Below are 110,373 nucleotides of genomic sequence, written 5' to 3'. Positions count from 1 at the left end.
TCTCGATGCGGTGCGGCTGGTCCTCGCCGTCGAGCCCGCGCTGGTACCAGACGTTCCACTCGTCGAAGGAGAGGTCGATCCTCTTCCGGTTCTTCAGGCGAGCGCCCGTAGCGTCCGCCGTCGCGACGACCGACTCGATGAAGAAGTCCATGTCGACGGCGCTCGCGAGGAAGCTCCGCACGTCGCCCTCGTGCTCCTGGTAGTAGGCGTGCAGCGAGACGTAGTCGACGACGTCGTAGGTGTGGCCGAGCACGGTCTGCTCCCACTGTCCGAACGTCGGCATGCCCGAGTTGGAGCTCCCGCACGCGACCAGCTCGATGCTCGGATCCACCAGCCGCATGGCCTTGCCCGCCTCCTGGGCGAGGCGGCCGTACTCGTCGGGCGTCTTGTGCCCGATCTGCCACGGCCCGTCCATCTCGTTGCCGAGGCACCAGAGCTTGATGTCGAAGGGCTCCTCGGCGCCGTTCGCGCGGCGCATGTCGGAGTACTTGGATCCGCCGGGGTGGTTCGCGTACTCGACCAGCGACCGGGCCGCGTCCACGCCGCGCGTGCCGAGGTTGATGGCCTCCATCACCTCGACGCCCGCGGCCTTCGACCAGCCCATGAACTCGTGCAGGCCGAACGCGTTGGTCTCGACGGTGTGCCACGCGCCGTCGAGGCGGCGCGGCCGGTCCTCGACCGGGCCGACCCCGTCCTCCCAGTCGTAGCCGGAGACGAAGTTGCCGCCGGGGTAGCGCACGACCGTGGCCCCCAGCTCCTTCGTGAGGTCGAGCACGTCCTGCCGGTAGCCCTCGGGCGTGGCGGTCGGGTGGCCGGGCTCGTAGATCCCGGTGTAGACGCAGCGCCCCATGTGCTCGACGAACGAGCCGAACAGGCGGCGGGGCACGTCGCCGATGGTGAAGTCGCGGTCGATGGTGATGCGGGCGCGGGTCATGGGCGTCCTCCTGGATGCGGGGCCCGGGCGCGTGCGTCCCGGGCGGGGTGGGTGGATCGGTCGGTGCGGGTCGCGGGCGCGGCGGGGATCACTGCCCGCCGAACCCGGTGGTCGAGATGCCCTTGATGATCTGGCGCTGGAAGAAGAGGAACACCAGGATCAGCGGCAGCGCGGCGAGCACGGCCGAGGCCATGTTCTGCGCGTACTGGATCCCGTAGGCGTTCTTCACCGTCTGCAGGCCGACCGGCAGGGTCATCAGCGTGGCGTCGTTCGTGGCGATGAAGGGCCACAGGAAGTTGTTCCAGGCGCCGATGAACACGAAGATCGCGACCGCCGAGAGGATGGGGCGCGACAGCGGCATCACGATCTGCAGGAACACGCGCACGCGTCCGGCGCCGTCGACGCGCGCGGCGTCCTCCAGCTCGATCGGGATCTGGTCGAAGAACGCCTTCAGGATGAACACCATGGCGGGCTGCACGATCTGCGGCAGGATCACGGCCCAGAGGGTGTCCACCAGGTTGAACGACAGCATCTGGTAGAAGAGCGGCACGATGAGGATCTGCGGCGGGATGATGATCGACGCCACGATCGCCCCCATCAGGAGCTTGCGGCCGCGGAAGTCGATGCGGCTGAGCGCGTAGCCGGCGAGCGCGGAGAACACGACCGCCACCACCGTGATCACCGTGCTGGTGACGAGGCTGTTCCAGGTCCACAGCGGGATCGTGCCGCCGTTCAGCACGGAGGCGTACGCGTCGAGCGTGAACCCGCCGGCCGGGAAGATCGTCACCGGGAACGCCGCGGCGTCTGTCTCCGACTTGAACGACGTGAGCACGGCCCAGAGGAACGGCAGCAGCCACGCGGCGGCGAGGACGATGAGGATCAGGAGCGCGGCGATGCGCGACGGAGCGAACCGGGGGGTCCCCGTGCGGCCCGGGCGGGCGGATCCGGTGGTCGCGGGCTTGCGGGCCAGCGTGCCGGAGGAGAAGGCGGGACGGGTGGCGGTGGTCATGACTTCCTCCGTGTCGCGGTGAACTGGATGACCGAGATCACGACGATCAGGGCGAAGAAGATGTAGGAGATGGCGGCCGAGTAGCCGAAGCGGAAGCCGGTGAACCCGGTCTCGAAGACGTACTGGACGATGGGCCGGGTCGATCCGCCGGGGCCGCCCGCGGTCATCTGGTAGATCTGGTCGAAGACCTTGAGCGACGCGAGCACCTGCAGGATCGCGAGGAGCGCGGTGGTCGGCGCGAGCTGCGGGATCGTGATGGAGAACAGCTGCCGCCACTTCCCGGCGCCATCGAGCGCGGCCGCCTCGTACTGCTGGTCGGGGATGTTCTGCAGCGCCGCCAGGTAGATGAGGAAGTTGAACCCGACGGTCCACCACACGGTGGTCACGACGACGCTCGTCATGGCGAGGTTCGAGTCCTGCAGCCATGCGGGTTGCGGCAGGCCGACCGCGCCGGCGATCGCGTTCACCACGCCGAGCTGCGGGTTGTACATCCAGAGCCAGAACAGCGACACGACGGTGGACGCGAGCAGGAACGGCAGGAAGAACGCGAGCCGCCAGAGCCACTGGCCCGGGAGGCCGAGGTTCACGAGGAGCGCGAGCACGAGGCCGACGACGAGGAGGGGGATGGTGCTGGCGATCGTGAACACCACGGTGTTGCCGAGCGAGCGCCACATCTGGGAGTCGCCGAAGGCCTCGAAGTAGTTCGCGAACCCGATGAGCTCGCTGTTGGCGCCGGTGAGGCTCTGCCCGGTGAGGCTCTGGTAGAAGCCGTAGAGGACGGGCCAGACCAGGAACACCAGAAAGGTGATGACGAACGGGGCGATGAAGAGCATGCCCTGCGTCTGCTCCTTGGCCCGGACCCTCGGGCTGCCCGCGGCCTGCCGCGGGGACGGGGACCCGGCCGCGGGGGCGACCGGGGTGGGTGGTGCTGCTGTCGTCACGAGTGGACTCCTTCGTCGTATCGCTGGGAAGAGGGTGCGGCGCCGCGCACGGGCGGCGACCGCGAGGTCGATCGGGCGCTGCGGGGGCGCGCGCTACAGGGGGTTGGGCTTCGCGAGCAGGGCGTCGATCTGCCGGATGAAGGCGTCGAGGCCGGTGCCCGCCTCCTGGCGCCCGAGGAACACGTTCTGCACGTTCTCGGCGAAGTACGTCTGGAAGTCCGAGCCGGATCCGGTGAAGTACGCGACGGGGTCGTATTCGATCTGCTCGGCCGCGTTCGCGTAGTGCGCCTGCGGCAGCAGCTCCGCGTACTCGGGGCTGTCGACGACCGGCTTGTAGGCCGGGATGTGCCCGGCGCCCGCCCACTGGAGCGAGTTCTTCAGGAGGTCGGCGACGAAGGCGTACGTCTTCTCGCGCTTGACCGGATCCGGCGAGCTCTGGTGCGGCAGCACGAACGCGTGCGAGTCGGCGAAGGTCGCCGGGGTGCCGAACAGGTTCGGGATGGGCATCGCGTCGAACGGCACCTCCGCCGTCTGGAACGTGGGGAGCTCCCACACGCCCGTGGCGATGGCGCCGCTCTTGCCGCCCGCGAACTCGGCGATGGCGGTGCCCGCGTCGCCGCTCGGGGTGGCGATCGTGCCGTCGAGCAGGCTCTGGATGTACTCGAGCGACGCGACCGCCTTGTCGCGGTCGTAGACGACCTGACCGCCCGTGGGCAGCTCCATGTCGCCGCCCATCTGCTTGTAGAACGTGTAGAACATCCGCCACATCTGGGCGCCGTCGCCGAGGTAGCCGTAGCTGAGGCCGTGCTCGCCCGTGACGCCCTGCATGGCGCGCATCGCCTCGAGGAACGCGTCGGGCGACGTGATCTCGGCGAGCTGCCCGTCGTCGCCCAGGAGGCCGGCCTCGCGGGCGATGTCCGTGTTGTACATGAGGATGAACGGGTGGCTGTCGAGGGCGATCGAGTACAGCTCCCCGTCGACGACGCCCTTGTCCCAGACGCGCGGCTCGAAGTCCGCCTGCGTGACGCCGAGCTCCGCGAGCTTGTCGGTGTCCCACGGGTCGAGCAGCCCGCCGGGCGCGAAGCCGGGCACGCGCGCCGCGTGCATGACCGCGACGTCCGGCGCGCGGCCGCCCACCGACGCCATGGCGAGCTTCGTGTAGTATGGCTGGCCCCACGCGAGGACGGTCGCGGTGACGTCGAACCCGTCGCCGGAGCCGTTCGCCTCCTTCACCATCTCCGTCATGCGGATGCCGTCGCCGCCGGACAGCAGGTGCCAGTACTTCAGGTCGACGATGCCGCCGGCCGACGCCACCTGGGGCGCGCAGCCTGCGAGACCTCCGACGAGGAACGCGCCGCCCAGGGCAGCCGCGCCGCCCATGAGGATCTGACGCCTCGACCATGCCGAGGGACGTCCCCCGGCCTTTCCCGTAACAGGATCCATTGACCACTCCTTCGTGATGCGACGATCATTACATCGTTGTAATGCGGAGCGCAATGTTTCGGCGCGACGATCTGCCGGACGTTCGCCGACGGAGCAGGGCGGGTCAGGCAGGCGGGCGGGTGCTGCCGCGGACGACGATGCGGTGCGGGATCACGAGCTGCACGGGCGGGCCGTCGCGCTCCTCGATCCGGCGCACCAGCTGGCCGACCGCCGCCTCCGCGTAGGCGCGAATGTCGAAGTGCACGGAGGTGAGCGTGGGGATCGAGAACCGCGACTGGTCGACGTCGTCGAATCCCGCGACCTGGATGTCCTGGGGGACCCGCACCCCGTGGTCGGCGAGCGCGCGCAGGGCCCCGAACGCCAGGCCGTCGGTGAAGCAGAAGAGCGCGTCGGGCACGGGGTTGCAGTCGGACAACCAGGCGTCGACGGCCTCGGCGCCCGACGCGCTGTTCCAGCCCGTGCGGTCGATCTCGATGGGCGCCTCGCCCGCCTCCTCCATCGCGCGCCGGTAGCCGATGCGGCGGAGGTCGCCGGCCGCGGATTCCTCGCGCGTGGCGGTGCCCAGCGCGGCGATGCGACGGGCCCCCGTCCCGAGGAGGAACCGGGTCATGTCGTACGCCGCCTGGACGCTGTCGACCAGGACGCGGTCGACGATCTCCTGCTCGACCTCGCCGATCACCACGACGGGCGGCAGCGACTCGGCGCGCGCGATGGCGCTCCGCGAGAGGAGCACGGGGTTGAGGATCAGGCCGTCGACCAGGTGCTCGCGCGCCCGCGACATGAGGTCGCGCTCGCGGTCCGGCCGGGAGCCCGTCTCCTCCATCTGGATGCTGTATCCGGCCTCGTGCGCCACCTCGACGAGGTGGTGGGCGAGCTCGGCGGAGTACGCCGTACCGAGGTCGGGCAGGGCGACGGCGATGACGCCCGTGCGCCCGTTGCGGAGGCCCCGCGCGGAAAGGTTCGGCACGTAGTCGAGGTCGGCGACCGCCTGCTCGACGCGCTCGCGGGTCGCCGGGCTCACGGCGACGCGGCCCGTGATCACGTTCGACACCGTCTTCGGGGAGACCCCGGCACGCGCGGCGACGTCCTTCACTGTCGCGCGCATGGTCCTCCCCCTAGCCGCCCGGCCGCGGCGAGTGCCGCAGGCGGTGCCCTGCGAATCTAGTGCACACGCGTTTCCCCACCCGCGGAGGCGACGCCCGGGAGCGCCCGGCATACTGCACGCATGATCTCCACCGCGCATGCCACGACCCTCCTGGAGCTCGGCCTCGAGTGGAGCCCCGAGCCCGGCGACCGGTTCCGGATCCGCGGCCAGGGCTTCGAGTCCGACGTCTTCACCATCAGCGAGCTCACGATCGAGGCGCACGAGCACGCGACCGGCACCGTGCTCGGCTTCAACGGCACGACCGAGTGGGCGCTCGACTCCGTGGCGCTCGAGGACAGCCTGTGGCTGCCGCGCGAGGACCAGCTGCGGGCGCTGCTCAGCGGGGCGTTCCGGTCGCTCCGGCGCGAGATCGGCGGCGCCGAGGACGGCGCGCACGTGGTGCTCGTGGTGATCGACGGCCGGGAGGTCGAGCACCGGGACCTCGAGGCCGAGGAGGCGTACGCGAAGGCGCTCATCGCCGTGATGGAGGCCCGGGCCGCGTAGCCGCCGCCCTCCCCCCGCCCGGCTCAGGCGCGAGCGCGCCGGCGGACGACGAGAGCCGCGATGCCCCGCCAGCCGAGGAGCAGGACCGCCAGGATGATCGCCGTCGTGATGACGAACGGGATCACGACGCCCTCGCCGCTGAGCGCGCGCAGCACCATGCCGACCACGACCGTGACCGCCCACACGACGAGACCCTCGGGCACGACGCGGGACGGGCTGCGCCAGGCGCGGGCGACGATCCAGCCGACGAGGCCCGCCGCGAGGAACGGCCACGCGGTGCCGAGCACGCCGGAGGGCGCGAGGTCCTCGCCGTGGCTCGCACGGCCGATGAGGACGAAGACGACGATGAGCGCGGCGTCGAGGACGGCGGCGCGGACGATCTCGGGACGGGCGGCGCGGCGGGCGGTTCGGGGAGTCACCCCGCGATCCTAGGCGTCGCCCGCTGGACGGTCGGCCCCCGGGCCCGCAGCCGACGCCCCGGCCGGCAGCAGCAGGAACCCGTCGGCGACGAGCGCGCGGATCCGGGGCAGCAGCTCGGCGCGGAGGGCGCCCGCGTCCACCGCGGTGAGCTGCGCGACGGCGTCGACGATGGCGCCCACCGCGAGCTCCCCGTCGCACGCGCCGACGAGCGCCGCGAGGCCCGTGTCGAGCGGCACCTCGCGACCGAAGCCCGCGCCCTGGCGGAGCGTCATGACCGTGGGATCCTCCGCGCCCGGCCAGTAGTGCCGCTCCTCCGTGACGTCGCCGGCCACCACGAGCGCGAGCCCGGCGAGCGCACGGTCGTCGATCCCCGCGAGCGCGTCGTGCGCGGCGAGGGATGCCCGGAGGTGGTCGCCGAGGCCCGTCGGGTTGTGGCCGAGGCCGCCGTGCAGGCGCTCGAGGCGGCGGAGCGTGGGCGCGCCCGCGGCCGGGCGGCGGAGGGTCAGGTAGCCGAAGCCGACGCCGTCCACCGCGCGCGCGGCGAAGTCGTCGAGCCACGCGTCGACGAGTGCCTCGGACTCGGGCGTGCCGGCGCGCGTGCCGCCGTCGCGGATCCACGTCTCGGCGTAGAGCGCGGCGTCCTGCACCTCGCGCTCGACGACCCAGGCGTCGAGGCCGGAGCCGGTGCGCGCGGCCGCCCGGTCGAGCCAGGCCGCGACCCGCTCGAGCCCGGGCTCGCCCGCTCGGTGCTCCCAGTTGCCGAGGAGCTGCGCGACGCCGCCGGGCGCGAGGTGGTCGGCCAGGTCGGCGACGACCCCCTCGACGAGCGCGTCGCCCACGAGGCCCGCGTCGCGGTACTCGTACGCCGGCACGCCCTCGGCGCGCGGGGTGATCACGAACGGCGGGTTGGAGACGATGTGGTCGAACCGCTCCCCCGCGACCGGCTCGAACAGGCTGCCGAGCCGCAGCTCGATGGTCGTGATCCCGTTGAGCGCCGCGTTGAGCGCCGCGAACGCGAGGGCACGCGCGGAGATGTCGGTCGCCACGACGCGGTCGGCGTGCCGGGAGGCGTGCAGCGCCTGGATCCCGCAGCCGGTCCCGAGGTCGAGCGCGGAGGCCACGGGCGCGGAGATCATGAGGCCGCTCAGGGTGGCGGAGGCGCCGCCGACGCCGAGCACGTGGTCCTCGTCGAGGGCGCCGCCGGTGGCGAGCTCCCCGAGGTCGGACGCGATCCACCACTCGCCGACGCCGTGCGCGTCGATGAAGCCGTAGGGGCGGAGGTCGACGGCCGGGCGCACGCGGTCCCCGTCGACCTCGATCAGGCCGAGGCGCGCGGCGCCGTCGAGGCCCAGCGCCGGGAGGGCGGCGGAGAGGTCGGACGCGTCGACCGGATCGCTTAGCACGAACAGGGCCGCGAGCGTGGCGGCTGCGGGGAGGCCGTCCGCGGTGCGCGCGGCGGCGACGGCGCGGCGGGCCGGGATCCGGTTCCCCCGGTGCAGCGCCTGGCCGGCCGCGTCGCCCCAGACGTCGAGCGCCGACGCGAGCGTGAACGGCGCCGCCTCGAGGTCGGCGCGGAGAGCGCGCACCTCCGGGGTCGCGATGGTCACGGACGGGATCGCGGGGCGGGGCACTGGTCGATCTTAACCGCGGAGCGCCGTCGCCGGAGCCTCAGCGATGCTGTGCCCGGACAAGCAAAAACCCCGCCGGAGCGGGGTTCTTGTGGACCTAAGGAGATTCGAACTCCTGACCTCCTCGATGCGAACGAGGCGCGCTACCAACTGCGCCATAGGCCCTGACAACTCCACGAGACTACCACGTCACGGGGAGCCCTCCGAACCGCGCGGGCCGGAGACCGGGTCCGACTAGCCGACCGCCCGGCGGCGACGCAGCACCTCGTCGAGGTCGCCCATGCCGGGCTCGGCGTCGTCGACGATGCCCATGCGGGAGAAGCGGCTGTCGGGCGCGGTGCGGGCGGCGGGAGCCACCGGCGCCACGGACGCGGCGGGTGCGTCAGCCTCCTCCTCGGCGGACAGGCGGGCGACCTCGGGCTCGAGGTGCGCGCGACGCAGGGTCTCCTCGGAGGCGGCGGCGGCGCGGCGCATCTCCTCGACGGGCGAGAGCGGGGTGCGGGGCGCGCTGCCGGCACCGGGACGCGGGCCGGGCGCCTGCGAGCGCGAGAGGTAGAGCGGCTTCGGCACGGGCACGGGGGTCCAGGACTCGCCCTCCTCGCGCTCCGCGACGGGCTCGGCGGGCTGCGCGGTCTGCTCGTGGAAGTCGGTGAAGCCCGTGCGCGGCATCGGGCGGGTCTCGGGCGCCTGGAGGCGACGCGCGGCGGCGATCTGCGACATGCGCTGCAGGATCGCGAGCGACGCGAACGTGGCGAGGGACGAGATCACGAGCAGGGTCCACGCGCCGGCGCCCGCGACCTGGGCGATCCCGGCGATCACGCCCACGAGGGCGAGCGCGAGGACCGCGGTGGCGGCGAGCCGGGTGCGGCGGAGGCGCGTGGCGGCGGAGGGCGACGTTGCGGACACGGGGGCCACTTTCGGTAGGGCGCGCTGGGCGGCGGCGTCTCGCGCACGCGCGGCGGCTTCGGCTTCTTCGGCGGCCCGGCGGAGGGCGCGCTGCTGCTCGACGACGCTGCGGGCACGGGTCTCGGCGCGCACCGCGTCGGGGACCTCGGCCGTCTCGGCCAGGATCCGCAGGGTCTGCTGGAGGCGCACGGCGTTGCGCTCGGTCGCCATGTACTGGCGCCGGTGCAGCCACGTGGGCAGGAGGTAGGCGAGCCAGAGCACCGCGGAGAGCGCGATGATGATGCCGCCGGATTGCATGTCCCGAGGCTAGGAGGTCGGGTGCCTGCGACGCGGGAAGCGCGCCGCGTGTCCACGGTCGGACCGGCGCATCCGCAGGTGAGCGGTCAGATCCGGCGCTGCACGGCGAGCGGCGCGGCGGCCGCCTCGACGTCCGCGTCGGGGACGCGCGCCCACTCGGGATCCACGCCGCCCTCCTTCCAGCGCGCGAGCACGCTGGTGGACAGCTCCTCCACCACGAGGCCGAAGCAGAAGTGGTCCCGCCAGTCGCCGTTGATGTGGATGTAGCGGCGGCGAAGACCCTCGTACCGGAAGCCGAGCTTCTGCACGACGCGGAGGCTGGGCGCGTTCTCCGGGCGGATGCAGATCTCCATCCGGTGCAGCCCGAGCGTCGTGAAGCAGTAGTCGGTGGCGAGCGCGACGGCCGTGGGCGTGACGTTCCGCCCCGCGAACTCCTGGCCGACCCAGTAGCCGATGGTCGCGCTCGACAGCGACCCGAACGCGATGGACGACACGTTGAGCTGGCCGGCGAACTCGTCGTCGTAGTCGATCACGAGCGGCACGCCGAGGCCGGCGCGGGCGTTGGCCTGCAGCGACCGGATGCTCGCGCGCGTGTCGAACGCCATCGGCGCGTAGGGGCTCGTCGCCTCCCACTTGCGGAGCCACGAGCGGTTGTCGAGCAGCGAGCGCTCGAGGGCCCGCGAGTCGCGGAGCCGGATGGGCCGGACGGAGATGCGCCCGTCCCGCATGGTGGGTACGGTCTGCGGCACGTCCATGAGCCTAGGCCCGACCGGACGAGGCGGTGCGACCCCGCCCCGCGCCGCGGACGGGGATCAGCGCTCGAGCGTCCTGACGAACTCGGGCAGCCACTCGCGCAGGCCCTCGCCGAGGTCCTCGTGGTCGACGCCGAGCTGGACGATGGCCTTCAGGTAGTCGAGCCGGTCGCCGGTGTCGTAGCGGCGGCCGCGGAAGACGACGCCGTAGACGCCGCCGGTCCACTCGGGCGCGGCGGCCATCTTCTCGAGCGCGTCGGTGAGCTGGATCTCGCCGCCCTTGCCGGGCTCGGTCTTGTGCAGCACGTCGAAGACCTCGGGGCGCAGCACGTAGCGGCCGATGATCGCGAGGTTGGAGGGCGCGGTGCCGGCGGCGGGCTTCTCGACCATGCCGGTGATGCGCACGACGTCGTCGTCGTCGGTCGCCTCGACCGTGGCGACGCCGTAGAGGTGCGTCTGCGAGGGATCCACCTCGAGCAGCGCGACGACGGAGCAGCCGCGCTGCAGCTGGACCTCGATCATGCGGGAGAGGAGCACGTCGCGCTTGTCGATGATGTCGTCGCCGAGGAGGACGGCGAACGGCTCGCGGCCCACGTGCATCTCGGCGCGGAGCACGGCGTGGCCGAGGCCCTTGGGGTCGCCCTGGCGGACGTAGTGCATGTCGGCGAGGTCGGTGGACTCGTTGACCTTGCGGAGCTTGGCGTCGTCGCCCTTGAGCTGGAGGGTGGCCTCGAGCTCGGCGTTGCGGTCGAAGTGGTTCTCGAGGGCGGTCTTGTTGCGGCCGGTGATCATGAGGACGTCGTGCAGTCCCGCGCCCACGGCCTCCTCCACCACGTACTGGATGGCCGGGCGGTCGACGACCGGCAGCATCTCCTTCGGCATCGCCTTCGTCGCGGGAAGGAATCGCGTTCCGAGTCCCGCGGCGGGGATGACGGCCTTCGTGATGTGGGTGACCATGCGATCGAGCGTAGCGGGCGAACATACCTAGACTCGAACCATGCCGAGCGAAGTCGGGAACGAGAAGAGGGCCCTGCGCGCCCAGCTGCGGGAGCGTCGTCGGCAGATGACCTCGACCGAGCGCGAGGAGTCCGCCCACGGGCTGACCAGCCGGCTGACGGAGCTCGTGGCCAACCACGACGCGAGCCGGGTGGCCTGCTACCTCTCCACGGTCGACGAGCCGACCACCCGCCCCTTCCTCCAGTGGCTGCACGCGAACGACAGGCAGGTGCTCCTCCCGGTGTCGCGCAACGACGGCCTGCTCGACTGGGTCGTCAGCGACGGCACCGAGACCGAGGGCCTGTTCGGGCTGCCGGAGCCGGTGGGCGAGCTGCTCGGGCCGATCGCGATCAACGACGTCGACCTCATCGTCGTGCCCGCCGCGGCGGTCGACCAGGGCGGGATGCGCATGGGCTGGGGCCGCGGCTACTTCGACAAGACCCTCGGATCGATGGAGGCCTGCCCCCCGGTCTACGCTGTGGTGTTCGACGCCGAGTTCGTCGACGAGCTCCCGCGGGAGAAGCACGACATGCCGGTCGACGGCATCGTGACCCCGACCCTCATCCACTCCTTCTAGGGACCCATGCCCACGTACTCCTACCGCTGCACGGTGTGCGGCAACGCCTTCGACATCGTCCAGGCGTTCACCGACGACTCCCTCACCGAGTGCCCCGTCTGCGGCGGCAAGCTCCGCAAGCTCTTCGCGGCGGTCGGCGTGAGCTTCACCGGAAGCGGCTTCTACCGCAACGACTCGCGCACCGAGGACGCGGCGAAGCGGTCGCGGTCGTCGTCCGGGTCGTCCTCGTCGGCGAAGTCGGGCGACCCGTCGTCCTCCTCGTCGTCCGACTCCGGGTCGTCGTCATCCGGATCGTCGGACTCCTCCGGGTCCTCCGGTTCCGGCACCGTCGGCCAGGGCTCCGGTACCGTGACCCCCAGCACCCCCTCCGGTCCCGCGTCCTCGGGCTCCGGCTCGTCCTCGCCGTCCACCTGATCGGGCGGCCCGTCCGACAGGAGCACCCGTGAAGGGCTTCAAGGAGTTCATCCTCCGCGGCAACGTCATCGACCTCGCGGTCGCGGTCGTCATCGGCGCGGCGTTCACCGCGATCGTGACGGCCATCGTCACCTCGGTCTTCAATCCGCTCATCGCGGCCTTGTTCAACGCGTCCACGCTGAACGACGCGTTCAAGGTCGACATCCCGACGGCGTCCGGCGAGACATCGACGCTGCTGTTCGGCGCCGTGCTCGCGGCGCTGATCAACTTCCTCATCGTCGCGGCCGTCGTGTACTTCGCGCTCGTGCTGCCGGTGAACCACCTCAAGAAGGCGGCGTTCGCGAAGCAGAAGGCCGAGGAGGAGGCGACGCCGAAGGACGTGCCGCCGACCGAGGCCGAGCTGCTCATCGAGATCCGCGACCTGCTCGCCGGGAAGGCGTCACCCGAGGGGGCGCACACGATCCCGTCGTCCAGCGGCCAGCACGTGGCCGAGCCGGGGAAGCCCGCCTAGGCCGCGACACGCGTCACCGCACGACCCGACCGCCTCCGGCGTCGACCCGTCAGCCCCAGTGGGGCGGGCGGTCGAGCCGGAGGCGGTCGTCGTTCGCGTCCGAGGCGGCGGGCGCGTCACCCCAGCCCTGCGGCGCGTCCTCGGCGGCGGGCACCGCGGGGACGCGCGCGGCCGCCTGCGGGGTGGGGTCGGATCCGGGGACGGGCGCCGTCGACGCTCGACGCGACCGGCGGGCCGGGCGGTGCTCCCCCGCGGGCGCGGCGTCGTGGGCGTCCGTCGCGTCGCTGCCGCCGTCCGCCGCGCCGCGTTCGGGCATCACTCGGCCCGGTGCGCGCCGGCCTGGACCTGCACGGGCGCGGTCACGGGGTGCGCGTCCGAGATCGCGCCGAGCGCGGTGGCGATGCGGCGGGCGACGGCGTCCGGATCCGCGAACAGCTCGAAGGAGTGCACGCGGAGGTAGTGCCAGCCGAGGCGCTTCAGCATCTCGGGGCGCAGGCGCAGCGACTCGCGGAGGCTCGTCTGGTTGACCACCGGATCCGTCTCGATCGCGATGGCCCGGCCGCCGTAGGACGCGACGAGGCCGAGCTTGTCACGGTGCCCGAGCGCGGGCGCGAGGCCGAGGCCCTCGAGGCGGCGGGCCAGGTCGACGAGCATGGCGTCGCCGTCGTCCGGGATCGGGTCCTCCTTGAAGCGGGCCTCCGCCTCCGAGAGGATCTGCGCGAGCGCGACGATGCCGTGCTTCATCCGGTCCTGGTCGATGTCCGAGGGCTGGAAGCAGGAGACGACCACCATCGAGCGGCGGGCGCGCGTCATCGCGACGGCGAGCAGGCGCTCCCCACCGGGCGCCGCGAGGGCGCCGAAGTTCGACAGCACGCGGCCGTGCGGGGTGCGGCCGTAGCCGACCGAGAAGATCACCCGGTCGCGGCTCTGCGCCACGCACTGCTCGAGCGTCGCGACCATGAACGGCTCGGCGCGGTCGCCGATGAAGAACTCGGTGACGTCGCTGCGCTTGGCCGCCGCGTGGAGCACGGCCTGCTGCACGCGCACGGCGTGCCGGGCGCTCGCGGTGATGACCATGAGGGACTCGCGCGGGCGGTGGCTCGCGTGGTCGAGGACCAGCTCCACCACGCGGATCACCTCGGCGTCGACGCTCTCGACCGCGCCGGTGTCCTCGTCGGGCATGCCGTGGCCGTCGGCGACGAAGTCGAGCGACAGGCTGCCGTGGCCGAGGAAGGTGCCCGCCCACGGGAGGGACTGGATGCGGCCGCCGTAGAAGCGCCGGTTGACGAGCTCGGCCAGGTCCTCGCCGCCCGCGCGGTAGCTGCGCGTGAGGGAGAGGGTGGGCAGCAGCTCGCCGAGGCGCGCGAGCGCGGAGTCCGCGTGGCGCTCCTCGAGCGTGGAGTCGTCGTCCGCGAGCTGCGGCGTCGAGCGCTCGGGCTGCGGCACGACCGCGATGGTGAACGGCGACGGCGTCTGCGTGACGGGATCCCCGAACACGACCGTCTGCTTGCCGCGCCGGATGCCGCCGAGCGCCTCCGCGAGCGTCATCGCGCCGGCATCCACGAGGAACACGGCGTCGAACGGCATCTCGTCGGTGATCGCGGGCACCTCGTACGGCGACGCCAGCCACACCGGCGCGATCGTGCGCGAGAGGTGGGGTGCGGAGTGGTGGAGGGCCGCGGCGTCGACGGGGGCGGATCCGCCGAGCAGCTGGCGCAGGTGGTGCGCCTCCTCGGGCCAGTCGACCACGCCGATCTTCCACGTCTCCGCGAGCTGCCAGGCGAGCAGGCCCGCGCTGGCGGTGGCGTGCGCCTCGTCCACGAGGCGGAAGTCGGACTCGAGCCGGTCGAGCACGCTCGTGTTCGCGTTGAGGAGCGCCTTGTCGCCCGCGAGCATCTGCTCGAGCACCGACTGCCACCACGCGAGCTCGAGCTCGGCGGCCACGGACTCCTGAGGCACGTGCCGGTCGGAGAGGTCGCGGAGCAGCGGATCCAGGTCGAGGCGGCGGAGCTCCGCCAGCAGGGAGGTGCGCTCCTGCAGGTTCTGGAGCACCTCGCTGTCCTCGGCGAGCTGGGCGACCTTCTCGCGCAGCTCGTCGACGGGGAGCTCGCCGAGCGGGGTGGGGCGGGTGAGCATGCTCAGCGGCTCGTCGAGCACCTTGAGGTCGGCCGCGACCTCCTGGTAGCGCACGTGCACGTCGGAGATGCCGCGCGGGACCTCGGGGGTGGAGCCGACCGCGACGTAGCGCTGCCACAGAATCCGCTGCTTCTGGATGGCCTTGAGGCTCTCGTGCATGTCGGAGATGTGGACGCCGGGGCGCACGTACTCGCGCGCGAGCTTGCGGAGGCGACGGCGTGTGATGCTCGTCATCTCGGGGGCGTCGCGACGGGATCCGGTGGCCGCGATGATCTCGCTGAGCGACCGGTCGAAGACCACGGGCTGGAACTTGTCGAGCGTCTCCCGCACGTCGAGGAGGAGGCGCAGGTACACGCCGAGCTCGTCGATCGACCTGTAGGCCCGCATGCGCGTCTGGCCGACGAGCTCATCGGCGCGCTCGAGGAGGCGCGGCAGGCCCTCGGCGGACAGCGACTTCGCGAGGTCGTGCGCGTGCGTCGCAGCGGCGCTCGTGGGGAAGTTCGCGCCGTACCAGGGAGAGTCGCCGGGTCCGTAGCGGAACTCGCCGAGGCTCGCGGCCTTGACGAGGGAGGCGGCGGCGCTCGCGCGGTCGTGCGCGATGGAGACGACGGCGTCGCGGGTGAGGCGCGCGGTGGTGGCCGGCGGATCCGGCAGGAGGGCGAGGCGGGACAGCTCGCCGAGCGCATCCAGCACGGAGACGCCGAGGTCCCTGTCGGGACGGCCGAGCGCGAAGCGGTAGTCGAGCAGCACGTGGCGCAGGCGCACGAGCGCGTCGTCGACCTCGGCGGTCTGCGCGGGAGCCGCCTTCTCGTTGCGGACGATGGACTGCACCACGTCGCGCTTCAGCGACTTCGGCGCGACGGCGAGGCCGGGCAGGCCGACGTCGGCGAGGCGCTGCCCGATGCCCTTGAGCGAGGACGCGCGCGGGCTCACGACCAGCACGCGCTTGTTCTGCGCGACGAGGCAGCCGATGGAGTTGACGATGGTCTGCGTGCCGCCGGTGCCCGGGAGCGTCGTCACCACGAGCGAGTTGCCCGCGTTGATCTGCGCGATCACGTACTCCTGCTCGGGATCCGCGTCGAGCAGCAGGGTGTCGGTGACGGGCGGGCGCTGGTCCTGCGGTATCGGATCAACGGGCGCGTACGCCTCGCCCACGCCCCACTTGGCCGTCGGGTTGCCGGCGATGGCGTCGATGACGAGGTGCTCGAGGTCCTCCGCGTCCTCGGCGAGCGCCCGGCCGACCTCGGCGAACGAGGAGACGACGAGGCGCGGCTGCACGGAGAACGCGGGCAGGTGCGATGTCAGGCCGCGGAGGCGGTCGATGACGGGCTGCGGCTTGAACGCGCCGTTTTGCACGGCGAGCGCGACGAAGGAGTCGGCGTCGAGCGTGATCTGGAACTGCTCCTCGAGCGCGCGCGCGAGCGCCGGGTTGAGGAACGGCTGGCCCTTGAGGCGCACCTCGTAGTCGCTGCCGTGGCGGCGGATCGCGAGCGGGCGCAGCAGCACCGGGGCACGGAACTGCTCGTCGGCGAAGCGCCACTCCGCGAGGCCGATGGCCAGGTGGATCGACTCGATGCCCCGGGCCGAGACCAGCTCGATGCCCTTCTGCGTGATGCGGTTCGCGGCCTTGCGGGCGCTGCGGAGGGCGAGGTCGTCGCGGATCAGGGACGACAGCAGCGTCGTCTTGCCCGTGATGAACTGCGCGAGGCCGCCCGGGTGCGTGGTGCTCAGCTCGATGCGCGAGCCCGGCGCGTCCACGAAGTGGAGGAGGGGCGAGGTGCCGCCGATGCCGGCCAGCTGCTCGCGCCACTCGCGCCAGCGGGGCTCGGCCACGTTGCCGCTCCCCAGGTGCACGTCGCCGACCCGGAGGTCGTGGGGGCTGGTGCTGTTGTGGGAAGCATTCACGTGGGGGTCCTCAAGAGGCTCGGCGGCGAACCCGGAGAGCAGGTCGTCGTCGTCGTCGGATCGTTCATTGGCACGCCACACCCGGCAACAGTACGACGCGTCGGGTGGGGAAACCGGCAGGCGGGGCGGCGCGGGGCCGGATCTGCGGGGGCGCGCCGATCCCGTCTCGGCCCGCGGCTCCGCGCGATCGGGCCTCGGCCGGCCGGGCTCCCCTCCGCTACCATGGGCCGGTCAGCCTCTGTAGCTCAATGGAAGAGCAGTTCCGTCCTAAGGAAAGGGTTGGGGGTTCGAGTCCCTCCAGGGGCACCCTCCGCTCCGCCGACCTCCGCCTACTGTCGCCGCTGTCGCCCGCGGCGCGCTCTCCCGGCAGCCCGGCGTTCGCCTAGGCGCCGACCGGCTCACCCGCGTGAACGCGGATGGCCTCCCTGATCGCGTCGGCGTGCGCGTAGATCTCGTCGAGCGATCCGATCGGGTGCCGCGTCTCGACCTTGTGCGCGTCGAAGAGCCCCAGGTACTTCTGCTTCTTGCCGTTGAAGTGGAGGCGGGCGATGGGCTTGCGGTTGTTGTCGTCGAGGAGGATCGCGAGGTAGGACTTCGCATCGCGGTGCACCACGCGCTGCGGCTTCACCTCGCTGCAGGCGATGGCCTTGACGATCTGATAGCCCTCGAGCTCCTCGAGCGTCGTCTCGATCTCGGTGTCACGGTCGAGGTCGGCCTCCACGATCTCCTCGCTGGTGATCGCGTCGGCGGACGGGGTGGTCGGCGCCGAGGGAAAGGCGGGCGCGCCGAGCGCAGTCTTCAGCCGGTCGTTGACCTGCTCGTTCAGGTACTGCTTCGACGCCTTGCCGACGAGCGTCGTGAACTGGTCGCGCACCTTCTCGGTGAACATGCCGTCGTAGACGCGGCGGGTGAGCAGCTTCACCCACTCCGGGGTCGGCTCACGGAACTCCGCCGCGATCGCGCGCTTCAGCGCGCCGACGTACTTGAGCTCCCCCGCCGCGCTGATGATCGAGTCGAGGTCGAACACGTCCTTGGTGAGCTTCATCAGCTCGGGCAGCAGGGTCTCGTCGATGTCCGCGAGATCCAGCACGAGGAACGGCTTCTCGTCCATGCGGTTCGGCGCGTCGAGGTCCGTGTAGAAGTGGTAGACCTCGCCGTTCGTGAGCACCGCGATGCGCGCGTTCGTCACGGCGAAGTAGCGGAAGAGCTGCGACGCGTGCTCGATCTTGAGCGGCTCCGTCGACTTCTTGCACTCGATGAGGATCTGCACCTCGCCGTCGCGCATGATCGCGTAGTCGATCTTCTCGCCCTTCTTGAGGCCGAGGTCCGCCGTGAACTCGGGGACCACCTCGAGCGGGTTGAAGACGTCGTATCCGAGGATCGTCGAGATGAACGGCATGATGAACGCGTTCTTCGTCGCCTCCTCCGTCTGGATGGCCTCGCGCTGGTTGCGGACCTTCAGGGCCAGGGCGGCCAGGCGTTCGGCGAATTCCATGTGGACTCCCTCGTCTCGGTGATCCCGACGATACGGATGCCCATGCGCGCTCATGGAGACGCGGGTGCCCCCATCTCGGGCCTGGGGCCGCCTGCTACCGTGACCGCATGGCCAGCCGAGACGTGCGCGAGGAGCTCGCGGCGTTCGTCGCGGAGCGCGATTGGGCGCAGTTCCACACGCCGGAGAACCTCGCGAAGAGCATCGTGATCGAGGCGGGCGAACTGCTCGAGTGCTACCAGTGGGATGCCGACGGCGACCCCGCCCAGGTGAAGGCCGAGCTGGCCGACGTCCTCACCTACTGCCTGCTCCTCGCCGACCGGTTGGACCTCGATCCCGATGAGATCGTGCGGGAGAAGCTGATCCTCACGCGGGCCAAGTACCCCGCCGACAAGGCCCGCGGACGCAGCACCCGGTATGACGCACTTTGACGTCCGTCGCGTCGCCCTATCCAGCGACGCGGTCACCCGGTGGGGAGCGGAGCATCCGCGCAACTCGAACTGGCCGGTGGTCTACGTACTCGACGGTCCACCCGCGGGGAAGCAGGCGAGGGCTCGCGCGCCAGACGACCTCTACGTGGGAGAGTCGCTGCGGGCTGCCGCACGCCTCGCCCAGCACCTCAAATCCGACGCACGCGGACATCTGGCGACCGCCCGGGTGATCGTCGGCGAGAACTTCAACAAGTCCGTGTGCCTGGACTTCGAGTCGAGGCTCATCAACCTCTTCTCCGGAGACGGCGTCTACACCATCCTGAATCGCAACATCGGGATCACGAACGCGGACTACTACGACCGCGTCACCTACACCGCGGAGTTCGAGCGGGTCTTCGAGGAGCTGCGAAGCGAGGGGCTCTTCCAGCGTTCCATCGCAGAGATCGAGAATGGCGACCTCTTCAAGCTGTCCCCGTTCAAGGCGCTCTCCCGCGACCAGGAGGTCGCCCTGGAGCAGGTGCTCGAGGGGCTGGTGTCCGACCGGCAGACGGGGGTCCAGAGCTCGACGGTGATCCAGGGCGAACCCGGCACCGGCAAGACCGTGCTGGGGATCTACCTGCTCAAGCTGATCGCCGACATCGGGCGGCTCCCGGTCGACGACGCGCTCGACAGCGACTCCGTGTTCGCTGACTTCTTCCTCGGCGAGAATCGCGAAGCGCTTCAGAGGATGCGCACGGGATTCGTCATCCCCCAGCAGTCCTTGCGGGAGAGCGTGAAGAAGGTGTTCACGCGGACGCCCGGCCTGCAGGGGGTGCAGGTGCTGACGCCCTTCCAGGTCGGCGAGAGCGCAGGCAGCTTCGACCTCCTCGTCGTCGACGAGGCGCATCGCCTGAACCGCCGGGCGAACCAGGCCTCCGGGCCGCTGAACCGCAAGTTCGAGGACATCACCGTCGCCCTCTTCGGGGAAGACGACAAGCGGAGGACGCAGCTGGACTGGATCCGCGCGAAGAGCACGCATCAGATCCTCATGATCGACCCCGCGCAGAGCGTACGACCCGCCGATCTCGACGCGGCCACCATCGACGGTGTCATCGCAGAGGCACGACGCCATCGCCGCTGGCAGCCGCTCATGTCGCAGATGCGCGTGAGGGCGGGGACGGACTACATCGGACACATCAGGCGCATCCTCGGTGCGACGCCGAGCTCGCATCAGGAGAGACCGCTGACCGCCGACGCTCTCGGCGATTACGAGTTCCGGATGTTCGACGATGCGGGCGACATGCACGCGGCCATCCGCGGCCGCGACCGGGAGCACGGGCTCGCGCGCATGGTGGCGGGGTACGCATGGGAGTGGGTGTCGAAGAAGGATCCCAGTGCGTTCGACATCCGGATCGGCGACTACCGCGCGAAGTGGAACAGCACGCAGCGCGACTGGATCGCGTCGACGAACGCGCTGGATGAGGTGGGCTCGATCCACACGGTGCAGGGGTACGACCTGAACTACGCGGGCGTGATCATCGGGCCGGATCTCCGGTACGACCTCGAGGGCGGCCGCCTGGTCATGGATCGGGACTCCTACTTCGACAAGAAGGGCCAGGAGAACAACCCGACGCTCGGCATCACCTTCTCCGACGACGACCTGCGGCTGCTCATCAGCAACATCTACGCCGTGCTCATGACGCGGGGCATCCGCGGGACCTTCGTCCACGTGGTCGATCCCGCGCTACGCGAGCACCTGCGGCCCCATATCCCCACGATGTAGGACGGATCGGTGGGGCTCACTCGCCCTCGGTGCCCGCCTCCCGGCGCTTCCGCTCGATCGCGTCGCGGTACTCCTGCATGCTCCGCTCCCCGGCACGGCGGCGGATCTCCTCCACGTCGGGGGCGAAGGTCTCGCGGGTCATCTCCTTCAGCTCGGCGTACTTCCCGTCGAACTCGTCCTGCGTCATGCCGGGCTCCCACGGGCGCAGCCAGGCGATCTCAACGGCCTCGACGGCCGCCCACGCCGCCCCCATCGCCGCGCCCACGGCGAGCGAGCCGCTCATGGGCCAGCCCAGTGCCACCACCCCGACCAGCGCGACCATCGGGGGCACGAGCGCGAAGTCCCACCCGCCCGGCGACGACAGCTTCCGACGCCGTGCGAAGGGATCCTCGACCAGGACCTCGATCAGCGCGCCGACGCCGACCGCCACGGCGACGAGCGCCACCAGGACACCGGCCCCCCGCGACGGGACGACGGGCAGGAGGGTCGCCAGCCATAGGAGCAGGAGCACCACCGGCGCCTTGACCAGCCCGAGGACGAGATGTCCCGACAGGGGCGCCCACAGGCCCGGCGGTTCCCAGGAGTCGGGGTTGCGTGGTCGGCCGTCTGTCATGCCGGTCACGATGCTCGCAGGCGCGGAGCCGATCCGCGCGCGCTCCCCCCAGCGCTCCGCCCCGCGCGCCCGACGGGGCACTCTGCACGCCGCGCCCACTCCGGGCGGATGCCTGCGCCTCGGCGACCCTTCGTGAGACCCGAGGAGCATCCATGGCTTCCACCGCACCCGACGACCACGCGCTCGCGCGGGTCCCGCAGGAGGCGCGCCACCCCTGGTTTCCGATCGCGACCCGGCGCGTCAGGCCGCCGGCACCGCCTCCGCCCCGTCGAGCGCACGGCTGGCCCGGTACTCCTCCGCCGCCGGGTGCAGGGCGAACTCGACGATCTCCACCGCGTGCGCCTTCAGGGCGTCGAGCACCTCGTCGGGCGTGACGTAGAAGAACTCGCGGCGGAGGTTGATCCGGTTCACCCGGTGCTCCGCGAAGGTCCGGTGCAGCATCGCCTCCACGCCCACGGCGTCGTCCGCGAAGAACAGCGCGTGCACGTCGAAGCGGAACGGCACGGACGCGTCGCCGAGCTCGACCACCCGGTCCATGGGCTCGAGCCGTCGGGTCATGCCGATCTTCACCATCCGCTCGCCGAAGGCGCCGACGTTGGAGATCACGTAGACGTAGCCGGCGCGCACGTTCGCCGCGCGGTAGTCCACCTCGACGAGCGCGCGGTCGACGTCCTCGATCCTGTCCCGCATGCGCGCCGCGCCCTCGACGTCGCCCTTGCTCTCGAGCGCCGCCAGGGTCGCGGCGTAGTGGGCGCGCTCCTTGTCGAGGCGGTCGTGCTCGGCCTGCAGCTCGGCGGACGCCTTCGCCTGCTCGCGGAGCTCCGCCCGGCGCTCCCGCTCCATCTCCTTCTCCGCCTGCAGCACGCGGAGGTGCGTGCTCGCGAGCTGCAGCTCCTCGAGCCGCAGCTCGTGGTACCCGTCCTCGATGCGGAGGTCGATCATCGTGCCGCTCCGGGCGATCTGCTCGGCCGCCCGGGTGAGCCGCGTCTGCGCGACGTGGAGGTTGCCCGCCTTCGTCGCCTTCAGCGCGTTCTCCGCCTCGGCGTTGTAGGCGCGCAGCAGCACCTTCGACATGTCGCTCACGAAGCGCCGCCCCTGGGCCTCGGATCCGTTGAACGTGAACCCGGACGTGGCGGTCACCGCCTGCTTGTCCCGGACCCGGTTCTTGATCGTGTACCTCAGCGCCTCGAGCCGCGACGCGAGCTCGGCCGAGGACTCCGCGGGGTGCTCGTAGTCGAACAGGCCGACGCTCTGGAGGTCGGCCTTCGTGGTCACCTCGACGAGCTCGGCGCGAGCGGCCGTCAGCTCGGCGTCGACGGCGCGGCGGGCCTCGATCCGCTCGTGCACGGCCTGGTCCACCGCCTGGAGCTCCGCCTCGGCCCGGCGCCGCGCCGCGTGGGCCTCCGCCTCCGCCTGCGAGCGCACCGCCGCCGCCTCCGCGTCCGCCTGGGAGCGCACCGCCGCCGCCTCCGCCAGCATCCGATCGCGCTCCTCGCGCGCCGCCGCGACCAGCGCGGCCGCCGCCTCGGCCCCGGTCCGTCGGGCCCCCTCGGCATCCGCCTCCGCCTGCGCCCGGTAGTCGTCCGCCTCGGCGAACTCGCGCATGCCGTGCCGCCGGATCAGCTCCTCGAGCTGGGCGATGTGCGCCTCCGCGTACGCGACGCGCTCCCGCGCCTCGCGCTTCGAGAGGCGGTCGACCGGCGTCGCCTCGGCCGGGATGGACCCCGGATCCGGCTCCGGTGACTGAGGCGCGACCTCGGGCCTCGGCTGCACGTGCTCGGTCCATGCGGCGCCGTCCCACCAGCGGACGTAACGGGGATCCTGGTCGTCGTACCAGCCGGCGGCAGCGCTCATCCCCTCAGGCTAGGCAGCCGCCGCAGCCCCGAGGAGCCCCCGTTCGAGGCGACGCCGGCGCCCCCTGTGGACGCTCGCCCGCCCCGCCGCGCGGCCGCGCCTACCGTCGGTCCCACTGCTCTCCCGCCGCACGCGCGGCCAGGCGCGCCCCGGACCGACGCAGGTGCGCCCCGACGGATCCACCCCGACACGCACGAGAGGCACGCGCCCATGACCGACACCACCCGCACGATCCCCTGGGACGGCACGCTCGACGAGCGCGCGGCCCGGGCCCTCGAGGCCCCCGGAGGCCTCGTCGTCGCCGCCACGAAGGTCGGCTACATCCTCATGACGACGGACGGCACCGGCCTCGAGCGCAAGTTCGACGCCAAGCAGCGCAACCGCGACAAGCCGGGCGTGGTGCTCTGCACGAGCATCGAGCAGCTGGAGGAGCTCGCGGTGCTGAATGACGAGATCCTCGCCTTCTACCAGGAGCACTGGGACGCCGACGTGCTGCTCGGCTGCATCCTCCCGTGGCGCGAGGACGCGAAGCACCTCATCCCCGACGAGGTCGCCGGGGAGCTCGCCATGGACCGACGCGGGACGAGCTGCTTCGTGATCCGCTTCGGCCGCCCCGCGGAGCAGCTCGCCGAGCGCCTGTGGGAGAGCCGCCGCCTGTCGTTCGCGAGCTCGGCGAACCCGTCCGGCAAGGGCAACCGCGGCCGCGTCGAGGGCATCGGCGAGCGCATCGAGCAGCAGGCCGACCTGATCGTCGCGGCCGACGACTACGTCGCCTCCATCCAGCCGGGCCTCGACGAGACGAGCCGCCACGAGCAGGGCGTGATGGTCTCCATGGTCGACGCGTCCGGCGCGCTCATCCCCGAGCAGCACGGCGAGCGCTCGGTCACCCCGAACCCGACGCTCATCCGCCGCGGCCTCGCGGTCGACGTCATCATGTCGGCGCTCGCCCGCTCGTTCCCGTCGTGGGACTACCGCCACGGCGAGTACTACTGATCCCGTCCGGATCGACGCAGGACAGGGCCCGCGGAGCACGTCTCCGCGGGCCCTTCCGAGTCCGTGCGGCCGAATTCGTGGTCCGCCCCGCGTAATTCCTTATGTGAGGAGATAGCAGGACATCGCTCCGCGATATGCGTGCCGCGCACCGCGGACGCGCTCGGGAATGGCGGACGACAGCACCCCCGGACGGGGCGGAATGCGCCCGGAGAGGACGCGGAGACGATTCGCGAGGCCGCCCTCCCGGGGATTCTCGGGGAATTCCGACGCCGATTCACGCGTGATGTCGGATTTCGCGGGCCGGACGGGTATCGTGGCTCTCGCCGCATCATCTGATGCACCATCTGCAATGAGAGGAAGAGACGTGGCTCGCAAGGTTGTCACCACACTCGTCGACGACATCGACGGCGTCGTCATCGAAGAGGGAAAGGGCGAGACCGTCCCGTTCGCGCTCGACGGCGTGAACTACGAGATCGATCTGAGCGACGCCAACGCCGCCAAGCTCCGCGAGGCGCTGGACACCTACGTCGACCGCGCACGCCGCGTCGGCCGCGCCTCCACCGGTCGCTCGTCGGGTACGCGCCGCTCCTCCTCCAGCGCGCCCAAGGAGGACCTGAGTGCCGCTCGCGAGTGGCTGCGTGAGCACGGCCACAAGGTCTCCGAGCGTGGCCGCATCTCCGCCGACCTGCTCGAGGAGTACCGCGCCAACAAGTAGGCGACACGATGCGCGCATCGCGCGCAGCACTTGCGAAGAGGGCCGATCCGCCGCAGGATCGGCCCTCTTCGTCGTCCGGCGGGTCCGCCGTAATGAATTCAGCAGCCCCGGAATATCGGCGTCGGGAGGGCGCGCCGCGCCGCGTGTCACGCGCACGTCACGCGCACGTCGCGACCCGGTCGCGAGGCCGAGAGCACGCTTGCCGCGAACAAGGAGCATCGTGCCGAAACACCTCGCATCACCCGGGACCGCAATTCCCGCTCGCCGTCCCCGCCGCCCCCTCCGCGGGCGCTTCCTCGCATCGGCGGGTGCCGCGCTCATCGCGCTGGTGGCCGTCGTCGGCATGACCGGGCAGACGCAGTCCGCATCCGCCGCCGTCTCCCTCGAGACCGCATCGCAGTGCAACTCCGTGCCCACCGGCGCGGGCGTGGAGGTGCGATGCGACGTCACCGTCGTCAACGACATCGACCTCGCCACGCAGGTCGGCTCCTCCACCGTCACCACCACCGTGTGCCAGGGCGCCGCGGGTGCGCCGCTCTGCACCACCGACGTGTCCCAGCGCGACGGGATCATCGTCAACGCCGTCGAGCAGTGCAACGGCGTCGCCGCGGGTGGCAGCAACGTCATCTGCACCGTGGACATCACGAACAACATCGTCGGCGAGAGCACGAACACGGCCGCCACCGTGAACCAGTGCGTCGGCTCCGGCGAGGGCGGCGGCACGACAGCGTGCAACCCGGTCTCGAGCACCACGAATGCAGACGTCACCCAGTGCAACGGCTCGGGCAACGGCGGTGGCAGCACCGTCACGTGCACCGTCACCACGTCCTCCACCACCTCCTCCGCGCTCCAGGTGCCGGTGAACCAGTGCAACGGCTCTGCGGCCGCCGGCAGCATCGTGCAGTGCACCACCGCGATCCGGAACTTCGTGTCGCCCGCCGTCGAGCCGACGGAGGAGCCCACCGTCGCCCCGACCGACGAGCCCACGGCCGCCCCCACGGAGGAGCCCACCGTCGTGCCCACCGACGAGCCCACGGTCGCCCCGACCGTGACGCCCACGGATGAGCCCACGGTCGCCCCGACCGTGACGCCCACGGATGAGCCCACGATCGCCCCGACCGTCGAGCCCACCGTGGCCCCGACCGTCGAGCCCACCACGCCGGCACCTACCCCTACGGCCACGACGCCGGTCCCGACGCCCACCGCGCCCACCCCGACGGCGACCGTCCCCGTCCCGACGCCGACCGCGCCGACCCCGACGCCCACCGCGCCGATCCCCACGCCGACGGCGCCGACGCCCACTCCGACGGCTCCGACGCCGACCCCCACGGCCCCGACGCCGACGGCCACCGTGCCGATCCCGACGCCGACCGTCCCGACCCCCACGGCCACCGCCCCCACCCCGACGGCCACGGTCCCCGCGCCCACTCCGTCGGTCGGCACGCCGACCCCGACCGCGGGCACGCCGACCCCGACCGCGGGCACGCCGACGCCGACCGCCGGGACTCCCACCCCGACGAGCACCACCGCCGCCCCGTTCGTCCCCGGGGGCACGACGCCCGGCGGTTCGCTGCCGGTGACGGGATACGACCCCACGCCCATGATCGGCTGGGGCCTGGCGGCCCTCGTCCTGGGTGCGCTCGGGCTGGGATCCACCGCACGACGCAGGTCCGCGCAGCGGTAGCCGCCCCGCGGATCCCGTGACGGATCGCCCGACGACACGTCGTCGGGCGATCCGTCGTGCGTAGCCCCAAAAGCACATCCATGATGGGTTTTCTCCTCCCAGCGGATACGGTGGCCGCGACGGAGGTGCCGGATGCAGGAGCGGATTCGCGGCGGATCGCTCCGCTCGACGCGCCGTCCGCCCGCCCGCGGAGCACCGAGATGATCCGCGTCGACGTCCTCGGCGGCTTCCGCGTCGCGGGCCTCGGCACCGACTCCGCCTCGGATTCGCCCGGGCCCGATCCCACCGGCGCCACCCTCTCCGACGGCACCCGGCGGCTCATCGCCGCCCTCGCGATCCGCGCTCGCCCCGCCGACCGCGGCACCCTCGCCAGCCAGCTGTGGCCCGACGCGCTCGACGGCCGCGCCGCGTCGAGCCTCCGCTCCGCCATCGCCCGGCTCGGCGACGGCGGCCGGGAGATCGTCGACTCGGCGCCGGGCGGCCTCGTGCTGCACGACGCCGTCGCCGTGGACCTGCGGACGGCCCGCGCCACGGCCGCCCGCCTGCTCGAGCACCGAGCGGACCAGCCGGACGACGCCGACGTCTCGCCGGCCGCGGTCGCCCTCTTCAGCGCCAACCTCCTGCCCGACTGGTTCGACGCCTGGCTGGAGCCCGCGGCCGAGGAGTGGCGGCATCTGCGCGTCAACGCGCTCGAGGCCCAGTCCCAGGCGCTCCTCGGCCGCTCGCGGCTGCACGAGGCGGCGTCGGCGGCACGGCGGGCGATCGACGTGGATCCCCTCCGCGAGACCGCGCAGCGCTGCCTCATCGCCGTGCACGTCGCGGCCGGCAACCAGTCCGACGCCCTGCGCGCCTACGAGATCTACCGCGCCCGCCTCGACCGCGAGGTGGGCCTCGAGCCGACGGCGATGCTGACCGGCCTCGTGTCCGGGCTCCGACCCCGCGCCGCCGCCCGGCGCGGGAGCTGACCGCCGCCGCGGACGCCCGTCGGTCAGCCGGCCCGGCGCCGGATCAGGCGCTCGCGGTCACGCGTCCGCGCCGACGCCGGCCAGCCGCTCCCACAGGAACGCGTGGATGAGCGACTGCAGCCGCGCCGTCGCGGGGTTGTCCGCGGATCCCCCGTGGCCGCCCGCCGTGTTCTCGAAGTACCAGGCGTCCTCGACCCCGGTCTCATGCAGCAGCGCGACCATCTTCCGCGCCTGCACCGGCCCGACCCGGTCGTCGCTCGTCGCCGCGTAGACGAGCGTGGGCGGGTACGCGATCCCGGCGCGGACGTTGTGGTACGGCGAGAAGGTGCGGATGAAGTCCCAGTCCGACGGCACGTCCGGGTCCCCGTACTCGGCGATCCACGACGCACCCGCGGACAGCCGCGTGTACCGCCGCATGTCGAGCAGCGGGACCCCGCAGATCACGGCGCCGAACAGCTCCGGGTAGGTCGTGAGCATGTTGCCGACGAGCAGGCCGCCGTTGCTCCGACCCTCGCAGCCGAGGCGCGCGGGCACGGTGACGCCGCGCGTCACGAGGTCGCGCGCGACGGCCGCGAAGTCCTCGTAGGCGCGGTGGCGGTCCTGGCGCAGCGCCGCGCGGTGCCACGCGGGCCCGTACTCGCCGCCGCCGCGGATGTTGGCCAGCACGAAGACGCCACCCCGCGCGAGCCAGCCGCGGCCGATGACGCCGCTGTACGACGGCAGGCGGCTGTTCTCGAAGCCGCCGTAGCCGGAGAGCAGCGTGGGGGCGGATCCGTCGAGCGGCAGACCCTTCGCCCCCACCTGGAAGTACGGCACGCGCGTCCCGTCATCCGACACGGCGAAGTGCTGCTGGACCTCGAGACCGTCGGCGTCGAACGAGGCCGGCTGCTCCTTGACGGGCCGCGGGGCGCCCTCGCCCACGACGCCGTGCAGCAGCGTCGGCGGCGTCAGGAACCCGGTGACCGCGAGCCAGTACTCGTCGGTCTCGCGGTCGGTCGCGACGACCGAGACGGACGCGAGCGGCGTCCCGACCCGCACGTCCTCCTCGCGCCAGCCTCCCGAGCCGTCGGCGGTGGGCGGCGTCAGGACGCGGATCCGGCTGGCCACGTCCTCCAGGAGCGTCACGACGAGGTGATGCGCGGTCCAGGCCCAGTCCTCGAGGCTCCGCGACGAGGTCGGCGCGAACAGCACGGCCAGCTCACGGGATCCGGCGAGGAAGTCGTCGAGGCGCGCCGCCAGCAGCGAGCCGCCCGCGTGCACGACGCCGCCGATCTCCGTATCGGTGCGCGGCCGCAGCACGAGCCACTCGCGGTGCAGGTCGACGTCCACGTCCTCGGGGACGTCGATCGGCACGGTCCCCGCGTCCGTCAGCAGGAGCGTGCGCGAAGTGAAGAAGTCGGGCACCTCGCGCACGACGTCGCGCTCGAAGCCGGGCGTGGGGTCGTGCGTCACGTGGACGAGCATGTCGGTGGCGTCCACCGCGTGCACCTCCGGGGCCTCGGCGAGCGCCTGCCCGCGGCTCCAGCGGCGCGCCGTCCGGGCGTAGGAGCTCTCCGTGAGGCTGCCGGGCCCGAAGTCGCTGCCGACGAAGACGGTGTCCCGGTCGATCCACGACACCATCGTCTTCGCGACCGGCACCTCGAAGCCGCCCTCGACGAAGAGCCCGGTGGCGAGGTCCAGCTCCCGGACGGCGACCGCGTCCCCGCCGTCGGGCGACAGCGACACGAGCGCCCGGTCGCGCGTCGGGAACAGAAGCTGCGCCCGCGAGAACTGCCACGGGATCCCCTCGGCCTCGGCCAGCGCGTCCAGGTCGAGCAGCACCTCCCACTCGGGCGCGGGTGCCTCGTACTCGTCGAGCGTGGTGCGCCGCCAGAGGCCCTGCACGTGCTCGGCATCGCGCCAGAGGTTGTAGAGGTGCTCGCCGTGCCGGGCCACGTACGGGATCCGCTCGTCCGACTCCAGCACCTCGAGCAGCTCGCCCGTCAGGCCGGCGCGGGACTCCTCGGGCGATCGGCCGAGCGTCCGCTCGTTCTCCGCGCGCACCCACGCGAGGGCCCGGTCGCCGTGGATCTCCTCCAGCCAGAGGAACGGGTCGTCGGGGGTCGGGGATTCGCGAGCGTCGGCGGTCATCCCCTCAGCCTACGGAGGCGCGAGGGCGGCGTGATCAGGCCGCAGGAGCCAGGAACTCGTCCCACCCGGGCGCCGGCCGCTCCATGCCGCTGACGACCCAGCCGCTCCCCTGCGGCGGGCGGGGAGGCGTGCGGAGCGTCCAGCCCATCTCCTCGGGCGTGCGATCGCTCTTGCGGTTGTTGCACGACAGGCAGCAGGCCACCAGGTTCTCCCACGTGTCCTTGCCGCCTCGGGAGCGCGGCAGCACGTGGTCGATGGTCGTGGCGTTGCGGGCGCAGTACGCGCACCGTCCGCCGTCGCGCCGCAGCACCCCGCGGCGCGACACGGGCACGCGACGCGCGTGCGGGATCCGCACGTACCGCGTGAGCAGGATCACGGAGGGGCGCCCCCATGCACCGCCGTTGCCGAGGATCGGGTGCTCCTCGTCCTGGGCGAGCATGGTGGCCTTGCCGCTCAGCACGAGCACCAGGGCCCGCTTGAACGACACGACGGCGAGCGGCTCGAAGCCCGCGTTGAGTACCAGTGTGCGCACGACATCCCTCTCAGACCGGCCTGGACGGCTTCCAGGAATCCGAATGAGGCGCCCCGCCCCCGGGAACACGCGAAGGCACCGCCGAGTGCTCGGCGATGCCTTCTAGGAGAGCGGGTGACCGCTCGGGTGGACCAGGTGGATGCCCACCCGGGGATGGTGCCGATGTCCGTGGCGCACGTGCGCATCCATGGTGCGGATGTCAGGTGCGGTGGTCATCGGGGCTCCCGGGCGGGTCGAGGGACGTCTCACCGGACAGGGTAACCCGCCGACCCTCGTTTGTCTCGGGGAACGCAGGAGGCCGGCGGCGCATCCCACAGGATGCGTGCCGCCGGCCTCCCGGGGTGTCGTCGCGTGCCGGTCGTCAGCCGAGGAGGCGGACGAAGTGCACGTTGGTGCTCCAGATCGGGCGCTCCTTGACGTGGTCGCCGGGCTTCGGCGCGTCGATGAAGATGCCGTTTCCGGTGTAGATGCCGTCGTGGCTGAAGTCGTTCCACACCACGATGTCGCCGGGGCGGGCGTCCTCGCGGGAGACGACGGTGCCGGCGTTGTGCTGCGCGCGCACGGAGTGCGGCAGGTTCAGGCCGAACTGGGCGAAGACGTACTTGACGAGTCCCGAGCAGTCGAAGCCGGCCGGCGATCCGCCGCCGAAGACGTAGGGCACGCCGAGGTACTGGCGGGCCACGGCCGCGACGCCGCTGGCCGAGGTGCCCTGGTAGATCGGGTTCTGCGCGAGCTGTGTGGCGGACGCGCCCGTGTAGCTGACGGCCGTCGACGCGAGCTGCGTGCGACGCTGCTCGGCGAGGGCGGCGCGCTCGGCCTCGGCCCGCTGGGCGTTGAGGTCGGCGACGGAGGTGGCGGTGAAGCCCTCCTCCTCGACCGGCGCGGACGACGCGTTGTCGGCCGTGACGACCTGCGCGTTGGCGGCCGAGTAGTCCTGCAGCGAGGCGCCCTCCGCCGTGGAGGTGTGCTCGAGGGAGGATCCCGCCGCGTAGGCCGGGATGGCCATGACGCCGACGAGGCCGGTGACGAAGGTCATGACGACCGCGTTGGCGGCCTTCGTGCGGCGCGAGCGGCCGACGGGGGCCGGGCTCAGGCGCGGCGCGGGGGTCGCCAGGGTGCGGGTCGCGGAGTCGCGACGCGGACGGACGGCCTTGGCCTCCTCCGCGGCGCGGAGCTCGCGGCGAGTGGGCAGGCGATCCATCCCGGGTGCGGGCGGTCGAGTCGGGTCGGACGGGTTCCCGACGGAACCGCTGATGTCACCATGGGCCAAGTTGTCAACCTCCTGCGTCTCGACGCCGGACATGCTGGCGCCCCGTCCCTCCAAGGTCGTCGAGGGGTACTCGTGCAGGGGACGGGTGTCGAGACGCCCTGCACCGGGCCCGGAACCTCTGTGGTGGTCGGTCGGGCCTGTTCGAGAGTAAGGGACCGGCACCCGTTTGTCATCCTGAGGGACCATATTTCTAACGAATCCATAACGGAGGACGTCATCCTCGCGACGGATGCGGGACAGAACCCCCGGTGAGGGCGGCGCGCCCCTCCCGTGTGCCCAGTCCGGGGGTGGTCCTGGGGATCCGCCGACCGCCGGGGCCGGGGCGGGTCGGGATCAGCGCTCGATGAAGATGTGGCCGGCGACCTCGAGCGGGAGCTCGAGACCCGGGCCCGCGCCCTCCACGCGCACCAGGACGTACGCGCCCTCACGGGAGAAGGACCCGGTCGCGCCCGGCAGCACGCCGGCCTGCTTGAGCTGGGAGAGGAGCTCCGGGTCGAACTGCACGGGCTCGCCCAGCCGGCGGATCACGCCGCGCGCGGGGGCGTCCTCCGTCGTGCCGAGCGAGGCCTCGACGATGCTGACGACGCCGGCCATGAAGGCGACGGCGGGCGAGTCGCCCAGCTCGTCGAGCCCGGGGATCGGGTTGCCGTACGGCGACTCCGTGGGGTGGCCGAGGAGGTCGAGGATCTTGCGCTCCACCTGCTCGCTCATGACGTGCTCCCAGCGGCAGGCCTCGTCGTGGACGAACTCCCACTCGAGGCCGATGACGTCGCTGAGGAGGCGCTCGGCGAGACGGTGCTTGCGCATAACGTGCACGGCCTTGCTGCGCCCCTCGGGCGTGAGCTCCAGGTGGCGGTCGCCGCTGACGATCACGAGGCCGTCGCGCTCCATGCGCGCCACCGTCTGCGAGACGGTGGGACCCGAGTGCCCGAGGCGCTCCGAGATGCGCGCACGCAGGGGCACGATGGCCTCCTCCTCGAGGTCGAGGATGGTGCGGAGGTACATCTCCGTCGTGTCCACGAGATCAGTCATCGGGCCTCCCTTGCGCCAGGGACCAGCCTACTTCCCCGGGTGCCGGATGACCGGCGCGGGGGCGCGGGGCGGCCCGGGTCGGCCGAGGACGTTCCCCTACCATTGCCGCATGCCGACGACGAAGATCCCCACCGAACTGCTGCCCCTCGACGGACGATTCGGCTGCGGGCCGTCAAAGGTCCGGCAGGCGCAGCTCGACCACCTCGCGCTCGCGGGCGCGCAGATCCTCGGCACGTCCCACCGCCAGGCGCCCGTGAAGGACATGGTCGGGCGCGTCCGCGACGGGCTCTCCCGGCTCTTCCGTCTGCCCGACGGCTACGAGGTCGTGCTGGGCAACGGCGGATCCACCGCGTTCTGGGACGCGGCGGCCTTCTCCCTCATCGAGCGCCGCAGCCAGAACCTCGTGTTCGGCGAGTTCGGCGGCAAGTTCGCGAAGGCCGCCGCGGCGCCCTTCCTCGAGGCGCCCGACGTGATCCGCGCCGAGCCGGGCAGCCGCGCCTCCGCGAACCCGCTCGAGGGCGTCGACGTGTACGCGTGGCCGCACAACGAGACCTCGACGGGCGTCATGGCGCCGGTCACGCGCGTGCACGGCGACGAGGGCGCGCTCACGGTGGTCGACGCGACGAGCGCGGCCGGCGGCATCGACTTCGACGCGGCCCAGGCCGACGTCTACTACTTCGCCCCGCAGAAGAACCTCGCGAGCGACGGCGGCATCTGGCTCGCGCTGTTCTCCCCCGCCGCCCTCGAGCGCGTCGAGCGCATCGCGGCGTCCGGCAGGTGGATCCCCGAGTTCCTGAGCCTCAAGAACGCCGTCGACAACTCGCGGCTGAACCAGACGCTGAACACCCCCGCGCTCGCGACGCTCCTCATGCTCGAGGACCAGATCGACTGGATCGAGCGCGCGGGCGGGCTCGCCTGGGCCGACGCCCGCACGCGCGAGTCGTCCTCCGTGCTCTACGAGTGGGCGGAGCGCGTGGAGTACGCGCGCCCGTTCGTCGCGGATCCGGCGCACCGCTCGCAGGTCGTCGTGACGATGGACCTCGACGACTCCATCGACGCGGCCTCCGTGGCGAGAACGCTGCGCGCCAACGGCGTGGTCGACACGGAGCCCTACCGGAAGCTCGGGCGCAACCAGCTGCGCGTCGCCACCTTCACGGCCATCGAGCCGGACGACGTGCGGGCGCTCGTGCGCTGCATCGAGTTCGTGGTGGAGCAGGGCGCGGGCTGATCCGGCCCCCATCCGAGACGACGACGGCGGCGGTCCCCTCGGGGGCCGCCGCCGTCGTCACGCGAGGGGCGGGTCAGCGATCGGCGCCGTCGAAGCTCGTGTCGTCGTCGTCGTCGTCGTCGTCTTCGTCGTCATCGTCGTCCGCCGTGTCCGCCTCGAAGTCCACGCCGTCGAGGACGTCGTCGGCGTCCTCGGCATCACCTGCGTCCTCCTCCGAGTCCTCGTCCTCGTCGTCGTCGTCGTCCTCGTCGTCGTCCTCGTCGGACTCCGCCGCGAGCCGCTCGGCCTCCTGGTCGGCCTCGATGCCGGCCAGGCGGTCGGACCACGGCAGCCACTCGGGCGAGAGCAGCGCGCCCTCGCCGGGCATCAGCTCGGCCTCCAGCACGGTGGGCGCGGCGTCGTCGACCCGGGCGAGCGTCACGTTCCAGAACCAGCCCGGGTAGCCGGGCATGGTGGTCGCGAAGAGGAGCGACAGCACGCGGTCGCCCTCGACGATCGACCCGGCCGGCTCGCCGACGGTCGAGGCCGGCGTGATCTCGAGCAGCGCGGCGCGCGCGAGGTCGACCGCCGCGAGGAGCTCGGCGTCGGGGACGGCCGGCTCGCTCGCCGGCGGGGTCTCCGCCGCGCCCTCGGCGGCCACCGCGGTCGCGTCCGGCCCCGTCGCGTCGACGGGCGCCACGTCCGCATCCGGCGTCGCGTCAGCGGTCACGGTCTCGTCGTCCCGGCGCTCAGGCATCGAGCTCCTCCGCGACGCGGCGCAGGAGCGCCGCGATCTTCCGGCCGTGGGCCTCGTCGGGATAGCGGCCGCGCTTGAGGCCGGTGCCGATCCCGTCGAGCACCTTCACGAGGTCCTCGACGATGACGGCCATGTCGTCGGCGGGCTTGCGGGACATGCGGGCGAGCGAGGGCGGGGCGTCGAGGATCCGCACGGAGAGGGCCTGCGCGCCGCGCTTGCCGTCCGCGATGCCGAACTCGAGGCGGGTGCCGGCCTTCACGCCGGCGACGCCCGAGGGCAGGGCCGACACGTGCAGGAAGACCTCCTGGCCGTCGTCCGAGCTGATGAACCCGAACCCCTTGTCCTCGTCGTAGAACTTCACCTTGCCGGTGGGCATGCGATCCTCTTCCCTCGCCCCGGAGGGGCTCGATGTGCTGGTGGGCGGTCCAGTCTATTCGCCGGGGCCCGCGCGACCCGGTGCCGACGACGCGCGACCGGCGGCCCTGCCCGCATGCCACACGCCCGGGCGCGTGCCACGGCGTAGTCTGAGCGGATGGCATCCGAGACCGCACCGAGCGAGGGACGGGCCGAGCGCATCCTCGCGTACATGCTGGCCGGCATCCTCCTGATCGCCGTGCTGAGCATCCTCGCGATCCTGATGGCGCCGCTCATCGCCGTCGACGCCTCGCAGTACAGCACCCCCGTGTGGCAGGTCATCCTGCTGCTCCCGGCCGTGGGGATCCCCATCGCCGCGCTCCTCTTCATCGCGATCCTCATCATCAGCGTCCGTCGCCGTCGTCGCATGGACGGCACGTCCCGCTAGCGGGACGACCATGACCGACGCCCTCGCGCTCGCGGCCCGCCTCCGCGCGCTCGACGACGCATCGCTCGCCGCCCTGGTCCGCGACCGGGGCATCGACGCCGTGCGCGTCGCCGACCTCTTCGACCTCGCGGACGCGCTGCTGGCCCCCGACGCCGTGGCCCGGGCCCTCGAGCAGCTCGACCGCACCGCGCTGGCGGTGCTCGCGGTCGCCGCCGAGGCGGGGGCGACCTCCCGGCGCATCCCCCTGGACGACCTGCGCGCCGCGCTCTCCCTCCGCTCCGGCGAGGAGCCGCTCGACCCCGGGGAGCTGGCGGACGCCGCCGGCCGGGCGGCTGACACGCTCCTCGCCGTGGTCGACGAGGCGGGGCTCTCGACGCATCCGGAGGTCGCCGCAGCCCTCGCGGCGTGGCCCGACGCCGGACTCCCCGACACGGACGAGCTGGCGCGCCTCGCCCCTCCCGCCCCGCTCGCCGCCGTCCCCCGCGTCGATCCCGCCGAGGTCGACCGACGAGCGGGCGAGAGCGCCTTCCGATCGGTCGTCGCCGTGTCCTCGCTCGTCGACGAGCTGATCCGGGAACCGGCGCGCGAGCTGAGCCGCGGCGGCATGTCCCTGCCCGACGCCCGTCGCCTGGCGGGGGCGCTCGGCGCGGACGTGGACGACGTCCCGATCGTCCTCTCCCTCGCGGAGCGCGCCGGGCTCGTGACCCGGTCCGGCCGCACCTGGTCGGCCGCGACGGCCTCCGCCGCCTGGTCCGGGCTGCCGACCGCCGAGCGCTGGGAGAGCCTCGCCGCGGCCTGGCTGGATGCGCTGGCTCCCGCGACCCGGGGCATCCTCGCCGAGCGCGCCGACGCGTCGTGGGGCGCGGGGCTCGTCGACAGCGTCCTCTGGCGCTTCCCGGGCGGGTCCGCGTGGATCGGCGACCGCATCACCGCCTTCACGCGCGACGCCGGCCTCCTCGGCATCACGACGGGCGACGTCCCGAGCTCCGCGGGGCGCGCGCTCCTCACCGCGGGATCCGGCGCCGCGGCCTCCGCGCTCGCGCCGCACCTCCCCGCCGAGGTCGACCGGGTCTACCTGCAGCACGACCTCACGGTCGTCTCCCCGGGACCCCTCGACCCCGCGGTCGAGTCGCGCCTCCTCGCCGTCGCCGACGCGGAGGGCAGGGGCCTCGCCGCGAGCTACCGGATCTCCGCGGGATCCGTCACGCGCGCCCTCGCGTCGGGCGACACGACCGACGGCATCCGCTCCTTCCTCGCGGACATCTCGCTGACCGGCATCCCGCAGCCCCTCGACTACCTCATCGACGAGACCGCCGCGCGGTTCGGCCGCCTCCGCGTCCGCCCGGCGTCACCCGACGACGCGGTGCCCGACGCCCGGACCGCCGTCGTCTCCGACGACGCGGCGCTCCTCGCCACCCTCCTCGTCGACCGCGACCTCGCGCCGCTGCGGCTCGTCCGCGCGGGCGACGCGGTGCTCACGTCGGCGGCATCCCCCGAGGCCGTCGAGCGCGTGCTCGCGGGCGCCCGGCTCGGCCCGGTCCGCGAGGACGCCGAGGGCCGCCGCATCGCGCCCGCCCCGCGCACCGCCCCGGCGCAGGCGCCGCACGCGGATCCGGACCCCGACGCGGCCGACGCCCTCGTGGCCCGCGTCCGCGCGGCCGACGGCCCCGACGACGGCGCCGCGTGGACGACCCGGCAGCTGGAGGTCGCGATCCGCGCCAAGGCCGCGCTGCACGTCCGCGTCCGCATGCCGGACGGCCGCGAGGTGGATCACGTGCTCGAGCCGTCCAGCGTGGCCGGCGGCCGCCTGCGCGCCCGCGACCGCGTCGCCGACGTCGAGCGCACCCTGCCCCTGTCGAGCATCGTCGCCGTCTCCCCCGCGCCGGCGACCGCGTGACCGCGCCTAGGCTGGCGGGCATGCCCGACGGCCCCCTCATCGTCCAGAGCGACCGCACCGTCCTCCTCGAGGTGGCCCACGCGGACGCGGAGGACGCGCGCCACGACCTCGCCGTCTTCGCCGAGCTGGAGCGCGCGCCCGAGCACATCCACACCTACCGGATCACCCGGCTCGGCCTCTGGAACGCGCGCGCCGCGGGCCACACGGCCGAGGACATGCTCGCCACCCTCGAGCGCTACTCCCGGTTCCCGGTGCCGCAGTCGGTGGCCGTGGACGTGACGGACACCGTCGGCCGCTACGGCCGCCTCGTCATCGGACGCGACGCCGACGGCGAGCTGCAGATCTCGAGCACGGAGTCCGCCGTGCTCTCGGAGGTGGCGAGCTCGCGTCGCATCGCGCCGCTGCTCGTCGAGCGCGTGGACGCGACGACCTACCGGGTCCAGGCCTGGGCGCGCGGCCAGCTCAAGCAGGAGCTCGTGAAGATCGGCTGGCCCGCCGAGGACCTGGCCGGCTACACGCCCGGCACGCCCCACGACATGGCGCTCGTGGAGGACGGCTGGGCGCTGCGCGACTACCAGTCCGACGCGGTCGACCACTTCCTCGACGGCGGATCCGGCGTGGTCGTCCTCCCGTGCGGCGCCGGCAAGACGCTCGTGGGCGCCGCCGCCATGGCGCGGGCCAAGACGACGACGCTGATCCTCGTGACGAACACCGTGTCCGCCCGGCAGTGGCGCACCGAGCTGCTGAAGCGCACCACGCTGACCGATGACGAGATCGGCGAGTACTCGGGCCAGTCCCGCGAGGTCAAGCCCGTGACCATCGCGACCTACCAGATCCTCACCGCCAAGAGGAAGGGCGAGTACGCCCATCTGGCGCTCCTCGACGCGCTCGACTGGGGCCTCGTCGTCTACGACGAGGTGCACCTGCTGCCCGCGCCCGTATTCAAGCTGACCGCGGACCTCCAGGCCCGCCGTCGCCTCGGCCTCACCGCCACCCTCGTGCGCGAGGACGGCCGAGAGGGCGACGTCTTCAGCCTCATCGGGCCCAAGCGGTTCGACGCGCCGTGGAAGGAGATCGAGGCGCAGGGCTTCATCTCCCCCGCCGAGTGCTTCGAGGTCCGCATCGACCTGCCCGACGACGACCGCCTCGTCTACGCCGCGGCCGCGGACGACGAGCGCTACCGCCTCGCCGCGACGGCTCCCGCCAAGCTCGACGTGACGCGCGCCCTGGTCGAGCGGCACCGCGGCGAGAGCATCCTCGTCATCGGGCAGTACCTCGAGCAGATCGACGAGTTGTCCGAGGCGCTCGGCGCTCCGAAGCTCACGGGCGCGACGCCCATCGCCGAGCGCGAACGGCTCTACCAGGCGTTCCGTGACGGCACCGAGAAGGTGCTCGTCGTGAGCAAGGTCGCGAACTTCTCCGTCGACCTGCCCGACGCCACCGTGGCGATCCAGGTGTCCGGCTCCTTCGGATCGCGGCAGGAGGAGGCCCAGCGCCTCGGCCGCCTACTCCGTCCCGAGGCCTCGGGCCTGTCGGCGAGCTTCTACACCCTCGTCTCCCGCGACACCGTCGACCAGGACTTCGCGCAGAACCGCCAGCGCTTCCTCGCGGAGCAGGGCTACGGCTACACGATCCTCGACGCGGCCGGCATCGCGGGCATCACGACGGGCTAGGCGCGTCCCTCCGGTCGGCGAGCCCGGATCCCGGAGTCGCGCCGCATCCAGGCGGCTCCCAGCGAGCGCGCAGATACTTCATCCCATGAGCGATGGCCCGAAGATCCTTATCGTCGATGACGAGCCCAACATCCGCGACCTGCTGACCACGAGCCTCCGGTTCGCCGGGTTCGCGGTGCGCGCCGTCGGCAACGGCGCCCAGGCCATCTCGGCCGTCCTCGAGGAGGAGCCGGACCTCATCATCCTCGACGTGATGCTGCCCGACATGAACGGCTTCGGCGTCACCAAGCGCCTCCGCGCCGCCGGCTACACCGCGCCGATCCTCTTCCTCACGGCGAAGGACGACACCGAGGACAAGATCACCGGCCTCACCGTCGGCGGCGACGACTACGTCACCAAGCCGTTCAGCCTCGACGAGATCGTCGCGCGCATCAAGGCCATCCTCCGCCGGACGATGCACGCCGACGAGGACGCGATCATCCGCGCGGGCGAGCTCACCATGGACCAGGACACGCACGAGGTCCTCGTCGGCGAGGAGCCCATCGAGCTGAGCCCCACCGAGTTCAAGCTGCTGCGCTACCTCATGCTCAACCCGAACCGCGTGCTGTCGAAGGCGCAGATCCTCGACCACGTGTGGGAGTACGACTTCAACGGCGACGCGGGCATCGTCGAGTCGTACATCTCCTACCTCCGCCGCAAGCTCGACCAGCACTCCTCGGAGCCCGTCATCCAGACCAAGCGCGGGTTCGGCTACATGCTCAAGGCCGCCAAGTCCTGATCCGCCGGGCCCGTTGGGACGGGCCCGCACCACCGGACGGCCGGACGCCCCTCGGGCGCCCGGCCGTCCGCACATGCTGGGTCGCATATCCTCGACCTCAGGTCAGCGAGACGGGAACACGAGGTGCGGCCAGTGCACGACTACGTGTCGGAGAAGTGGAACAACGTCTCCCTGCGCACCAAGATCACGAGCGTCACGGTGCTCCTGCTCCTGCTGGGACTCCTCGTCTCCGGCGCGGGCACCATGTACCTGCTGCGCCAGCAGATGGTCGGCCAGCTCGACGCGCAGCTGAAGGTCGCCGTGACGCAGCTCCCGAAGGTGCTGAACACGGATCCGAGCATGCCGGACACGTTCACGCGCAGCGACGTCGCCACGGCCGATCCGGCGTGGTTCGTGCTCCTGCTCGACGCGGACGGGGACGTCCTCGCCGACAACTGGACCGGTGACTCGGCCGAGCACCCCCGTGTGTTCGGGCTCGACCTCGCCCACGCATCCCAGATCAACAACGAGGTCGTCGCCTTCTCGGACAACTCCGGCCGCAAGGCGTGGCATGGCATCGTCCGCGTGTCGCAGAACGCCTCGCCGGACGCGACGGAGTACTCGACCCTCGTCGTCGCGCTCCCGCTCGACCAGGTCGACGACCTCGTCGCGACCTACATCGTCATCTTCGCGAGCTTCGGCCTCGCCGTGGTCGTGCTCGGCGCCGCGGTCACCCGCATGCTCGTGACGAGCACCTTCGGCCCGCTCCGCGAGGTCGAGCGCACGGCCGCCGCCATCGCCGGCGGCGACTTCGGCCAGCGCCTCGGCGGCGCCACCCCGAACACCGAGGTCGGGCGGCTCAACCGCTCCCTCAACATGATGCTGAGCCGGATCGACCGCGCGTTCGCCGACCGCGCGAAGACCATCGACCAGATGCGGCGGTTCGTCGGCGACGCCAGCCACGAGCTCCGCACGCCGCTGGTGTCGGTGCGCGGCTACGCCGAGCTCTACCGGATGGGCGCGCTGCAGACGCCCGAGGACGTCTCGCAGGCCATGGAGCGCATCGAGAAGGAGGCCATCCGGATGGGCGGTCTCGTGGAGGACCTCCTCGAGCTCGCGCGGCTCGACGAGACCAAGCCCTTGCAACTCGCGCCCGTCGACCTCTACCCCATCGCCCGCGACGCCGCCCTCGACGCGATGGCCTCCTCCCAGACCCGCACCGTGACGGCGCTCCCGCCCGTGCTCGTCAATCCGCTCGGCCCGGTCCTCGACGCCGACGGGCTCGAGGCGACCCAGGAGATGCCGACGGACCCGCCGCGGACCACCGGACCGGCGACGGGGAACGACGTGACAGGCCCCATCGCGTTCGCCGGCGCCACGCTGTCCCGGTTCCGAGCCCGCCGCCTGCGCCGCCCCGGCGACACGGCCGCGGACGCGCTCGCCCCTGCCCGCCCCGGCGAGGACGCGCCCGTCTCCGCCGAGGGCTTCGCCATGGTCCAGGCGGAGGAGAACAAGATCCGCCAGGTAGTGACGAACCTCATCGGCAACGCGGTGCGCTTCACGCCCGCGGGCAGCCCCATCGAGCTCGCCACCGTCGTGGACGAGAGCGCGCGGGAGGCGCGCATCGAGGTGCGCGACCATGGGGACGGCGTGCCCCCGCAGATCCGCGAGAAGATCTTCCAGCGCTTCTGGCGCGCCGACACGTCGCGCACCCGGGAGACCGGCGGCAGCGGGCTCGGCCTCGCCATCGTGTCCGCCATCGTCGCCGCGCACCGCGGCCGGGTCGATGTCGTCGAGACCGAGGGCGGCGGCGCCACCTTCCGCGTGATCCTGCCCCTCCTCCCCAGCTCCGAGGGTCCCTCGACGTCCACGCCCAGCGCTCCGGCCACCCCCGCGCCCTGATCGCCTGGGTAGCCTCCGCTCGTCCGACGACGAGAAGGAGGAGACGCATGACGAGGTACCAGGTGGACAGCGAGGCCGTCCTGTCGGCCACCGCGGCCGTCCAGGGCAGCATCGGCCGCATCCAGGCGGAGGTGGCGGGCCTGCACGGCCAGCTCGCCGACCTGCAGGGGTCGTGGTCCGGCAGCGCCGCGACCGCGTTCCAGGGAGTGGTCGCGGAGTGGAAGGGCACGCAGCAGCGCGTCGAGGAGGCGCTGGCGAGCATCAACCAGGCGCTGAGCTCGGCCGCACGTCAGTACGCGGAGGTGGAGGAGGGCAACGCCCGCATGTTCGCGCACTAGCTCGCCCACGGCGGCCGTCGGCCGGAGTGAGCGGGCCCCCGCACGACGAAGCGGGCGGCCCCGTGAGGGACCGCCCGCTTCGTCGTGCTGATCGTGCTGGTGGGCGGGGCGTCTCCGCCCCGCCCGATCGGACTAGAAGTCCATGCCACCCGTGGGGTCGCCGGCCGGGGCCGGGTTCTTCTCGGGCTTGTCGGCGACGACGGCCTCGGTCGTGAGGAACAGACCGGCGATGGACGCGGCGTTCAGCAGAGCCGAGCGCGTGACCTTCACCGGGTCGTTGATCCCCGCGGCGAGCATGTCGACGTACTCGCCCGTGGCGGCGTTGAGGCCGTGACCCGAGGGGAGGTTGCGGACGCGCTCGGCGACGACGCCGGGCTCGAGGCCCGCGTTGATCGCGATCTGCTTGAGCGGCGCGTCGACCGCGACGCGGACGATGTTCGCGCCCGTCGCCTCGTCGCCCTCGAGCTGGAGCTTGTCGAACGCGAGCTTGCCGGCCTGGATGAGGGCGACGCCACCACCGGCGACGATGCCCTCCTCGACGGCGGCCTTCGCGTTGCGGACGGCGTCCTCGATGCGGTGCTTGCGCTCCTTGAGCTCCACCTCGGTCGCGGCGCCGGCCTTGATGACGGCGACGCCGCCCGCGAGCTTGGCGAGGCGCTCCTGGAGCTTCTCGCGGTCGTAGTCGCTGTCCGTGTTCGCGATCTCGTTGCGGATCTGCTGCACGCGGGCCGCGATCTCGGTGGCGTCGCCGCCGCCGTCCACGATCGTGGTCTCGTCCTTGGTGATGACGACCTTGCGGGCCGTGCCGAGCAGGTCGAGGGTGACGTTCTCGAGCTTGAGGCCGACCTCCTCGGCGATGACCTGGCCACCGGAGAGGATGGCGATGTCCTGCAGCTGCGCCTTGCGACGGTCGCCGAAGCCGGGGGCCTTGACGGCGACCGACTTGAAGATGCCGCGGATCTTGTTCACGACGAGCGTGGCCAGGGCCTCGCCGTCGACGTCCTCCGCGATGATGAGGAGCTGCTTGCCCGACTGGATGACCTTGTCGACGATCGGCAGCAGGTCCTTGATGTTCGAGATCTTCGAGTTGACGATCAGGATGTACGCGTCCTCGAACACGGCCTCCTGGCGCTCGGGGTCCGTGACGAAGTACTGCGACAGGTAGCCCTTGTCGAAGCGCATGCCCTCGGTGAGCTCGAGCTCGGTGCCGAAGGTGTTGGACTCCTCGACGGTGACCACGCCCTCCTTGCCGACCTTGTCGATCGCCTCGGCGATGATGGCGCCGATGGTGGCGTCGCCGGCGGAGATGGACGCGGTGGCGGCGATCTCCTCCTTGGTCTCGATCTCCTTCGCGGCGGACTTGAGCTCCTCCGTGACGGCCGCGACGGCCTTCTCGATGCCGCGCTTGAGGCTGATGGGGTCGGCGCCCGCGGCGACGTTGCGGAGGCCCTCGCGGACCAGCGCCTGCGCGAGGACGGTCGCGGTGGTGGTGCCGTCACCGGCGACGTCGTCGGTCTTCTTGGCGACCTCCTTGACGAGCTCCGCGCCGATCTTCTCGAACGGGTCGTCGAGCTCGATCTCCTTGGCGATGGACACGCCGTCGTTCGTGATGGTGGGGGCGCCCCACTTCTTCTCGAGGACGACGTTGCGGCCACGCGGGCCGAGGGTCACGCGGACCGCGTCGGCCAGGATGTTCAGGCCGCGCTCGAGGCCGCGGCGGGCTTCTTCGTCAAAAGCGATGATCTTAGCCATGTGTATCTCTCGTCCCTCCCGGACGTCAGGAAAAAGGCAGTCGTCTAGCACTCCCCGTGAGGGAGTGCCAGGGACGATTCTGGCACTCGCCCTACGGGAGTGCAAGCGAGCCGCCCACAGGCGGGGACCCGACGGGAGCGCGGCGACGCCGCCGCCCGGGCGGGCGGCGGCGTCGGGGAGGTGGACGGCTCGCTAGGCCAGCGTCACGTTCTCCGCCTGCAGGCCCTTGGACCCCTGGCCGATCTCGAAGGCGACACGCTGGCCCTCCTCCAGGACCTTGTATCCGGACATCTCGATCGCCGAGTAGTGGACGAAGACATCCTGCTGGGCAGGACCGCCCTCGACGGCGTCCACGGTGATGAACCCGAACCCCTTCTCCCCGTTGAACCACTTCACGGTGCCGTTGGCCATGTGCTTCTCCATGTGCGAATGCGCGGTGTCGGGAGCGCGGTGCCGCCACCCCCGGGTCGACCGCGGAGCCCTGCATCGGCCCCGCGCCACGCCCCGGGACGTACGGCGCGCAGCACCTGGTACGCGACGGGCGTGCGACCAGGCAGCACCATAGACAGGGCAGCCGTCGCCTCGTCGCATCGATCCACGGGACGATCCGGTGGGCGGCCCCGGAGGCGGATCAGCCCTCGGCGGCGTAGTCCGAGCCGAGCACGGCCGTCAGCTTCGCAGCCTGGGCCGCCGAGGTGCCGGCCTGCGGCCGGAACTGGTCGGACTGCGCCACGTCGCCCACGCCCAGCGCCGCGACGAGGCCGCGGGCGGCGCCCTCGTCCGCGGCGTCGTAGTAGTAGACGGTGGTCGTGGTGATGTCGGTCGAGCTGGCGTTCAGGCGCGACGCGATGGCCCACCCCTCGTCCTGGAGCGTCGTCGCGGCCCGAGCGGAGAGACCCGAGGTCCTCGTGCCGTTCAGGACGGTGACGACCATGCCGGGGACGGCGGTGGGAGCGACGGTCGGCGCCTCGGACGGGGCCGCCTCCTCGGAGGACCCGCCGCTCGGGATGATGTCAGTGAACGAGACGCGGTCGTCGATGACGAAGAGGCCGACGACGCCGAGGCCGACGAGGAGGCCGGTCGCGAGGGCCGCCCAGGCGAAGGCGCGGAAGCGGTGGTGCCGCGGGCGGGGCGCACGGTGCGCGCCAACGCGGCTCAGGTCGCCGGGGACGTCGTCGAAGCGGTCGGGAGCGTGGGAGGGCATGCGGGTCTCGTGTCTCCTCGGTGGGGCGCGGGGTCAGCGTGCGGTCGGTCGGTGCGGGAGACCGGTGGGAAGGGCGCGGGCCGCACGGGCGGCGGCGCGCGTCTCGCGGAGGCGCAGGAGGCGCCCGACGAGCAGCGGGTCGTAGGCGAGGGCCTGACGGGTCTCGAGCAGGGATCCGAGCAGCTGGTAGTAGCGCGTGGCGGAGAGGCCGAAGGTCTGGCGGATGGCCTCCTCCTTCGCCCCGGCATGGCGCGTCCAGTCCCGCTCGAAGTCGAGCACCGCGCGGCCCAGCTCGTCGAGCTCGTCGACGGGTCGCGGCTCGGCGGCGGGAGCGGTCGCGGAGGGGGCATCGCGCTGGTCCACGGCATGCTCCTTCCCCGACATCCCCCACATACTAGGTGCGCCTCGCTGAGCGCCCCGCCCATGTGCCCGGGATGTCCGCGCGCCGCGGCGTACGGCAGGACGCCCGCTCGCATCCGGCGTCATCCCGGGCCGGATCGTCCCTCATATGAAGGAATCGACGGGGCGTCGAGGCGGTTGATGCTGGAGGCGCGCTGGGACGCCGCCCCTAGGATCGACCAGCGAGAAAGGACCCGCACCATGGCCTACGAGATCGAGAAGACCGACGACGAGTGGCGTCAGGAGCTCTCCCCTGAGGAGTACGCGGTGCTGCGCCAGCAGGCCACCGAGCGCCCCTGGACCGGGGAGCTGCTCGACGAGGAGCGCACGGGCGTCTACGGCTGCAAGGCCTGCGGCGCCGAGCTCTTCACGAGCGACACGAAGTTCGACTCCCACTGCGGATGGCCGAGCTTCTACGCGCCGAAGGAGAGCGACGCCGTCAAGCTGTACACCGACACGAGCCTCGGCATGAAGCGCGTCGAGGTCGTCTGCGCACGCTGCGGATCGCACCTCGGCCACGTGTTCGACGACGCGCCGCAGACCCCCACGGGCGACCGGTTCTGCATGAACTCGGTGTCCATGTCGTTCCGCACCGCGGAGTGACCGACGTGCCGCGGCATCGGGCGGGCGGCACCGCCGACCCGTCCGGGCCCGGCGCACCTGCGCCTGGCGGAGCCGTCCTGGAGGCGCTCCGGGGCCGACGGTCGCGCTCGTCCGTCGGCGACGCGGCCCCGACGCACGAGGAGCTCGTCCCGCTCGTCGCGGCGGCCTCCCGGCTCGCGGACCACGGGGGCCTGCGCCCGTGGCGGGTCGTCGAGATCCGCGGAGGCGCCCGCGACCGCCTCGGTGCCGCGATGGACGAGGCAGCGGGTGATCCCGGCTCGGGCAAGCACCGCAAGAAGACCCACCGCGCGAGCCTGCTCGTCGCCGTGGTCGCGTGCCGCACGCCGAGCCGCAAGGTCCCCGACTGGGAGCAGGAGGCGGTCGCCGCCGGCGTCGCCCATGCGCTCACGCTGCTCCTCGAGGAGCAGGGCTGGGGCGTGTTCTGGCGCACCGGCTCCCTGACCCGCAGCGACGCGGTGCGACGCATGCACGGCCTGGGCGACGGAGAGGACCTCCTCGGCTGGCTCTACGTCGGAGACGTCGCCGCCGATGACAAGGGGCCACGCTCGCCGGTCGACGGGGAGCGGATGATCACCGTCCTCGACTGAGGACGGACCCGGATGATCGCGGAGGTCGAGCGCACGGCCTGGGCGACGGAGAGCCGGCCACGGGACTCGAACCCGTAACCGCCGCATTACAAGTGCGGTGCGCTACCAATTGCGCCAGGCCGGCCGACCGCCCTCGCGGGCCGTCGATCCATCATAGGAGCCGCGCTACGGCGCCGTCGTCGGGGTCTCGGACGGCGCGGGCGTCGGGGTGGGCGTGGATGTCGCGTCCTGGCCGGCGGCCTGGAGCACGAACGCGGCGAACGCCTTCGCGTCGTCCGGCTGGCCGGTGTACTGGCGGTCGCCCACCACGATGATCGGCGCGCCCACCACCTTCTCGACGTTCGAGTCGGGGATGTCGCCGTCGAGGACGCGATCGGTCGCGGCGTTCACCCACGACTGGAACCGCTGCTCGGAGACGCACTCCGCGACGTCGGACGAGCCGGCACCCGCCTGCCCCGCGAGCTCGACGATGCGATCGTCGCTGAGGCCCGTGCTCTGCTCGGCCGGCTGCTCCGCGAAGAGCGCGGAGTTGAACGCCCAGAAGTCGTCCGGGGAGGAGTCGGCCACGCACGCGGCGGCGTTGGCCGCCCGCATCGAGTAGGCCTGCGACTTGCTGGTGAGGATGGCGACGGGGTGGATCTCGACGGTGGCGGCGCCCGACTGGAGCCAGCCCTCCATCTGCGCCCCGTTGGTGTCCTGGAACTCCTTGCACGCGGTGCAGAGGTAGTCGACGTAGACGCGGATGTGCGCGACACCGGCGGCCTGGGACCCGGTGGGGACCGGGGCCTGCTCGGGGTCGAGGGCCTCCGTGGGCGTCGCGGCGAGGTCCCTGCCGATGAGGATGCCGTCGCTCGCCATGTTCTGGGGGCCGGGTCCCGCGGGGCGTGCGCCCTGGACGACGACGAGCCCGACCACCACGACCACCGCGACGAGGGCGGCGACGATGCCGCCGCGGATGAGGTAGCGCCCCACCACGTCGCGGCGACGCTGCTTCATGCGGTTGAGGCGCGCCTTCTCGCGGGCTGCCTCGCGGCGCCGACGGTGACCGCCGTGCGGTTCGTGCGCGGGCGGCGTGCTGCTCATGGGTCCTCGCTCAGGAGATGGGGGAGTCGGGCGCGGGCGGGCTCCCGGACGACCTCAGGACTCTAGGCGGCCAGTCTGGGAAAGCGGTGACGCGGCCGGCGCGGGTGCTGCGCCGCAGGAGACGATACAGGCCCTCGACCCTCTGTCCCCAGGCGGGGAATAGCCGCCGATCCGCATCATGCCGCGCTTCCCGAGCGCAGGCCCCCGTGCAATACTCGTCGGGTGGTCATCGTCGCCCACAGCGATGAGCCATGAGCATCACATCCATCACCACGGATCGTCGGGCACGTACCTGCCCGTGAAGGAGAACACCGAAATGGCATCTGTAACTTTCGACAAGGCCACGCGCCTGTACCCGGGCTCGACGCGCCCCGCGGTCGACCAGATCGACCTGGAGGTCGCCGACGGCGAGTTCCTCGTCCTCGTCGGCCCGTCCGGCTGCGGCAAGTCGACCACCCTCCGCATGCTCGCGGGCCTCGAGGAGGTCAACGACGGCAACATCTTCATCGGCGACCGCAACGTCACGGACGTTCCGCCGAAGGACCGCGACATCGCCATGGTGTTCCAGAACTACGCGCTGTACCCGCACATGACGGTCGCCGAGAACATGGGCTTCGCGCTCAAGATCGCGGGCGTCGGCAAGGACGAGCGGGCCACCCGCGTCCTCGAGGCCGCGAAGCTCCTCGACCTCGAGCCCTACCTCAGCCGCAAGCCCAAGGCCCTCTCGGGCGGCCAGCGCCAGCGCGTCGCCATGGGCCGCGCCATCGTGCGCCAGCCCCAGGTCTTCCTCATGGACGAGCCGCTGTCGAACCTCGACGCCAAGCTCCGCGTCCAGACCCGCACGCAGATCGCGTCGCTCCAGCGCCGCCTCGGCGTCACCACGGTCTACGTCACCCACGACCAGACCGAGGCCCTCACCATGGGCGACCGCATCGCGGTCCTCAAGGACGGCGTGCTCCAGCAGGTCGGCACCCCGCGCGACCTGTACGAGAAGCCGCAGAACGTGTTCGTGGCCGGCTTCATCGGATCGCCCGCGATGAACCTCTTCTCCGCGAACGTGGTCGACGGCGGCGTGCAGTTCGGCACCGCGGTGGTCCCCGTCGAGCGCGACGTGCTCACGAACGCCACCGGCGGCTCGGTCACCATCGGCGTGCGTCCCGAGGACGTCGTCGTCAGCACCTCGCAGGGCCAGGGCCTCTCGGTCACGGTCGACCTCGTCGAGGAGCTCGGCGCCGACGGCTACCTCTACGGCCACACGGACATCGAGGGCAAGCGCACCGACCTCGTCGCGCGCGTCGACGGCCGCCTGCACCCCAACGCCGGCGACACCGTGTTCATCACGCCGCAGGCGGGTCACCTCCACGCCTTCGACGCCGAGAGCGGCCTCCGCCTCAACGCGCCGGTCTCCGCGAACTGATCGACCCGTCCCACCACCGCTGCCGCGGTCCCCACGCTCCCCTCCCGGGGCGCGTCGGGGGCCGCGGCAGCGGCGTTTCCGCGGTCGGGTAGGGTCGCAGCATGGCCGGATCCCTGAACATCACCGCGGCGACGGTCGACCCCGCGCTCCTCGACCTGCCCTGGCAGCTGCCGCTCGACGAATGGCCGTCGTCGGCCATCGCGACGCTCCCCAAGGGCATCTCCCGGCACCTCGTGCGCTTCGCGAACCTCTCCGGCTACGTCATCGCCATCAAGGAGACGACCGACGAGATGGCGCGCGGCGAGTACGACATGCTGCGGACGCTGCAGCGGCTCGAGATCCCGTGCGTGGAGCCCGTCGCCGTGATCATGAACCGCACGGACGAGGACGGCGACCCGCTCAAGTCGGTGCTCGTCACCCGGCACCTCAAGTTCTCGCTCCCCTACCGCGCGCTCTTCTCGCAGCAGCTGCGGCCGGACACGGCGACGCGCCTCGTCGACGCCCTCGCCGTCCTCCTCGTCCGGCTGCACATGATCGGCTTCTTCTGGGGCGACGTGTCGCTGTCGAACACCCTCTTCCGCCGGGACGCGGGCGCGTTCGCCGCCTACCTCGTCGACGCGGAGACCGGCAAGCTCTTCAACGGCGGCCTCTCCAACGGGCAGCGCGAGAACGACCTCGAGATCGCGCGCGTCAACATCGCCGGCGAGCTCATGGACCTGGAGGCCGGCGGCCGGATCGAGGAGGGGCTGGATCCCCTCGAGACCAGCACGCGCATCGTGGCCCAGTACCGCACGCTCTGGAAGGAGCTGACCGGACGCGAGGAGTTCCCGACCTCGGAGCGCTGGCGGATCAACGAGCGCGTCGACCGCCTCAACGACCTCGGCTTCGACATCGAGGAGCTCGCGATCCGCACGACCGCCGAGGGCTCTCAGGTCAGGATCCAGCCGAAGGTCGTGGATGCCGGCCACCACCAGCGCCGCCTGCTCCGCCTCACGGGCGTCGATGCGCAGGAGAACCAGGCCCGCCGACTCCTCAACGACCTCGACTCGTACACCGCGGCGGCCGACAAGCAGGACCTCGACGAGGAGATGGTCGCGCACGAGTGGCTCGCGCGCGTCTTCGAGCCCGTCGTGCGCGCGATCCCCCGCGATCTCCGCGGCAAGCTGGAGCCCGCCGAGGTGTTCCACCAGCTGCTCGAGCACCGCTGGTACATGTCGCAGAAGCTGAGCCGGGACATCCCGCTGGCCGAGGCCGTGACCGCCTACGTGCAGGACATCCTCCGCCACCGCCGCGACGAGGCGACGGTCATCGACCCGCCGACCGAGTCGATCGGCGTCATCGAGGACGAGTCGGACGTGCCGATCACCGAGGCCGAGGCCGCCGAGGACTGGCGCACCAAGGTCTGACCGCCGCGGCTCCGGCCACGACGACGAGGAGCCGGGACCCTGGGGTCCCGGCTCCTCGTGCGTACGACGCGCTACTTCCGCTCGGCGGCCCGCAGCTTGCCGATCTCGTAGAGCGTGACGCTCGCCGCGATGCCCGCGTTGAGCGACTCCGTGGAGGCGCCGATCGGGATGGAGACGATGGTGTCGCACGTCTCGGTGACGAGGCGCGAGAGGCCCTTGCCCTCGGATCCGACGACGACCACGATCGGCCGGTCGGCGAGCGTGAACTCGTGCAGCGACATGTCGCCGCCGCCGTCGAGGCCGACCACGAAGACGCCGCGCTGCTTGAGCGCCTTGAGCGTCTGCGTGAGGTTGGACGCCATGGCGACGGGCGTGCGCGCGGCGGCTCCGGCGGACGTCTTCCACGCGCTGGCGGTGAGGCCGACCGAGCGGCGCTGCGGCACGATCACGCCGTGGCCGCCGAACGCGGCGACGGAGCGGATGATCGCGCCGAGGTTGCGCGGGTCGGTGATGCCGTCGAGCGCCACCATGAGCGGCACCTGTCCGCGGGAGACGGTCTTGTCCAGCAGCTCGATCGCGTCCGCGTACTCGTACGGCGGCACCTTGAGCGCGAGGCCCTGGTGCACGGCGTCGTGGCCGGCGATGCGGTCGAGCTCGGGGCGCATGACCTCGAGCACGGGGATCCCGCGCCCGGTCGCGAGCGAGAGCACCTCCTTGACGCGGTCGTCGTACTCGATGCGCGAGGCGATGTAGAGCGCGGTCGCGGGGATCTTCGCGCGGAGCGCCTCGACCACCGAGTTGCGGCCGGTCACGACCTCGGACTCGTCCTGCTGCTTCGCGCGGCGGGCACGCGGGGCGTCCGCGCCGGCGGGACGGTCCGTCGCACGGGCGCGCGGCGGGGCCGACCGGGGCGCGGGCGAGCGCTCGGCGCGCTCGTCGCGGCCGCGGTTCGCGCCCGCCGACGCCGCCTCGTACCGGTCCTTCGCGAGCTTGCGCTTGCCGGCGGGGTGGTACGGCCGGTCCTCCGCCTTAGGCGTGGGCTTCTTGCCCTCGAGGGCCTGCCTGCCCTGCCCTCCGGATCCCTTGAGCGGGCCCTTCTTGGTCTTCCGTACCGCGCCTGAGCGGCTGGGCTTATTCGCCATCGATGCTCCAATGCGACCCGCCAGGCGAGTCCTCTATCGTGATGCCGGCCTCGGCCAGCTCCTGTCTGATGCGGTCGGCGAGAGCGAAGTCCCTGGCCTCCCGCGCGGTCTGTCGCTCGGCGATCCGGTGCTCCACGAGCGCCTGCAGCGCACGGCGGGCGGGCTGGTCGGACGCGGTGCGCCACTCGTCGGCCAGCGGGTCGATCCCGAGCACGGCGACCATCGCGGAGACGTCGGCCCGCAGCGATGCGGCCTCCTGGAGGTCGCCCGCATCCAGCGCCGCGTTGCCCGCGCGCACGGCGTCGTGCAGGACGGCGAGCGCCTGCGGGACGCTCAGGTCGTCGTCCATGGCCTCGGCGAACTCGGCGGGCACCGCGGCCGGAGGGCCGTCCGCCGCGGCGGGCGCGGCCTGGAAGCGCGTGCCGGCGAGGCGGCGGGCGCTGCGGTCGAGGAAGGTCTCGATGCGGTCGAGGGCGGCCTCGGCCTCGGCGAGCGCTCCGTCGTGGAACTCGAGCGTGGAGCGGTAGTGCGCGGATCCGAGGAAGTAGCGCACCGCGACGGGGCGCGCCGAGGCCAGCAGGTCGGCCGCGTACAGCGAGTTGCCGAGCGACTTGCTCATCTTCTGGCCGGCGACGGCGACGAGGCCGTTGTGCAGCCAGTAGCGGGCGAAGGGATCCCCCGCGGCGCGCGACTGCGCGAGCTCGTTCTCGTGGTGCGGGAAGCGGAGGTCGAGGCCGCCGCCGTGGATGTCGAACTCGGCGCCGAGGTAGCGCGTGGACATGGCGGAGCACTCGATGTGCCAGCCGGGGCGGCCGGCGCCCCACGGTGACGGCCACGACGCGCTCGCGGGCTCGCCGGCCTTCGCGCCCTTCCAGAGGGCGAAGTCGCGCACGTCGCGCTTGGCGCGGGGGTCGGCGTCCGCGGCAGCCTCCATGTCGGCGGCGCGCTGGCGCGTGAGCTCGCCGTACTCGGGCCAGGATGCGGTGTCGAAGTAGACGTCGCCGGATCCGTCGTCGGCCGCGTACGCGTGGCCGCGCTCGACGAGGCGCGCGATGATGGCCTGCATCTCGCCGATGCTCGCGGTGGCGCGGGGCTCGTAGCTGGGCGGGAGGATCCCGAGGGCCGCGTACGCGCGGGAGAACTCGAGCTCGACGCGGTAAGCCAGCGCCCACCACTCCTCGGTGCCGCCGGCCTCCTGGCCGCGGCGCGCGTTGTCGATGACCTTGTCGTCGATGTCGGTGACGTTGCGGACGAGCGTGACGTCGAGCCCGCGGTAGGCGAGCCAGCGGCGCAGCTGGTCGTACGCGAGCGCGCTGCGGAGGTGGCCGATGTGGGGCGCGGACTGCACCGTGGGACCGCAGACGTAGATGCCGACCCTGCCGTCGACGAGGGGCACGAAGTCCCGCAGGGACTGCGTCCGGGAGTCATGGAGGCGCAGGGTCACACACAGATCCTAGTCAGCGCGCATCCGCGGTCCCGCCGGATGACGGGCCGGGACGGCGGTCGGCCGCCCCCGCGACGGCCCGGTCAGACGCGCTCGACGAGGGCCGTCGCGACCGCCGCGACGCCGTCGCCGCGACCCGTGAAGCCGAGGCCGTCGGTCGTGGTGCCGGCGAGCGAGACGGGCGCGCCCACGGCGGCGGAGAGGACCCGCTCGGCCTCGGCCCGCCGTGGCGACAGCTTGGGGCGGACGGCCATGACCTGGACGGCGACGTTGACGACCCGGTAGCCGGCGCCGCGCACGAGCTCCGCGGTCCGCCGCAGGAAGACCTCGCCGTGCGCGCCGTCGAGCTCGGGGTCGTCGGTGCCGAAGATCCCGCCGATGTCGCCGAGGCCCGCGGCGGACAGGAGCGCGTCGCACATCGCGTGGCTGACCGCGTCGCCGTCGCTGTGGCCGGCGAGGCCCGGCTCGCCGGGCCAGTGCAGGCCCGCGAGCCAGAGCGGCTGGGCCGGGTCGATCGCGTGCACGTCGGTGCCGATGCCCGAGCGGAGGCGCGAGGCGGCGGATCCGCCCGCGTCGGGCCGCTCGCCCTCGGGCCGCGCGCCCTCGGACCGGGCGACCAGCTCCTCCGCGCGCCGGAGGTCCCACGCGGTCGTGACCTTGAAGGCCAGCGCGTCGCCGGGGATCACGCGGACGCGGCCGCCCGACGCCTGGAACAGGGCCGCGTCGTCCGTGTGCTCGGCGGTCGCGCGCGCGTACGCGGCGTCGAGGGCGGCCCGCGGGAAGCCCTGCGGCGTCTGGACCCCGACGAGGTCGCTGCGGTCGACGGTGCCGAGGCACTCCCCCGCCGGATCCACGCGCTTGACGGTGTCGGTGACGGGCAGGCCGGGGACGACGCCGGCGCCCTCGGCGCGGACGGCGTGCGCCACGGCGGCGAAGAGGGCGGAGGGCGTGAGCGCTCGGGCGGCGTCGTGCACGAGGACCGTGTCGACGCTCGCGGCGAGCGCGGCGAGGCCCGCCCGCACGGATCCCTGCCGGGTCGCTCCCCCGACGACGACCGCGACGGATGCGCGTGCCGCGCCCGCCACCCGGTCCACGACGGCGGTCGTCTCCGCCAGGTGCGTCCCCGGCGCGACCACCACGACGTGCGCCTCCTCCGCCAGGCCGAGGACCGCGCCCAGGGAGCGGGCCAGCAGCGTGGCACCGCCGACCTCGGCGAGCGCCTTCGGGATCCCCGCCCCGAGCCGCGTGCCGCTGCCCGCCGCGACGACGACGACGCCCAGCCGCGGCTCGTCCGGCGCGCCGTCGGCGGTCGCGGGGACGGACGGGACGACGGGGTCGTGGCTCATGCGGTCAGGCTACCGGCGGCGATGCGCGCCGACGGCCGGCGCGTCAGGACGCGAGGACCTCGTCGAGCAGCGTGGACGCGTGCTCCTCGTCGGTCTTCTCGGCGAGGGCCAGCTCGCCCACCAGGATGCCGCGCGCCTTCTGCAGCATGCTCTTCTCGCCCGCGGACAGGCCGCGGTCCTGGTTGCGGCGCCACAGGTCGCGCACGACCTCCGCCACCTTCAGCACGTCGCCCGACGCGAGCTTCTCGAGATTGGCCTTGTAGCGCCTCGACCAGTTGGTGGGCTCCTCGGTGAACTCGGCGCGCAGCACCGCGAACACGCTCTCCACGCCCTCGCGCCCGATGACGTCGCGGACGCCGACCATGTCGACGTTCTCGGCCGGCACCTCGATCTGCAGGCCGCCCTGGTTGACGTCGAGCTTGAGGTACAGCTTCTCCTCGCCCCGGATGACGCGCTTCTTCACCTCGATGATGGTCGCGGCACCGTGATGCGGGTACACGACGGTCTCGCCGACCTCGAAGAGCATGGGTTCCCCGTTCCTGTGGACTGCAGCCCAGGATACCAGCCGGGTCCCGCGCGCCCGCGGGCGGCCGCGCGCCGCCTGATCCCGTAGGCTGAGCGGGTCAGCTGATCCAGCGCGGACGCCCCCGGACGCCCCGGCGCCGGCCCCGCGCGACAACCGGAGGGTCCCGTGAGAGCGCGTACCGCATCGTCCATCGTCCTCGCGGCCCTGATCGCGGTCGGCGCGTCGTCGTGCACGTTCATCACGCCCCAGGCCACGCAGATCTCCTACTTCCCCTCCGACGGCTTCGACGCCACGGTCGGCGAGGTCGAGGTGCGCAACGCCATCCTCCTCACCGAGGGCGGATCCGCGGCCGGCGCCAGCCTGGTCGTCACGCTCGTCAACGACTCGGGCACCAGCCAGCGCGTGTCGTTCCAGCACGAGACGACCGAGGGCGGCACGGACCGCGAGACGCGCACCGTCACGGCGGCGCCCGGCCTCACCAAGTTCGGCGCCGAGGACTCCCAGCGCATCACGTTCGACTCGGTCGACCCGACCCCGGGGTCGCTCACCAAGATCTACATCCAGTACGGCGACGCCGAGGGCGTCGAGATGGACGTCCCCGTCCTCAACGGCGACCAGGAGACGTACACGAACCTCGTCCCCGGCGAGACCGGGTCCACCCCCGACACGACCGTCACCACGACGCCCGGCACGTCAGAGGGCGACGAGGGCCTCGGGGACAGCACGAACTAGCGCGGTCCGCCTCCGCGCCCTCGCACGACGAAGGCCCCGCCCCTCACCGGGTCGGGGCCTTCGTCGTGCAGGCGACGCGAGGCCTACGCCTCGAAGCGGTAGCCCAGCCCGCGGACGGTGACGAGGAGCACGGGGTCGGACGGCTCGCGCTCGATCTTGGAGCGGATCCGCTTGATGTGCACGTCGAGCGTCTTGGTGTCGCCGAAGTAGTCGGATCCCCACACCCGGTCGATGAGCTGGCCGCGCGTGAGCACGCGGCCGGCGTTGCGCAGCAGCAGCTCGAGCAGCTCGAACTCCTTCAGCGGCATCGCGATCTCGCGGCCGTCGACCTCGACGGTGTGGCGCTCGACGTCCATGCGCACGGAGCCGACCTCGAGCACGTTGAGCGGCTCGTCGTCGACCTCGACGCGGCGACGCAGCACCGCGCGGATCCGCGCCAGCAGCTCGCGCGTCGAGTACGGCTTGGTCACGTAGTCGTCCGCGCCGAGCTCGAGGCCCACCACGATGTCCACCTCGGAGTCCTTGGCGGTGAGCATGATGATCGGCACGGCCGAGCGCGTGCGGATCTCCCGGCACACCTCGGTGCCGGGGAGGCCGGGGAGCATGAGGTCGAGCAGGATCAGGTCGGCGCCGTCCTTGTCGAACGCGGCCACCGCGGCGGGGCCGTCCTCGACGACGTCGACCTCGTAGCCCTCGCGCTGGAGCAGGAAGGCGAGCGGCTCGCTGAGCGACGCCTCGTCCTCGACGAGCATGATGCGTGTCACGTGGGTTCTCCGATGTCCGTACCGGCGAGCGCCGGCGTCTGCGATGCCTCGGGGAGGCGGATGGTGAAGGTCGAGCCGCGACCGGGGCGGGACCAGACCCGCACGTCGCCGCCATGATTCTGCACGACGTGCTTGACGATGCTGAGCCCGAGCCCCGTGCCCCCGGTGTCGCGGGCGCGCGCCTGGTCGACGCGGAAGAAGCGCTCGAAGATCCTGCCCTGCTCGTCCTCGGGGATGCCGATGCCCTGGTCCGTGACCACGATCTCGACGGCCCCGTCGTCGACCATGACGCCGATGCCGACGCGGGATCCGTCCGGCGAGTAGTTGACCGCGTTGCTCAGCAGGTTGTGCACGGCGACCACGAGCAGGGCCTCGTCGCCGTAGACGGTGGAGCGCGAGCGCTTGCCGCGGGCGAGCTCGATGCCGCGGAGCTCGGCGCCGAGGCGCACCTGGTCGAGCGCGACGCTGATCACGTGGTCCACGTCGACGGGCTCCGCCTTCTCGAGCGCGTTGGACGCCTCGAGCCGCGACAGCTCGATGATCTCCTGGGTGATGCGCGCGAGCCGGGCCGACTCCGTGGTCAGCCGGGCGGCGAAGCGCCGCACCTGCACGGCGTCGTCCGCGCACGAGTCGAGCGCCTCCGCGAGGAGCCCGACCGCGCCGATCGGCGTCTTCAGCTCGTGGCTGATGTTGGCCACGAAGTCGCGGCGCACCTGGTCGAGGCGGTGCGACTCGGTGCGGTCCTGGGCGAGGAGGAGCACGTAGCGCGCGCCGAGGCGGGCGACGCGGACGTGCATCTGGAACTCGGCCGCGCCGAAGGGGCCGCGCGCGAGCGACACCTCGTCGGCCATCGGCTCGCCGGATCGGCGCACGCGGTCGACCATCGAGACGAGCTCCGGGTGCACGAGGGCTTGGTGGAAGACGAGGCCGGAGGAGATGGCGCCGGGCGAGGCCTTCATGACGTTGTTGGACGGATCCAGCACGATGCCGGCCGACTCCAGCGCCTCGAGCACCTGGTCCACGCCGTCGGGGACGACCGGGTTCGTGATCTCCACGGCGCGGTCGCCACGGTCCGCCGCATGGTGCAGCAGCCACACGAATCCCGCGCCGACCGCCAGTCCGATGAGGAGGCAGACGAGCACCAACGCACCGGTGTCCATGCGCCCACACTAGGAGACGGCGTCGGGGCGACCCGCCCGTCGGACCCCGCCACTCGGGCCGGGAGGCCGCGAATTCAGCTCACCGGCACCGTGCGTTAACCTCAGATGACCAGAGTCGTGTGGACGTGGGCCCGTCAGCAGGCGCCCGCCGTACCCGAGAACCACCCCGCCCCTCGTAGCGGGGCGGCCTGAAAGGACGTCCCCCATGCGCGAAGTGTTCCAGCAGGAGCTCCACGAGGTCCAGGAGCGTCTCATCGAGATCTCCGCGCTCGTCGCCATCTCCATCGAGAACGCGACCCGCGCGTTCAACGAGTCGAACGTCAGCCTCGCCGAGACCGTCATCGAGCAGGATCGCCGCATCGACGAGCTCGCCACGAGCCTCGACGAGCTCGCCATCAACATCCTCGCCCGCCAGCAGCCGGTCGCCCGCGACCTGCGCATCGTCGTGAGCGCGCTCCGCATCAGCGCGTCGCTCGAGCGCATGGGCGACCTCGCCGAGCACATCGCCCAGCTGTCGCGCTACCGCTTCCCGGACAAGGTGGTGCCGAAGTCGCTCCGTCCCACGTTCCTCGAGCTCGGCCAGCTCGACGTGGCCATCGCCCGCAAGCTCACGGACCTCCTCACCACCGAGGACGCGAAGCTCGCCGAGGAGATCCGCAACGACGACGACCGCATCGACGAGCTGCACCTCAGCGTCTTCGACAAGGTGCTCGGCGAGACCTGGAAGGGCGCCGCCGTCGACACGGTCGACTCCACCCTCGCCAGCCGCTACCACGAGCGCTTCGCCGACCACGCGGTCTCCATCGCCAAGACCGTGCAGTACCTCGCGACCGGCGACTGGGTGCAGGCCGACGCCTGATACCCGCCCGCCGGCCCCGCGCCGGCCCGCATGACGAGAGCCCGACCGGATCATCCGGTCGGGCTCTCGTCGTGATGCGGGGTGGTGCTACTTCTTGGAGCCCTGCGCGGCGACGGCCGCGGCGCCGGCGGCGGCCGCCTCGGGGTCGAGGTACTCGCCGCCCGGGACGATCGGGCGGTAGTCCTCGTCGAGGCGGTAGACGAGCGGGATGCCGGTCGGGATGTTGAGCTCGGCGATGTCCGCGTCGGAGATGCCGTCGAGGTGCTTCACGAGCGCGCGCAGCGAGTTGCCGTGCGCCGTGACGAGCGTCGTGCGGCCGGCGGCGAGGTCGGGCTGGATGTCCGACTCCCAGTAGGGCAGCATCCGCTCGATGACGTCCTTGAGGCACTCGGTGCGGGGCAGCGCGTCGCCGAGGTCGGCGTAGCGGGGGTCGGCCGACTGCGAGTACTCGTCGTCGTCGGCGATGGGAGGCGGCGGCACGTCGAACGAGCGGCGCCAGGTGGCGAACTGCTCGGGGCCGTACTCGGCGAGCGTCTGCGCCTTGTCCTTGCCCTGGAGCGCGCCGTAGTGGCGCTCGTTGAGGCGCCAGGTGCGCTGGACCGGGATCCACGAGCGGCCTGCGCGCTTGAGCGCGATGTTGGCGGTGTCGATGGCGCGGATGAGCACGGAGGTGTGCAGCACGTCGGGGAGGATGCCGGACTCGGCGAGGAGCTCGCCGGCGCGCTGGCCCTCCTGGACGCCCTGCTCGCTCAGCTCGACGTCCACCCATCCGGTGAACAGGTTCTTCTGGTTCCAGTCGCTGTTGCCGTGACGCAGCAGGACGAGGGTGCGGGAGTCAGCCATGCCGCCAGCCTACCGAGCGATGGGAGACTGGACCCATGCCGGGCGCCGCCTCCCCCGTCGGCTCCGTGACGCGCGGGACGACCAACACGAACCGCCTCCGGCGCGTCGACAGGTGGATCGCGACCCTCGACTCCCTGCGCACAGCCGCCGATCCGCTGGTGGTCGACCTCGGCTACGGCGCGAGCGGGATCACGGCGCTCGAGATGCACCGGCGGCTGCGGGCGACGCGGCCGGACGTGCGGGTCGTGGGCATCGAGATCGAGCCGGGACGCGTGGCGCGGGCGCGCGAGCAGCTCGCGGCGTGGCCGGATCCGGACGCCCGCGCGCGCGTGTCCTTCGCGCGCGGCGGCTTCGAGGTGCCGCTGCCGGGCGGCGAGCGGGCGACGGTCATCCGCGCGTTCAACGTGCTGCGGCAGTACGACGAGTCCGAGGTGCCGGCCGCCTGGGCGCGCATGACGGCGCGGCTGGCGCCCGGCGGATCCGTGGTCGAGGGCACGTGCGACGAGATCGGCCGGGTCGCGAGCTGGGTCGACGTGCGCGAGGACGGGCCGCGCAGCCTCACCGTCTCGCTGCGGCTGGCAGGGCTGGAGCTGCCGTCGATCGTCGCCGAGCGGCTGCCGAAGGCGCTCATCCACCGCAACGTCCGCGGCGAGCGCGTGCACGAGGTGCTCGCCCTCCTCGACCGCAGCTGGATCCTCAGCGCGCCGCTCGGGGTGTACGGACCCCGGCAGCAGTGGCTGGGCGCCGTGCAGCGGATGCGGGACGCCGGCGTGCCGGTCGAGGGCGGCCCCGCCCGCTGGCGCCTCGGCGAGCTGACCGTCCCGTGGTCGGCGGTGGCGCCCGCCTAGACCTCGGGCAGCGCCCGGCGCGCGGCCGCGGCATCCACGCCCGCCGCGATCTGGAGGTCGACGAGGAGCGGTCGCAGCAGCATCACGAGCATGACCTCGCCGACGGGGGCGCCGGGGATGAGCTCGCGCGGATCCAGCCGCACGGCGACGAGGACGAGGTTCTGCTGGGCGAGCGGCGCGGCCGACGGATCCGACAGGCTCTGCCCGAGGAGGTTCACGCCGTTCGAGACGGTGGCGAGCAGCTCGGCGAGCACCGGCCGGCGGACCCCGTCGACCACGAGGAAGTCGATGCGGCGCGAGATCACCCGCAGGTTCCGCACCGCGAGGTCCATGCCGTCGAGGACCCGGCGCTGGGCGCGCAGCTCCGGCAGGTGGCGGCGGAGGAACGGCGAGATGCGGGCGATCGAGAGGGCCGAGTCGGCCGCGGCGCTCCACGCGTCGATGAGCGGCTGGGTGCGCCGGAGCCGGTCGAGCGCGCGGTCGGCGGCGGTCGCGTCGCCGAGCCGCAGCGCCGAGACGAGCGAGGTGAGCGCGTACGAGCACTCGGAGAACACGCGGCGCGCCTCGCGGAGGGCCTGGCGTCGCGGATCCCGCGGGATGAGCGCCGTCGCGAGCAGCGCCACCGCGCCGCCCACGAGCCCGTCGACGCTGCGGACGAAGACGCCGCCCTCCGGCGCGGGCAGCAGGGCGACGAGCACGGCCTGGACACCCGCCGCCACCGCGAACGCGGCGTTCGACGACAGCAGCCGCGCCACGAGCAGCGTCGCCAGGATGATCACGAACAGCTGCCACGCGCCGCGCCCGATCCCGAGCAGCAGCACCTCGCTCAGCGTGATCCCGACAGTCATGCCGATCGCCGTCTCGAGCACGCGCACGGGCCGCGCGTCGCGGACGAAGCCGAGGCTCGTGATGGTGACGGTCGTCGCGAGCAGCGGGGTGTCGTGGCCGAGCACATGGTGCGCGAAGGCCCAGCCGCCGGTGGCCGCGATGGCGATCTGCAGGGCGGCGGGCGCGGATCCCCAGAGGCGCAGGAACGCGGCGCGCGGATCCGCCCGGTGCCTCAGGGTGCGGGCGGCACGGGCCGACCGCTCCCGCGCGCGCTCAGCGGCGGACCGCACCGAGCCGGGGCAGGCGGGGGACGTCGGCGGAGCGGCCGGCGTCCGTGGGCACGATGACGTCCTGCGCGGCCTGCACGCGCACGTCGTCGGCGACCACCTCGAGCTGCAGGGCGGGATCGACGTTGCGGCGGACCACGGCGAGCGCGACCGGGCCGAGCTCGTGGTGCAGCGCGGACGACGTGACGGAGCCGACGACCTCCCCCGCGGTGCCGTCGGCGCCGGCCGGGAGCCGCACGTCGGATCCGGCGGCGGGCAGCACCGCGTCGGATCCGTCGAGCTGCAGCAGCACGAGGCGGCGCGGCGGACGGCCGAGGTTGTGCACCTTGGCGACCGTCTCCTGGCCGCGGTAGCAGCCCTTGCTGAGGTGCACGGCGCTGCGCAGCCAGTCGAGCTCGTGCGGGATGGTGCGGTCGTCGACCTCGGTCGCGAAGCGCGGGCGCCACGCGGCGATCCGCAGGGCCTCGGCCGCGAGCACGCCGGCGACGGGCAGGTCGCCGGACGCGGACCGCGCGGCGAGCGCGGGCAGCTCGGACCGCGGCACGAGGCGCTCGCTCCAGGTCCAGCCCTCGGCCGGGTGCGGCGCGGCGGCCGCGTACTGGTGACCCCCGGGGACGACGTGCGTCCACGGATCCCGCCAGACGAGGGGCACGCCAGCGGGGGCGGCGACGGGCAGCTCGGGCTCGCCCATGGTGCCGACGACGGCGAGCTCGGCCGTGCGGTCCGCGGGCTCGACCCGGAGCATGAAGCGCATGCGCTGCAGGTACGCGAGGAGGGACTCGGCATCGCCCGCTCCGAGCAGCAGCCAGGTGCTGACGCCGTCGTCGAGCACGCCGACCGCGTGCTCGAGCCGGCCGTTCTGGTCGAGGAAGAGGGTCTCGGCGGAGCCGCCGGGCGCGAGGCCGCGCAGCGACTGGCTGGTGATGGAGTCGAGCCAGGTCAGCCGGTCCTCCCCCGTGACGGAGAGGACGGCCCGGTGCGAGAGGTCCACGATCGCGGTGCCGGCGGCGAGCGCGCGCTGCTCCGCGACGAGGGACCCGAGGTGGGCGGGGACGCCCTCGTCGGGCGCGACGGCCGCGACGGCCCCCGGCAGGTCGAGGAACGGGGAGCGGGAGACGGCGGGATCCGCGTCAGTCGACATGCGACACCCGCCCGGAGGCGTGCGTGCGCAGCGGCTGGCCGAGCGCCGCGATGTCCCACGCCCAGAGGAGGTCGCGCTCGACGAGCCCGTAGAGACGGGTGGCCCCCGTGTACGGCTTGGCGCCCTCGGTGCGCATCACGGCGTCGGTCGCGAGATCGATCCGGGCGCTCTTGACCTGGCCGACGTAGAGCTCGCTCACGCCGCCCGGATGGACGAGCGCGACCTCGACGTCGAATCCGCCGTCCGCGTTGCGGAGCGTCTCGACCTCCTCGGCCGTCGTGAACGGGCGGTCTCCGGTGGGCGGCAGCATCGCCGGACCCGGATCGCCGTCGGTGACGCGGCGTCGCAGCCGCCAGTAGCCGGTCTCGGTGACGAAGGGGACGGGTCCGTCGTCGCCCTCCACCCAGGCGTAGGAGGAGTAGTTGAGGTGGGGCAGGCCGTCGTGGCTGAAGCTGATGCGCTGGCCGAACTCGCGGCGGACGACCTCGTCGCCCACGGCGTACTCGACGACGCCGGTGCCCTCCCAGACCCCGAGGAGCCAGGACAGCGGGACGAGCTCGGCGGGGAGGCCGGTCGGGATCTCGATCATGCGGCGCGCGGTCAGCGCTGGCCGCGGAAGAGGTTGTAGACCACGACGAGCGACACCCAGCCGATGGAGAGGCTCGCCAGGACCAGCAGTCCGGTGAAGAAGAGTTCCAGAGCAAGCAGCGACGACATGGGGCCAATCTACCCCACGGGCGACCGGATCCGGCCGGTCGACCTAGGCGGCGCCGGGCACGAGGAGCACCACGGCGGTGGCCGCCGCGAGCACGAGGACGGCGCCGACGACGCTGCCCACGGCGCGGTCGACGAAGCCGGTCTTGCGGGGCAGCGCCAGCTGGATCACGAAGGTCGCGACGACGCAGGTGGCGAGCACGAGCGGGAACCACCGCGGGGCCGCGTCGGGGCCGACCGCCACCGCCACCACCACCGCGCCGACGGCGGCGGCCAGCCAGACGGGGACGAGGCTGCGCAGGGGGGAGGTCACCCTGCAATCCTGCCCCACGTATCATGGGGGGAATTCATCCATGGAGGATCCCTGTGGCCCAGCTGTTGATCCTGACCTCGTCCGCGGACACCGACGTGCTCCCGGCGCTCGGGCTCCTCAGCCACCGCACCCGGCACATCCAGGCGGACGCCGCGAGCCTCGTGAACGCCCCCGCGGCCGACCTCGTGCTGGTCGACGCCCGGCGCGACCTCGCCAGCGCCAAGTCGCTCTGCAAGATCCTCACCACCACCGGCGGCGGAACGCCGCTCATCCTCGTGCTCACCGAGGGCGGCCTCACCGCGGTCAGCGCGGACTGGGGCGCGACCGACGTGATCCTCGACTCCGCCGGCCCCGCCGAGGTCGACGCGCGCGTGCGCCTCGTCATCGGCCGTGCGGCGCTCGAGCACACGGGCAGCAAGATCCAGGCGTCGGGCGTGGTCATCGACGAGGCCAGCTACTCCGCCAAGGTCCACGGCAAGCCGCTCGACCTGACGTTCAAGGAGTTCGAGCTGCTCCGCTTCTTCGCGAGCCACCCGTCGCGGGTCTTCACGCGCGAGCAGCTGCTCAGCGAGGTGTGGGGCTACGACTACTTCGGCGGCACGCGCACGGTCGACGTGCACGTCAGGCGCCTCCGGGCCAAGCTCGGCGACCTCGAGTCGCTCATCGGCACGGTGCGCAACGTCGGCTACCGCTTCAACGTGTACGAGGAGGACAGTGAGCGCGTTCCCGCCCCCGCCGGAGCCTGACGCCCCGGCCCATGACGCGCGCATCGCGCGCGTCGAGCCCGCCCCCGATGTCGTCCGCGGGATCCTCGCCCTCGCCGACCGCGCCCGCGAGGCAGACGGCGCAGCCCCCTTCAACGAGCAGACCCGCCTCACGCTCGGCGCGGACGGCGGGCCCGACCTGCTCGTCGCCTCGGGGGCGGACGGCAGCGAGACGGGCGCGGCCGTCGTCGCGCGCGGCGACGGCGGGATCGAGGCCGAGCTCGTCGTGGATCCCGCGCACCGCGGCCAGGGCATCGGCCGGGCGCTCCTCGACGCCGTGCTCGCCGAGGCCGACGGCTCCCCCGCGTCGGTCTGGGCGCACGGCGACCACCCCGCCGCCCGGGCCCTCGCGACGGCGACCGGTCTCGACCGCGCGCGCGAGCTGCTGCAGCTGCGCGCGTCGGTCGCCGAGGCCCGCGCCGGCCTCGGCTCGCGCCCGATGCCCGAGGGCCTCGCCCTCTCCTCCTTCACCGCGGCCGACGCCGACGACTGGGTGGCGCTCAACGCGCGCGCCTTCGCGAGCCACCCCGAGCAGGGGCGCATGACCCGCGGCGACCTCGACGACCGTGCCGCCGAGGCGTGGTTCGACCCGACGGCGCTGCTCCTCGCCCGTGACGGGGACGGCCGGCTCGCGGGCTTCCACTGGCTCAAGGTCGAGGACGGGCAGGCGGAGGTCTACGTGCTGGGCGTGGATCCCGACCGCGCCGCCCGCGGGCTCGGATCCGCCCTCCTCGCCGCCGGCCTCGACCTCCTCGCCGCACGCGGCCACGACGAGGTCGACCTCTACGTCGAGGCGGACAACGCGCCGGCCCTCGCGCTCTACCGCCGGGCCGCGTTCCGCGACGCCGCGGTCGACGTCCAGTACCGCCGCGCCTGATCCCGGTGCCCCGGCGACGGCGGTCCCGTGGCGGTTCACCGTGCGTTCACCTGCAGGAAGGCCGACCGCGCACCGCGATGCCATGATGGGCGGATGGACAGCGAGACGTACATCGGCGATGCGAAGGCGGTCGCCGAATCCCTGGACGACTTCGACGAGGACGAGGTCCTCGAGGACGACGGGACCCTCCCCGAGGGGCGCTTCCTCGACCGCGAGCTGAGCTGGCTGGCCTTCAACCGCCGCGTGCTGGAGCTCGCCGAGGACCCGGAGCTGCCCGTCCTCGAGCGCGCCAACTTCCTCGCCATCTTCGCCAGCAACCTCGACGAGTTCTTCATGGTCCGCGTGGCCGGCCTCAAGCGCCGCATCGCGACGGGCCTCGCGGTCCCCACGAACATCGGCCGGACGCCCGCCGAGGTCCTCTCGGCCATCAACGAGACCGCCTACCGCCTGCAGGTCCGCCACGCCGCCGCCTTCAACGACAGCGTCCGCCCGGCCCTCGAGGAGCACGGCATCCGCATCGTGCGCTGGGACTCGCTGGACGAGGCCCAGCAGGACCGGCTGCACGAGCTGTTCTCCGAGCAGGTCTTCCCCGTCCTGATGCCCCTCGCGGTGGATCCGGCGCACCCGTTCCCCTACATCTCCGGCCTGTCGCTCAACCTCTCGGTGCGCATCCGCAACCCGAAGACGAACCGCCAGGAGTTCGCGCGCATCAAGGTGCCGCAGATGCTGCCGCGCTTCATGCCGCTCACGCCGGAGACCCGATCGGGCGCCATCGACTTCATCGCGCTCGAGGACCTCATCGCGAACCAGCTCGAGACGCTGTTCCCGGGCATGGAGATCGTCGAGCACCACGTCTTCCGCGTCACGCGCAACGAGGACGTGCAGATCGAGGAGGACGAGACCGAGAACCTCATCCAGGCCCTCGAGAAGGAGCTGCTGCGGCGCCGGTTCGGCCCGCCCATCCGCCTCGAGATCTCGGACGACATGGACGCGGTCACACTCGACCTCCTCATGCGCGAGCTCGACATCACCGAGCAGGAGGTGTTCACGCTGCCGTCCCCGCTCGACCTCGGCGGCCTGTTCGACCTCGCCAAGCTCGACCGCCCGGCGCTGCACTACCCGAACAACGTGCCCACCACGGCGGTCGCGCTGAAGCCGGCCGAGGACAACTCGCGCGCCGACATCTTCCGCTCCATCGCGCAGCAGGACATCCTGCTGCACCACCCCTACGAGTCCTTCACCACGAGCGTGCAGGCCTTCCTCGAGCAGGCGGCGGCGGATCCCCACGTGCTCGCCATCAAGCAGACCCTCTACCGCACGAGCGGCGACAGCCCCATCGTCGAGGCTCTCATCGACGCGGCCGAGGCGGGCAAGCAGGTGCTCGCGCTGGTGGAGATCAAGGCGCGCTTCGACGAGCAGGCCAACATCACGTGGGCCCGCAAGCTCGAGAAGGCCGGCGTGCACGTGGTCTACGGCGTCGCGGGCCTCAAGACGCACTGCAAGCTCGCGCTCGTGATCCGCCAGGAGAAGGGCGGGGTCCTCCGGCACTACAGCCACATCGGCACGGGCAACTACAACCCGAAGACCAGCCGCATCTACGAGGACCTCGGGCTCCTCACCGCGGACGACGTCGTGGGCAAGGACCTCACGCGCCTGTTCAACGAGCTCTCCGGCTACGGCATCGAGAAGAAGTTCAAGCGCCTGCTCGTCGCGCCGCTGCACCTGCGGAAGGGCCTGCTCAAGCGCATCGCCGTGGAGACGCAGAACGCGCTCGACGGGAAGCCGAGCGGCATCCGGATCAAGGTCAACTCCATCGTCGACGAGAAGATCATCGACGCGCTCTACCGGGCCAGCAACGCGGGCGTGCCCGTGCAGGTCTGGGTGCGGGGCATCTGCTCGCTCACGCCGGGGCAGCCGGGGCTCAGCGAGAACATCGAGGTGCGGTCGATCCTCGGCCGCTACCTCGAGCACAGCCGCGTGTTCTCGTTCGTGAACGACGGCGACCAGGCCACCTTCATCGGCAGCGCCGACATGATGCACCGCAACCTCGACCGCCGGGTCGAGGCGCTCGTGCGGCTCGTGGCTCCCGCGCACCTGCAGGAGATCGAGGACCTGTTCGACCGCGCCATGGCCGACACGACCTCCGCGTGGATCCTCGACTCGGACGGCGAGTGGACGCGCCGCAACAAGGGCCCCGACGGCACCACGCTGGAGGACCTGCAGACCGCCGTCATGGGCATCGTGTCGAAGCGCAAGCGGCGCGTGCTCCGCTGAGCGCCTCTCCGCTGAGCGCCGCTCCGCCCGGCACCGACCCCGCTAGCGTGGGGGACGTGTCCCCCGCTCCCTCCGTCTTCGCCGCAGGCGCCGTCGTCTGGCGCGTCGTCGACGACCGGATCCGGGTGCTCATCATCCACCGCACGCGCCGCCGCGACACCTCGCTGCCCAAGGGCAAGGTGGATCCCGGCGAGACGCTCCCGCAGACCGCCGTGCGCGAGGTGCACGAGGAGACCGGCCTCCGGGTCGCGCTCGGCGTGCCCCTCGGCGCGATCGAGTACGGCATCTCGGGCGGCCGCCGCAAGTCGGTGAGCTACTGGGCCGCCGAGGCGACGGACGCCATGGTCGAGGCCGGCCGCTTCGAGCCGGACGACGAGGTCGAGAGCGTCGAGTGGGTCTCCATCCCGAACGCGCGCAAGCGCCTGGACTACCCGGGCGAGGTGCAGATCCTCGATCTCTTCGCCGGGCTCGTGGAGACCGGGTCGCACCGGTCCTTCGCGCTCATCGCGCTGCGCCACGGCCACGCCGTGCAGCCGTACGAGTGGGACGGCGCGGACGCCGGCCGCCCGCTCAGCGCGCGAGGGCGCGACGAGGCGCAGGCGATCGTGCCGACCCTGGTCGCGTTCGGTCCGCGGGTCGTCACGAGCAGCACCGCCGAGCGCTGCCTGCAGACGGTCGCGCCCGTCGCCGAGGCCCTCGGCCGCCGGGTGAAGGAGGACGCGGGGATCAGCCAGGACGCGTACGAGACCGACGGCGGATCCGTGCGCGAGACGGTCGCGAAGCGCGTGCGCAAGGCCCGCAGCGCGGTGCTCTGCAGCCACAGCCCGGTGCTGCCGGAGATCCTCCATGAGATCGCGCTCGCCACCGAGACGCCGCGCGCGAGCCGCATGCCGCGCGCCGGCATGCTGTCGCCCGCCGAGTTCTCGGTGGTGCACCTGTCGGCGTCGGACCCGGAGGCGGGCATCCTCGCGGTCGAGACGTACGGGCCGTCGGCCTGAGGTCGCCCGCCGGCGCCCGACCGACGATTGTGCGCCTCCGCTCCTGGTGCCGAGCCGATCCGTGCCCGCTGTTCACCTCCCGTTCACCGGAATCGGCCGATCCGGTCAATGGCCCGACATAGCTTCTTCGAGGGGCATGCACCTGCCTCCTCACAGCACTAAATACCCGGAAGGCTCTACCACGTGAAGATCACGCGTCTCGGCAGCGCCGCAGCACTCGCTGCGGTCACCGCCCTCGCCCTGTCCTCCTGCGCCGCGAACGAGGGTCCCGCCTCCGGCGACGACTCCGGCTCGTCCCTGTCCGGTACGATCAACGGCATCGGCTCCTCCGCCCAGGGCGCTGCCCAGGAAGCCTGGATCGCCGCGTTCCAGACCGAGAACACCGGCGTCAGCATCACCTACGCGGCCGAGGGCTCGGGCGCCGGCCGCGAGGCGTTCATGGCCGGTGGCCAGAACGCCAACTTCGCCGGCTCCGACCGTGCGCTGAAGACCGACGAGCTCACGGGCACCTTCGGCCAGTGCGCCGACGGCACCTCGGCCATCGACATGCCGAACTACATCTCCCCCATCGCGATGATCTTCAAGATCGACGGCGTCGACGAGCTGAACCTCGACTCCGCCACCGCCGCGGGCATCTTCAAGGGCACCATCACGAAGTGGAACGACCCGGCCATCGTCGCGCTCAACCCCGACGCCACGATGCCCGACGCGAACATCACCGCCGTGCACCGCTCCGACGACTCGGGCACCACCGAGAACTTCACCGCGTACCTCAACGCGACCTCGTCGGACGTCTGGGACGCCGAGGCCGACGGCGTCTGGCCGTACGAGGGCGGCGAGGCTGCACAGGGCACCTCCGGCGTCGTCGACGCCGTCACCGGCGGGACCAACATCATCGGCTACGCCGACGCCTCCCGCGCGGGCGACCTCGGCGTCGCGAAGATCAAGGTCGGCGACGAGTTCGTCGAGTACTCCCCCGAGGCCGCGGCCGCGATCGTCGAGGCCTCCCCCGAGGCCGAGGGCCGCCCCGACAACGACATCGTGTTCGACCTCGACTACGCGTCGCAGGAGTCGGGCGTCTACCCGATCGTCCTCGTCAGCTACATCATCGCCTGCCAGGAGTACAAGGACCCGGCGGTCGGCGAGCTCGTCAAGTCGTACCTCGGCTACGTCACCGGCCCCGAGGGCCAGCAGCTCGCGGGCGAGAAGGCCGGCGCAGCACCGCTGTCCGACAGCGTCGCCGCCCAGGTGAAGACCGCGGTCGAGTCCATCAAGTAGCACCACCCGAGCGCCCCCTGGCCTGGATGATCCGGGCCAGGGGGCGCTCACACGGGCGGTGAGACGCCCGCATCGCAGTCCGCCACGACCCATAGGGACCCGACCCATGACGACAGCCGCCCCGCAGCCTCCCGAGGCTCCCGACTCCGATCGCACGCGTGACGCGTCCGCGCCGCCGCGCAGCACCGAGGGCGTCACGGCGAAGGCGCGCCTGGGCGATCGCGTGTTCTCCGGCCTCTCCTCCGGGTCGGGCATCCTCATCCTCGTCATCCTCGCCGCGGTCGCCCTGTTCCTGATCGTCCAGAGCATCCCGGCCCTCAGCGCGCCTCCGGAGGAGGTGTCCGGCGGGAGCGGCTTCTGGGCGTTCGTCGGCCCGCTCGTGTTCGGCACCGTGTACGCCGCCGCGCTCGCCATGATCATGGCGGTGCCCGTCTCGGTCGGCATCGCGCTGTTCATCTCGCACTACGCGCCCCGGCGCCTGGCGCAGGGCCTCGGCTACGTGATCGACCTGCTGGCCGCCGTGCCGTCCGTCGTGTTCGGCCTGTGGGGCATCGCGGTCCTCGCTCCCTTCCTGCAGCCGTTCTACGCGTTCCTCACCGACAGCTTCGGATGGTTCCCCCTCTTCGCCGGGCCCGTCTCGGGCACCGGCCGCACGATCTTCACGGTCGCGGTCGTCCTCGCCGTGATGATCCTGCCCATCGTCACCGCGCTCTCCCGCGAGGTCTTCCTGCAGACCCCCAAGCTCCACGAGGAGGCCGCGCTGGCCCTCGGCGCGACGCGGTGGGAGATGATCCAGACGGCCGTGCTCCCGTTCGGCCGCCCCGGCATCATCTCGGCCGCGATGCTCGGCCTCGGCCGCGCGCTCGGCGAGACGATGGCGGTCGCCATCGTGCTCTCGCCCGCAGCGGTCGTGAACTTCGCGTGGTTCCAGTCGACGAACTCCAACACCGTCGCCGCGAACATCGCGCTGAGCTTCCCCGAGGCGTACGGGCTCAAGGTCAACGAGCTCATCGCGTCGGGTCTCATGCTCTTCGTCATCACGCTGGCCGTGAACATGCTGGCCCGCTACATCATCAGCCGCCGCAAGGCCTTCTCCGGAGCGAACTAATGGCGACGACAGCCCCCTCCCGCACGCGGCCCGTGGCGAGCACCCTGCCCAACTCGCTCACCGCCGGCAAGCTGAACCGCTTCACGGCCCCCCTGATCTTCGTCGTGTCCTGGCTCGTCGTGGCAGCCGTCTTCCTGGTGCTGCAGCTCTCGGGCGCCTCGGAGGACTTCAACATCGTCGGCACCGCGGTATTCGGCACGCTGCTGTTCGGCGTCGCGCTGTTCTGCATCTCGCTCGCCGTGGAGGGCGAGCGGAAGGCGAAGGACCGGGTCATCACGATCCTCGTCACCGTCGCGTTCGTCCTGGCGCTCATCCCGCTGATCTCGCTGGTGATCACCGCCGTGACGAACGGATCGGCGCGCTTCGACCTGATGTTCTTCAACTCGAGCCTCCGCAACGTCGTGGGTGCGGGCGGCGGCGGCCTACACGCCATCATGGGCACCCTGATCGTGACCGCGATCGCCGCGGTCATTTCCATCCCCGTCGGCCTCATGTCGGCCATCTACCTCGTCGAGTACGGTCGCGGTCGCATCGCGCAGGCCATCACGTTCTTCGTCGACGTGATGACGGGCATCCCGTCGATCGTCGCGGGCCTCTTCGCGTACGCCCTGCTGGCGATCTTCCTCGGGCCGGGCATCCGGCTGGGCTTCGGCGGCGCGCTCGCGCTGTCCGTGCTCATGATCCCCGTCGTCGTCCGCAGCGCCGAGGAGATGCTGAAGCTGGTGCCGAACGAGCTGCGCGAGGCCTCCTACGCGCTCGGGGTGCCGAAGTGGCTCACCATCGTGAAGATCGTGCTGCCGACGTCGCTCGCCGGCATCGTCACGGGCGTCATGCTCGCGATCGCCCGCGTCATCGGCGAGACCGCGCCGCTGCTCATCGTCGCCGGCTTCACGCAGAACATGAACTACAACCCGTTCCAGGACCAGATGATGACCCTGCCGGTGTTCGTCTTCCGGCAGTACGCCGACCAGGGCGCCGACGCGATGGCCTACGTCGACCGCGCGTGGACGGGCGCGCTCGTGCTCATCCTCATCGTCATGGCGCTCAACATCATCGCGCGCCTCATCGCCCGCCTGTTCGCCCCCAAGCTCGGCCGCTAGCGCCCGCTCCCCCGGCCCACGAACCCGAACGAAGGAATCCCTTGTCCAAGAGCATCGAAGTCAACGACCTGAACGTCTACTACGGCAAGTTCAAGGCGGTCGAGGACGTCAACCTGCGGATCGAGCCGCGCACCGTCACCGCGTTCATCGGCCCGTCCGGCTGCGGCAAGTCGACCTTCCTCCGCACGCTCAACCGCATGCACGAGGTGATCCCCGGCGCCTACGTCGAGGGCGAGGTCCTCGTCGACGGCAACGACCTCTACGGCCCGGGCGTCGACCCGGTGCTCGTGCGCCGCCAGGTGGGCATGGTGTTCCAGCGGCCGAACCCGTTCCCCACCATGTCGATCCGCGACAACGTGCTCGCGGGCGTCAAGCTCAACAACCGCAAGATCTCGAAGTCGGACGCGGACGCGCTCGTCGAGCAGTCCCTCATGGGCGCCAACCTCTGGAACGAGGTCAAGGACCGGCTCGCGCTGCCCGGTTCCGGCCTCTCCGGCGGCCAGCAGCAGCGCCTCTGCATCGCGCGCGCCATCGCGGTGCAGCCCGACGTGGTGCTGATGGACGAGCCGTGCTCGGCGCTCGACCCCATCTCCACGCTCGCCATCGAGGACCTCATCGAGGAGCTCAAGGCGCAGTACACGATCGTGATCGTGACCCACAACATGCAGCAGGCCAGCCGCGTCTCCGACCGCACGGCGTTCTTCAACATCGCCGGCACCGGCAAGCCCGGCAAGCTCATCGAGTACGACGACACCACCACCATGTTCTCGAAGCCCAGCGTGCAGGCGACCGAGGACTACGTCAGCGGCCGCTTCGGCTGATCCGTCTCCGCCACGCAGAAGGCCCCGCATCCTCGAGGATGCGGGGCCTTCTGCGTGCCGCGTGCGCGCGGCGCCGATCAGGTGCTGGTGACCGCCACGATGGGCTCGGTGGTGGGCTGCTCCGATCCGCCCTCGGGCTCGACCGTGATGGCCACGGTGTCGCCCGGCGTGTAGCTGCCCTCGAGCACGGCGTGGCCGGCCCCGCCCTCGGACGACATCACGCCGGCCGACACGGGGCCCGACTGGCCGACGTACCACATCTGGAGGACGTGGCCCTCGGGCAGCGGCGACGCGTCGTTCAGGACGACCGCCGTCTTGGCCTCGGACGCGGAGAAGTAGACCGTGGCGGTGCCGCCGCCGACGACGTCGCGCTTGTCGATCACGACGTCGGACGCCGTGGTGACCTGCTCGTACGCCGAGGCGACGGGTGCCTGCGAGGTGCCGGGGCCGACGAGGGCCGTGCCGACGACCACGCCGCCGACGACGAGCACGACGGCCGCCGCAGCGGCGCCGAGGAGGGCGCCGGGCCGGCGGAACCAGCGCTCGGAGGCGCGGTCGGACGCGGATCCGAGGCGCTCGCGGGGAGGCGACGACGACGGGGCGGCGGGACCGGCACCTGCGTCGGCCGATGCGGCCGGGCGCAGCTCGGTGACGGGCGCGGTGCGTCCTGCCTCGACCGGTGCCCCGGCCGGAGCCGCGAGCGGCGGCAGCTGCGGGGTGGCGTCGAGCATGGCCATGAGGTCGACCTTGAGGCGCGGCGACGGATCCACCGGCTCGGTGGTCCAGGCGAGGTCGGCCGCGGTGGTCCGCAGTTCCTCCACCTCGGCGCGCAGCGCCGGATCGCGCTCGAGGAGCGCCTCGAAGTCGGCCGCCTCGTGGGCGTCGACCGCGCCGAGCGCGTAGGCCGCGGTGAGCGTGCGGAGGTCGTCGTCGTCGGTGGTCATGATGCGACCCCCATCTCGTCGCGCAGGCGGATCATGCCGTCGCGCAGGCGTGTCTTCACGGTCCCGATGGGCACGTCGAGCATCGACGCGACCTCGCTGTGGCTGTATCCGCCGTAGTACGCGAGGGAGACGGCCTGGCGCTGGATCTCGGTGAGCTTCGTCATCGCCTTCTTCACCCTCTCGTGCTCGATGCTGATCTCGACGGTCTCGGACACCTGGTCGTAGCCGTGCTCGTGGTCGCGGATGCCGATGCGGACGTCGCGATCACGGCTGGACTGGGAGGCGCGCACGCGGTCGACTGCGCGGCGGTGCGCCATGGTGAGCACCCACGTGGTCGCTGCGCCCTTGGCCGGGTCGAAGCGGGAAGCGGACTGCCAGATCTCCAGGAAGATCTCCTGCGTGACCTCCTCCGACTGCGCGTGGTCGACGAGCAGTCGGCGCACGAGGCCGAGGACGCGGGGGGCGAGCTGGTCGTAGAGCTCCGAGAAGGCGCGCTTGTCGCCCTGGGCGACGCGGCCGAGGAGGGCCTCCTTCGACTCGGGGTCCGCCGGCCCGGGGAGGTCGGGACGCTCGATCGATGAAGGCACGAGCCCCAGCATCCCAGACCCGGGTGCGATCCGCATGCAGGCAGGGCGGGGCCCGGCGAGCTGGGGCGGTGCAGCGGGGAGGTCATGTGGAGCTTCCGGTCGGGGTGCGGATGGAGGGGAGCCCGTCTGCGGGCGTGCGGTGCCCCGCACCAGCCGGGACCCCGCGGTGCGCGACATCTGGGATGGCCGGGCGGCCTGCCACGCGGACAGGACCCGACCGATGCGGGCCGCACCCTCGCGGGTGGCGGTCGTGAGGCGGGTGAGCGCCTCACGATGACTCTTCGGCGCGACGCGCGTCACGGATTGGTCACAGGCCGGAGGGATCGCGTCGCCCGGATGCGGGTGGATCGGGATGCTCGGCCGCTCACACGGGGGCCGTCCCGCCGCGCAGGCGGGGAAGGGAGATGAGGAGCCGGGCCGCAGGACGCCTCTCGGCGCGAGGCCGCTCGGAGCGGCGAATATTGGTACCCGGGAGTACTGCGGCCCGACCAGGATCCACTGTAACCGAGTCGGCGCGGGCTGTCGTCCCGGGGGTCGCGCTCACAGCGAACGGGCGGATCCCACCGGGGCGCGCGGGTCAGTCGAGGCGGTCGCTCCGCCACAGCCGGGCGCACTGCACGAGGTCGGCCGCCATCTGCGAGAGGCGGAGGGCGCGCGTCGTCAGATCTCCCGCGCGCTCGGGCGACGCGGTGGCGTCGAGGTCGTCGGCGACGCTGGTGGCGCCGAGCGCGGCGAGCCGGCTGAACGCGCCCGCGCGGTCGAGGGCCACCGCGAAGTCGCCGGTGAAGAGACCGCGGAGGATGCTGTCGGCGAGCTCGACGATCTCGGTCGGCCCCGTGGGCGCGGTGGCGCCGGCGACCACCGGGTCGATGGTCGAGGCGACCTCGGTGCCGCGCTGGTAGAGGAGGCTGATGCCGTCGGGATCCTGGCGGATGAGCGCGCGCATGAGGTACAGCCGCCAGAGCGCCCCCGGCAGGCTGCGCGGACTGGCGCGCGACCAGAGCTCGGCGACCGCGTCGATCCCGTGCTCGTCGGTGTACGCGATGAGGCGCTCGACGACCGCCGGGTCGGGATCCGCCCGCACGCGGGCGAGCAGGGCCGACGCGGTCTCGTGGGCCACGCGGCTGATCGTGGCGGGGTCCTCGCCGCCGAGCATGCTCTCGAACTTGGACCCGGAGAACTTGGTGGGCTTGTGGTATTCGCCGGACATCCGGGCAAGCGTACGCCGGGGTGGACGCGGTCGGCCGGGCTGCTGCCCGGGTTGCCGCCGTAGGCTCGGAGCATGCGCTTCGTCTACGGCCTCGTCGCCCTCTGGCTCGTCCTGGTGATCCTGGGCTTCGTGATCAAGGCGCTCGCCTGGCTCGTCGGCGTGGGCGTCTTCCTCCTCGTGGCCACCGTCGTGGCCGGCGCGCTGGTGCGCCGCGGGGCCTCGCGCGACGTCGACCGGCTCTGAGGCCCCCTCGGCCCATCCCGTAGCATCGGGGGCGCGGGCCTCTAGCTCAGTTGGTAGAGCAAGGGACTTTTAATCCCTGGGTCGTCGGTTCGAGCCCGACGGGGCCCACTACATCCGCATGATCGTGCGGATGCGCAGGACAGCAAGGACTGCGACCCCGCGGAAACCCCGCGCATTGCGTCACCCAGGCGTGCCGGATCGGGCGTCGTCCGCGTCGGGGAGCTCCTCGTAGTAGCGGGTCTTCACCTCGTCAGCAGTCAGAGCGCCCTGGTGCCACTGGCTGATGAGGTCCAAGAAGACGATGTAGGCGTCGACGCGGGTCAGCTTCGCGTCGGAGGACAGCGCGAAGAGGGCGGTCACCATGACGTCGACGACGGGCTTCTCCTCGGGGGTGGTTAGCAGCGTGAACCGAGCCGCCGCCGTCTCCGAACGCGCCAGCTCGTCGGGGGTCAGCTTTGCCTTGGCGGACCGGAACGCCATGATGGCGATGAGCTCGGCCAGAGCGTCCGCCAGGTCCTCGTGTCGCTTCTCTTCGCGCCGGCGCTTCTCCGTGAGCGAGTCCCGCAACCACGGGACACCGGCCGTGGCGACAGCTCCGATGATGGCACCGAGTAGCGCTGCCCAACCTGAGTCCATGAGGCACGGTAGCGCGGCATGAGCCGCCGCGGTGTCGGCGCCCGTTCGTAGCCTGCGGGGATGACGAACAAGGTGCGCCGCGACTCCCCCGCCCCGACGCCGCTCGAGGCTCCTCAGGGGCCGGCGCTGTACCGGACGTCACCGGGCGGCGCACGCATCGAGGACCGGTCGACGTCGTGGCCGTCGCGGCGGTACCTGGCGTCTCTCGTGCACGACTGGGACGGGTGGATGCTGACCCCGCGGCTCGGTGACGGCTCGCACGGGCCCTTCAGCAGCGCCGAGGCCGCGTTCCTGTGGTGGCTGCAGCACCGCGACGCCCTGCCTCCCTCACGGCGCGTGTGGCGCAACGGTGATCCGTGGGAGCCGAGAGATCCAGACGCGTAGCCCCGAAGGGGAGGTATCCAGCGCCTCGCCCCCTGGCTAGCGTCGGCCTCATGACAGACGACCCGAAGTCCAGCTACTCCACCCTCTACGACATCCTCTTCTACGCGAACGACGAGACCGCGTACGAGCGCGACGAGCCCGACAATCGCAAGAAGCCGTTCGAGGCGCTCCTCAAGCGCATCGACCACGCCCTCGGCGGTGAGTACGTCAAGTACGCCACGCACAACTTCGACGACGCGCTCATCGGCACCGCCGTCGCCATCACGGAGAACTTCGTCGTCCGCGCCGGGCGCGACGAGGACGAGCCCTTCACCGTCACCGTTACGCCCCTGAGCCTGCTTCAGAGCATCTCCCTCGTCCAAGACCCGCCCGCGGGCTTCGTCGCCCACGGGACGGCCTGGCACGGCGCGACCGTGGTCCTGGAGTTCGATAGTGGAGTGGAGAAGGCGATCCTGCCCGGCGCCCTGTCCAGCGGCAGGAACGCGAGCGAGTTCGCCGAGCTGTACCCCGCGCTCCTCGCCCAGCTCCGCTAGTCCCTACGCGGCGGCGCCGGCCCGAACGGGGGTGTGCGCGTCGCCCTCCTGGCTTCGTACGCTCGGCGCGACCCGAAGGAGCACCATGACCGACCAGACCCCCACCTCAGCCCAAGCTGCCGCCCAGGAAGCGCTGTTCCGCGTCATCACAGACGGCGTCGAAGCTGTCCGGGACAGCGGGCACCAGCTCGACAACAACACGGCCGCCATCAAGATGCTGGCGGAGGCGTACAGCCTCGTGGTCGACGGCAAGTAGCGCACGTACGAAGCCCCCGGTGCCGCCTCGAGAGAGGGACACCGGGGGCTCCGTACGCGCAGGGGCGGCTACCAGTAGCCCTCGACGACGACCGAGTGCCCGAGCGCATTCGTCTGCGTGATGTCGACCGCGACGACGTCCACGGTGGCTCTCTCCCGCGTGCTGCAGAGGAACGGCACCGCGAGCTCCGTCACGACGCTGTAGCCAGCGGAGCGCGCCGTGGTGAGCGCCAGGGACGCGACCGTCGTCGGCGTCGCCTCCGTGGTGCTGAGTGTCCACGAGCCGCCATCCGCCTCCGCGCTCGTACCGGCGGGCGCGAACGCCCGCATGCCCGTGATGAGCGCCCCGACGGGCAGGTTGATGCGCGCGCGGCCAGACGGAGTGGAGAGGCCGCCGTTGATGCCGTGCACGACGAGCTGCCGCTTCACGAGCGGCTTCACGAGATCGCCGCCGAGCGCGCCGACGGTCGCGTCCCACACGGTCGCGCCGGCCGCCGTCGACGTCACGGCATCGCTGCTGTCACCGCGGCAACTGACGAACTCGACCTGCGGGTCGATCTTGTTCGCGCCCGGCTGCGTGTACGTGACGACCTCGGACGGGGTGAGCTTCTGCGCCCAGTGGGTGTCCCGCACGACGACGCGGTGGCGCTTCTGATACGCGTTCACCCCGTAGGTGATGTTGATGGTCCCGGCGAGGTGGGAGTCGTGGATGTTGTAGATCGGCCCGTTGTTCTGCTCGAGGACGATGTCGAGCATGTTGCCGTACGTCTGGAACGGCATCTGCGAGGACCAGTCCGCCTGGATCGACACGTTCCCTGATGCCCACTCCGAGTACAGAAGGCCGGCGAGCGGGCTCTTGGCCTCGACGCGGAGGCTGCGGACGTGCATGTGCTGCACGCCTTGCGAGTGCGACGTCCCGCGCAGCTTGAACAGCTTCTGCGGGGAGGTGAGGCCGGCGCCCCAGTCGGAGACGTCCATGCCGAAGACGTGGAAGTGGCCGCCGCGTGCGGCATCGACGAGCGCGGCCGACGTCGACCAGTGCTTGAAGCCGTAGAACCAATAGTTCAAGAACTGGTCAGACGTGTTCGCCCCTCCGATGAAGAGGAACGCGCCGTCCGCAGCCATCTTCGACGTCGAGCACGAGTAGAACGTGAACTCGCTGTTGTTGTCGTTGCCCTGCAGGTCGAACACGTACTTCCACGGGCCCGTCCAGGAGACGTCGGTGAACGTGTACTGCTGCGCGTTGTGGGTCGTGTACGACTGTATGAACGTCGCGCCGGCGACCGTCGTGTGGAAGGTGATGCCCTCGATCGCGATGTTGATCCAGAAGTCGTTGAACAGGAGCGCGCCGAGCTCGGCGGGGCTGAAGACGACGACGGTGAGGCCGCGGCCCGCGCCGATGAAGCGGATGCCGTTGATCTTCGTCGTCATGTTCTCGCGGCCGAGCATGCCGCGCAGCTCGGAGATCTGGTAGGTACCGGCGCCGAGCTCGATGACGCGGGTGCCGAGGAGATCGCTGCTGATGCCGTCGGACGCTCGGCCGCTGAACCGGGCGTCCCTGGTCGCGAGGCGCATGTGCTCGTCTGCGGACATCGCAGCGGACTCGTAGTGCGGGTGCGTGAGCGTCTTGCGCCCGAAGGCGTCGACCTCGGTCAGCGTGGGCGTCGGATGGACCGCGGGCGGGTCGGGGTAGATCACAGTCATGGTGGGCCTTCCTGAGGCGTCGAGAGAGCGAATTAACCCGGCGAATCGAATTGGCGCGAATTCGAATTGACCCGGGGAGAGACGTGCCAGCCCGGGCGGGAGGTTGGCGGCTGCGAGGTGCTGAAGGGGCCCCTCCCCACCCGTCAGCGGGTCAGGGTGCGGGGGTGCGGTAGCTACGGGTACCGGCCACACCGAGGGCGGTGTCGAGGCCAGCCAGCTCCTCGGGGAGGAAGTAGCCGGCGCGTCCTGCTGCCGCTGTGTAGCGGACAGAGGCTGGGCCGACTGTCTGCTGGGCGATGCTGCGGTCCTGGCCCGTGAGGCGGCGGCTGACGGCGTCGGCTGTGTGGCTGTGGACCAGGGGCAGGAGTGCGGTGGGGATGGTCGGGTACCTGGTGGTGAGCGTGACGCTGATGGCGGTGAGCCACGCGTTCACGCGGGTGGTGTCGGTACCAGCGATGGGGCGTGCGAGGAACGGCGTGATGTGCTCGATGGTGACGTGCATGCTCGTCCTTCCTCGGGGTGGTGGCCGCGGATCTGACCAGGACCGCGGCCACCGTGTGACCGCCCGCGTGACCAGGAGAGGAACGCGGGCGATCAGTCTGTGGGTGGCTAGACGCCGAGCTCGATCTTCACGAGCGCCTTGGGCTGCGGGAACGCGAAGCCGACGCGCATCGTGGACTTCACGGCCACGCGGTCGGTGGTGAAGTACACCTCGTCGCTGGTGGTGACGGTCACGTTCTTGCGGATGACCACGATGGCCTTCTGCTTCGGGATGCCCCAGATCGTGCCCGGCTCCACGTGCTTGGACGCGAGGAGCGGGACACCGAGGAGCAGCCGGCGGGTGGCGCTGGTGGCGTCGAGTCCGAGCAGGGGCTCGTTGCTGTCGACCTGGCGCTTCAGCTGCATGAGCTGCAGGTAGTCGACGGGGTTCGCCACGAAGTTGTCGATGGTCGCGCCCTCGAGCTGCGCGCTGGCGATCGCGGCCGCGAACGGGTCCGTGTTCGCCCACGACGCGCCGGCCGAGAGGACGGCGGGCGCGGTGGTCCCGGTGAGCGAGTCGAGGCCCTTGGGTGCGGGGGTGGCCAGGTTGCCGAAGTACGCGCGGTCGACCTGCGCCGCGATGGCACGGCCGATGGAGTCGGCGACGGCCGCTGCTGCCTCGGGGGACGAGTCGTCGGCGAGCTCGCGGCTGATGGCGATGACGGCGCCGACCTTGCTCGGGGTCACGACGAGCTCGGCGAACTTCGGCTCGGTGTTCGTGAGGTCGTCGCCCTCGTCGACCCAGGCGGCGCCGGCGTCGTCCGTGAGGATCGGGACGTGCCAGTCGTGGGCGTCGATGACGACGGACGAGGAGACGGAGAGGGCGACGGATGCCGCCTCGACGGGCCGGATGATGAGGTCACCGTACTCGGCGGGCAGCAGGCCCGAGACGTCGTCGGTGTTCGTGAAGATGGTCACAAGAAGCTCCAGGGGGCTGGGGAGGCACACGCGCGATGTCGGTGCCGTCGCGGCTGATGGTCACGCCACGGCCCTGCCGTTCGCGCGTGCCCCCCTGGAGCTTCTTGACCCGAGAGCCGGTTACTGTCCGGAATTCTCCTGGTGCAGCTCGATTCTAGCGCGAGATGACTTCGCGCGCACGTTTCTTGCGTGCTCGCCGTCTCGCTGCAACAAATCGGCCATCGTGGCGGCTCCTCCGCCGAACTGGTCCGCCAGGCTCTTCGGCCTAGCCGGCGCCGTCCCATCCATCGGGACACCCGGGTCGGGCTTCGGGCGCGTCCGCGGCATCAGCTTCTGCGGGGCGAGGTAGGGGCGCTCCTGCACGAGCTCCGCCACGGCCGCGGTGACCTTCTCGGGGTCGATCTTCCCGTCCTCGCCGAGCACGGCCGAGATCCCGATGAAGGTGTCGAAGTCCGCGGTGTTGACGAGCTGTCCCTGCAGCATGAGCCGCACGACCTCGGCCTGCAGCTCGGTCACGTGCTCCCGCGCGGCCGTCAGCGACGCCGTGGCCTCGTTGCGCTCGCGCCGGTACTTCGCGGCCTCCCGCGCGAGGCTCTTGTCCTCATCCGGCTCATGCTGCAGCTCAGGAGCGTCGGGAGCCTCGGGGACCACCTGCTCGGGCGTCTCGACGGTCTCCACGTCCTCGGTCGTCGTCTCGTCGGTCATCGCGCGTCCTCCGTCGTGCCGTCCAGCTCACCGAGCAGGTACCAGGCGATCGCCTCCCACTGCGCTGCCGTGAACACGGGAGACGCGAGAGTGGCCGTCTCGCCCTGGCCTCCCTCGTCGCCCATCGTGTAGGTGACCTGCTGGTGGCGTGCCCTCATCAGCTCCACCAGGGGTGCGGCGTCGATCTTCTTCTCGCTCATGGTCTTCTCCTTCAGGGCGCCGACATACCGCCGCCCACTCGTGTTGTTCGGATTCGGTCGATCACGTCTGCTCGGTGCCGCACTCATGACGCCCACCGCGTCACCGCAGTCTCCTGCGCCTGAGGGCAGGTCGGGTCGACGCAGTGTCCCGAGGAGTCCATCGCTCCCCCGCATGCCCAGCACGACTCGTCTCCTGCTGGAATCGCTGCCGTAGGCCACCCCTTCTGTCCCTGCCTGTCCTGTCCTCTCCTGTCCTGTCCCCGGGACAAGTCCCCGGGACCGTCCCCCGGGACATCCCCCGGGACAGCAGGGAATCGAGGGACTGAAGAGGAGGAGCCATCGCACTCGTCGCCACAGAATGCGTGCTCCCCCTTCGCGTGTGATCGCTGGCGCTTCTTCTTGTCCGCGTCGGCCTTCCGCGCCTTGGCCGCCGCCTCCAGCTGCTCCGCGCTGGTCTGCAGCTCCTTGAAGTCGTCGATGATCCACCCGGTGCCGTCAGGGGCTACCTGCCAGAGGCCGAGCTCCACCAGCCGGTCAGCAGCGTCTCGGAAGTGCGGTATGAGGGCGACGTCCGCGTGCTCAACGCGTCCATCCGTGCGATTCGACACACCCCACAGAGTCGCCATGAAGTAGCTCCGGAACTCGTCCGCGGTCAGCCGCGCGATGCGTCGGTCGCTGAGGTACCGCTCGGGGAAGCGCGCGTCTACCACGGGGGTCTCCTCCCCCGCTGCGGCCGGCTCACGCGCGGGACCCATCCGCGTCCGCGTAGTAGCGCGCCACCAGCCGATCGAACTCGGCGTCCGTGTCCGATTCGAGGCCGTATCCGAGCTCAGCGGTCAGCAACTCGGTCGGCCGGCCGTCGCGGATGCAGCGCGCCCAGGAGCACGGCTGCAGCGCACCGTTCACGAGGTCCTTCACCAGGAAGAGGGCCCAGAGGTGCTCACGGGTGGTCATGCCCTCGTACATCTGCACGACGAGTACGCGCAGCTCGAGGTTGTAGGTGATGCCGAGCAGCACCTTCTCGACGTGGTCGCCCCTGTCATGGACGGACACCGCAGTTCCGGGCTCGAACCTCGGCAGCACTCGGAAGCCTCGGAAGTCGGTGGGCGCCTCGACGGCGACGTCGGTCGTGGGTACGGTGGTCATGATCTGCTTCCTGTCCTGGTAGTTGGATTCATGACCCTCGAGCGGCTGCAACCGCGCGGGGGTCGTTCTGCTTGTGGGGGTCACGCGCTCTTGGCGTCGCGCAGACCGTCGAGCCACGCGACGACGTCCTCGCGCTTGTACCGGACGGCGGCGCGGCCCATGCGGGTGACGCGGGGGCCGATGTTCTCGGTGGCGTAGCGAGACAGCGTCGCGGTCGACAGGCCGGTGAAGGCGCTGAGCTCGGCCCGGGTGCCGTAGTCGGGGAAGTCCTCGATGCGGAGGATCTTGGGAAGGGGTGCAGTGGGGCTCGGCATGAACTATTCCAATCCGTGAGTGCGGAGTATTCCGCAGGAGATGGCACCAGTGTGCGCCACGCCGCGGCACCTGTCAACCGGAGGAGGATGTACGGTATCCCCATGCAGAATGACTCGGAGCAAGTGACCCCCCTGACGGACTGGGCCTTCTTCGAGATGGTCGAGCAGCACGTCGGGCAACAGATCCGCGGGCACCGCTTGGCCGCGAAGATGTCTCAGGCGGAACTGGCCGCTCGCGTGACCGCCAGGGGCTACACGATCCAGCAGAGCACGGTGGCGAAGGTCGAGCTCGGCACGCGACCGATCCGAGTCGCGGAGCTCTACGTCTTCGCGTCCGCCCTCGAGGTGCCTTGGATCCGCTTCCTTCTCGACTACGCCGCCGGCGCCCAGGACGACGACTACCAGGCCCTCAAGTTGAAGGCTCGCGAGCTGAACGAGCGCCGCGCCGAGCTGGAGGAGCAGACACTGTCGTCAATGCGTGAGCATGCCGAGCAGTACGGCCGCGTGTTCGTGGAGCTCATGACCGTGGAGGACGAGATCCGGAAGCTCGCGGCGGGCGATGGCGAGGCCTAGGACACCCATCAGCGCACACGGCGCCATCAGCGTCGTCGAGGTCGAGAAGGGCAAGTGGCGGGCCCGCACCCGTTACCGGTTCGACGACGGCCGGCTCCGCCAGGTGGAGCGCTTCGCGAGCTCGCAGAGCAAGGCCCGCACGGCACTGCTGACCGCCCTCGTGGACCTCGAGGCGCCGTCGACGAGCGAGATCCGCAGCAGCACGACCCTCGCGCAGCTCGCTGCCCGGTACCTCGAGTGGAAGGCCGTTGACGGGGTCGCGCAGCGCACGATCGACACCTACCGATGGGCCGTCGGAACGGTCATCGCGCCGGCGTCCAGCGCGGCCGGCGGCATCGGTGACCTGACTCTCCGGGAGGCCACCACGGAGCGCCTGGACCGCTTCCTGACGGCCGTGGGACGCGACCGGGGCAACGGGGCTGCGAAGACTTGCAAGAGCGTCCTCAGCGGGATGCTGGGCTACGCAGCCCGCCTCGGGGCCATTCGGACCAACCCGGTCCGCGAGGTCGGCCGCATCGCGCGGAAGAACGAGGGCGCGACGGCCGTGACGCTCGAGGGCATGCCGGCCCTCCTCGCCGCGGTCCGCGCTGACGACCGCATGCGCGCCCTCGACATGGTCGACCTGATCCAGTTCCTCGCCGGCACCGGAGCGCGCGTGAGTGAAGCGCTGGCGCTGCAGTGGGACGCTGTCGACGCGGCTGCCAAGACGGTCGAGATCACCCGCAACGTCGTGCGCGTCCGCGGCGAGGGCATGAAGCTGCAGGACCACACGAAGACGACAGCCGGCATGCGTGTCATCGGGATCCCCGACCACCTCGTGCAGCTGCTCGAGCAGCGCCGGCGTGAGCAGCCGACCAACGAGCTCGGCCTCGTCTTCCCGTCCGTCCTCGGCAAGCTCCGCGACCCCAGCAACACGCTGAAGGACTGGCGCCTCAACCGCGACCGGCTCGGCGCCCCGGACACGTCGTTCCACAGCTTCCGGAAGTACGTCGCCACAGCGCTCGACTCCGCCGGCCTCAGCGCGCGCGAGATCGCGGAGTACCTCGGGCACCGGCGGCCGTCGCTCACGCAGGACACCTACATGAGCCGGAAGGTCGGCGGGACGCGCGCTGCCGGCGCCCTGGATCAGGCCCTGCAGTAGCTGGATCACCCCGCAGATACCCCGCGGATACGCTGCGCGCTCGTGCAATCTCCTGCTACCTCATGACACCCGAGATGCCCGGCAGCATCACGATCTGCTACCCCGTGCGCACCCCTGTGACCCGGGGACCGCTACTCCCTGGGTCGTCGGTTCGAGCCCGACGGGGCCCACCCCGCTTCCGAGCCCGGTGCAGGCGGACCGTGCATCGCTCGACGCATGCCCGTCCTCCTCCTGGAGGACTCCCCACCGCGAGGCCCGCCGATAGCGTCGCAGCATGCTTTCTCGCGCCATCTCCCTCGTGCCCATCGCCCTCGCGGCCGCCCTCCTCCTCACGGCCTGCACCGGGGAGCCCGCTCCGACGCCGGCCACCCCGGATGCCTCGATCTCCGCGTCGCCGTCCCCCGCCCCGGAGGCGGCCGCCCCCGCGACGCCCGTCACCCCCGCGGCCGAGCTCGAGTCGGAGCAGAGCCCCGCCTGGACGAAGGAGCAGCTCTGGCGGGCCTGCGTCGACTGGCGTGCCGCCGAGGAGGACCGGAACGGCTGGGCGCACCCCGCCGGTTCGTGGAACCAGTGGGACCAGCTGGTCATCGCCCAGCCGCAGGTCGGCGACCTCTACGACGTGCAGATCCTCGGCTACTTCTGGCAGGAGAGCGTGCAGGACGAGGTCGGCGCGATCCTCGAGTGCAGCATCGAGGGCTCCCCCGAGGACCACACCGTGACGGCCACGGATCCGGAGAAGCACCACTCGGAGTGACGCGCCCGGCGGCGCCGCTCAGGACCGACCGGCCCTGTCCAGCACCAGGAACGGCGGCGTCCGGTACAGGAACCTGAGCGGGGTCCGCATCGCCGCGGCGTGGATCCCGAGCGACGCCGCGATCGCGACCACGCTCACCACGAGCGGCAGCAGGTACGGCGCGGCGCCGGGATCCGGCCCGGGCTCGCGGCCCTCGCCGGCTGATCCCGGTTCCGGAGCCAGCGGCACCGGACGGCGCGCGTTCGGCGCCGCCTGACCCTCGGCGCACCGGGCCTATCGGTCGTCCGCCCGGTCAGCCCGCCGGCGTCGGCGTCGGGGTCGCCGGAGCCGGCGTCGGCGTCGGCGTCGGCGCCGGCGCCGTCAGCGGACGCCCGAAGCCGTCGACGCTGCGGACGCCGCGGTCCGTGATGACGGAGGCGAAGGACGCGTCGGGGTTGTTCGGCAGGGACGGGCGCTCGACGCGGGTGTCGCGCGCGTACGGGCCCACCACCACGACGCGCTGCGCCGGGTACTTGGTCGGGGTCATGAACATGGTGCCGCGGCCGACGAACGTGTCCTGCGTGAGCCGGGCTCCCTGGTCCACGAGGCCGACGCCGATGCCGTGGGCGCCGAGGTCGCCGCCGGTCACGATGTTGTAGCCGACGACGGTGGCGCCGACGCCCGCCCCGATCTCCATCTGGTAGCCGCCCGCGCCCGAGTTGCCCTCCAGGCGCATGCCGTTGATCCCGAGCTCCGAGACCATCGACGACGTGTTGCTGGTGGGGATCGCGAGGAAGCCGCGCGCGGCCTTGTTGCCGGCCCCGCAGCCGATGACGCGCGTGTTCTCGAAGCGCGCGTTGGTGGGGGCGATGCGGATCCCGCCCGCCACGCAGTTCACGATCTCGGTGTCGCGCATGACGATGTCGATGGCGTTGACGCCGTCGCAGTCGACGCCCCAGGTGCCGGCCGTGATCACGCGCAGGCCCTCGATGACGTTCGCGTAGGAGTACTCGTCGTTCGCGGCCGTGAAGTTGGTGCGCGCGAAGTAGACGCCCGCGCCGCCGGTGGCGTTCAGCTCGATGTCGGTGATGCGGCAGTGCAGCAGCGAGCGCAGGTACAGCCCGTGGCGACCCGTGCGCGTGCCGCTGATGCTGAAGCCGGTGAGCGTGACGGTGGCCTTGTTGTTCGCGGCGGGCCCGGAGTCCGCGCCGATCTTTCCCTGCACCTTGAAGACGTCGCCGGTGGATCCCGCGATCTGCCGGATCGTCGTGACGCGCCGCCCGTAGCCCTCGATGGAGATGGCCGGGTACCCGTAGGGCGCTCCCGAGAGGGCCTGCTTCGGCCAGATGGCGCTCGAGTAGTCGATGCCGGTGGACGTGACGCGGATCTCGCACGGCGGGAGGATCCCCCGCCCGCCGGTCTTCTGGAGCGCGGCGAAGAACGCGGCCATGGCCTTCGTGTGATCCGCAGCGGAGGGCACGAAGCCGAACTGCTCCGGGTAGTAGACGCGCGACTGGTCGCCCACGACGCCGGCCGCCGACGCGGGCGGCGCCGTGGCGGGCGCGGCGACGGCAGCGACGCCGGCGGTCGCGCCGACGGCGGCGAGGAAGACGGAGCGGCGGCCGACGAGCGGCGGACGCTGCGCGGGTGCCGGGGCGTCCTGGGCGAGGGCCTCGGCGGGCAGGTCGGTAGTGGACGCGTACGCGTCCGTGCGTGGACGGGACAAGGGGAGCCTTCCGGGTGGGCCGTGCTGACGGGTGCGATCGGGCCGCCGATCCGCTCCCCCGAGCACCGGACGCCCCACGCGGGATACGGCAAGGGTGGGTCCCGCTGCCGCCCGGAGCGTACCCCCAGTTCGGGGAGGCGCGGGGCGGGCTCTCCACCGGCCGGATCCGCGTGATCACGGCGATTCCGCCGCCAGGTCGTCGACGCGCGGCGATGCGATGCTGGAGCGCATGAGCATGCAGGCCGACGAACTCGTGATCGCGATGCTGACCGCCGAGGAGACCGGCGAGCGCTACGACCTCCTGAAGTCCGCCCTCGAGGAGCACGACGACCGCGGCGTGCAGTACCTGTCGGGCGTCGTCGGGCGGCTGCTCGCCTACATCGACGGGCTGCGCGAGCCCGAGGAGAACCGGATCGCGCTGGAGCGGTACACGCAGCGGGTCGCGCTGCAGTGGGCGCAGGAGGACGAGGGCTAGAAGCCCGTCGCGCGGATCCCCCAGCTGAGCGTCCACTCCTCGCCGGGCGCCAGGCGGCGGACGCCGACGCCGGAGTTGAAGGCGTCCGCGGGCGCGGTCATGGGCTCGATGGCGACGGCCTGGGATCCGTGGGTCGGGAACTCCCGCGGCGTGTAGACCTGCAGGAAGCCGAACGGCGCGTCCGCCCACAGCTCGACGCCGCGGCCGTCGGGCGCGGTGAGGCCGTGGCGGCTCACACCGCCCTCCACGTGCACGTCGCCGTAGCCCGTGTTGAGGTCGAGGTCGCCGACGACGCGGCCCTGCCGGAGGTCCTCGTCGGCGCCGTCGACGGAATGATCGGCCACGGGGATGAGCGCGTCGTCGACCTCGGACCACGTGTCCGCGCGGACGGTGAGCGTGAGCTCGGAGGAGGGGACGCCGCCGATCGCGAGGTACGGGTGCGCGCCGACCGCGACGGGCGCCGGGCCCGCCGAGTCGTTGCGGATCCGGTGGGTGACGACGAGTCCGTCGTCGGTCAGCCGGTACGTGACGGACGTGTCGAGGAGGAACGGGTAGCCGTGCTGCGGGAAGACGGTGGCGGAGAGGGTCACGCGGTCCTCGGCCCGGTCGGAGGCGGCGTAGCCCGTGTTGCGGAGGAGGCCGTGCGAGGCGTTGCCGAGGGAGGGCTCCGAGACGTCGAGCGCCTGGGACTTCCCGTCGAGCTCGTAGCGGGCGCCGCGGATCCGGTTCGGCCACGGTACGAGCACCATGCCGGCGCCCATCGGGGCCACGACGTCCTCGCCGTAGGGCTCCACGAGGTCGACGCCGTCGAGGGTCAGGCCGCGGATCGCCGCCGCGAGCTGCACGACGGTGGCGCGGAGCTCGCCGGACGGGCCGGCGTGGACGAGGTGGTGCTGCTCTCCGGTGACGGGTCTCATGAGATCCACGTTACGGCCGCCCGGCCTCGGACGGCCCGCCCGCCTGGACGACGCGCAGCCCTGCGTCGCGCAGGCGGCCGACCTCGTGCGGGTCGGCGTCGGCCTCCGTGAGCAGCGTGTCGACGAGGACGAGCGGCGCGACGGATCCGAGGTGCGTGCGGCCGAGCTTGGTGCCGTCGGCGACGACGACGGTGCGGGCGCTCGCGGCGACCATCCGCCGCTTCACCTCCGCCTCCGGCAGGTTGACGTTCGTGACGCCGCGGTCGACGTCGACGCCGTTGCCGCCGATGAAGGCGATGTCGGGGTGCAGGCGGTCGAGCACGACGGAGGCGAGCGGATCCACGAGGCTGTGCTGCAGCGCGCGCAGCGTGCCGCCCGTGACCACGACCGTGAAGCGCGGCATGGCGCGCTCGAGCTCGAGGGCGAGGGTGAGCCCGTTCGTGATCACCGTGACGTCGACGAGGTCCTCCCGGGCGACGAGCGCGCGGGCCACCTGCAGCGTCGTGCTGCCGACGTCGAGCAGCACGCTCTGGCCGCTCTCCACGATCTCGGCGGCGGCACGGCCGATGGCGCGCTTGGCGTCGGCGGCCGACTCGAGGGTGACCTCGAGGCTCTGCTCGCGCGCGGCCAGACCCGAGCGGAGGACCGCGCCGCCGTGCACGCGCTGGACGGCGGCCGAGTCGGCGAGCGCGTCCAGGTCGGCGCGGATCGTGACGGCGGACACGCCCGCGTCGGCCGCGAGCTCGGCGACGGTCGCGAAGCCGCGGTCGGCCAGCCGCTCGAGGATGCGCGACCGGCGGGTCGCCGCGGGGACGGATGCGGTGTCGTCGGCCATGCGGCGAGCCTCCCGCACGCGCTTGCCGGAACGCAAGCCGGGGGTTTCGCGAGCGCAGATCTTGCGCCCACGAGCCCGTAGGATCGAGGCATCATGCATGCCGACCAGACCGTCACGACGTCGCCGTCCGGGATCACGCAGCGCCGCACGCTGCTGTCCGACGGCCGCGAGCTCGTCTACTTCGACGACGCCGACACGACCCTCCCGCCCGAGCGCGCCGCCGACGCCCGGCCCGCCGCGCCCCGCCCGCCCACCGCGACGATGCGGCAGGACGTGCTCACGGGCGAGTGGGTCTCCATCGCGGCCGCGCGGCAGAACCGCGCGCACCTGCCGCCGGCGGAGCTGGATCCCCTCGCCCCCGCGAGCCCGACGAACCCGTCCGAGATCCCGAGCATGTACGACGTCGCGGTCTTCGAGAACAAGTCGCCGTCCTTCGGGCCCGCGCTCGCCGACACCGCAGGCGTCGACGCGCCCGTCGACGACGACGACCTCACCTCCATCGGCGTCGAGCGCACCCGCACCTCGGTCGGCCGCTGCGAGGTCGTCTGCTTCAGCCCCGAGCACACCGGCTCCTTCAGCGGCCTCACGCCGTCGCGCGCCCGCACCGTGGTCGAGGCGTGGGCCGAGCGCACGCGCGCCCTGTCGGCGATGCCCGGGATCCGCCAGGTGTTCCCGTTCGAGAACCGCGGCGAGGCCATCGGCGTTACGCTGCACCACCCGCACGGGCAGATCTACTCGTACCCCTACGTCACGCCGCGCACGCGTCGGCTCGTCGAGTCGATCGAGCGGTTCGGGCCGGGCCTGTTCCAGCGGATCCTCGAGACCGAGCAGGCGTCCGAGCGCGTCGTGCTCCGCGGCGAGCACTTCACCGCGTTCGTGCCGTTCGCGGCCCGCTGGCCCGTGGAGATCCACCTGCTGCCGCACCGCCACGTGCCCGACCTCGCCGAGACGACCGAGGCCGAGCGCGACGAGCTGGCGACGATGTACCTGCGGCTGCTGCAGGGGATGGACCGGCTGTACGACACCCCGACGCCGTACATCGCCGCCTGGCACCAGGCGCCCGCGGACGCGCACCGCGACGAGATCCGGCTGATGCTGCAGATCACGTCGCCGCGCCGCGCGGCCGACAAGCTCAAGTTCCTGGCCGGATCCGAGGCGGCCATGGGCGCCTGGATCGGCGACGTGCCGCCCGAGAAGGCGGCCGAGATGATCCGGAAGGCAGTGGAGGACGCATGACCGACATCCGAGACGACGTGCGCGAGGGATTCCGCGCCCGCTTCGAGCGCGAGCCGCACGGCGTGTGGTCCTCGCCGGGGCGCGTGAACCTCATCGGCGAGCACACCGACTACAACGAGGGCTTCGTGTTCCCGTTCGCGATCGACCGCCGCACGGTCATCGCGCTGGCTCCGCGGGAGGACGACCGGATCCGCCTCGCCAGCTCCTTCTCGGAGGAGATCGTGGAGGCGCGCCTCGCCGACCTCACGGGCGAGCGCATCGAGGGCTGGCAGGCGTACCCGCTCGGCGTCGCGTGGGCGCTCGGCCAGCGCGGGGCCGACCTCGCCGCCGTGCCCGGCTTCGACGTGTTCATCGACAGCGATGTGCCCGTGGGCGCGGGGCTCTCGTCGTCGGCCGCGCTCGAGGGTTCCATCGCCCTCGCGCTCGACGACATCTGGCGCCTGGGCCTCGACCGGCAGACGCTCGCGGCGGTGGGGCAGCTCGCCGAGAACGAGATCGTGGGCGCGCCGACCGGGATCATGGACCAGTCCGCGAGCCTCCTCGGCCAGCAGGACGCGGCCGTGTTCCTCGACTGCCGCTCGCTGGAGGCGGAGGTCATCCCGCTCGGGCTCGAGGCCGCCGGCCTCACCATCGCCGTGATCGACACCCACGTCGCCCACGCGCACGCCGACGGCGGCTACCGCGCGCGGCGCGAGTCGTGCGAGACCGGCGCGCGCCTCATGGGCGTCCCGTCGCTCCGCGACCTCACGGTCGACGACCTCGTGCGCGCCCGCGAGGTGCTCGACGACGAGACGTTCCGGCGGGTGCGCCACATCGTCACCGAGAACCAGCGCGTGCTCGACACCGTGCGCGCGCTCCGCGAGGAGGGCCCGCGCGCCATCGGCGAGCTGCTCGATGCGAGCCACCGCTCCATGCGCGACGACTTCGAGATCAGCGTCCCGGAGCTCGACCTCGCGGTCGAGGTCGCGCAGAACGAGGGCGCGATCGGCGCGCGCATGACCGGCGGCGGGTTCGGCGGATCCGCGATCGCGCTCATCGACGTCGACTCGCTCTCGCGTCTCCAGGTCGCCGTCGACGGCGCGTTCGCCGAGCACGGCTACACGGGGCCGACGGTCTTCACGGTCACGCCGTCGGACGGGGCCAAGGCGGAGCAGTAGGGCGCGGGTCGCTCCGGCGGCGCCGCCCCTAGGCTCGGCGGCATGACGCACGCGGCCGCGGGCCTGACCGAGATCACCGACGACCCGGACGGCGCCGTGCGCGACATCCCGCGCGCGCTGTCGGCGTGGTTCCCCGCGTCGACCCACCCGGGCGGCTTCGCGTGGGAGGTCGCCACCGGGCAGCTGCCCGACAGGATCGCCGTGGTCCGCGACGAGGCGGGCGCGCTCATCGGCTGGGCCGCCTGCTCCGAGGACGACGCGCGCGTCGAGTGCGCGCCCGGCGACGACGCCACGACCGACATGCTGGCGGAGTGGCTGCTCGACGCCGCCGGGGACGCGCGCACGAGCGTCGCCGTCCACCGCGGGCAGGAGCGGCTGCGCGGGATCCTCGCCGGCCGCGGTTTCGCCGACGAGGCCGTCCCGCTCGCCGGGCTCCGTCACCCCGCCCGCGACACGGGCGCGCGACCGCCTTCCGGGTACCGCATCCGCCCGGTGGGAGACGGCGAGGAGGAGGCCAAGGTCGCGGCCCACCGCCGCGCCTGGAAGCCGGTCGAGCTGCCCTTCACCGACGGATGCGGCGACGGGATCGACCCCGACGCCGAGAGCCGCTTCGACGCGGTCGGCTACGCGGCCGTGCGCCGCGCCGCCGTGTACCGGCGCGAGCTCGACCTCGTGATCGAGGCCCCGGACGGATCCCTGGCCGGCACCTGCACGGCATGGCTCGACCCGGCGAGCGGATGGGCGGAGCTCGAGCCGCTCGGCATCGTGCCGGAGCACCGCCGCCGGGGCCTCGCGCAGATCCTCGCGCTCGACGTCTGCCGCCGCGTCGGCGAGCTGGGCGGCCGCGACGTCTTCATCAACGCCTCGCCGCTCCCCTACTACCGGGCGCCGTGGGACGCCTACGCCGCAGCCGGCTTCGCGCCGATGGAGCGGGGCGCGCGGATGCGCCGCCCGGCCTACCCTGGCCGCATGACCGTCGACCCCCAGGCCACCGTCCGCGCGCTCCCCGGATCCCCGGCGCCCGACATCGCGCCCGACGCCCTCGTGGCCGCCGGAGCCCGCGTGGTCGGGCGCGTGACCCTGGCCGCGGGATCCAGCGTGTGGTTCAACGCCGTGCTGCGCGCGGAGGCCGCGGACATCGCGATCGGCGCGGGCTCCAACCTGCAGGACAACGTGAGCTGCCACGTCGACGCGGGCTTCCCGCTCACGGTCGGCCAGGGCGTGAGCGTCGGCCACAACGCCGTGCTGCACGGCTGCACCATCGAGGACGACTGCATCGTCGGCATGTCCGCCACCGTGATGAACGGCGCGGTCGTCGGCCGGGAGTCGCTCCTCGCGGGCGGCACGGTCGTGCTGGAGGGGCAGGTGATCCCGCCGCGCTCGCTCGTCGCGGGCGTACCCGGCAAGGTGCGGCGCGAGCTCACGGACGAGGAGGTCGCCGGGCTCCGCGCGAACGCCGCGCACTACGTCGAGAACGCGCGGCTGCACGCGGGCGCGATCCCGACGCCGGCCGTGCTGCTGGGCGCCGAGCGCGCCGCGGCCACGGACCCCGGACGCGAGGAGGGGACGGCCTGACCGGCCGCCCCCTCCTGCAACACCGCCGCACGACCCGCGGCGAGCGCCGTCAGCCGCGCAGCTCCTCGGCCAGGCGCGCGTCGCGCTCGGCGGCCAGCACCACGTTGACGAGCAGCATCGCGCGCGTCATCGGTCCGACCCCGCGCGGATTCGGCGACAGGTGGCCGGCGACCTCGGCGACGGCCGGATCCACGTCGCCCGTGAGGCGCGCCTTGCCGGTCTCGGAATCCACGACGCGCGTGATCCCCACATCCAGCACCGCGGCGCCCGGCTTCACCCACTCGGGCTGGATGAGGTGCGCGACGCCGACGGCCGCGACCACGATGTCCGCCCGGCGGACCTCCTGCTCGAGGTCGCGCGTGCGGGAGTGCGTGAGCGTGACGGTGGCGTCGAGGCCCTTGCGCGTGAGCAGCAGGCCGAGCGGCCGCCCGACCGTGAGGCCGCGGCCGACGACGACCACGTGCTGGCCGGCGATCGGCACGTCGTAGCGCTCGAGCATCTCCACGATGCCGGCGGGCGTGCACGGCAGCGGCGAGGTCAGCTCGCCCTGCACGCCGAGCACCAGGCGCCCGAGGTTCGTCGGGTGCAGGCCGTCGGCGTCCTTGGACGGGTCGATGAGCTCGAGCATCGCATTCTCGTCGATGCCCGCGGGGAGCGGCAGCTGCACGATGTAGCCCGTGACGGCCGGGTCGGAGTTGAGGCGCTCGATGGCGGCGCGCACGTCGTCCTCGGTGGCGTCGGCGGGGAGGTCCATGCGGATCGACTCGATGCCGACCTCGGCGCAGTCGCGGTGCTTGCCGGCGACGTAGGAGCGGGATCCCGGGTCGTCGCCCACGAGGAGCGTGCCGAGCCCGGGGATGAGGCCCTGCTCGCGGAGAGCGCGGATCCGCACGGCGAGCTCGGACTTGACAGCCGACGCGGTGGCGACGCCGTCGAGCACGACCGCCGTCACTGGGTGAGGCCCTCGTAGAGCGGGAAGCCGTCCGTGAGCGTGAGCACGCGCGCACGCAGCGCGGCGAGGTCGCTGCCCGGCTTCAGGGTCTCGGCGATGATGTCCGCCACCTCGGTGAACTCCGTCTCGCCGAAGCCGCGGGTCGCGAGCGCCGACGTGCCGATGCGGACGCCGGACGTGACCATCGGCGGGCGCGGGTCGAACGGCACCGAGTTGCGGTTGACCGTGATGCCGACCTCGTGCAGCGCATCCTCGGCCTGCTTGCCGTCGATGGGCGAGTTCCGCAGATCCGCCAGCACGAGGTGCACGTCGGTGCCGCCCGTGAGCACCGAGACGCCGGCCTCGGTGGAGTCGGCCGCGACGAGGCGCTCGGCGAGGATCTGCGCGCCCTGGATGGTGCGGCGCTGCCGGTCGGCGAACTCCTCGGTGGCGGCGATCTTGAACGCCGTGGCCTTGGCCGCGATGACGTGCATGAGCGGCCCGCCCTGCTGGCCCGGGAAGACGGCCGAGTTGAGCTTCTTGGCGAGCGCGGTGTCGCGGCTGAGGATCACGCCGGACCGGGGGCCCGCGAGCGTCTTGTGCACGGTGGAGGAGACCACGTCCGCGTAGGGGACGGGCGAGGGGTGGACGCCAGCGGCGACGAGGCCCGCGAAGTGCGCCATGTCGACCCAGAGCTTGGCGCCCACCTCGTCGGCGATGGCGCGGAACGCGGCGAAGTCGAGGTGGCGGGGGTACGCCGACCAGCCGGCGATGATGACCTGCGGGCGGTGCTCGAGCGCCTTCTCGCGCACGACGTCCATGTCGATGAGGAAGGTGTCGGGATCCACGCCGTACGCGGCCGCGTCGTAGAGCTTGCCGGAGAAGTTGAGCTTCATGCCGTGCGTGAGGTGGCCGCCGTGCGCGAGCTCGAGGCCGAGGATCGTGTCGCCCGGCTGCGCGATGGCGGCGAGGACGGCGGCGTTCGCGGTGGCGCCGGAGTGCGGCTGGACGTTGGCGAACTCGGCGCCGAAGAGGCTCTTCGCGCGGTCGATGGCGAGCTGCTCGGCGACGTCGACGAACTCGCAGCCGCCGTAGTAGCGGCGGCCCGGGTAGCCCTCGGCGTACTTGTTGGTGAGCACGGATCCCTGGGACTGCAGCACCGCGCGCGGCACGAAGTTCTCGCTGGCGATCATCTCGAGGGTGCCGCGCTGGCGGCCGAGCTCCTGCTCGAGGACCGCCGCGATCTCCGGGTCGACCTCGGAGAGGGGGGCGTTGAAGGACGGGTCGACGGGCATGGGACTCCTTGTGCACGGTGGACGAGCGGATGCGTCGTGGCCCAGGCGTACGGCCACCAACCGTGTGAGTCGCTCCCCGATGGTGACCCATCCGAACGCCAGTCGCGACGGGTCCGATCCTACCCGGGCGGGCGCGCGCACGCGAGGCGCGCGCCCGCGCCCGGTCAGCCGCGCCCTGGCCGCCGGGCGACGCGATGCGATGTGCCCGAAGGGTTTGCGGGTCACACGCCCCGCTCGCCCGTAGGATCGAGGGTGTCGGGCGACGATGCCCGCACGATGCGGAGGAAGGACCGAGCATGGGGAGCGCAGCGCTCACGACCGATCCCGCGGCAGGCGGGCACGACCGCGACGACGCGCGCGCCGGCTCCGCGACCCGCGACCACGCCCCCGCCCCCGCCGGGCAGGCCTCCGCGCCCCCGTTCGACCGCGACGCCCTCGCCGCCGACCTCCGTCCGCTCGCGGGCGACGACGCCGACGACCTCGCCGATTTCCTAGCCGCCGACCTCCACGACATGCGGGCCCGCCGCACGCCGACCGCCGGCTCCCCCGACGACCTCGACCTCGACCTCCGCACGGGCGGCGTCTGCTACGTCGACCGGTACGCCGACGACCTGCGGGGCCTCATCGCGCGGATCCCCGCCCTCCGCGACCTCGGGCTCACGCACCTGCAGATCACGCCCGTCGCCGAGCGCGGGGACGAGGACGCCGACGCCGACGCGCTCCTCGCGCCGGGCGTGCGCGTGCGCGCGGGCCTCGGATCCGCTGCAGACCTCGCCGACCTCGCCGACGCCCTGCACGACGCCGGTCTCACGCTCGCCGTCGACCTCTCCCCCGCCGACGCCGACGCGCCCCCGGCCGACCGGATCCGCGACGCCCTCCGCGAGACCGTCGCCCTCGCCGCCGCGGGCGCCGACGTGGTCCGCGTCGACCCCGCCGCCGTGCTCGGCGAGCGCCCCGACGCCGACCGGTCCGCCCTCCTCCGCGTGATCGCCGCGCTCGGCCGCCGCGTCTCCCCCGCGCTCGCGCTGGCCGTGGCCGCCGACGCCGACCCGCGAGGGGCCGCCGAGCTCCTCGACGGCGACGCCGTCCGCCTCGCCGACGACCCCGCGCTCACCGCGCTCGTCTGGGAGGCGCTCGCCACCCGCTCCGCCGTCCTCCTCTCCCGTGCCCTCGAGCGCCGCGGCGACGTGCCCGGGGGATCCGTCCGCATCGCGCGCGTCCGCAGCCACGACGCCCTGCGCTTCGCCTTCGACGACGACGACGCCCGTGCCCTCGGCATCGACCCCGCGGAGCACCGCCGCTTCCTCGCCGACTACCACGTCGGCCGGTTCCCCGGCAGCCACGCGCGCGGCGTCTGGCACCCGGACGGCGCGGTCGCCGGCACCACGGCGTCCCTCGCGGGCCTGGAGCAGGACGACCCGGGCGCGGTCGAGCGGATCCTGCTCGCCCACTCCGTCGCCCTCAGCACGGGCGGCCTCCCGCTGATCGTGCTCGGCGACGAGGTCGGCCAGCTCAACGACTACGGCTACGACGACGTCCCGGCGCACGCCGAGGACAGCAGGTGGGTGAACCGCCCGCTCTACCCCTTCGACCGGTACGACCAGCGCGACGACCGCACGACCAGCACCGGCGTCATCCACGCCGGGATCCGTCGCCTGGTCGCCGTGCGCCGGTCGACGCCCGCGCTCGGCGGCACGCGCATCGTCGGCTTCGACGCCAACGACCCGCGCGTGCTCGGCTACCAGCGTCCGCACGAGGACGGCACGGTCCTCGTGCTCGCGAACCTCGGCGACGACCCGGCGACGGTCTCCGCGGAGACGCTCGGCGGCTTCGCCGAGCACGCCGTGGACCTCGTGCGCGACGAGCGGCTCCGCCTCACGAAGGGCATCGTGCTGAGCCCGCGCACGTTCGTCTGGCTCCAGGCGGCTCACGACCTCGCGTGACACACTCGCAGTCACGGACGGGTCGGCACGGAGGAACGGCATGAGCGACGAGGGACGCGGCACGGACGAGCCTGCGGAGGGCGCACGCGCCGCATCCGGGTTCGCCTGGCCCATGTGGGTCAACATCGGCTGGATCGCGCTCGGCGCCTGGCACGTGCTCGCGCCGGTCAACGACGCGTCCGGCTGGCTCGGCATGTTCCAGATCGCGGTGGGCGCCTTCGGCATCATGGCCGCGCGCCGCCGGGCCCGCCGCCTCGCGGAGGCGGAGGCCGAGGCGCTGCCGCTCGAGGAGGCCACCCGCGTCCCCGCGGAGGTCGACGACGAGCGGGCGCGGCTCGACGAGGCCGCCGCCGCGCACGCCGAGATGGACGCCCGGCTGCGCGCGCTCGCGATGCAGCTCGAGCAGCCCGGCACGCCCGGTGCGGATCCCGACAGGGCCGAGCCGCCGCACCAGCCGGGAGCGCGGGGGCGCGGCCGCCGGGGCCGTGCGCGCGACGCCGGCCTCGCCGACGACGGCCTGCCGCCCGTCGCCCGCTGGTAGCGCGCCGCCCGCCCGCAGGGCGCCGCCCGCCCGCAGCGCCTCCCGTCAGCTCGCCCGCGCCACCCCGCGCGACATGATCGCCGAGGTCAGCGCCTCGATGGACGCGCGCGGCCCGGCCGGGTTGTCCATCAGCACGTAGTCCACCTCGTCGAGCTCCGGCAGGCCGAGCCGCGAGGTCACCTTCACCAGGTCGGTGGGGATGAGCGCCTGCGGCAGCACCGCGACGCCCATGCCGGCGCGCACCGCCGCGAGCACGCCGTTCACGTCGCGCGTGCTGCACGTGATCCGCCAGGTGCGGCCCGCCCGCTCGAGCGCGTCCATCGCCATCTGCCTGCTGATGCTCGGCGCGCGGTACGCGATGAGCGGCACGGTCGCGCCCGGCTCCACGAGCGTGCGCTCGAGGCCCACCCACACCATGCGGTCGCGGCCGACGAGGCGCGCATCCGGCTGCTCGTCGACCGTCGTCTTGGTGAGGATCAGGTCGAGCTGCCCCGCGAGCAGCCGCCGGTGCAGCGGCCCGCTCTGGGTGACCGTGAGCTCCAGCTCGATCTGCGGGTGCAGCTGCCGGAAGTGGCGGAGGATCCGCGGCAGCTGCGTGATCGCGAGGTCGTCCGCGGTGCCGAAGCGCAGGCGGCCGCTCACCTCGGATCCGCCGAAGTAGCTCTCCGCCGCGCGGTGCGCCGCGAGGATCGTGCGCGCGAAGCCCGCCATGGCGTCGCCCGCGTCCGTGAGGCGCATGGCGCGGGTGTCGCGCGCGATGAGCGTGCGGTCGACGGCCCGCTCGAGCCGGCGCACCTGCTGGCTCACGGTCGGCTGGCTGATGCCGAGGCGCGCGGCCGCCTGCGTGAAGCTGCGGGTGTCGGCCACGGCGAGGAACGTCGCGAGCAGGGTCGGGTCCAGCACGTCGGCACCTCGTCATTCGATCATCGGATGGCACTCATCATGTCGAGACGGGATCCGAATGGGAAGCCCGCGGGTAGCGTCGACGTCGGCCCCACGAGGGCCGCACCCATGCAGAACCGATCCGCTCATACGCAACGCACCCCGCAGGATGAAGTGACACCGCCGCCGAACGCCTTCCCCCCGACCGCCCCGCTCCCCGTCCAGACCCAGCGCCCGCCGTGGCGCCACACGCTCATCGCCCTGAGCGTGCCGAACTTCCGCCGGTTCACGGCCTCCAACGTCATCGCCATGACCTCGGGCTGGATGCAGCGCATCGCCCAGGACTGGCTCGTGCTCGAGCTCACCGGCAGCGTCACCGCGGTCGGCATCACCGTGGCGATGCAGTTCGCGCCCATGCTGCTCTTCGGCCTCATCGGCGGCGTCATCGTCGACCGCTGCTCCAAGCGCATGCTGATGATGATCACGCAGGGCACCTACGCCGTGCTCAGCGCGCTGCTCGCCGTGCTCACGCTCTCGGGCGCCGTCGAGGCGTGGCACATCTTCGCCATCGCGTTCGCGACGGGTCTCGTGACGGTGATCGACAACCCGGCCAGGCAGGTGTTCGTCACCGAGATCGTCGGGCAGAAGCACCTGAGGAACGCCATCAGCGTCAACTCGTCGGTGTTCCAGCTCGGCGGCATGGTGGGCCCCGCCCTCAGCGGGATCCTGCTGCTCGCGGTCGGCGCCGGCTGGTCGTTCGCGATCAACGCGCTCGCGTGCGTCGTCGTGGTGCTCACGCTGTGGAGCCTCGACGTGAGGACGCTCATCCGCATGCCGCCGGCGCCGCGCCGCCGCGGCCAGCTCGCGGAGGGGCTCCGCTACGCGCGGTCGAAGCCGACCATCCTGTGGCCCGTCGTGCTCGTGGCCGTCTTCAGCGTCTTCGGCCTCACCATGCCCGTGCTGCTCGCGGCGTTCGCGAGCCAGGTCTACGACGTGGGCGCCGGCGGCTACGGCTTCTTCAACTCGATGGTGGCGATCGGCGCGCTGACGGGCGCGCTGCTCTCGACCCGCCGCGCGACCGTGCGGCTGCGCACCATCGTGGTCGGCGTCGGGATCACCGGGCTCCTGCAGGCCGCCGCCGGGCTCATGCCGGGGATCGCGCCGTTCGCCGTCGTGCTCGTCACGGTCGGGATGGCGTCGCTGCTGTTCCAGACCGCGGCCAACTCGCTCGTGCAGCTCTCCAGCAACGTGGCCATCCGCGGCCGGGTGATGAGCGTCTACGTGCTCGTGCTGCTCGGCGGCCAGGCCGTCGGCGGCCCGCTCATGGGCGGCATCGTCGAGGCGTGGGGCGTGCACGTCGGCATGGTCGTCTCCGGCGGGGTGCCGGCGCTGGCCGCCGCGGTCGTCGCCGTGATCCTCGCGCGCCGCGGCCAGCTGACCCTCGAGGTCGTGGTGCGCCGGCACGTGCCGCGGGTGCGGATCACGCCGCGCGCCGAGCGCCCGGAGCCGGCGCGGCCCGTCGTCCGCGCGGACGACGCGACGACCCCGGCGCCCGCCACGGCGCCGATCCCGTCACCCGCGGCGACGGCGACCGGCGCCGTCCCGATCAGCCGCGCACGTCGATCGCGCGGTGGCGCTGCTGCACGCCGGCCGGGCCGTACGGGTACTCGGACACCACGGGCGCGCTCACCGCGCTGAGCGAGGCGATCTCGTCGGCCGTGAGCTCCAGGTCGGCCGAGGCCATGTTGTCCTCGAGCTGCTCCACGGTACGGGCACCGAGGATCACGCTGGTCACCGCCGGCTGCGCCTCGAGCCACGCGAGCGAGACGCGGGCCGAGCTGGATCCGTGCGCGTCGGCGACCCGGCGCACCTCGTCGAGGATCGCCCAGGTGCGCTCCTGGCCGTTCCGCGGCGTGAACGCCTCCATGCCGCGCTCCGGGTCCTCGCCGAGGCGGGTGGCGCCGGTGGGCGTCTCGTCGCGGCGGTACTTGCCGGTGAGCCAGCCGCCCGCGAGCGGCGACCACGGCAGCAGGCCGATGCCGGCGTCGAGCGACGCGGGCACGATCTCCGACTCGATCTCGCGCACGAGCAGCGAGTACTGCGGCTGCAGCGTGACGGGCGGCGTGTACCCGAGCGCCTTCGCGACGTGCACGGCCTTCGTCAGCTGCCAGCCCAGGTAGTTCGAGAAGCCGTAGTACGAGATCTTGCCGGCGCGCACGGCGTCGTCGAGGAAGCGCAGGGTCTCCTCGAGCGGGGTCACGGCGTCCCACGCATGCATCTGGTACAGGTCGATCGTGTCGACGCCGAGGCGGCGGAGCGAGTCGTCGAGCGCGCGGGTGAGGTGGCGGCGGGAGGTGCCGACGTCGTTGTTGCCCTCCCCCATCGGGAAGCGGCCCTTCGTGGCGATGACGAGCTGGTCGGCCTCGGCGGGGTGCGCCTTCAGCCAGCGGCCGACGATCTCCTCCGAGACGCCCGACGTGTAGACGTCCGCGGTGTCGATGAACGTGCCGCCGCCGGCGACGTACGCCTCGAGGATCCGGCCCGAGGTCTCCTCGTCCGCCTCCGCGCCGAAGGTCATGGTGCCGAGCGCGTAGGTCGAGACGACCGCGCCGCTGTTGCCGAGATTCCGGTACTGCATGTGGTTCCTCCATCGGATCCGCCGCGGGCGTCCCTGCCCGCGGGTCCCGTCCAGCTTGCACCGCCCGGGCGGCCGGGGTCGGCTGCGGAGGACGCGAGGCCGCTCGGTACCATGGCGGCATGTCCGTCGACGAGCTCTCCAGCGCCGCGCAGGACTACCTCAAGCTCATCTGGTCGGCGACCGAGTGGACCGACCAGCCGATGACCGTGTCGCGGCTCGCGGAGCGGCTCGGGATCCGGCCCGCCACCGCGTCCGACGGGATCCGCCGCCTCACCGCGCAGGGCCTCGTGGAGCACCGGCCGTACGGCAGCATCGAGCTCACCGACGACGGGCGCCGGCACGCGATCCAGATGGTGCGCCGCCACCGCCTGCTCGAGACGTTCCTCGTGGAGGCGCTCGGCTACGGCTGGGACGAGGTGCACGACGAGGCCGAGGTGCTCGAGCACGCGGTCTCCGACGACTTCGTGGCGCGCATCGACCGGCACCTCGGGCACCCGTCGCGGGATCCGCACGGCGACCCCATCCCCTCGGCCGACGGCGAGCCGCACCTGCCCGACGCGACCGTGCTCGCGGACGCCGCCGCCGACCGGCCGATGCGCGTGCGCCGCATCTCCGACGAGGACCCGCGGCTGCTGCGCGAGCTCGCCGATCACGGCATCGGGCTCGACGCGACCCTCGTCCGCGCCGCCGCGGCCGACGCCGGCGACCCGGCGGCCGTGGTCGTGACGGTCGACGGATCCGCCCGCCGCCCGCTCACGGCCGCCGCGGCCTCCGCGGTGTGGGTCTCCGACGCCGGCTGATCCGCGCGCCCGAGCCGGCGGCTCCGGCGGGCTCCGGGCTCAGCCGGCGAAGGTCAGCACCACGAGTGCGACGTTCAGCACCACGACGAGCGACACCGCGACCCACGCCGCGATGCGCGTGAGCGGCCGGTCGACGTGCGCGCCCATCACCCGGCGGTCGCCCGTCAGGCGGATGAGCGGGACGAGCGCGAACGGGATCCCGAGGCTCAGCACGACCTGGCTGATCACGAGAGCGGTGGTCGGGTCGACCCCGATGCCGAGGATCACGAGCGCGGGGATCAGCGTCACCACGCGCCGGGCGAGCAGCGGCACCTTCACGTGCAGCAGGCCGCCCATGATCGCCGCGCCCGCGTAGGCGCCCACCGAGGTCGACGCGAGCCCGGACGCGAGCAGCCCCACCGCGAACACCACGCCGACCACCGGCCCGAGCGACGCCGTGATGGCCGCGTGCGCGCCCTCGATCGAGTCGGTGCCGGGCACGCCGCCGAGGCTCGCGGCCGCGATGAGGAGCATCGAGATGTTGACGGCGCCGGCCACGGCGAGCGCGGTGATCACGTCCCACCGGGTCGCGCGCAGCAGGCGCCGCAGCATGCCGTCGTCCGTCTGGACCCCGTGCCGGTCGCGGCTGAGCGAGGAGTGCAGGTAGACGGCGTGCGGCATCACGGTCGCGCCGAGCATGCTGGCGGCGAGCAGCACGCTGCCCGGCCCGTCGAAGCGCGGCACCAGGCCGCCCGCGATGCCGGACGCCGACAGCGGGCTCACGACGAGGCCCGTGAGGAAGCCGACGGTGATCACGAGGAGCAGCGCGCCGATCACGAGCTCGAACGGGCGCTGTCCGTGCCGCGACTGCACGGCGAGCAGGCCGATGGAGACGAGGCCGACGATCACGCCGCCCGCGAGCAGCGGGATCCCGAACAGCAGGTGCAGCGCGATGGCCCCGCCGATGACCTCCGCGAGGTCGGTGGCCGCGGCAATGAGCTCCGCCTGCACCCAGAACGCGCGTCGGCGCTGCGTCGGCAGGCGCTGCCCGAGCAGCTCCGGGAGGCTGCGGCCGGTGACGAGCCCGAGCTTCGCCGACTGGTACTGCACGAGCACGGCGATGAGGTTGGCGGCCACGAGCACCCACACGAGCAGGTAGCCGTAGCGCGCGCCGGCGGTGAGGTTGGCGGCGACGTTGCCGGGATCCACGTACGCGATGGCGGCGACGAACGCCGGCCCGAGGAGCAGGACGAGGCGCGGACCCGTGACGGGCCGGCGCGCGCGGCGGCGCTCGGGGGCGGTGCGGGTCATGGCGGCCTCTCCGACGAAGTGTTAGCCGAGGCTAACATCCGTTCGCGCACACAGGAAGGGCCCGTCCGGATGCGGACGGGCCCTCGGGGCGTGCGGGGTCGGCGGGCGCCGGCGGGCGCCGGGGCCTCAGCTCGCGGAGCGGCCCGGCGCGAGGAACGCGGAGTCGTCCTCCGCCTCGCCGCGCACGATGCGCACCCACTGCGCGAGGAGCGCGGCGCCCGCCTCGTCGTGGATCAGGTCGCCGGCCGTGAGCACCGGGTACGGCGTCGCGGGGATCCCGTCGGCCGGCCGCACGTCGACGTGCGCGACCTCGTGGCCGTTCTCGTGCAGCCAGCGGGCCATCGCGTAGTCGGTGCGCGAGTCGCCGACCGTGCGCCAGCGCAGCGGCAGCGGGCCGCTGTCGGCCAGCAGCTCGAGCGCGCGGGCGGCGCCGAGGTCCTTGCCGAGGCGGACGGACTCGATGTCGGTCGAGATGATCGTGGGATCCACCCGCACCTGCACCTCGCCGTGCGCGTCGGGCACCTCGACGCCCTCGAGCACCGAGCCGAGCCCGTGCGCCGTGAGCATCTCCACCGCGCGCGCGTCGAGGTCGGGCTGCACCCGGAGGTAGTCGGCGGAGGAGACGCTCGTGTGCTGCTCGAGCGAGACCATGGCGTGCTTCGTGTGGTCGAAGAACATCCAGTCGGCGAAGCGCTCGGCGACGAGCCGCTCCATGTCCCGCATGTACGCCTCGGGCAGCGCGAGCGCCCGGTCGACGTGCACCTCGCCCGCGCCCGCGGGCGTGATGGAGAACCACGACGCGCCCTTCTCGCACACGGCGTGCACGCGCGCGCCCTCCGGCAGGCCGGCGGCCAGCAGCGGGCCCACGACCTGCTCGCGGATGAAGGCGTCTGAGCGGCCGGTGTTGAAGACGATCGGCACGCCCGCGGCCGCGAGCTCCACGAGGTCGGCCGCGATGCTCGGGATGGCGAGGGTGCGGGTGATCGGGCTGGCGATGGGGCCGTCGACGTCGAGCAGGAGGCCGAGGGGCGCGGGGGTGGTGGTCACGGCCCCCATCCTCCCGCAGGCGGGAGGCGCCCCGGTGCGGCGGGGGATGACGACGGCATCCTGCAGGCGGGGCGGGCGCCGCCGGGGAGCGCGCCGCCGTCAGGCGGCGGTGCGCGCGGAGGCGGCGCGGGCGCGGGCGGCCCGGCCCGCGGATCCCACGACGAGCACGACCGACACCGCCATCACCGCGAGGAACGCTCCGGCCAGCGACGCGATGCCGAACCCGTCGAGCAGGGCCCCGCCCACGAGTGCGCCGCCGCCGATGCCGACGTTGAACGCGGTCGTGTAGAAGGAGCTGGCCGTGTCGCGGAACGACGGGTGCGCGGCGTGCAGCATGCGCGTCTGGAGCAGGGTCGGGATCGCGCCGAACGCGAGGCCCCAGAGGAGGAAGCCGGGGATCGCGACGGCCCAGAGGCCGGGCACGAACGCGAGCGCGCTGACGCCCGCCGCCGCCGCCGCGAGCCCCGCGAGCACGCCGAGCTGCGGTCGGCTCGAGAACACGGTGCCCGCGAGGAGGAGCCCGACGGCGCCCGCGATCCCGTAGCCGAAGAGCATGGCGCTCAGCTGCTGCTCGGGGATCCCCATGACCCGCGTGACGAACGGGTCGACGTACGTGTAGAGGCCGTACTGGCCGATCATGATCACCATCGCCGTGAGGCACACGAACAGCACGCCGCCGACGCCCTGGCCGGCCATGCGCTGCCGGATCCCGACGCGGCCGCCCGCGGGCGCGTCGACGGGCGCCTCCCGCTCGGGCCGCCCGACCGCGGGCAGGAAGCGCCAGACGAGCAGGATCCCGAGGAGCGTGAGCACGCCGATCCCCGCGAACGCCGCCCGCCAGCCGAACGCCTGCCCCGCCGCGGTGCCGACCGGCACGCCGAGCACGAACGCGAGGCTGCCGCCGCCGACCGTGAGCGCGACCGCCCGGCCGATGAGCGCGGGCGGCACCAGGTGCGCCGAGTACGCGCCGACGACCGCCCAGAACAGCCCGTGCGCGAGGCCGCCGAGCACGCGCGTCGCGGTGACGAGCTCGAACGTGGGCGCGAACGCCGTCAGGAGGTTGCTCGTCGCGAACACCGCGAGCACCCCGAGCAGCAGCGCGTGCCGCGGGACCCGGCGGGTGAGGGCCGCGAGCGGGGCGCTCGAGACGACCACCGCGACCGCGAACACCGAGACGAGGAGGCCGACGCGAGACTCCTCCACGCCGAGGTCGCCGCTCATCTCGCTGAGGAGGCCGGTGGGCAGCATCTCGCTCGTGACGCTGAGGAACACGCACGCGGCGAGCGTGAGGATCCCGACCCAGGGGAAGCGGAACGACGGGTCGCCCCCGGCCGGCGGGCGGCGGCGTCCGGAGCGCTCGGCGCGCTCGAGGTCGGGCAGGAAGATGGGGGAGGTGTTCGTCATGTTGACCTGAGGGACGCGACGGCGGGAGTGCTCCCGGGGCCGGCGGGACCCGCGCAGCCAGTCGATAGCCTAGACGGATGACCGACCAGGCCACCCGCGCGCGTCCGCCGCACCGCGTCCTCAGCTTCTCCTGCGACGACCGCCCGGGCATCGTGCACGCCATCGCGGGCGCGATCGTGGAGGCGGGCGGCGACATCACCGAGTCGCAGCAGTTCTCGAGCGCCGACACCGGCCGCTTCTTCATGCGCCTGCAGATCCAGGCCGCGGCCGACGACGACCGCCTGGCCGACGCCCTCGCCGCCGTGGTCGAGCGCTACGACGCGACCTGGCACCTCGACGAGGTGGGCCGGCCGCTGCGCACGCTCGTGCTGGGATCCACCGCCGAGCACTGCGTGAACGACCTGCTGTTCCGGCAGCGCGCGGGGCAGCTGCCCGTCGAGATCCCGCTCGTGCTGAGCAACCACGGGAAGCTGGCCGACCTCGCGGGCTTCTACGGCGTGCCGTTCGAGCACGTGCCGGTCACCGACGACGCGTCGAAGCAGGCGTTCGAGGAGCGCGTCATCCGCGCGGTCGAGGAGCACGACATCGAGCTGGTGGTGCTGGCGCGCTACATGCAGATCCTCTCCCCCGGGCTCTGCGCCCGGCTCAGCGGCCGGATCATCAACATCCACCACTCCTTCCTGCCCGGCTTCAAGGGCGCGAACCCCTACAAGCAGGCGCACGCGCGCGGCGTGAAGCTCATCGGCGCGACCGCCCACTTCGTCACGAGCGACCTCGACGAGGGTCCGATCGTGGAGCAGAACGTGGTGCGGGTGGATCACTCCCGCAGCGCCCGCGAGCTCATGGCCATCGGCCAGGACGAGGAGTCGCGCACGCTCACGCAGGCCGTCCGCTGGTTCGCGGAGCACCGCGTGCTGCTCGACGGCGCGCGGACGATCATCTTCCGCTGACGCGCGCGGGTGCCCGGACGCACGAGAGGGGCGGGCGCCTCCTGGCACCCGCCCCTCCGCGGTCCGTCGCTACGTCAGCCGGATCAGCGGCTCACGTAGAGGTACTTCGGCGAGCTGGCCTTCGCCGCGTTCGCGTCGTCGCCCGCGTACGTCGCGGTCACCGTGTAGCGGCCCTTCGCGTACGCCGGCAGCTCCACCCGACCGGTGCCCGACGCGTCGAGGGTGACCTCGAACTCGTCCGAGCCGACCGTCACGGTGACGGTGCCCGTGGGCGCCGCCTTCGCGGCGCTGTCGACCTTGACCGTGACGACCGCCTTCTGCGCGCTCGTCAGCACGGGCGGCTTGACGCCCACCGTCACGGTGCTGGCCAGCTTGATCACGACGGGCTCGCTGGTCGCGGTGCCCGAGGGTCCCTTCGCGGGCTTCGCGGTGACGACGACCGTGATCTCCTTGCCCGCCACCGACGGCGAGACCCGGTAGGTCGCGCGCGTCTGGCCGGCGAGCGGCTTCCCGTCCGCGAACCACTGGTACGAGAACGCGAGGCCCTCCTGGTCCCACGTGCCGGGCGAGGCGGTGAGGGTCTGGCCGACGGTGGGCGTGCCCGAGATCACGGGCGGCTCCGTCGCCTCAGGCGCGGGGATCGCACCCGACTCGACGCGCACGTAGGTCAACGCCTCGGTGCCGGCGTAGGCGACCCGGCCGAGGTACGCGGTCTCGGGGGCGAGCCCGCTCCACGAGGCCGTGTAGGTGACCGGTCGGCTCTGCACCGCGTCGAGCGGGTTCGGGGACACCGTGAAGGCGCCCTCGTCCGTCGTCTCGGACAGGTCGAACTGCGTGACGGTGAAGTCCTGCGTGGTCTGGCCCTCGGGGATCGAGAACACCCCGACCACGACGACGTAGTCGCCCGCCTCCGGCGTCTCGATGGTCACGGACTCGTCGGCCGACTCGGTCGCCGAGTCGAACTGCTCGACCGGCTTCCCGCCCTCGAGGCGGAACACCGAGAGGTCGAGGTCCGCCGCGTCGTCGGCCGAGTCGAGGTCGATCCGCGTGGCCAGCTGACCGGCCGGGACGGTGGTCGCGTACTGCAGCTCCGCCTTGGCGGGACCCGTGCCGGAGATCGGCGAGGACGCGTCCGCGGGGTTGGCGTACACGCGGCCGGCGGTCAGGCCCTCCGCGGCGAGCGCGATGGGCCCGGTGGTGCCGGGCGTCACGGTCACGTCGACGGATCCCGTGATCCCCGTCCCCTGCACCTCGTCCGGCGCGGCGATGGAGACCGGGTTCACCGCGATCGGGCTGCGCACCGTGGTGTCGCCGCCCGTCCAGGTGAGCGATCCGGTGGCGTACGCGTCGACGGGCGCCGTGGTGCGCGTGAACGACACCTCGAACGACTTCGTCTGCCCCGCCTCGGTGAACTCCAGGGTCGACGGCGTGACGTCCGTGGTGACGCCGTCGAGGCCCTGGACGCTCGCGGTGTAGGTGCCCGCGCGGGTGGCGGTCACCTCGCGCGTCACGGTCTCGGAGCCGGTGAGGGCGCCGATCGCGATGCTCGCCAGGTTGAGCTCCGACGGGTCGACCGGGTCGATGCCCGTCGCGTAGCCGGTGGCCGCGAGGTAGGACAGCCAGTCGGCGCGGTCGTTCAGGTACAGCAGGCCCGGGTCGAGGTACCGACGCGCGTCCACGTGCCCGGCGCCCTGGGCGAACGGATCCGTCACCGCCGCGCCGTCCTCGCCCACCGTGTCGTACGCGGTGGTCATCATGGCCGACTTGATCTCGGCGGGCGTCGCCTTCGGGCGCTCGCCGAGGTACAGCAGCGCGAGGCCGGCCACGTGCGGGGCCGCCATCGACGTGCCGGAGAGGAGCGCGAAGGTCGGCTCCGCGCCCGCGGCGTTGTTCGTCGCCGCGATGATCGAGACGCCGGGCGCCGTCACGTCGGGCTTGAGGATGTCGCTGCCGTCCGCGAGCACCGGGCCGCGCGAGCTGAAGCCCGCGACCTGGGGCGTCGGGGCGGAGACGCCCGTCGTGTTGTCGGGCACCAGCGTCACGGTCGCGTCGGGCGTGGCCGCGTAGGCGGAGACGGCCGCGTAGGCGTCCGCGTCGAGGTGGACGGTCGGCACGGAGTGCGTGTCGGCGTCGACCGAGTTGGGCGTCGGGTTGACGAGCACCATGCCGATGCCGCCCGCGCGCTCGACCTCGGCCGACTTCGCGACGCGGTCGAACGTGCCGCGCTCGCACAGGACGATCTTCCCCGCGGTCTTCGCCGGGTCGAGCACGCCGGGTCCGCAGAGGGCCGGCGTGGTGGCACCGGCCGCGGCGACGGATGCGGCCGTCACGAACGCTCCGGAGACCGGCTCCGTGACCGTGATGGACGAGCCCGCGAAGGCCTTCCCGTCGCCGAGCTGGGCCGTGGCCTCGAAGTTGCCCGCGACCGTGCTCGCGGCGACCGTGGTGATCCACGGCGACGCGTTGTCGAGCGTGGAGGAGTCGGGGCCGGAGTTGCCCGCGGAGGCCGCGACGAAGATGCCCGCGCTGGCCGCGCCGAGGAACGCCCGGTCGGTGGCGGAGAACGTGGTCTGCGCCGAGCCGCCGCCGATGGAGTAGTTGATGACGTCGACGCCGTCCTTCGTGGCCTGCTCGATGGCGGCGACGAGGTCCGCGCCCGCGCAGCCGTCGTCCGTCTGCACGGCCGGGTCGGGGCCGGACCAGCAGACCTTGTAGGCCGCGATCTTGGAGGCGGGCGCGACGCCCGAGATCTCCCCGAGGTCGTTGCCGTCGATGGTGGCCGTCACGTCGGGGTTGCCGGCGGCGGTGGACGCGGTGTGCGAGCCGTGCCCGTCGCCGTCGCGCGGGGAGACGTACTCGCCCGTCGCGGCCGTGCCGATGTTCTGCTGGCCGAAGCCCGTCACGTAGTAGCGCGCGCCCACGACCTTCGTGGAGCAGTCGGCCGCCGTGAACTGCTCGCCGGTCTGGCACGCGCCCGTGAAGGTGGTGCCGTCGCCCTTGGCGAAGGTGATGGCGGATCCGTCGCGGTACGGCTCGGCGCCCGCGGTCGTGCCGAGCGGCTCGCCCGCGAACGCGGGGTTCTCGGGCGCGATGCCCGTGTCGATGACGCCGATGACGGCGCCCTCGCCGGCCTCCTCCTGGCCGCCCGTCTCCGCCCAGACGCCGTCCGCGCCCGTGAGGCCGAGGAAGTCGGCCGCCGGGGTGGAGGTGGGGTGGTAGATCCGGTCGGGCTCGACGGAGGCGACGTCGCGGTCGCCGGAGAGCTTCGACGCCTGCTCGGCCGTGAGGACCGCGGAGAAGCCGTTGACCGTGAGGGAGTAGGAGTAGTCGATGTCCGCTCCGACGCTGGCGGCCACGTCCTCCTGCTGGTCCTCGAGGTAGTCGGTGTACGCGGTGACCGGACCGGCCTGCGCGTCGAGCTGCGCGCCCGAGCGGGCCTGGGTCGCGGGGAGCCCGTCGACGCCGCCCCGGTAGGTCGCGGCGGCCTCGTCCGCGAGGGTCACGATGTAGCGGCCGTCCTCGAGCTCGGACGCCGGCGTCGCCGTGGTCGGAGCGGGGGCCGCCATGGCGCCCCCCGCTCCGAGGGCGACGAGGCCGGCCGCGACGAGGGCGGTGGTGGCGACGGAGGCCGTCGCCCTGCGCAGGGCTGATGCGCGGGCGGACTCCGAGCGGAGCCGGGGGGAGCGTGGGATCACGAACACGTCCTTCAGATGGGGATCGGTGGCCCGAACGCGCCCCTTGCGACGCGCACGAATCCTCAACATACCCCGGGCATTCACCCTGAGAAAGGCTCCGTGTTACCGCCGTGTAACAGATGGACGAGGCACTCAGATGCCCGTCATGTCGGCGATCCGGCGCCGTCGCCGCCACGTCGGCCGTCCAGCGCAGACGCCTCGCATGCGGCAGGTGTCCAGGCTCCCGTCCGGGCGGATCCGCGCGTGCCATGCCGTGCTGCGGTCGCCCGCGCACGCGAGAGGGGCGGGTGCCGTCGGCACCCATATTC

Annotated in this window: 109 protein-coding genes, 4 tRNA genes, 1 pseudogene and 1 riboswitch (1 of these 115 only partly in view); of the genes and pseudogenes, 51 read left to right on the top strand and 63 right to left on the bottom strand. The window is 72.5% G+C overall.

All coding sequences use genetic code 11. The annotated features are described in order from the left end of the window. The 5 genes from BFL37_RS06305 to BFL37_RS06285 all read right to left on the bottom strand — a co-directional run. Window positions 1-934, bottom strand: the 5' portion of a protein-coding gene (locus BFL37_RS06305; RefSeq protein WP_086514294.1) for an alpha-N-arabinofuranosidase. It extends 605 nt beyond the left edge of the window; 934 of the gene's 1,539 nt are visible here — the first part of the coding sequence; its start codon is at window positions 932-934; its stop codon lies beyond the left edge, outside the window. An 88-nt stretch (window positions 935-1,022) separates the two neighbouring features. Next, entirely contained in the window at window positions 1,023-1,943 is a 921-nt protein-coding gene (locus BFL37_RS06300) for a carbohydrate ABC transporter permease (protein WP_086514293.1), read from the bottom strand. After that, the gene (locus tag BFL37_RS06295; protein ID WP_086514292.1) at window positions 1,940-2,884 is read right to left on the bottom strand and encodes a carbohydrate ABC transporter permease; all 945 of its coding nucleotides are present in this window, start codon (window positions 2,882-2,884) and stop codon (window positions 1,940-1,942) included. Before BFL37_RS06295 ends, BFL37_RS06300 begins: the two co-directional genes overlap by 4 nt. 93 nt (window positions 2,885-2,977) lie before the next feature. Next, window positions 2,978-4,327: an extracellular solute-binding protein gene (locus tag BFL37_RS06290; RefSeq protein ID WP_086514291.1), complete on the bottom strand. Its 1,350-nt coding sequence runs from the start codon at window positions 4,325-4,327 to the stop codon at window positions 2,978-2,980. A gap of 103 nt (window positions 4,328-4,430) precedes the next feature. Further along, window positions 4,431-5,432, bottom strand: coding sequence for a LacI family DNA-binding transcriptional regulator (locus tag BFL37_RS06285; RefSeq protein WP_086514290.1), 1,002 nt, complete (start codon window positions 5,430-5,432; stop codon window positions 4,431-4,433). 120 nt (window positions 5,433-5,552) lie between these two features. On the opposite strand from BFL37_RS06285, the gene BFL37_RS06280 reads away from it, so the two are divergent. Then, window positions 5,553-5,975: a pilus assembly protein CpaE gene (locus BFL37_RS06280; RefSeq protein ID WP_086514289.1), complete on the top strand. Its 423-nt coding sequence runs from the start codon at window positions 5,553-5,555 to the stop codon at window positions 5,973-5,975. A gap of 23 nt (window positions 5,976-5,998) precedes the next feature. Here BFL37_RS06280 and BFL37_RS06275 read toward each other — a convergent pair whose 3' ends face one another. From BFL37_RS06275 to galU, 6 genes are all read right to left on the bottom strand, one after another. Next, the gene (locus BFL37_RS06275; RefSeq protein ID WP_172403753.1) at window positions 5,999-6,394 is read right to left on the bottom strand and encodes a DUF3054 domain-containing protein; all 396 of its coding nucleotides are present in this window, start codon (window positions 6,392-6,394) and stop codon (window positions 5,999-6,001) included. 9 nt (window positions 6,395-6,403) lie between these two features. After that, the gene (locus tag BFL37_RS06270; protein ID WP_086514288.1) at window positions 6,404-8,026 is read right to left on the bottom strand and encodes a DUF7059 domain-containing protein; all 1,623 of its coding nucleotides are present in this window, start codon (window positions 8,024-8,026) and stop codon (window positions 6,404-6,406) included. 89 nt (window positions 8,027-8,115) lie between these two features. Further along, window positions 8,116-8,188: transfer RNA gene (locus tag BFL37_RS06265), tRNA-Ala, on the bottom strand. A gap of 69 nt (window positions 8,189-8,257) precedes the next feature. Further along, the gene (locus BFL37_RS06260) at window positions 8,258-9,226 is read right to left on the bottom strand and encodes a hypothetical protein (protein ID WP_086514287.1); all 969 of its coding nucleotides are present in this window, start codon (window positions 9,224-9,226) and stop codon (window positions 8,258-8,260) included. Window positions 9,227-9,312: 86 nt separating this feature from the next. Continuing rightward, a complete protein-coding gene (locus BFL37_RS06255) occupies window positions 9,313-9,981 on the bottom strand; it encodes a GNAT family N-acetyltransferase (protein ID WP_086514286.1) in 669 nt (222 codons plus the stop codon). 57 nt (window positions 9,982-10,038) lie between these two features. Further along, on the bottom strand, window positions 10,039-10,935 hold the full coding sequence (galU, locus tag BFL37_RS06250; protein WP_086514285.1) for a UTP--glucose-1-phosphate uridylyltransferase GalU: 897 nt from the start codon (window positions 10,933-10,935) through the stop codon (window positions 10,039-10,041). A gap of 40 nt (window positions 10,936-10,975) precedes the next feature. Here galU and BFL37_RS06245 point away from each other — a divergent pair, with 40 nt between their 5' ends. The 3 genes from BFL37_RS06245 to mscL are packed head-to-tail and all read left to right on the top strand — an operon-like array spanning window position 10,976 to window position 12,476. Next, entirely contained in the window at window positions 10,976-11,551 is a 576-nt protein-coding gene (locus tag BFL37_RS06245; RefSeq protein WP_086514284.1) for a 5-formyltetrahydrofolate cyclo-ligase, read from the top strand. A gap of 6 nt (window positions 11,552-11,557) precedes the next feature. After that, the gene (locus BFL37_RS06240) at window positions 11,558-11,965 is read left to right on the top strand and encodes an FmdB family zinc ribbon protein (protein WP_086514283.1); all 408 of its coding nucleotides are present in this window, start codon (window positions 11,558-11,560) and stop codon (window positions 11,963-11,965) included. 28 nt (window positions 11,966-11,993) lie between these two features. Next, a complete protein-coding gene (gene mscL, locus BFL37_RS06235; RefSeq protein ID WP_086514282.1) occupies window positions 11,994-12,476 on the top strand; it encodes a large conductance mechanosensitive channel protein MscL in 483 nt (160 codons plus the stop codon). A gap of 49 nt (window positions 12,477-12,525) precedes the next feature. Here mscL and BFL37_RS06230 read toward each other — a convergent pair whose 3' ends face one another. Next, entirely contained in the window at window positions 12,526-12,792 is a 267-nt protein-coding gene (locus tag BFL37_RS06230) for a hypothetical protein (protein WP_086514281.1), read from the bottom strand. After that, entirely contained in the window at window positions 12,792-16,517 is a 3,726-nt protein-coding gene (locus BFL37_RS06225; protein ID WP_086514280.1) for a DUF4011 domain-containing protein, read from the bottom strand. Before BFL37_RS06225 ends, BFL37_RS06230 begins: the two co-directional genes overlap by 1 nt. A 234-nt stretch (window positions 16,518-16,751) precedes the next feature. Here BFL37_RS06225 and BFL37_RS06220 point away from each other — a divergent pair. After that, window positions 16,752-16,823 (top strand) — tRNA-Arg (locus BFL37_RS06220). A 76-nt stretch (window positions 16,824-16,899) separates the two neighbouring features. On the opposite strand, the gene BFL37_RS06215 is transcribed toward BFL37_RS06220, so the two are convergent. After that, complete coding sequence (locus BFL37_RS06215) at window positions 16,900-18,012, bottom strand: type I restriction endonuclease (RefSeq protein WP_086514279.1); 1,113 nt, start codon at window positions 18,010-18,012, stop codon at window positions 16,900-16,902. Between the two features lie 107 nt (window positions 18,013-18,119). Between BFL37_RS06215 and BFL37_RS06210 the strand changes: the two genes are divergently transcribed. Continuing rightward, window positions 18,120-18,440, top strand: coding sequence for a MazG-like family protein (locus BFL37_RS06210; RefSeq protein ID WP_086514278.1), 321 nt, complete (start codon window positions 18,120-18,122; stop codon window positions 18,438-18,440). Continuing rightward, on the top strand, window positions 18,427-20,202 hold the full coding sequence (locus tag BFL37_RS06205) for a DUF2075 domain-containing protein (protein WP_086514277.1): 1,776 nt from the start codon (window positions 18,427-18,429) through the stop codon (window positions 20,200-20,202). Before BFL37_RS06210 ends, BFL37_RS06205 begins: the two co-directional genes overlap by 14 nt. A gap of 16 nt (window positions 20,203-20,218) precedes the next feature. Here the strand turns inward: BFL37_RS06205 and BFL37_RS06200 are convergent, their stop codons facing one another. Both BFL37_RS06200 and BFL37_RS14815 read right to left on the bottom strand, forming a co-directional pair. Beyond that, the gene (locus BFL37_RS06200; RefSeq protein ID WP_086514276.1) at window positions 20,219-20,815 is read right to left on the bottom strand and encodes a hypothetical protein; all 597 of its coding nucleotides are present in this window, start codon (window positions 20,813-20,815) and stop codon (window positions 20,219-20,221) included. A gap of 240 nt (window positions 20,816-21,055) precedes the next feature. Next, a complete protein-coding gene (locus BFL37_RS14815) occupies window positions 21,056-22,669 on the bottom strand; it encodes a DUF4041 domain-containing protein (RefSeq protein ID WP_086514275.1) in 1,614 nt (537 codons plus the stop codon). A 210-nt stretch (window positions 22,670-22,879) separates the two neighbouring features. Here BFL37_RS14815 and BFL37_RS06190 point away from each other — a divergent pair, with 210 nt between their 5' ends. The 4 genes from BFL37_RS06190 (at window position 22,880) to BFL37_RS06175 (ending at window position 27,026) form a co-directional block, all read left to right on the top strand. Beyond that, a complete protein-coding gene (locus BFL37_RS06190; RefSeq protein ID WP_086514274.1) occupies window positions 22,880-23,662 on the top strand; it encodes an L-threonylcarbamoyladenylate synthase in 783 nt (260 codons plus the stop codon). Between the two features lie 364 nt (window positions 23,663-24,026). Continuing rightward, entirely contained in the window at window positions 24,027-24,377 is a 351-nt protein-coding gene (locus BFL37_RS06185; RefSeq protein ID WP_086514273.1) for a histone-like nucleoid-structuring protein Lsr2, read from the top strand. A 220-nt stretch (window positions 24,378-24,597) separates the two neighbouring features. After that, window positions 24,598-26,061, top strand: a complete 1,464-nt coding sequence (locus tag BFL37_RS14640) for a hypothetical protein (protein WP_206601265.1) — start codon at window positions 24,598-24,600, stop codon at window positions 26,059-26,061. Between the two features lie 200 nt (window positions 26,062-26,261). Further along, window positions 26,262-27,026, top strand: a complete 765-nt coding sequence (locus BFL37_RS06175) for an AfsR/SARP family transcriptional regulator (protein WP_086514383.1) — start codon at window positions 26,262-26,264, stop codon at window positions 27,024-27,026. A 57-nt stretch (window positions 27,027-27,083) separates the two neighbouring features. On the opposite strand, the gene BFL37_RS06170 is transcribed toward BFL37_RS06175, so the two are convergent. The 4 genes from BFL37_RS06170 to BFL37_RS06155 form a co-directional block, all read right to left on the bottom strand. Next, the gene (locus tag BFL37_RS06170) at window positions 27,084-29,156 is read right to left on the bottom strand and encodes a prolyl oligopeptidase family serine peptidase (RefSeq protein ID WP_086514272.1); all 2,073 of its coding nucleotides are present in this window, start codon (window positions 29,154-29,156) and stop codon (window positions 27,084-27,086) included. Window positions 29,157-29,190: 34 nt separating this feature from the next. Further along, complete coding sequence (locus BFL37_RS06165; RefSeq protein ID WP_086514271.1) at window positions 29,191-29,688, bottom strand: HNH endonuclease; 498 nt, start codon at window positions 29,686-29,688, stop codon at window positions 29,191-29,193. A 361-nt stretch (window positions 29,689-30,049) separates the two neighbouring features. Continuing rightward, window positions 30,050-30,889, bottom strand: coding sequence for a C40 family peptidase (locus tag BFL37_RS06160; RefSeq protein WP_241533885.1), 840 nt, complete (start codon window positions 30,887-30,889; stop codon window positions 30,050-30,052). Between the two features lie 402 nt (window positions 30,890-31,291). Next, window positions 31,292-31,990, bottom strand: coding sequence for a metal-dependent transcriptional regulator (locus tag BFL37_RS06155; RefSeq protein WP_086514269.1), 699 nt, complete (start codon window positions 31,988-31,990; stop codon window positions 31,292-31,294). Window positions 31,991-32,099: 109 nt separating this feature from the next. Between BFL37_RS06155 and serC the strand changes: the two genes are divergently transcribed. Next, window positions 32,100-33,218 (top strand): phosphoserine transaminase, encoded by a 1,119-nt coding sequence (gene serC, locus BFL37_RS06150; protein ID WP_086514268.1) that lies wholly within the window; start codon window positions 32,100-32,102, stop codon window positions 33,216-33,218. 73 nt (window positions 33,219-33,291) lie between these two features. Here the strand turns inward: serC and BFL37_RS06145 are convergent, their stop codons facing one another. Together BFL37_RS06145 and BFL37_RS06140 are read right to left on the bottom strand one after the other, a co-directional pair. Next, window positions 33,292-33,954 carry a DUF3027 domain-containing protein gene (locus BFL37_RS06145; RefSeq protein WP_086514267.1) on the bottom strand — a complete coding sequence of 221 codons (663 nt, stop codon included), beginning with the start codon at window positions 33,952-33,954 and terminating at the stop codon, window positions 33,292-33,294. Further along, entirely contained in the window at window positions 33,947-34,330 is a 384-nt protein-coding gene (locus BFL37_RS06140; protein WP_086514266.1) for a cold-shock protein, read from the bottom strand. Before BFL37_RS06140 ends, BFL37_RS06145 begins: the two co-directional genes overlap by 8 nt. A gap of 156 nt (window positions 34,331-34,486) precedes the next feature. Here BFL37_RS06140 and BFL37_RS06135 point away from each other — a divergent pair, with 156 nt between their 5' ends. The 6 genes from BFL37_RS06135 (at window position 34,487) to BFL37_RS06110 (ending at window position 41,323) form a co-directional block, all read left to right on the top strand. Then, window positions 34,487-34,756 carry a hypothetical protein gene (locus BFL37_RS06135; RefSeq protein WP_086514265.1) on the top strand — a complete coding sequence of 90 codons (270 nt, stop codon included), beginning with the start codon at window positions 34,487-34,489 and terminating at the stop codon, window positions 34,754-34,756. A gap of 10 nt (window positions 34,757-34,766) precedes the next feature. Continuing rightward, a complete protein-coding gene (locus tag BFL37_RS06130) occupies window positions 34,767-36,653 on the top strand; it encodes a helicase-associated domain-containing protein (protein WP_086514264.1) in 1,887 nt (628 codons plus the stop codon). 20 nt (window positions 36,654-36,673) lie between these two features. Further along, window positions 36,674-38,326 (top strand): DNA repair helicase XPB, encoded by a 1,653-nt coding sequence (locus BFL37_RS06125; RefSeq protein WP_086514263.1) that lies wholly within the window; start codon window positions 36,674-36,676, stop codon window positions 38,324-38,326. 85 nt (window positions 38,327-38,411) lie between these two features. After that, window positions 38,412-39,104, top strand: a complete 693-nt coding sequence (locus tag BFL37_RS06120) for a response regulator transcription factor (protein WP_012039163.1) — start codon at window positions 38,412-38,414, stop codon at window positions 39,102-39,104. Between the two features lie 123 nt (window positions 39,105-39,227). Continuing rightward, window positions 39,228-40,985: a sensor histidine kinase gene (locus BFL37_RS06115; protein ID WP_086514262.1), complete on the top strand. Its 1,758-nt coding sequence runs from the start codon at window positions 39,228-39,230 to the stop codon at window positions 40,983-40,985. A gap of 47 nt (window positions 40,986-41,032) precedes the next feature. Continuing rightward, window positions 41,033-41,323: a WXG100 family type VII secretion target gene (locus tag BFL37_RS06110; RefSeq protein WP_015491075.1), complete on the top strand. Its 291-nt coding sequence runs from the start codon at window positions 41,033-41,035 to the stop codon at window positions 41,321-41,323. A gap of 132 nt (window positions 41,324-41,455) precedes the next feature. Here the strand turns inward: BFL37_RS06110 and groL are convergent, their stop codons facing one another. From groL to BFL37_RS06090, 4 genes are all read right to left on the bottom strand, one after another. Then, window positions 41,456-43,075, bottom strand: coding sequence for a chaperonin GroEL (gene groL, locus BFL37_RS06105; protein ID WP_086514261.1), 1,620 nt, complete (start codon window positions 43,073-43,075; stop codon window positions 41,456-41,458). 192 nt (window positions 43,076-43,267) lie between these two features. Beyond that, window positions 43,268-43,486: a cold-shock protein gene (locus tag BFL37_RS06100; RefSeq protein WP_012039167.1), complete on the bottom strand. Its 219-nt coding sequence runs from the start codon at window positions 43,484-43,486 to the stop codon at window positions 43,268-43,270. Between the two features lie 220 nt (window positions 43,487-43,706). Then, window positions 43,707-44,279, bottom strand: coding sequence for a LytR C-terminal domain-containing protein (locus BFL37_RS06095; protein WP_086514260.1), 573 nt, complete (start codon window positions 44,277-44,279; stop codon window positions 43,707-43,709). A gap of 33 nt (window positions 44,280-44,312) precedes the next feature. Further along, window positions 44,313-44,642 (bottom strand): DUF3263 domain-containing protein, encoded by a 330-nt coding sequence (locus BFL37_RS06090; RefSeq protein WP_086514259.1) that lies wholly within the window; start codon window positions 44,640-44,642, stop codon window positions 44,313-44,315. Between the two features lie 237 nt (window positions 44,643-44,879). Here BFL37_RS06090 and msrB point away from each other — a divergent pair, with 237 nt between their 5' ends. Both msrB and BFL37_RS06080 read left to right on the top strand, forming a co-directional pair. Then, window positions 44,880-45,281 carry a peptide-methionine (R)-S-oxide reductase MsrB gene (gene msrB, locus BFL37_RS06085; RefSeq protein ID WP_012039170.1) on the top strand — a complete coding sequence of 134 codons (402 nt, stop codon included), beginning with the start codon at window positions 44,880-44,882 and terminating at the stop codon, window positions 45,279-45,281. Window positions 45,282-45,286: 5 nt separating this feature from the next. Next, the gene (locus BFL37_RS06080) at window positions 45,287-45,889 is read left to right on the top strand and encodes a nitroreductase family protein (RefSeq protein WP_172403757.1); all 603 of its coding nucleotides are present in this window, start codon (window positions 45,287-45,289) and stop codon (window positions 45,887-45,889) included. Between the two features lie 51 nt (window positions 45,890-45,940). On the opposite strand, the gene BFL37_RS06075 is transcribed toward BFL37_RS06080, so the two are convergent. After that, window positions 45,941-46,013: transfer RNA gene (locus BFL37_RS06075), tRNA-Thr, on the bottom strand. Between the two features lie 41 nt (window positions 46,014-46,054). Continuing rightward, window positions 46,055-46,972: a DsbA family protein gene (locus BFL37_RS06070; RefSeq protein ID WP_086514258.1), complete on the bottom strand. Its 918-nt coding sequence runs from the start codon at window positions 46,970-46,972 to the stop codon at window positions 46,055-46,057. A 316-nt stretch (window positions 46,973-47,288) separates the two neighbouring features. Between BFL37_RS06070 and BFL37_RS06065 the strand changes: the two genes are divergently transcribed. Further along, complete coding sequence (locus tag BFL37_RS06065) at window positions 47,289-48,389, top strand: ABC transporter ATP-binding protein (protein ID WP_086514257.1); 1,101 nt, start codon at window positions 47,289-47,291, stop codon at window positions 48,387-48,389. Between the two features lie 101 nt (window positions 48,390-48,490). Further along, a complete protein-coding gene (locus BFL37_RS06060; protein WP_045529459.1) occupies window positions 48,491-49,795 on the top strand; it encodes a DUF4032 domain-containing protein in 1,305 nt (434 codons plus the stop codon). A gap of 71 nt (window positions 49,796-49,866) precedes the next feature. Here BFL37_RS06060 and rlmB read toward each other — a convergent pair whose 3' ends face one another. The 4 genes from rlmB to BFL37_RS06040 all read right to left on the bottom strand — a co-directional run bounded on the left by rlmB (window position 49,867) and on the right by BFL37_RS06040 (window position 54,253). Beyond that, window positions 49,867-50,937: a 23S rRNA (guanosine(2251)-2'-O)-methyltransferase RlmB gene (rlmB, locus tag BFL37_RS06055; protein ID WP_086514256.1), complete on the bottom strand. Its 1,071-nt coding sequence runs from the start codon at window positions 50,935-50,937 to the stop codon at window positions 49,867-49,869. Further along, window positions 50,927-52,381, bottom strand: a complete 1,455-nt coding sequence (gene cysS / locus BFL37_RS06050) for a cysteine--tRNA ligase (protein ID WP_086514255.1) — start codon at window positions 52,379-52,381, stop codon at window positions 50,927-50,929. Before cysS ends, rlmB begins: the two co-directional genes overlap by 11 nt. 83 nt (window positions 52,382-52,464) lie before the next feature. Next, window positions 52,465-53,727 carry a 2-C-methyl-D-erythritol 4-phosphate cytidylyltransferase gene (gene ispD, locus BFL37_RS06045; RefSeq protein ID WP_086514254.1) on the bottom strand — a complete coding sequence of 421 codons (1,263 nt, stop codon included), beginning with the start codon at window positions 53,725-53,727 and terminating at the stop codon, window positions 52,465-52,467. Between the two features lie 43 nt (window positions 53,728-53,770). Further along, window positions 53,771-54,253 carry a CarD family transcriptional regulator gene (locus BFL37_RS06040; protein ID WP_012039178.1) on the bottom strand — a complete coding sequence of 161 codons (483 nt, stop codon included), beginning with the start codon at window positions 54,251-54,253 and terminating at the stop codon, window positions 53,771-53,773. Between the two features lie 165 nt (window positions 54,254-54,418). Between BFL37_RS06040 and BFL37_RS06035 the strand changes: the two genes are divergently transcribed. Continuing rightward, a complete protein-coding gene (locus BFL37_RS06035; protein WP_086514253.1) occupies window positions 54,419-54,985 on the top strand; it encodes a hypothetical protein in 567 nt (188 codons plus the stop codon). Between the two features lie 83 nt (window positions 54,986-55,068). On the opposite strand, the gene BFL37_RS06030 is transcribed toward BFL37_RS06035, so the two are convergent. After that, a complete protein-coding gene (locus tag BFL37_RS06030; protein WP_086514252.1) occupies window positions 55,069-55,749 on the bottom strand; it encodes a response regulator transcription factor in 681 nt (226 codons plus the stop codon). Further along, complete coding sequence (locus BFL37_RS06025) at window positions 55,746-56,909, bottom strand: sensor histidine kinase (RefSeq protein ID WP_086514251.1); 1,164 nt, start codon at window positions 56,907-56,909, stop codon at window positions 55,746-55,748. Before BFL37_RS06025 ends, BFL37_RS06030 begins: the two co-directional genes overlap by 4 nt. A gap of 205 nt (window positions 56,910-57,114) precedes the next feature. Between BFL37_RS06025 and phoU the strand changes: the two genes are divergently transcribed. Beyond that, window positions 57,115-57,768, top strand: a complete 654-nt coding sequence (gene phoU / locus BFL37_RS06020; RefSeq protein WP_015491088.1) for a phosphate signaling complex protein PhoU — start codon at window positions 57,115-57,117, stop codon at window positions 57,766-57,768. A gap of 87 nt (window positions 57,769-57,855) precedes the next feature. Here phoU and BFL37_RS06015 read toward each other — a convergent pair whose 3' ends face one another. After that, complete coding sequence (locus BFL37_RS06015) at window positions 57,856-58,611, bottom strand: phosphoglyceromutase (protein ID WP_086514250.1); 756 nt, start codon at window positions 58,609-58,611, stop codon at window positions 57,856-57,858. Window positions 58,612-58,646: 35 nt separating this feature from the next. Between BFL37_RS06015 and BFL37_RS06010 the strand changes: the two genes are divergently transcribed. Continuing rightward, window positions 58,647-59,459 (top strand): class I SAM-dependent methyltransferase, encoded by an 813-nt coding sequence (locus tag BFL37_RS06010; RefSeq protein WP_086514249.1) that lies wholly within the window; start codon window positions 58,647-58,649, stop codon window positions 59,457-59,459. Here BFL37_RS06010 and BFL37_RS06005 read toward each other — a convergent pair. From BFL37_RS06005 to BFL37_RS05990, 4 genes are all read right to left on the bottom strand, one after another. After that, a complete protein-coding gene (locus BFL37_RS06005) occupies window positions 59,456-60,577 on the bottom strand; it encodes an FUSC family protein (protein WP_086514248.1) in 1,122 nt (373 codons plus the stop codon). The genes BFL37_RS06010 and BFL37_RS06005 overlap by 4 nt on opposite strands. Continuing rightward, complete coding sequence (locus BFL37_RS06000) at window positions 60,561-61,715, bottom strand: YgfZ/GcvT domain-containing protein (RefSeq protein ID WP_086514247.1); 1,155 nt, start codon at window positions 61,713-61,715, stop codon at window positions 60,561-60,563. The genes BFL37_RS06005 and BFL37_RS06000 overlap by 17 nt, the downstream gene beginning before the upstream one ends. Next, window positions 61,705-62,304 (bottom strand): FABP family protein, encoded by a 600-nt coding sequence (locus BFL37_RS05995; RefSeq protein WP_086514246.1) that lies wholly within the window; start codon window positions 62,302-62,304, stop codon window positions 61,705-61,707. Before BFL37_RS05995 ends, BFL37_RS06000 begins: the two co-directional genes overlap by 11 nt. A 171-nt stretch (window positions 62,305-62,475) precedes the next feature. After that, entirely contained in the window at window positions 62,476-62,742 is a 267-nt protein-coding gene (locus BFL37_RS05990) for a hypothetical protein (protein ID WP_086514245.1), read from the bottom strand. A 53-nt stretch (window positions 62,743-62,795) separates the two neighbouring features. On the opposite strand from BFL37_RS05990, the gene BFL37_RS05985 reads away from it, so the two are divergent. From BFL37_RS05985 to pstB, 8 genes are all read left to right on the top strand, one after another. Beyond that, window positions 62,796-63,488: a response regulator transcription factor gene (locus BFL37_RS05985; protein WP_012299972.1), complete on the top strand. Its 693-nt coding sequence runs from the start codon at window positions 62,796-62,798 to the stop codon at window positions 63,486-63,488. Beyond that, window positions 63,457-64,383, top strand: coding sequence for a mycothiol synthase (mshD, locus tag BFL37_RS05980; protein ID WP_086514244.1), 927 nt, complete (start codon window positions 63,457-63,459; stop codon window positions 64,381-64,383). Before BFL37_RS05985 ends, mshD begins: the two co-directional genes overlap by 32 nt. Before the next feature lie 93 nt (window positions 64,384-64,476). Next, a complete protein-coding gene (locus BFL37_RS05975) occupies window positions 64,477-66,657 on the top strand; it encodes an RNA degradosome polyphosphate kinase (protein ID WP_086514243.1) in 2,181 nt (726 codons plus the stop codon). A gap of 47 nt (window positions 66,658-66,704) precedes the next feature. Continuing rightward, window positions 66,705-67,655, top strand: coding sequence for an NUDIX hydrolase (locus tag BFL37_RS05970; protein WP_086514242.1), 951 nt, complete (start codon window positions 66,705-66,707; stop codon window positions 67,653-67,655). Between the two features lie 183 nt (window positions 67,656-67,838). Then, window positions 67,839-68,933, top strand: a complete 1,095-nt coding sequence (locus BFL37_RS05965) for a phosphate ABC transporter substrate-binding protein PstS (RefSeq protein WP_086514241.1) — start codon at window positions 67,839-67,841, stop codon at window positions 68,931-68,933. A gap of 106 nt (window positions 68,934-69,039) precedes the next feature. Continuing rightward, window positions 69,040-70,041, top strand: coding sequence for a phosphate ABC transporter permease subunit PstC (gene pstC, locus BFL37_RS05960; RefSeq protein WP_086514240.1), 1,002 nt, complete (start codon window positions 69,040-69,042; stop codon window positions 70,039-70,041). Further along, window positions 70,041-71,141, top strand: coding sequence for a phosphate ABC transporter permease PstA (gene pstA / locus BFL37_RS05955; RefSeq protein WP_086514239.1), 1,101 nt, complete (start codon window positions 70,041-70,043; stop codon window positions 71,139-71,141). Before pstC ends, pstA begins: the two co-directional genes overlap by 1 nt. A gap of 41 nt (window positions 71,142-71,182) precedes the next feature. Beyond that, window positions 71,183-71,962: a phosphate ABC transporter ATP-binding protein PstB gene (gene pstB, locus BFL37_RS05950; RefSeq protein ID WP_043673462.1), complete on the top strand. Its 780-nt coding sequence runs from the start codon at window positions 71,183-71,185 to the stop codon at window positions 71,960-71,962. 77 nt (window positions 71,963-72,039) lie between these two features. Here the strand turns inward: pstB and BFL37_RS05945 are convergent, their stop codons facing one another. The 3 genes from BFL37_RS05945 to BFL37_RS05935 form a co-directional block, all read right to left on the bottom strand. Then, window positions 72,040-72,906 (bottom strand): anti-sigma factor, encoded by an 867-nt coding sequence (locus BFL37_RS05945; RefSeq protein WP_086514238.1) that lies wholly within the window; start codon window positions 72,904-72,906, stop codon window positions 72,040-72,042. Next, a complete protein-coding gene (locus BFL37_RS05940; RefSeq protein WP_086514237.1) occupies window positions 72,903-73,505 on the bottom strand; it encodes a sigma-70 family RNA polymerase sigma factor in 603 nt (200 codons plus the stop codon). Before BFL37_RS05940 ends, BFL37_RS05945 begins: the two co-directional genes overlap by 4 nt. 565 nt (window positions 73,506-74,070) lie before the next feature. Beyond that, window positions 74,071-74,703: a DNA-directed RNA polymerase subunit beta gene (locus BFL37_RS05935; protein WP_086514236.1), complete on the bottom strand. Its 633-nt coding sequence runs from the start codon at window positions 74,701-74,703 to the stop codon at window positions 74,071-74,073. 72 nt (window positions 74,704-74,775) lie between these two features. Here BFL37_RS05935 and BFL37_RS14565 point away from each other — a divergent pair, with 72 nt between their 5' ends. After that, window positions 74,776-74,946 carry a hypothetical protein gene (locus tag BFL37_RS14565; protein WP_172403752.1) on the top strand — a complete coding sequence of 57 codons (171 nt, stop codon included), beginning with the start codon at window positions 74,776-74,778 and terminating at the stop codon, window positions 74,944-74,946. Between the two features lie 35 nt (window positions 74,947-74,981). Beyond that, window positions 74,982-75,054, top strand: a tRNA-Lys gene (locus tag BFL37_RS05930). 72 nt (window positions 75,055-75,126) lie between these two features. Here the strand turns inward: BFL37_RS05930 and BFL37_RS05925 are convergent. Then, window positions 75,127-75,582 carry a hypothetical protein gene (locus BFL37_RS05925; protein WP_086514235.1) on the bottom strand — a complete coding sequence of 152 codons (456 nt, stop codon included), beginning with the start codon at window positions 75,580-75,582 and terminating at the stop codon, window positions 75,127-75,129. A 60-nt stretch (window positions 75,583-75,642) separates the two neighbouring features. On the opposite strand from BFL37_RS05925, the gene BFL37_RS05920 reads away from it, so the two are divergent. From BFL37_RS05920 to BFL37_RS14560, 3 genes are all read left to right on the top strand, one after another. Next, entirely contained in the window at window positions 75,643-75,966 is a 324-nt protein-coding gene (locus BFL37_RS05920) for a hypothetical protein (protein WP_143331593.1), read from the top strand. Window positions 75,967-76,016: 50 nt separating this feature from the next. After that, entirely contained in the window at window positions 76,017-76,499 is a 483-nt protein-coding gene (locus tag BFL37_RS05915; RefSeq protein ID WP_086514233.1) for a hypothetical protein, read from the top strand. 85 nt (window positions 76,500-76,584) lie between these two features. Beyond that, window positions 76,585-76,755, top strand: coding sequence for a hypothetical protein (locus BFL37_RS14560; protein WP_172403751.1), 171 nt, complete (start codon window positions 76,585-76,587; stop codon window positions 76,753-76,755). Between the two features lie 68 nt (window positions 76,756-76,823). Here BFL37_RS14560 and BFL37_RS05910 read toward each other — a convergent pair whose 3' ends face one another. From BFL37_RS05910 to BFL37_RS05875, 8 genes are all read right to left on the bottom strand, one after another. Further along, window positions 76,824-78,458, bottom strand: coding sequence for a hypothetical protein (locus tag BFL37_RS05910; protein ID WP_143331592.1), 1,635 nt, complete (start codon window positions 78,456-78,458; stop codon window positions 76,824-76,826). 151 nt (window positions 78,459-78,609) lie between these two features. Then, window positions 78,610-78,960, bottom strand: a complete 351-nt coding sequence (locus BFL37_RS05905) for a hypothetical protein (protein WP_086514231.1) — start codon at window positions 78,958-78,960, stop codon at window positions 78,610-78,612. Window positions 78,961-79,067: 107 nt separating this feature from the next. Next, window positions 79,068-79,916, bottom strand: coding sequence for a phage major capsid protein (locus BFL37_RS05900; protein ID WP_172403750.1), 849 nt, complete (start codon window positions 79,914-79,916; stop codon window positions 79,068-79,070). Window positions 79,917-80,036: 120 nt separating this feature from the next. Then, window positions 80,037-80,621 carry a hypothetical protein gene (locus BFL37_RS05895; RefSeq protein WP_086514229.1) on the bottom strand — a complete coding sequence of 195 codons (585 nt, stop codon included), beginning with the start codon at window positions 80,619-80,621 and terminating at the stop codon, window positions 80,037-80,039. Next, a complete protein-coding gene (locus tag BFL37_RS05890) occupies window positions 80,618-80,821 on the bottom strand; it encodes a hypothetical protein (protein ID WP_086514228.1) in 204 nt (67 codons plus the stop codon). Before BFL37_RS05890 ends, BFL37_RS05895 begins: the two co-directional genes overlap by 4 nt. Before the next feature lie 83 nt (window positions 80,822-80,904). After that, window positions 80,905-81,531 carry a hypothetical protein gene (locus BFL37_RS05885; protein WP_143331591.1) on the bottom strand — a complete coding sequence of 209 codons (627 nt, stop codon included), beginning with the start codon at window positions 81,529-81,531 and terminating at the stop codon, window positions 80,905-80,907. 28 nt (window positions 81,532-81,559) lie between these two features. Further along, window positions 81,560-81,967 (bottom strand): hypothetical protein, encoded by a 408-nt coding sequence (locus BFL37_RS05880; RefSeq protein ID WP_143331590.1) that lies wholly within the window; start codon window positions 81,965-81,967, stop codon window positions 81,560-81,562. Between the two features lie 80 nt (window positions 81,968-82,047). After that, on the bottom strand, window positions 82,048-82,281 hold the full coding sequence (locus BFL37_RS05875; protein WP_086514225.1) for a helix-turn-helix transcriptional regulator: 234 nt from the start codon (window positions 82,279-82,281) through the stop codon (window positions 82,048-82,050). A gap of 102 nt (window positions 82,282-82,383) precedes the next feature. Here BFL37_RS05875 and BFL37_RS05870 point away from each other — a divergent pair, with 102 nt between their 5' ends. The 3 genes from BFL37_RS05870 (at window position 82,384) to BFL37_RS05860 (ending at window position 84,749) form a co-directional block, all read left to right on the top strand. After that, window positions 82,384-82,854 carry a helix-turn-helix domain-containing protein gene (locus BFL37_RS05870; protein ID WP_143331589.1) on the top strand — a complete coding sequence of 157 codons (471 nt, stop codon included), beginning with the start codon at window positions 82,384-82,386 and terminating at the stop codon, window positions 82,852-82,854. Then, on the top strand, window positions 82,841-83,995 hold the full coding sequence (locus BFL37_RS05865) for a site-specific integrase (RefSeq protein ID WP_086514223.1): 1,155 nt from the start codon (window positions 82,841-82,843) through the stop codon (window positions 83,993-83,995). Before BFL37_RS05870 ends, BFL37_RS05865 begins: the two co-directional genes overlap by 14 nt. 274 nt (window positions 83,996-84,269) lie before the next feature. Next, entirely contained in the window at window positions 84,270-84,749 is a 480-nt protein-coding gene (locus tag BFL37_RS05860) for a hypothetical protein (protein ID WP_143331588.1), read from the top strand. An 18-nt stretch (window positions 84,750-84,767) separates the two neighbouring features. On the opposite strand, the gene BFL37_RS05855 is transcribed toward BFL37_RS05860, so the two are convergent. Both BFL37_RS05855 and BFL37_RS05850 read right to left on the bottom strand, forming a co-directional pair. Further along, window positions 84,768-84,977, bottom strand: a complete 210-nt coding sequence (locus BFL37_RS05855; RefSeq protein ID WP_086514221.1) for a hypothetical protein — start codon at window positions 84,975-84,977, stop codon at window positions 84,768-84,770. Window positions 84,978-85,041: 64 nt separating this feature from the next. Then, window positions 85,042-86,454 (bottom strand): right-handed parallel beta-helix repeat-containing protein, encoded by a 1,413-nt coding sequence (locus BFL37_RS05850; protein WP_086514220.1) that lies wholly within the window; start codon window positions 86,452-86,454, stop codon window positions 85,042-85,044. 229 nt (window positions 86,455-86,683) lie between these two features. On the opposite strand from BFL37_RS05850, the gene BFL37_RS05845 reads away from it, so the two are divergent. Next, window positions 86,684-86,929: a hypothetical protein gene (locus BFL37_RS05845; protein ID WP_241533884.1), complete on the top strand. Its 246-nt coding sequence runs from the start codon at window positions 86,684-86,686 to the stop codon at window positions 86,927-86,929. Here the strand turns inward: BFL37_RS05845 and BFL37_RS05840 are convergent. Both BFL37_RS05840 and BFL37_RS05835 read right to left on the bottom strand, forming a co-directional pair. After that, window positions 86,926-87,846 (bottom strand): aldose 1-epimerase family protein, encoded by a 921-nt coding sequence (locus tag BFL37_RS05840; RefSeq protein WP_086514218.1) that lies wholly within the window; start codon window positions 87,844-87,846, stop codon window positions 86,926-86,928. The genes BFL37_RS05845 and BFL37_RS05840 overlap by 4 nt on opposite strands. A 10-nt stretch (window positions 87,847-87,856) precedes the next feature. Beyond that, window positions 87,857-88,681, bottom strand: a complete 825-nt coding sequence (locus BFL37_RS05835; RefSeq protein ID WP_086514217.1) for a DeoR/GlpR family DNA-binding transcription regulator — start codon at window positions 88,679-88,681, stop codon at window positions 87,857-87,859. Window positions 88,682-88,774: 93 nt separating this feature from the next. Here BFL37_RS05835 and galT point away from each other — a divergent pair, with 93 nt between their 5' ends. From galT to BFL37_RS14690, 4 genes and pseudogenes are all read left to right on the top strand, one after another. Further along, window positions 88,775-89,917 (top strand): galactose-1-phosphate uridylyltransferase, encoded by a 1,143-nt coding sequence (gene galT, locus BFL37_RS05830; RefSeq protein WP_086514216.1) that lies wholly within the window; start codon window positions 88,775-88,777, stop codon window positions 89,915-89,917. Continuing rightward, window positions 89,914-91,074 (top strand): galactokinase, encoded by a 1,161-nt coding sequence (gene galK, locus BFL37_RS05825; protein WP_086514215.1) that lies wholly within the window; start codon window positions 89,914-89,916, stop codon window positions 91,072-91,074. The genes galT and galK overlap by 4 nt, the downstream gene beginning before the upstream one ends. 42 nt (window positions 91,075-91,116) lie before the next feature. Then, window positions 91,117-91,920: pseudogene (locus BFL37_RS14695) on the top strand (GNAT family N-acetyltransferase); the annotation flags it as partial. 123 nt (window positions 91,921-92,043) lie between these two features. Further along, a complete protein-coding gene (locus BFL37_RS14690; RefSeq protein ID WP_241533896.1) occupies window positions 92,044-92,649 on the top strand; it encodes a gamma carbonic anhydrase family protein in 606 nt (201 codons plus the stop codon). Window positions 92,650-92,698: 49 nt separating this feature from the next. Here BFL37_RS14690 and BFL37_RS05815 read toward each other — a convergent pair whose 3' ends face one another. Both BFL37_RS05815 and glyA read right to left on the bottom strand, forming a co-directional pair. Further along, window positions 92,699-93,601, bottom strand: a complete 903-nt coding sequence (locus BFL37_RS05815; protein WP_086514213.1) for a bifunctional methylenetetrahydrofolate dehydrogenase/methenyltetrahydrofolate cyclohydrolase — start codon at window positions 93,599-93,601, stop codon at window positions 92,699-92,701. Next, the gene (gene glyA, locus BFL37_RS05810) at window positions 93,598-94,875 is read right to left on the bottom strand and encodes a serine hydroxymethyltransferase (RefSeq protein WP_086514212.1); all 1,278 of its coding nucleotides are present in this window, start codon (window positions 94,873-94,875) and stop codon (window positions 93,598-93,600) included. Before glyA ends, BFL37_RS05815 begins: the two co-directional genes overlap by 4 nt. A gap of 32 nt (window positions 94,876-94,907) precedes the next feature. After that, a riboswitch (ZMP/ZTP riboswitch) is annotated at window positions 94,908-94,991 on the bottom strand. 180 nt (window positions 94,992-95,171) lie between these two features. Here glyA and BFL37_RS05805 point away from each other — a divergent pair. Both BFL37_RS05805 and BFL37_RS05800 read left to right on the top strand, forming a co-directional pair. Then, on the top strand, window positions 95,172-96,818 hold the full coding sequence (locus tag BFL37_RS05805) for a DUF3459 domain-containing protein (RefSeq protein ID WP_086514211.1): 1,647 nt from the start codon (window positions 95,172-95,174) through the stop codon (window positions 96,816-96,818). A 40-nt stretch (window positions 96,819-96,858) separates the two neighbouring features. Further along, window positions 96,859-97,359, top strand: coding sequence for a hypothetical protein (locus BFL37_RS05800; protein WP_086514210.1), 501 nt, complete (start codon window positions 96,859-96,861; stop codon window positions 97,357-97,359). Between the two features lie 45 nt (window positions 97,360-97,404). Here the strand turns inward: BFL37_RS05800 and BFL37_RS05795 are convergent, their stop codons facing one another. Next, entirely contained in the window at window positions 97,405-98,262 is an 858-nt protein-coding gene (locus BFL37_RS05795) for a LysR substrate-binding domain-containing protein (RefSeq protein ID WP_086514209.1), read from the bottom strand. A 108-nt stretch (window positions 98,263-98,370) separates the two neighbouring features. Between BFL37_RS05795 and BFL37_RS05790 the strand changes: the two genes are divergently transcribed. Continuing rightward, entirely contained in the window at window positions 98,371-99,939 is a 1,569-nt protein-coding gene (locus BFL37_RS05790) for an MFS transporter (RefSeq protein ID WP_086514208.1), read from the top strand. Here BFL37_RS05790 and BFL37_RS05785 read toward each other — a convergent pair. Beyond that, complete coding sequence (locus tag BFL37_RS05785; RefSeq protein WP_086514207.1) at window positions 99,848-100,879, bottom strand: aldo/keto reductase; 1,032 nt, start codon at window positions 100,877-100,879, stop codon at window positions 99,848-99,850. The genes BFL37_RS05790 and BFL37_RS05785 overlap by 92 nt on opposite strands. A gap of 119 nt (window positions 100,880-100,998) precedes the next feature. Here BFL37_RS05785 and BFL37_RS05780 point away from each other — a divergent pair, with 119 nt between their 5' ends. Next, a complete protein-coding gene (locus BFL37_RS05780) occupies window positions 100,999-101,679 on the top strand; it encodes a metal-dependent transcriptional regulator (RefSeq protein ID WP_086514206.1) in 681 nt (226 codons plus the stop codon). A gap of 39 nt (window positions 101,680-101,718) precedes the next feature. Here the strand turns inward: BFL37_RS05780 and BFL37_RS05775 are convergent, their stop codons facing one another. The 3 genes from BFL37_RS05775 to BFL37_RS05765 all read right to left on the bottom strand — a co-directional run bounded on the left by BFL37_RS05775 (window position 101,719) and on the right by BFL37_RS05765 (window position 105,420). Continuing rightward, window positions 101,719-102,969, bottom strand: a complete 1,251-nt coding sequence (locus tag BFL37_RS05775; RefSeq protein WP_086514205.1) for an Nramp family divalent metal transporter — start codon at window positions 102,967-102,969, stop codon at window positions 101,719-101,721. 126 nt (window positions 102,970-103,095) lie between these two features. Next, the gene (locus tag BFL37_RS05770) at window positions 103,096-104,025 is read right to left on the bottom strand and encodes a hypothetical protein (RefSeq protein ID WP_086514204.1); all 930 of its coding nucleotides are present in this window, start codon (window positions 104,023-104,025) and stop codon (window positions 103,096-103,098) included. A gap of 90 nt (window positions 104,026-104,115) precedes the next feature. Further along, window positions 104,116-105,420, bottom strand: a complete 1,305-nt coding sequence (locus BFL37_RS05765; RefSeq protein WP_086514203.1) for an MFS transporter — start codon at window positions 105,418-105,420, stop codon at window positions 104,116-104,118. A gap of 77 nt (window positions 105,421-105,497) precedes the next feature. Here BFL37_RS05765 and purU point away from each other — a divergent pair, with 77 nt between their 5' ends. After that, a complete protein-coding gene (gene purU, locus BFL37_RS05760) occupies window positions 105,498-106,370 on the top strand; it encodes a formyltetrahydrofolate deformylase (protein ID WP_086514202.1) in 873 nt (290 codons plus the stop codon). A gap of 83 nt (window positions 106,371-106,453) precedes the next feature. Here the strand turns inward: purU and BFL37_RS05755 are convergent, their stop codons facing one another. Next, window positions 106,454-110,071, bottom strand: coding sequence for a S8 family serine peptidase (locus BFL37_RS05755; RefSeq protein ID WP_086514201.1), 3,618 nt, complete (start codon window positions 110,069-110,071; stop codon window positions 106,454-106,456). Between the last annotated feature and the right edge of the window lie 302 nt (window positions 110,072-110,373).

This window comes from Clavibacter michiganensis, from assembly GCF_002151125.1.
Lineage (GTDB): Bacteria > Actinomycetota > Actinomycetes > Actinomycetales > Microbacteriaceae > Clavibacter > Clavibacter michiganensis_C.
Note: the sequence above shows the minus strand (reverse complement) of the source record. Positions and strands in the feature narration are given on the sequence as shown.

Excerpts from the sequence above, each read along its gene's own strand:
- BFL37_RS06015 (WP_086514250.1), bottom strand. The coding sequence starts at position 58,611 with ATGGCTGACTCCCGCACCCTCGTCCTGCTGCGTCACGGCAACAGCGAC.
- BFL37_RS05770 (WP_086514204.1), bottom strand. The coding sequence starts at position 104,025 with ATGGGGGCCGTGACCACCACCCCCGCGCCCCTCGGCCTCCTGCTCGAC.
- BFL37_RS14565 (WP_172403752.1), top strand. The coding sequence starts at position 74,776 with ATGCGCTTCGTCTACGGCCTCGTCGCCCTCTGGCTCGTCCTGGTGATC.
- BFL37_RS14560 (WP_172403751.1), top strand. The coding sequence starts at position 76,585 with ATGACCGACCAGACCCCCACCTCAGCCCAAGCTGCCGCCCAGGAAGCG.
- BFL37_RS06135 (WP_086514265.1), top strand. The coding sequence starts at position 34,487 with ATGGCATCCGAGACCGCACCGAGCGAGGGACGGGCCGAGCGCATCCTC.
- BFL37_RS06095 (WP_086514260.1), bottom strand. The coding sequence starts at position 44,279 with ATGCCCTCCCACGCTCCCGACCGCTTCGACGACGTCCCCGGCGACCTG.
- serC (WP_086514268.1), top strand. The coding sequence starts at position 32,100 with ATGCCGACGACGAAGATCCCCACCGAACTGCTGCCCCTCGACGGACGA.
- BFL37_RS05875 (WP_086514225.1), bottom strand. The coding sequence starts at position 82,281 with ATGCCGAGCCCCACTGCACCCCTTCCCAAGATCCTCCGCATCGAGGAC.
- purU (WP_086514202.1), top strand. The coding sequence starts at position 105,498 with ATGACCGACCAGGCCACCCGCGCGCGTCCGCCGCACCGCGTCCTCAGC.
- BFL37_RS05905 (WP_086514231.1), bottom strand. The coding sequence starts at position 78,960 with ATGCACGTCACCATCGAGCACATCACGCCGTTCCTCGCACGCCCCATC.
- BFL37_RS06285 (WP_086514290.1), bottom strand. The coding sequence starts at position 5,432 with ATGCGCGCGACAGTGAAGGACGTCGCCGCGCGTGCCGGGGTCTCCCCG.
- BFL37_RS05925 (WP_086514235.1), bottom strand. The coding sequence starts at position 75,582 with ATGGACTCAGGTTGGGCAGCGCTACTCGGTGCCATCATCGGAGCTGTC.
- BFL37_RS05910 (WP_143331592.1), bottom strand. The coding sequence starts at position 78,458 with ATGACTGTGATCTACCCCGACCCGCCCGCGGTCCATCCGACGCCCACG.
- BFL37_RS06200 (WP_086514276.1), bottom strand. The coding sequence starts at position 20,815 with ATGACAGACGGCCGACCACGCAACCCCGACTCCTGGGAACCGCCGGGC.
- BFL37_RS05915 (WP_086514233.1), top strand. The coding sequence starts at position 76,017 with ATGACAGACGACCCGAAGTCCAGCTACTCCACCCTCTACGACATCCTC.
- BFL37_RS06245 (WP_086514284.1), top strand. The coding sequence starts at position 10,976 with ATGCCGAGCGAAGTCGGGAACGAGAAGAGGGCCCTGCGCGCCCAGCTG.
- BFL37_RS05835 (WP_086514217.1), bottom strand. The coding sequence starts at position 88,681 with ATGGCCGACGACACCGCATCCGTCCCCGCGGCGACCCGCCGGTCGCGC.
- BFL37_RS06280 (WP_086514289.1), top strand. The coding sequence starts at position 5,553 with ATGATCTCCACCGCGCATGCCACGACCCTCCTGGAGCTCGGCCTCGAG.
- ispD (WP_086514254.1), bottom strand. The coding sequence starts at position 53,727 with ATGAGCCACGACCCCGTCGTCCCGTCCGTCCCCGCGACCGCCGACGGC.
- BFL37_RS06300 (WP_086514293.1), bottom strand. The coding sequence starts at position 1,943 with ATGACCACCGCCACCCGTCCCGCCTTCTCCTCCGGCACGCTGGCCCGC.
- BFL37_RS05780 (WP_086514206.1), top strand. The coding sequence starts at position 100,999 with ATGTCCGTCGACGAGCTCTCCAGCGCCGCGCAGGACTACCTCAAGCTC.
- BFL37_RS05870 (WP_143331589.1), top strand. The coding sequence starts at position 82,384 with ATGCAGAATGACTCGGAGCAAGTGACCCCCCTGACGGACTGGGCCTTC.
- BFL37_RS05805 (WP_086514211.1), top strand. The coding sequence starts at position 95,172 with ATGGGGAGCGCAGCGCTCACGACCGATCCCGCGGCAGGCGGGCACGAC.
- BFL37_RS05845 (WP_241533884.1), top strand. The coding sequence starts at position 86,684 with ATGAGCATGCAGGCCGACGAACTCGTGATCGCGATGCTGACCGCCGAG.
- BFL37_RS06170 (WP_086514272.1), bottom strand. The coding sequence starts at position 29,156 with ATGACCGCCGACGCTCGCGAATCCCCGACCCCCGACGACCCGTTCCTC.
- BFL37_RS06255 (WP_086514286.1), bottom strand. The coding sequence starts at position 9,981 with ATGGACGTGCCGCAGACCGTACCCACCATGCGGGACGGGCGCATCTCC.
- BFL37_RS06210 (WP_086514278.1), top strand. The coding sequence starts at position 18,120 with ATGGCCAGCCGAGACGTGCGCGAGGAGCTCGCGGCGTTCGTCGCGGAG.
- BFL37_RS06215 (WP_086514279.1), bottom strand. The coding sequence starts at position 18,012 with ATGGAATTCGCCGAACGCCTGGCCGCCCTGGCCCTGAAGGTCCGCAAC.
- BFL37_RS06100 (WP_012039167.1), bottom strand. The coding sequence starts at position 43,486 with ATGGCCAACGGCACCGTGAAGTGGTTCAACGGGGAGAAGGGGTTCGGG.
- BFL37_RS05995 (WP_086514246.1), bottom strand. The coding sequence starts at position 62,304 with ATGATCGAGATCCCGACCGGCCTCCCCGCCGAGCTCGTCCCGCTGTCC.
- BFL37_RS06060 (WP_045529459.1), top strand. The coding sequence starts at position 48,491 with ATGGCCGGATCCCTGAACATCACCGCGGCGACGGTCGACCCCGCGCTC.
- BFL37_RS05940 (WP_086514237.1), bottom strand. The coding sequence starts at position 73,505 with ATGCTGGGGCTCGTGCCTTCATCGATCGAGCGTCCCGACCTCCCCGGG.
- BFL37_RS05920 (WP_143331593.1), top strand. The coding sequence starts at position 75,643 with ATGACGAACAAGGTGCGCCGCGACTCCCCCGCCCCGACGCCGCTCGAG.
- BFL37_RS05765 (WP_086514203.1), bottom strand. The coding sequence starts at position 105,420 with ATGACGAACACCTCCCCCATCTTCCTGCCCGACCTCGAGCGCGCCGAG.
- BFL37_RS06010 (WP_086514249.1), top strand. The coding sequence starts at position 58,647 with ATGCCGGGCGCCGCCTCCCCCGTCGGCTCCGTGACGCGCGGGACGACC.
- glyA (WP_086514212.1), bottom strand. The coding sequence starts at position 94,875 with ATGCCCGTCGACCCGTCCTTCAACGCCCCCCTCTCCGAGGTCGACCCG.
- BFL37_RS05975 (WP_086514243.1), top strand. The coding sequence starts at position 64,477 with ATGGACAGCGAGACGTACATCGGCGATGCGAAGGCGGTCGCCGAATCC.
- BFL37_RS06125 (WP_086514263.1), top strand. The coding sequence starts at position 36,674 with ATGCCCGACGGCCCCCTCATCGTCCAGAGCGACCGCACCGTCCTCCTC.
- BFL37_RS06040 (WP_012039178.1), bottom strand. The coding sequence starts at position 54,253 with ATGCTCTTCGAGGTCGGCGAGACCGTCGTGTACCCGCATCACGGTGCC.
- BFL37_RS06070 (WP_086514258.1), bottom strand. The coding sequence starts at position 46,972 with ATGAGCAGCACGCCGCCCGCGCACGAACCGCACGGCGGTCACCGTCGG.
- BFL37_RS06190 (WP_086514274.1), top strand. The coding sequence starts at position 22,880 with ATGACCGACACCACCCGCACGATCCCCTGGGACGGCACGCTCGACGAG.
- BFL37_RS06120 (WP_012039163.1), top strand. The coding sequence starts at position 38,412 with ATGAGCGATGGCCCGAAGATCCTTATCGTCGATGACGAGCCCAACATC.
- galT (WP_086514216.1), top strand. The coding sequence starts at position 88,775 with ATGCATGCCGACCAGACCGTCACGACGTCGCCGTCCGGGATCACGCAG.
- BFL37_RS05785 (WP_086514207.1), bottom strand. The coding sequence starts at position 100,879 with ATGCAGTACCGGAATCTCGGCAACAGCGGCGCGGTCGTCTCGACCTAC.
- rlmB (WP_086514256.1), bottom strand. The coding sequence starts at position 50,937 with ATGGCGAATAAGCCCAGCCGCTCAGGCGCGGTACGGAAGACCAAGAAG.
- BFL37_RS05840 (WP_086514218.1), bottom strand. The coding sequence starts at position 87,846 with ATGAGACCCGTCACCGGAGAGCAGCACCACCTCGTCCACGCCGGCCCG.
- BFL37_RS14690 (WP_241533896.1), top strand. The coding sequence starts at position 92,044 with ATGACCGTCGACCCCCAGGCCACCGTCCGCGCGCTCCCCGGATCCCCG.
- BFL37_RS05935 (WP_086514236.1), bottom strand. The coding sequence starts at position 74,703 with ATGTCCGGCGAATACCACAAGCCCACCAAGTTCTCCGGGTCCAAGTTC.
- BFL37_RS06000 (WP_086514247.1), bottom strand. The coding sequence starts at position 61,715 with ATGTCGACTGACGCGGATCCCGCCGTCTCCCGCTCCCCGTTCCTCGAC.
- BFL37_RS05865 (WP_086514223.1), top strand. The coding sequence starts at position 82,841 with ATGGCGAGGCCTAGGACACCCATCAGCGCACACGGCGCCATCAGCGTC.
- BFL37_RS06205 (WP_086514277.1), top strand. The coding sequence starts at position 18,427 with ATGACGCACTTTGACGTCCGTCGCGTCGCCCTATCCAGCGACGCGGTC.
- BFL37_RS06145 (WP_086514267.1), bottom strand. The coding sequence starts at position 33,954 with ATGCCTGAGCGCCGGGACGACGAGACCGTGACCGCTGACGCGACGCCG.
- pstA (WP_086514239.1), top strand. The coding sequence starts at position 70,041 with ATGGCGACGACAGCCCCCTCCCGCACGCGGCCCGTGGCGAGCACCCTG.
- BFL37_RS06025 (WP_086514251.1), bottom strand. The coding sequence starts at position 56,909 with ATGGACACCGGTGCGTTGGTGCTCGTCTGCCTCCTCATCGGACTGGCG.
- BFL37_RS06175 (WP_086514383.1), top strand. The coding sequence starts at position 26,262 with ATGATCCGCGTCGACGTCCTCGGCGGCTTCCGCGTCGCGGGCCTCGGC.
- BFL37_RS06155 (WP_086514269.1), bottom strand. The coding sequence starts at position 31,990 with ATGACTGATCTCGTGGACACGACGGAGATGTACCTCCGCACCATCCTC.
- BFL37_RS06260 (WP_086514287.1), bottom strand. The coding sequence starts at position 9,226 with ATGCAATCCGGCGGCATCATCATCGCGCTCTCCGCGGTGCTCTGGCTC.
- BFL37_RS05945 (WP_086514238.1), bottom strand. The coding sequence starts at position 72,906 with ATGACCACCGACGACGACGACCTCCGCACGCTCACCGCGGCCTACGCG.
- BFL37_RS05890 (WP_086514228.1), bottom strand. The coding sequence starts at position 80,821 with ATGAGCGAGAAGAAGATCGACGCCGCACCCCTGGTGGAGCTGATGAGG.
- BFL37_RS06230 (WP_086514281.1), bottom strand. The coding sequence starts at position 12,792 with ATGCCCGAACGCGGCGCGGCGGACGGCGGCAGCGACGCGACGGACGCC.
- BFL37_RS05775 (WP_086514205.1), bottom strand. The coding sequence starts at position 102,969 with ATGACCCGCACCGCCCCCGAGCGCCGCCGCGCGCGCCGGCCCGTCACG.
- BFL37_RS06240 (WP_086514283.1), top strand. The coding sequence starts at position 11,558 with ATGCCCACGTACTCCTACCGCTGCACGGTGTGCGGCAACGCCTTCGAC.
- BFL37_RS06160 (WP_241533885.1), bottom strand. The coding sequence starts at position 30,889 with ATGGATCGCCTGCCCACTCGCCGCGAGCTCCGCGCCGCGGAGGAGGCC.
- BFL37_RS05860 (WP_143331588.1), top strand. The coding sequence starts at position 84,270 with ATGCTTTCTCGCGCCATCTCCCTCGTGCCCATCGCCCTCGCGGCCGCC.
- BFL37_RS06110 (WP_015491075.1), top strand. The coding sequence starts at position 41,033 with ATGACGAGGTACCAGGTGGACAGCGAGGCCGTCCTGTCGGCCACCGCG.
- groL (WP_086514261.1), bottom strand. The coding sequence starts at position 43,075 with ATGGCTAAGATCATCGCTTTTGACGAAGAAGCCCGCCGCGGCCTCGAG.
- BFL37_RS05790 (WP_086514208.1), top strand. The coding sequence starts at position 98,371 with ATGCAGAACCGATCCGCTCATACGCAACGCACCCCGCAGGATGAAGTG.
- BFL37_RS06130 (WP_086514264.1), top strand. The coding sequence starts at position 34,767 with ATGACCGACGCCCTCGCGCTCGCGGCCCGCCTCCGCGCGCTCGACGAC.
- galU (WP_086514285.1), bottom strand. The coding sequence starts at position 10,935 with ATGGTCACCCACATCACGAAGGCCGTCATCCCCGCCGCGGGACTCGGA.
- BFL37_RS05800 (WP_086514210.1), top strand. The coding sequence starts at position 96,859 with ATGAGCGACGAGGGACGCGGCACGGACGAGCCTGCGGAGGGCGCACGC.
- galK (WP_086514215.1), top strand. The coding sequence starts at position 89,914 with ATGACCGACATCCGAGACGACGTGCGCGAGGGATTCCGCGCCCGCTTC.
- msrB (WP_012039170.1), top strand. The coding sequence starts at position 44,880 with ATGGCCTACGAGATCGAGAAGACCGACGACGAGTGGCGTCAGGAGCTC.
- pstC (WP_086514240.1), top strand. The coding sequence starts at position 69,040 with ATGACGACAGCCGCCCCGCAGCCTCCCGAGGCTCCCGACTCCGATCGC.
- BFL37_RS06140 (WP_086514266.1), bottom strand. The coding sequence starts at position 34,330 with ATGCCCACCGGCAAGGTGAAGTTCTACGACGAGGACAAGGGGTTCGGG.
- BFL37_RS05880 (WP_143331590.1), bottom strand. The coding sequence starts at position 81,967 with ATGACCACCGTACCCACGACCGACGTCGCCGTCGAGGCGCCCACCGAC.
- BFL37_RS06290 (WP_086514291.1), bottom strand. The coding sequence starts at position 4,327 with ATGGATCCTGTTACGGGAAAGGCCGGGGGACGTCCCTCGGCATGGTCG.
- phoU (WP_015491088.1), top strand. The coding sequence starts at position 57,115 with ATGCGCGAAGTGTTCCAGCAGGAGCTCCACGAGGTCCAGGAGCGTCTC.
- BFL37_RS05895 (WP_086514229.1), bottom strand. The coding sequence starts at position 80,621 with ATGACCGACGAGACGACGACCGAGGACGTGGAGACCGTCGAGACGCCC.
- BFL37_RS06065 (WP_086514257.1), top strand. The coding sequence starts at position 47,289 with ATGGCATCTGTAACTTTCGACAAGGCCACGCGCCTGTACCCGGGCTCG.
- BFL37_RS14815 (WP_086514275.1), bottom strand. The coding sequence starts at position 22,669 with ATGAGCGCTGCCGCCGGCTGGTACGACGACCAGGATCCCCGTTACGTC.